This is a genomic window from Kitasatospora sp. NPDC004614 (assembly GCF_042873675.1).
Taxonomy (GTDB): Bacteria; Actinomycetota; Actinomycetes; order Streptomycetales; family Streptomycetaceae; genus Kitasatospora.
On record NZ_JBIALR010000001.1, the window covers coordinates 413,346 to 521,910 of the forward strand.

101 protein-coding genes and 1 pseudogene (1 of these 102 running past the window's edge) are annotated in these 108,565 nt (G+C 72.7%); 56 read left to right on the plus strand and 46 right to left on the minus strand.

Features of this window, described 5'->3' with window-relative positions:
• Nucleotides 1-159, plus strand: partial view of a MerR family transcriptional regulator gene (locus tag ACFYST_RS01730; RefSeq protein WP_387859169.1) — the 3' portion only. The gene continues 264 nt to the left of window position 1, outside the view; only the last 159 of its 423 coding nucleotides appear in the window; the start codon falls outside the window, past its left edge; it ends in the stop codon at nucleotides 157-159.
• 271 nt (nucleotides 160-430) lie between these two features.
• On the opposite strand, the gene ACFYST_RS01735 is transcribed toward ACFYST_RS01730, so the two are convergent.
• A complete protein-coding gene (locus ACFYST_RS01735) occupies nucleotides 431-1,513 on the minus strand; it encodes a PRC and DUF2382 domain-containing protein (RefSeq protein ID WP_387859171.1) in 1,083 nt (360 codons plus the stop codon).
• A gap of 211 nt (nucleotides 1,514-1,724) precedes the next feature.
• On the opposite strand from ACFYST_RS01735, the gene ACFYST_RS01740 reads away from it, so the two are divergent.
• The 3 genes from ACFYST_RS01740 to ACFYST_RS01750 are packed head-to-tail and all read left to right on the plus strand — an operon-like array spanning nucleotide 1,725 to nucleotide 4,588.
• Nucleotides 1,725-2,102: a hypothetical protein gene (locus tag ACFYST_RS01740; RefSeq protein WP_387859173.1), complete on the plus strand. Its 378-nt coding sequence runs from the start codon at nucleotides 1,725-1,727 to the stop codon at nucleotides 2,100-2,102.
• 30 nt (nucleotides 2,103-2,132) lie between these two features.
• Nucleotides 2,133-3,032: an ABC transporter ATP-binding protein gene (locus tag ACFYST_RS01745; RefSeq protein WP_387859174.1), complete on the plus strand. Its 900-nt coding sequence runs from the start codon at nucleotides 2,133-2,135 to the stop codon at nucleotides 3,030-3,032.
• The gene (locus ACFYST_RS01750) at nucleotides 3,029-4,588 is read left to right on the plus strand and encodes a hypothetical protein (RefSeq protein ID WP_387859176.1); all 1,560 of its coding nucleotides are present in this window, start codon (nucleotides 3,029-3,031) and stop codon (nucleotides 4,586-4,588) included. Before ACFYST_RS01745 ends, ACFYST_RS01750 begins: the two co-directional genes overlap by 4 nt.
• A gap of 875 nt (nucleotides 4,589-5,463) precedes the next feature.
• Here the strand turns inward: ACFYST_RS01750 and ACFYST_RS01755 are convergent.
• The 3 genes from ACFYST_RS01755 to ACFYST_RS01765 all read right to left on the minus strand — a co-directional run bounded on the left by ACFYST_RS01755 (nucleotide 5,464) and on the right by ACFYST_RS01765 (nucleotide 8,375).
• A complete protein-coding gene (locus ACFYST_RS01755) occupies nucleotides 5,464-6,132 on the minus strand; it encodes a class F sortase (protein ID WP_387859178.1) in 669 nt (222 codons plus the stop codon).
• Nucleotides 6,129-6,968 (minus strand): hypothetical protein, encoded by an 840-nt coding sequence (locus ACFYST_RS01760; protein WP_387859179.1) that lies wholly within the window; start codon nucleotides 6,966-6,968, stop codon nucleotides 6,129-6,131. Before ACFYST_RS01760 ends, ACFYST_RS01755 begins: the two co-directional genes overlap by 4 nt.
• 150 nt (nucleotides 6,969-7,118) lie before the next feature.
• Nucleotides 7,119-8,375 (minus strand): aromatic acid exporter family protein, encoded by a 1,257-nt coding sequence (locus tag ACFYST_RS01765; protein WP_387859180.1) that lies wholly within the window; start codon nucleotides 8,373-8,375, stop codon nucleotides 7,119-7,121.
• Nucleotides 8,376-8,580: 205 nt separating this feature from the next.
• Between ACFYST_RS01765 and ACFYST_RS01770 the strand changes: the two genes are divergently transcribed.
• Nucleotides 8,581-9,795, plus strand: a complete 1,215-nt coding sequence (locus tag ACFYST_RS01770) for an MFS transporter (protein ID WP_387635813.1) — start codon at nucleotides 8,581-8,583, stop codon at nucleotides 9,793-9,795.
• A 23-nt stretch (nucleotides 9,796-9,818) separates the two neighbouring features.
• On the opposite strand, the gene ACFYST_RS01775 is transcribed toward ACFYST_RS01770, so the two are convergent.
• From ACFYST_RS01775 to ACFYST_RS01810, 8 genes are all read right to left on the minus strand, one after another.
• On the minus strand, nucleotides 9,819-10,622 hold the full coding sequence (locus tag ACFYST_RS01775; protein WP_387859182.1) for an arylamine N-acetyltransferase: 804 nt from the start codon (nucleotides 10,620-10,622) through the stop codon (nucleotides 9,819-9,821).
• Between the two features lie 90 nt (nucleotides 10,623-10,712).
• Nucleotides 10,713-11,555, minus strand: coding sequence for a helix-turn-helix domain-containing protein (locus ACFYST_RS01780; protein ID WP_387635808.1), 843 nt, complete (start codon nucleotides 11,553-11,555; stop codon nucleotides 10,713-10,715).
• A gap of 48 nt (nucleotides 11,556-11,603) precedes the next feature.
• Nucleotides 11,604-12,488 carry a class I SAM-dependent methyltransferase gene (locus tag ACFYST_RS01785; protein WP_387859184.1) on the minus strand — a complete coding sequence of 295 codons (885 nt, stop codon included), beginning with the start codon at nucleotides 12,486-12,488 and terminating at the stop codon, nucleotides 11,604-11,606.
• Nucleotides 12,485-13,963: a 4-hydroxyphenylacetate 3-hydroxylase family protein gene (locus ACFYST_RS01790; RefSeq protein ID WP_387859186.1), complete on the minus strand. Its 1,479-nt coding sequence runs from the start codon at nucleotides 13,961-13,963 to the stop codon at nucleotides 12,485-12,487. Before ACFYST_RS01790 ends, ACFYST_RS01785 begins: the two co-directional genes overlap by 4 nt.
• The gene (locus ACFYST_RS01795) at nucleotides 13,960-14,505 is read right to left on the minus strand and encodes a flavin reductase family protein (RefSeq protein WP_387859188.1); all 546 of its coding nucleotides are present in this window, start codon (nucleotides 14,503-14,505) and stop codon (nucleotides 13,960-13,962) included. The genes ACFYST_RS01790 and ACFYST_RS01795 overlap by 4 nt, the downstream gene beginning before the upstream one ends.
• Complete coding sequence (gene asnB / locus ACFYST_RS01800; protein ID WP_387859190.1) at nucleotides 14,502-16,331, minus strand: asparagine synthase (glutamine-hydrolyzing); 1,830 nt, start codon at nucleotides 16,329-16,331, stop codon at nucleotides 14,502-14,504. The genes ACFYST_RS01795 and asnB overlap by 4 nt, the downstream gene beginning before the upstream one ends.
• On the minus strand, nucleotides 16,331-17,089 hold the full coding sequence (locus ACFYST_RS01805; RefSeq protein ID WP_387859192.1) for a hypothetical protein: 759 nt from the start codon (nucleotides 17,087-17,089) through the stop codon (nucleotides 16,331-16,333). Before ACFYST_RS01805 ends, asnB begins: the two co-directional genes overlap by 1 nt.
• Before the next feature lie 123 nt (nucleotides 17,090-17,212).
• On the minus strand, nucleotides 17,213-17,680 hold the full coding sequence (locus ACFYST_RS01810; protein WP_387859193.1) for a helix-turn-helix domain-containing protein: 468 nt from the start codon (nucleotides 17,678-17,680) through the stop codon (nucleotides 17,213-17,215).
• A 73-nt stretch (nucleotides 17,681-17,753) separates the two neighbouring features.
• Here ACFYST_RS01810 and def point away from each other — a divergent pair, with 73 nt between their 5' ends.
• A complete protein-coding gene (gene def, locus ACFYST_RS01815; protein WP_387859195.1) occupies nucleotides 17,754-18,401 on the plus strand; it encodes a peptide deformylase in 648 nt (215 codons plus the stop codon).
• A gap of 217 nt (nucleotides 18,402-18,618) precedes the next feature.
• On the opposite strand, the gene galE is transcribed toward def, so the two are convergent.
• The 3 genes from galE to ACFYST_RS01830 form a co-directional block, all read right to left on the minus strand.
• Nucleotides 18,619-19,620, minus strand: a complete 1,002-nt coding sequence (galE, locus tag ACFYST_RS01820) for a UDP-glucose 4-epimerase GalE (RefSeq protein ID WP_387859197.1) — start codon at nucleotides 19,618-19,620, stop codon at nucleotides 18,619-18,621.
• Between the two features lie 86 nt (nucleotides 19,621-19,706).
• Nucleotides 19,707-20,180, minus strand: a complete 474-nt coding sequence (locus ACFYST_RS01825) for an NUDIX domain-containing protein (protein WP_387859199.1) — start codon at nucleotides 20,178-20,180, stop codon at nucleotides 19,707-19,709.
• A 317-nt stretch (nucleotides 20,181-20,497) separates the two neighbouring features.
• Nucleotides 20,498-21,922 (minus strand): amino acid permease, encoded by a 1,425-nt coding sequence (locus tag ACFYST_RS01830; protein ID WP_387635787.1) that lies wholly within the window; start codon nucleotides 21,920-21,922, stop codon nucleotides 20,498-20,500.
• A gap of 222 nt (nucleotides 21,923-22,144) precedes the next feature.
• Between ACFYST_RS01830 and ACFYST_RS01835 the strand changes: the two genes are divergently transcribed.
• On the plus strand, nucleotides 22,145-22,555 hold the full coding sequence (locus tag ACFYST_RS01835) for a hypothetical protein (RefSeq protein ID WP_387859201.1): 411 nt from the start codon (nucleotides 22,145-22,147) through the stop codon (nucleotides 22,553-22,555).
• Between the two features lie 68 nt (nucleotides 22,556-22,623).
• Here the strand turns inward: ACFYST_RS01835 and ACFYST_RS01840 are convergent.
• Nucleotides 22,624-23,094: pseudogene (locus ACFYST_RS01840) on the minus strand (peptidase inhibitor family I36 protein); the annotation flags it as partial.
• Between the two features lie 266 nt (nucleotides 23,095-23,360).
• Here ACFYST_RS01840 and ACFYST_RS01845 point away from each other — a divergent pair.
• Together ACFYST_RS01845 and ACFYST_RS01850 are read left to right on the plus strand one after the other, a co-directional pair.
• Nucleotides 23,361-24,110: an ABC transporter ATP-binding protein gene (locus tag ACFYST_RS01845; protein WP_387860055.1), complete on the plus strand. Its 750-nt coding sequence runs from the start codon at nucleotides 23,361-23,363 to the stop codon at nucleotides 24,108-24,110.
• Nucleotides 24,107-26,500, plus strand: a complete 2,394-nt coding sequence (locus ACFYST_RS01850; RefSeq protein WP_387859202.1) for an FtsX-like permease family protein — start codon at nucleotides 24,107-24,109, stop codon at nucleotides 26,498-26,500. Before ACFYST_RS01845 ends, ACFYST_RS01850 begins: the two co-directional genes overlap by 4 nt.
• Nucleotides 26,501-26,545: 45 nt before the next feature.
• Here the strand turns inward: ACFYST_RS01850 and ACFYST_RS01855 are convergent, their stop codons facing one another.
• The gene (locus ACFYST_RS01855; protein ID WP_387859204.1) at nucleotides 26,546-27,253 is read right to left on the minus strand and encodes a DUF2625 family protein; all 708 of its coding nucleotides are present in this window, start codon (nucleotides 27,251-27,253) and stop codon (nucleotides 26,546-26,548) included.
• Nucleotides 27,254-27,503: 250 nt separating this feature from the next.
• Nucleotides 27,504-28,337, minus strand: a complete 834-nt coding sequence (locus ACFYST_RS01860) for a LuxR C-terminal-related transcriptional regulator (protein WP_387859206.1) — start codon at nucleotides 28,335-28,337, stop codon at nucleotides 27,504-27,506.
• Nucleotides 28,338-28,904: 567 nt separating this feature from the next.
• Here ACFYST_RS01860 and ACFYST_RS01865 point away from each other — a divergent pair.
• From ACFYST_RS01865 to ACFYST_RS01890, 6 genes are all read left to right on the plus strand, one after another.
• Nucleotides 28,905-29,852, plus strand: coding sequence for an ABC transporter permease (locus tag ACFYST_RS01865; protein WP_387635776.1), 948 nt, complete (start codon nucleotides 28,905-28,907; stop codon nucleotides 29,850-29,852).
• Between the two features lie 46 nt (nucleotides 29,853-29,898).
• Nucleotides 29,899-31,599, plus strand: coding sequence for an ATP-binding cassette domain-containing protein (locus tag ACFYST_RS01870; RefSeq protein WP_387859208.1), 1,701 nt, complete (start codon nucleotides 29,899-29,901; stop codon nucleotides 31,597-31,599).
• Nucleotides 31,596-32,444, plus strand: a complete 849-nt coding sequence (locus ACFYST_RS01875) for an ABC transporter ATP-binding protein (RefSeq protein ID WP_387859210.1) — start codon at nucleotides 31,596-31,598, stop codon at nucleotides 32,442-32,444. The genes ACFYST_RS01870 and ACFYST_RS01875 overlap by 4 nt, the downstream gene beginning before the upstream one ends.
• A complete protein-coding gene (locus tag ACFYST_RS01880) occupies nucleotides 32,441-34,045 on the plus strand; it encodes an ABC transporter substrate-binding protein (RefSeq protein WP_387859211.1) in 1,605 nt (534 codons plus the stop codon). Before ACFYST_RS01875 ends, ACFYST_RS01880 begins: the two co-directional genes overlap by 4 nt.
• Before the next feature lie 35 nt (nucleotides 34,046-34,080).
• Nucleotides 34,081-35,094: an LLM class F420-dependent oxidoreductase gene (locus ACFYST_RS01885; RefSeq protein WP_387859213.1), complete on the plus strand. Its 1,014-nt coding sequence runs from the start codon at nucleotides 34,081-34,083 to the stop codon at nucleotides 35,092-35,094.
• A gap of 66 nt (nucleotides 35,095-35,160) precedes the next feature.
• Nucleotides 35,161-36,240 (plus strand): LLM class flavin-dependent oxidoreductase, encoded by a 1,080-nt coding sequence (locus tag ACFYST_RS01890; protein ID WP_387859214.1) that lies wholly within the window; start codon nucleotides 35,161-35,163, stop codon nucleotides 36,238-36,240.
• 826 nt (nucleotides 36,241-37,066) lie between these two features.
• Here ACFYST_RS01890 and ACFYST_RS01895 read toward each other — a convergent pair.
• Nucleotides 37,067-37,828, minus strand: coding sequence for an alpha/beta fold hydrolase (locus ACFYST_RS01895; RefSeq protein WP_387859216.1), 762 nt, complete (start codon nucleotides 37,826-37,828; stop codon nucleotides 37,067-37,069).
• A 54-nt stretch (nucleotides 37,829-37,882) separates the two neighbouring features.
• Entirely contained in the window at nucleotides 37,883-38,362 is a 480-nt protein-coding gene (locus ACFYST_RS01900) for an ATP-binding protein (RefSeq protein WP_387859217.1), read from the minus strand.
• Nucleotides 38,363-38,589: 227 nt separating this feature from the next.
• On the opposite strand from ACFYST_RS01900, the gene ACFYST_RS01905 reads away from it, so the two are divergent.
• Complete coding sequence (locus ACFYST_RS01905; RefSeq protein ID WP_387859218.1) at nucleotides 38,590-39,462, plus strand: helix-turn-helix transcriptional regulator; 873 nt, start codon at nucleotides 38,590-38,592, stop codon at nucleotides 39,460-39,462.
• 3 nt (nucleotides 39,463-39,465) lie between these two features.
• Entirely contained in the window at nucleotides 39,466-39,696 is a 231-nt protein-coding gene (locus ACFYST_RS01910; RefSeq protein ID WP_387635753.1) for a DUF397 domain-containing protein, read from the plus strand.
• Between the two features lie 245 nt (nucleotides 39,697-39,941).
• On the opposite strand, the gene ACFYST_RS01915 is transcribed toward ACFYST_RS01910, so the two are convergent.
• Nucleotides 39,942-40,127: a hypothetical protein gene (locus tag ACFYST_RS01915; RefSeq protein WP_387859220.1), complete on the minus strand. Its 186-nt coding sequence runs from the start codon at nucleotides 40,125-40,127 to the stop codon at nucleotides 39,942-39,944.
• On the opposite strand from ACFYST_RS01915, the gene ACFYST_RS01920 reads away from it, so the two are divergent.
• Entirely contained in the window at nucleotides 40,047-40,907 is an 861-nt protein-coding gene (locus ACFYST_RS01920) for an ABC-three component system protein (protein ID WP_387860058.1), read from the plus strand. The genes ACFYST_RS01915 and ACFYST_RS01920 overlap by 81 nt on opposite strands.
• 62 nt (nucleotides 40,908-40,969) lie before the next feature.
• Here the strand turns inward: ACFYST_RS01920 and ACFYST_RS01925 are convergent, their stop codons facing one another.
• On the minus strand, nucleotides 40,970-43,021 hold the full coding sequence (locus ACFYST_RS01925; RefSeq protein WP_387859222.1) for an MMPL family transporter: 2,052 nt from the start codon (nucleotides 43,019-43,021) through the stop codon (nucleotides 40,970-40,972).
• Entirely contained in the window at nucleotides 43,018-43,968 is a 951-nt protein-coding gene (gene sigJ / locus ACFYST_RS01930; RefSeq protein ID WP_387859223.1) for an RNA polymerase sigma factor SigJ, read from the minus strand. The genes ACFYST_RS01925 and sigJ overlap by 4 nt, the downstream gene beginning before the upstream one ends.
• Nucleotides 43,969-44,244: 276 nt before the next feature.
• Here sigJ and ACFYST_RS01935 point away from each other — a divergent pair, with 276 nt between their 5' ends.
• The 4 genes from ACFYST_RS01935 to ACFYST_RS01950 all read left to right on the plus strand — a co-directional run bounded on the left by ACFYST_RS01935 (nucleotide 44,245) and on the right by ACFYST_RS01950 (nucleotide 48,192).
• On the plus strand, nucleotides 44,245-46,494 hold the full coding sequence (locus ACFYST_RS01935) for a hypothetical protein (RefSeq protein WP_387859224.1): 2,250 nt from the start codon (nucleotides 44,245-44,247) through the stop codon (nucleotides 46,492-46,494).
• Between the two features lie 87 nt (nucleotides 46,495-46,581).
• Nucleotides 46,582-47,115 carry a GNAT family N-acetyltransferase gene (locus ACFYST_RS01940; RefSeq protein WP_387859225.1) on the plus strand — a complete coding sequence of 178 codons (534 nt, stop codon included), beginning with the start codon at nucleotides 46,582-46,584 and terminating at the stop codon, nucleotides 47,113-47,115.
• A gap of 324 nt (nucleotides 47,116-47,439) precedes the next feature.
• A complete protein-coding gene (locus ACFYST_RS01945; protein ID WP_387635726.1) occupies nucleotides 47,440-47,697 on the plus strand; it encodes a hypothetical protein in 258 nt (85 codons plus the stop codon).
• 3 nt (nucleotides 47,698-47,700) lie between these two features.
• Nucleotides 47,701-48,192: an acyl-CoA thioesterase gene (locus tag ACFYST_RS01950; RefSeq protein ID WP_387859227.1), complete on the plus strand. Its 492-nt coding sequence runs from the start codon at nucleotides 47,701-47,703 to the stop codon at nucleotides 48,190-48,192.
• Between the two features lie 183 nt (nucleotides 48,193-48,375).
• Here the strand turns inward: ACFYST_RS01950 and ACFYST_RS01955 are convergent, their stop codons facing one another.
• From ACFYST_RS01955 to ACFYST_RS01975, 5 genes are all read right to left on the minus strand, one after another.
• Nucleotides 48,376-48,501, minus strand: coding sequence for a hypothetical protein (locus tag ACFYST_RS01955; protein WP_387635721.1), 126 nt, complete (start codon nucleotides 48,499-48,501; stop codon nucleotides 48,376-48,378).
• A 48-nt stretch (nucleotides 48,502-48,549) separates the two neighbouring features.
• Nucleotides 48,550-49,914, minus strand: a complete 1,365-nt coding sequence (locus ACFYST_RS01960) for a hypothetical protein (RefSeq protein WP_387859229.1) — start codon at nucleotides 49,912-49,914, stop codon at nucleotides 48,550-48,552.
• Between the two features lie 200 nt (nucleotides 49,915-50,114).
• Nucleotides 50,115-50,582, minus strand: coding sequence for an SsgA family sporulation/cell division regulator (locus ACFYST_RS01965; protein ID WP_387859230.1), 468 nt, complete (start codon nucleotides 50,580-50,582; stop codon nucleotides 50,115-50,117).
• Nucleotides 50,579-50,719: a hypothetical protein gene (locus ACFYST_RS01970; protein ID WP_387859232.1), complete on the minus strand. Its 141-nt coding sequence runs from the start codon at nucleotides 50,717-50,719 to the stop codon at nucleotides 50,579-50,581. The genes ACFYST_RS01965 and ACFYST_RS01970 overlap by 4 nt, the downstream gene beginning before the upstream one ends.
• Before the next feature lie 199 nt (nucleotides 50,720-50,918).
• On the minus strand, nucleotides 50,919-52,028 hold the full coding sequence (locus ACFYST_RS01975; RefSeq protein WP_387859233.1) for a hypothetical protein: 1,110 nt from the start codon (nucleotides 52,026-52,028) through the stop codon (nucleotides 50,919-50,921).
• A gap of 302 nt (nucleotides 52,029-52,330) precedes the next feature.
• Between ACFYST_RS01975 and ACFYST_RS01980 the strand changes: the two genes are divergently transcribed.
• Nucleotides 52,331-52,999: a DUF4241 domain-containing protein gene (locus ACFYST_RS01980; RefSeq protein ID WP_387859234.1), complete on the plus strand. Its 669-nt coding sequence runs from the start codon at nucleotides 52,331-52,333 to the stop codon at nucleotides 52,997-52,999.
• A 20-nt stretch (nucleotides 53,000-53,019) separates the two neighbouring features.
• On the opposite strand, the gene ACFYST_RS01985 is transcribed toward ACFYST_RS01980, so the two are convergent.
• On the minus strand, nucleotides 53,020-53,652 hold the full coding sequence (locus tag ACFYST_RS01985; RefSeq protein ID WP_387859236.1) for a DJ-1/PfpI family protein: 633 nt from the start codon (nucleotides 53,650-53,652) through the stop codon (nucleotides 53,020-53,022).
• The gene (locus ACFYST_RS01990; protein WP_387859237.1) at nucleotides 53,649-54,620 is read right to left on the minus strand and encodes a GlxA family transcriptional regulator; all 972 of its coding nucleotides are present in this window, start codon (nucleotides 54,618-54,620) and stop codon (nucleotides 53,649-53,651) included. Before ACFYST_RS01990 ends, ACFYST_RS01985 begins: the two co-directional genes overlap by 4 nt.
• 179 nt (nucleotides 54,621-54,799) lie before the next feature.
• Between ACFYST_RS01990 and ACFYST_RS01995 the strand changes: the two genes are divergently transcribed.
• Nucleotides 54,800-55,888: a serine hydrolase domain-containing protein gene (locus ACFYST_RS01995; RefSeq protein ID WP_387859238.1), complete on the plus strand. Its 1,089-nt coding sequence runs from the start codon at nucleotides 54,800-54,802 to the stop codon at nucleotides 55,886-55,888.
• Nucleotides 55,885-56,661 (plus strand): MerR family transcriptional regulator, encoded by a 777-nt coding sequence (locus ACFYST_RS02000; RefSeq protein ID WP_387859240.1) that lies wholly within the window; start codon nucleotides 55,885-55,887, stop codon nucleotides 56,659-56,661. Before ACFYST_RS01995 ends, ACFYST_RS02000 begins: the two co-directional genes overlap by 4 nt.
• 67 nt (nucleotides 56,662-56,728) lie before the next feature.
• On the opposite strand, the gene ACFYST_RS02005 is transcribed toward ACFYST_RS02000, so the two are convergent.
• Nucleotides 56,729-57,769 (minus strand): hypothetical protein, encoded by a 1,041-nt coding sequence (locus ACFYST_RS02005; protein WP_387859241.1) that lies wholly within the window; start codon nucleotides 57,767-57,769, stop codon nucleotides 56,729-56,731.
• Nucleotides 57,770-57,905: 136 nt separating this feature from the next.
• On the opposite strand from ACFYST_RS02005, the gene ACFYST_RS02010 reads away from it, so the two are divergent.
• Both ACFYST_RS02010 and ACFYST_RS02015 read left to right on the plus strand, forming a co-directional pair.
• Complete coding sequence (locus tag ACFYST_RS02010) at nucleotides 57,906-58,490, plus strand: TetR/AcrR family transcriptional regulator (protein ID WP_387859243.1); 585 nt, start codon at nucleotides 57,906-57,908, stop codon at nucleotides 58,488-58,490.
• A 233-nt stretch (nucleotides 58,491-58,723) separates the two neighbouring features.
• Nucleotides 58,724-59,965 carry a hypothetical protein gene (locus tag ACFYST_RS02015; protein WP_387859245.1) on the plus strand — a complete coding sequence of 414 codons (1,242 nt, stop codon included), beginning with the start codon at nucleotides 58,724-58,726 and terminating at the stop codon, nucleotides 59,963-59,965.
• Between the two features lie 91 nt (nucleotides 59,966-60,056).
• On the opposite strand, the gene ACFYST_RS02020 is transcribed toward ACFYST_RS02015, so the two are convergent.
• Complete coding sequence (locus ACFYST_RS02020; protein WP_387859246.1) at nucleotides 60,057-62,630, minus strand: collagenase; 2,574 nt, start codon at nucleotides 62,628-62,630, stop codon at nucleotides 60,057-60,059.
• Nucleotides 62,631-62,785: 155 nt separating this feature from the next.
• Complete coding sequence (locus ACFYST_RS02025) at nucleotides 62,786-63,715, minus strand: LysR family transcriptional regulator (RefSeq protein WP_387859248.1); 930 nt, start codon at nucleotides 63,713-63,715, stop codon at nucleotides 62,786-62,788.
• A gap of 83 nt (nucleotides 63,716-63,798) precedes the next feature.
• Here ACFYST_RS02025 and ACFYST_RS02030 point away from each other — a divergent pair, with 83 nt between their 5' ends.
• On the plus strand, nucleotides 63,799-64,290 hold the full coding sequence (locus tag ACFYST_RS02030) for a hypothetical protein (protein ID WP_387859250.1): 492 nt from the start codon (nucleotides 63,799-63,801) through the stop codon (nucleotides 64,288-64,290).
• Nucleotides 64,291-64,372: 82 nt separating this feature from the next.
• Here ACFYST_RS02030 and ACFYST_RS02035 read toward each other — a convergent pair whose 3' ends face one another.
• The 4 genes from ACFYST_RS02035 to ACFYST_RS02050 all read right to left on the minus strand — a co-directional run bounded on the left by ACFYST_RS02035 (nucleotide 64,373) and on the right by ACFYST_RS02050 (nucleotide 67,461).
• On the minus strand, nucleotides 64,373-64,885 hold the full coding sequence (locus tag ACFYST_RS02035; protein WP_387859252.1) for a GNAT family N-acetyltransferase: 513 nt from the start codon (nucleotides 64,883-64,885) through the stop codon (nucleotides 64,373-64,375).
• A 55-nt stretch (nucleotides 64,886-64,940) separates the two neighbouring features.
• Nucleotides 64,941-65,690 carry a PIG-L deacetylase family protein gene (locus ACFYST_RS02040; protein ID WP_387859253.1) on the minus strand — a complete coding sequence of 250 codons (750 nt, stop codon included), beginning with the start codon at nucleotides 65,688-65,690 and terminating at the stop codon, nucleotides 64,941-64,943.
• A 98-nt stretch (nucleotides 65,691-65,788) separates the two neighbouring features.
• On the minus strand, nucleotides 65,789-66,793 hold the full coding sequence (locus tag ACFYST_RS02045) for a hypothetical protein (RefSeq protein WP_387859255.1): 1,005 nt from the start codon (nucleotides 66,791-66,793) through the stop codon (nucleotides 65,789-65,791).
• Nucleotides 66,794-66,876: 83 nt separating this feature from the next.
• On the minus strand, nucleotides 66,877-67,461 hold the full coding sequence (locus ACFYST_RS02050) for a TetR/AcrR family transcriptional regulator (protein ID WP_387859256.1): 585 nt from the start codon (nucleotides 67,459-67,461) through the stop codon (nucleotides 66,877-66,879).
• A gap of 62 nt (nucleotides 67,462-67,523) precedes the next feature.
• Here ACFYST_RS02050 and ACFYST_RS02055 point away from each other — a divergent pair, with 62 nt between their 5' ends.
• From ACFYST_RS02055 to ACFYST_RS02080, 6 genes are all read left to right on the plus strand, one after another.
• Nucleotides 67,524-68,513, plus strand: a complete 990-nt coding sequence (locus tag ACFYST_RS02055) for a hypothetical protein (RefSeq protein ID WP_387859257.1) — start codon at nucleotides 67,524-67,526, stop codon at nucleotides 68,511-68,513.
• Nucleotides 68,514-69,163: 650 nt separating this feature from the next.
• Nucleotides 69,164-71,884, plus strand: coding sequence for a nitrate- and nitrite sensing domain-containing protein (locus ACFYST_RS02060; protein WP_387859259.1), 2,721 nt, complete (start codon nucleotides 69,164-69,166; stop codon nucleotides 71,882-71,884).
• Nucleotides 71,881-72,318, plus strand: a complete 438-nt coding sequence (locus tag ACFYST_RS02065) for a roadblock/LC7 domain-containing protein (protein WP_387635661.1) — start codon at nucleotides 71,881-71,883, stop codon at nucleotides 72,316-72,318. The genes ACFYST_RS02060 and ACFYST_RS02065 overlap by 4 nt, the downstream gene beginning before the upstream one ends.
• A gap of 44 nt (nucleotides 72,319-72,362) precedes the next feature.
• A complete protein-coding gene (locus ACFYST_RS02070; protein ID WP_387636844.1) occupies nucleotides 72,363-72,719 on the plus strand; it encodes a DUF742 domain-containing protein in 357 nt (118 codons plus the stop codon).
• A gap of 1 nt (nucleotide 72,720) precedes the next feature.
• The gene (locus tag ACFYST_RS02075) at nucleotides 72,721-73,284 is read left to right on the plus strand and encodes an ATP/GTP-binding protein (protein ID WP_387635658.1); all 564 of its coding nucleotides are present in this window, start codon (nucleotides 72,721-72,723) and stop codon (nucleotides 73,282-73,284) included.
• 63 nt (nucleotides 73,285-73,347) lie between these two features.
• Nucleotides 73,348-74,481: an FAD-dependent monooxygenase gene (locus ACFYST_RS02080; RefSeq protein ID WP_387859260.1), complete on the plus strand. Its 1,134-nt coding sequence runs from the start codon at nucleotides 73,348-73,350 to the stop codon at nucleotides 74,479-74,481.
• 55 nt (nucleotides 74,482-74,536) lie between these two features.
• Here ACFYST_RS02080 and ACFYST_RS02085 read toward each other — a convergent pair whose 3' ends face one another.
• From ACFYST_RS02085 to ACFYST_RS02100, 4 genes are read right to left on the minus strand one after another with little or no spacing between them, the layout of a single operon-like run.
• Nucleotides 74,537-75,424: an SAM-dependent methyltransferase gene (locus ACFYST_RS02085; RefSeq protein ID WP_387859261.1), complete on the minus strand. Its 888-nt coding sequence runs from the start codon at nucleotides 75,422-75,424 to the stop codon at nucleotides 74,537-74,539.
• 2 nt (nucleotides 75,425-75,426) lie between these two features.
• Entirely contained in the window at nucleotides 75,427-76,062 is a 636-nt protein-coding gene (locus ACFYST_RS02090; protein WP_387859263.1) for a cysteine hydrolase family protein, read from the minus strand.
• The gene (locus ACFYST_RS02095; protein ID WP_387635650.1) at nucleotides 76,059-77,186 is read right to left on the minus strand and encodes an isocitrate/isopropylmalate family dehydrogenase; all 1,128 of its coding nucleotides are present in this window, start codon (nucleotides 77,184-77,186) and stop codon (nucleotides 76,059-76,061) included. The genes ACFYST_RS02090 and ACFYST_RS02095 overlap by 4 nt, the downstream gene beginning before the upstream one ends.
• A 30-nt stretch (nucleotides 77,187-77,216) precedes the next feature.
• Entirely contained in the window at nucleotides 77,217-77,747 is a 531-nt protein-coding gene (locus tag ACFYST_RS02100) for an EF-hand domain-containing protein (protein ID WP_387635648.1), read from the minus strand.
• Nucleotides 77,748-78,143: 396 nt separating this feature from the next.
• On the opposite strand from ACFYST_RS02100, the gene ACFYST_RS02105 reads away from it, so the two are divergent.
• Nucleotides 78,144-79,580, plus strand: a complete 1,437-nt coding sequence (locus ACFYST_RS02105) for a glyceraldehyde-3-phosphate dehydrogenase (RefSeq protein WP_387635645.1) — start codon at nucleotides 78,144-78,146, stop codon at nucleotides 79,578-79,580.
• Between the two features lie 74 nt (nucleotides 79,581-79,654).
• Here ACFYST_RS02105 and ACFYST_RS02110 read toward each other — a convergent pair whose 3' ends face one another.
• Nucleotides 79,655-80,254, minus strand: coding sequence for a CGNR zinc finger domain-containing protein (locus tag ACFYST_RS02110; protein WP_387635642.1), 600 nt, complete (start codon nucleotides 80,252-80,254; stop codon nucleotides 79,655-79,657).
• Between the two features lie 128 nt (nucleotides 80,255-80,382).
• Between ACFYST_RS02110 and ACFYST_RS02115 the strand changes: the two genes are divergently transcribed.
• Both ACFYST_RS02115 and ACFYST_RS02120 read left to right on the plus strand, forming a co-directional pair.
• Complete coding sequence (locus ACFYST_RS02115) at nucleotides 80,383-81,138, plus strand: MBL fold metallo-hydrolase (RefSeq protein ID WP_387859265.1); 756 nt, start codon at nucleotides 80,383-80,385, stop codon at nucleotides 81,136-81,138.
• A gap of 7 nt (nucleotides 81,139-81,145) precedes the next feature.
• On the plus strand, nucleotides 81,146-81,658 hold the full coding sequence (locus tag ACFYST_RS02120; protein ID WP_387635637.1) for a DinB family protein: 513 nt from the start codon (nucleotides 81,146-81,148) through the stop codon (nucleotides 81,656-81,658).
• A gap of 186 nt (nucleotides 81,659-81,844) precedes the next feature.
• Here the strand turns inward: ACFYST_RS02120 and ACFYST_RS02125 are convergent, their stop codons facing one another.
• The 3 genes from ACFYST_RS02125 to ACFYST_RS02135 are packed head-to-tail and all read right to left on the minus strand — an operon-like array spanning nucleotide 81,845 to nucleotide 84,391.
• Nucleotides 81,845-82,666 carry a WbqC family protein gene (locus tag ACFYST_RS02125; RefSeq protein ID WP_387859267.1) on the minus strand — a complete coding sequence of 274 codons (822 nt, stop codon included), beginning with the start codon at nucleotides 82,664-82,666 and terminating at the stop codon, nucleotides 81,845-81,847.
• Nucleotides 82,611-83,279: a YdcF family protein gene (locus tag ACFYST_RS02130; protein ID WP_387635632.1), complete on the minus strand. Its 669-nt coding sequence runs from the start codon at nucleotides 83,277-83,279 to the stop codon at nucleotides 82,611-82,613. The genes ACFYST_RS02125 and ACFYST_RS02130 overlap by 56 nt, the downstream gene beginning before the upstream one ends.
• A complete protein-coding gene (locus ACFYST_RS02135) occupies nucleotides 83,276-84,391 on the minus strand; it encodes a hypothetical protein (protein WP_387635630.1) in 1,116 nt (371 codons plus the stop codon). The genes ACFYST_RS02130 and ACFYST_RS02135 overlap by 4 nt, the downstream gene beginning before the upstream one ends.
• Nucleotides 84,392-84,553: 162 nt before the next feature.
• Here ACFYST_RS02135 and ACFYST_RS02140 point away from each other — a divergent pair, with 162 nt between their 5' ends.
• The 9 genes from ACFYST_RS02140 to ACFYST_RS02180 all read left to right on the plus strand — a co-directional run bounded on the left by ACFYST_RS02140 (nucleotide 84,554) and on the right by ACFYST_RS02180 (nucleotide 94,674).
• Entirely contained in the window at nucleotides 84,554-85,075 is a 522-nt protein-coding gene (locus ACFYST_RS02140) for a hypothetical protein (RefSeq protein WP_387635627.1), read from the plus strand.
• Nucleotides 85,072-85,563, plus strand: a complete 492-nt coding sequence (locus ACFYST_RS02145) for an ATP-binding protein (protein ID WP_387635625.1) — start codon at nucleotides 85,072-85,074, stop codon at nucleotides 85,561-85,563. Before ACFYST_RS02140 ends, ACFYST_RS02145 begins: the two co-directional genes overlap by 4 nt.
• A gap of 227 nt (nucleotides 85,564-85,790) precedes the next feature.
• Nucleotides 85,791-86,273, plus strand: a complete 483-nt coding sequence (locus tag ACFYST_RS02150) for an HIT family protein (protein WP_387635624.1) — start codon at nucleotides 85,791-85,793, stop codon at nucleotides 86,271-86,273.
• Between the two features lie 2 nt (nucleotides 86,274-86,275).
• The gene (locus ACFYST_RS02155) at nucleotides 86,276-87,103 is read left to right on the plus strand and encodes a phytanoyl-CoA dioxygenase family protein (protein ID WP_387635621.1); all 828 of its coding nucleotides are present in this window, start codon (nucleotides 86,276-86,278) and stop codon (nucleotides 87,101-87,103) included.
• Complete coding sequence (locus tag ACFYST_RS02160) at nucleotides 87,100-88,047, plus strand: hypothetical protein (protein WP_387635619.1); 948 nt, start codon at nucleotides 87,100-87,102, stop codon at nucleotides 88,045-88,047. The genes ACFYST_RS02155 and ACFYST_RS02160 overlap by 4 nt, the downstream gene beginning before the upstream one ends.
• A 178-nt stretch (nucleotides 88,048-88,225) precedes the next feature.
• Entirely contained in the window at nucleotides 88,226-89,623 is a 1,398-nt protein-coding gene (locus ACFYST_RS02165; protein ID WP_387635616.1) for a D-arabinono-1,4-lactone oxidase, read from the plus strand.
• A gap of 53 nt (nucleotides 89,624-89,676) precedes the next feature.
• Complete coding sequence (gene ligA, locus ACFYST_RS02170; RefSeq protein ID WP_387635613.1) at nucleotides 89,677-91,773, plus strand: NAD-dependent DNA ligase LigA; 2,097 nt, start codon at nucleotides 89,677-89,679, stop codon at nucleotides 91,771-91,773.
• A 434-nt stretch (nucleotides 91,774-92,207) separates the two neighbouring features.
• Nucleotides 92,208-92,429, plus strand: coding sequence for a hypothetical protein (locus tag ACFYST_RS02175; RefSeq protein ID WP_387635611.1), 222 nt, complete (start codon nucleotides 92,208-92,210; stop codon nucleotides 92,427-92,429).
• A gap of 94 nt (nucleotides 92,430-92,523) precedes the next feature.
• On the plus strand, nucleotides 92,524-94,674 hold the full coding sequence (locus ACFYST_RS02180; protein ID WP_387860060.1) for a DEAD/DEAH box helicase: 2,151 nt from the start codon (nucleotides 92,524-92,526) through the stop codon (nucleotides 94,672-94,674).
• Between the two features lie 3 nt (nucleotides 94,675-94,677).
• Here the strand turns inward: ACFYST_RS02180 and ACFYST_RS02185 are convergent, their stop codons facing one another.
• Nucleotides 94,678-95,685: an NADP-dependent oxidoreductase gene (locus ACFYST_RS02185; RefSeq protein WP_387859269.1), complete on the minus strand. Its 1,008-nt coding sequence runs from the start codon at nucleotides 95,683-95,685 to the stop codon at nucleotides 94,678-94,680.
• Nucleotides 95,686-95,870: 185 nt separating this feature from the next.
• Between ACFYST_RS02185 and ACFYST_RS02190 the strand changes: the two genes are divergently transcribed.
• The 10 genes from ACFYST_RS02190 to ACFYST_RS02235 form a co-directional block, all read left to right on the plus strand.
• Nucleotides 95,871-96,389 carry a sigma-70 family RNA polymerase sigma factor gene (locus ACFYST_RS02190; RefSeq protein WP_387635605.1) on the plus strand — a complete coding sequence of 173 codons (519 nt, stop codon included), beginning with the start codon at nucleotides 95,871-95,873 and terminating at the stop codon, nucleotides 96,387-96,389.
• Entirely contained in the window at nucleotides 96,386-97,111 is a 726-nt protein-coding gene (locus tag ACFYST_RS02195; protein WP_387859270.1) for a hypothetical protein, read from the plus strand. Before ACFYST_RS02190 ends, ACFYST_RS02195 begins: the two co-directional genes overlap by 4 nt.
• 105 nt (nucleotides 97,112-97,216) lie before the next feature.
• On the plus strand, nucleotides 97,217-97,909 hold the full coding sequence (locus ACFYST_RS02200) for a hypothetical protein (protein WP_387859272.1): 693 nt from the start codon (nucleotides 97,217-97,219) through the stop codon (nucleotides 97,907-97,909).
• Between the two features lie 17 nt (nucleotides 97,910-97,926).
• Complete coding sequence (locus ACFYST_RS02205; protein ID WP_387859274.1) at nucleotides 97,927-98,820, plus strand: LysR family transcriptional regulator; 894 nt, start codon at nucleotides 97,927-97,929, stop codon at nucleotides 98,818-98,820.
• A 248-nt stretch (nucleotides 98,821-99,068) separates the two neighbouring features.
• Nucleotides 99,069-99,632: a GNAT family N-acetyltransferase gene (locus ACFYST_RS02210; protein WP_387859276.1), complete on the plus strand. Its 564-nt coding sequence runs from the start codon at nucleotides 99,069-99,071 to the stop codon at nucleotides 99,630-99,632.
• 52 nt (nucleotides 99,633-99,684) lie between these two features.
• Nucleotides 99,685-101,835, plus strand: coding sequence for a PQQ-binding-like beta-propeller repeat protein (locus ACFYST_RS02215; protein WP_387635592.1), 2,151 nt, complete (start codon nucleotides 99,685-99,687; stop codon nucleotides 101,833-101,835).
• Between the two features lie 95 nt (nucleotides 101,836-101,930).
• Nucleotides 101,931-104,717: a BTAD domain-containing putative transcriptional regulator gene (locus ACFYST_RS02220; protein ID WP_387859278.1), complete on the plus strand. Its 2,787-nt coding sequence runs from the start codon at nucleotides 101,931-101,933 to the stop codon at nucleotides 104,715-104,717.
• A gap of 243 nt (nucleotides 104,718-104,960) precedes the next feature.
• Nucleotides 104,961-105,515: a WXG100 family type VII secretion target gene (locus tag ACFYST_RS02225; RefSeq protein WP_387859280.1), complete on the plus strand. Its 555-nt coding sequence runs from the start codon at nucleotides 104,961-104,963 to the stop codon at nucleotides 105,513-105,515.
• Between the two features lie 80 nt (nucleotides 105,516-105,595).
• Entirely contained in the window at nucleotides 105,596-107,566 is a 1,971-nt protein-coding gene (locus ACFYST_RS02230) for a hypothetical protein (RefSeq protein ID WP_387859281.1), read from the plus strand.
• A gap of 53 nt (nucleotides 107,567-107,619) precedes the next feature.
• Nucleotides 107,620-108,565 (plus strand): hypothetical protein (locus ACFYST_RS02235; RefSeq protein WP_387859283.1); only part of this gene is annotated, 946 nt, incomplete at its 3' end.

Genomic DNA, 108,565 nt, shown 5'->3' on the forward strand with positions numbered 1-108,565 from the left:
GCGGAGCGCCTCGACCTGCTCGAAGCGCACCGGCAGCGCGTCGACGCCCGGATCCGGGAACTCGAGGAGTGCCGCGCCGTCATCTCCTGGAAGGTCGGCGTCTACGCCGAACACCTCGCCCGCGGCGAGGCCGGCGGCCTCTGGGACCCGACCGCCTGACACCTGTCCGGCCGCGCTGCAACCGGCGCGGTAGCGGGCGGAGCGACATCGACCCCAGGTGTGACGCCCCGTCATGGACCGGCTGGCCACGGTGCCCTACCGGCGGTCGGTGGCGCACGCACCGTGCCGCCCGGACGGATCGGCGAAGAAAGCTACGGGGGCGCTCGCAGCCCGGGACCAACTCGGTCGACTCCTGCAGCGTGTCCTACTGACCCACCCGGGGCCGCGAGCGACCGTTCAGGCCGGTCGCTCGCGGCCCCGGAGCGACCCCTCAGCGGCCGGCCCGGCCGCCCTTGTCCTCGCCGGACATCGGCCGGGTGGCCGTCTCGTCGGGCAGTTCGGCCTCGATGCGTTCCTTGCGGACCTCACCTGTGACGGTCTGCTGCTCGACGCGCTCCTCGGTCACCAGCCGCACCCGCTCGACCGGTACGGCCTCGGTGTGCACGATCGGGCGCTCCGCGTGCAGGACGACGTCGTACTCGGCCTCGGCGATCGGTTCGCGGGACATCGCCGCGGTCCGGTTCGCCTCGGTGATCGGCTCGCGCTCGATCCGGACCTCCTCGTGCCGGATCGGCACGGTCTGCCGCTCCTCCTCGGTGACGACGTACTTGCGCAGTCGGGCGCGTCCGGTCTCATACCGCTCGACGCCGACGTGCAGCCGCTCCTCGGAGAGGGTCATCACGTCGTCCCGCCCCGCCCGGCCGCGCATCCGCTCCTCGGACCGGGCCATCGTCTCGTCCCGCGCCGTCCGGGCCTCGGTGGTCCGGGCGTCGGCCCTGCCCCCGGTCGCCGCCACGCCCGTGGCCGCGGCGCCGGTGGTGCCCGTCCCGGTGGTGGCGGTGACCCGGGTGCCGGACATGTCGGAGGCGGGGGCGGGGGACTCCCGGCCGGCGCTCGGCATGGTCGGCCTGGTCGCCGCCGTCGTGTTCTCGTCCGTGCGGGCCCGCTCGGACCTGCCCGTGGTGGCCGCGCTCCCGCTGTCCCGGTGCGCCCAGCCGCCCTCGCCGGGCTCGTTGGCGGCCTTCCAGGCGTCGTCCCACTCGATGCCGTAGTGGCTGAACAGCCGGCGCTCCTCCTGCTCGGACAGGTGGCCGCCGCGGTCGACGTCCACGTTCGGGGCGTCCTTGACCTTGTCCTTGCCGTACGGGACCTGGAGGTGGTCCCCGACCATCTCGGCGTCGCGGATCGGCACGAAGGACTGGTTGGACCCGAACCGCCCGGTCTTGATGCTGACCCACTCCGGCCGGCCGGTGGCGTCGTCGAGGAAAAGGTGGTCCGCGGTGCCGATTCTGTTGCCGTCGGCGTCGTGCACGGGGTGGTGCAGGACGGAGCGGATCTGTTCTTCGGTGATCATGAATTCACGCCTCCTTCACATATCCAGCGTCAGGGCGGATGGTCCAACGGCGCGAGTCCAAACCCCGGCAGAACGGTCCGCAACATGCCGGACGCGAACGGTGACGCACGAATGCCGGAAGGCCGCGGATATCTGCCGAACGGCAGATGGCGGCCGCGCCCGGATCGGCGAGGCTCGGCACCGCACCCGACCGAACCGCCCGGAGGAACCGGTGAACCGACGCCCGAAGACTCTCCTGCTCGCTCTCGCGGTGGCCGCCCTGCTGCCGCTGACCGCCTGCGCCGACGCCTCCGAGGCCAAGCCCGAGGAACACACCTTCGAGTTCACCGGCACCACCCTGGACGTCAAGGCGCACGGCAACCCAACCGACCTGATCCCCGCCGACCGCACCGACGTCAAGGTCACCCGCTGGTTCGACACCGGCGCCCAGGTCGGCAGCAAGAAGCTCAGCTGGACGCTGGAGGACGGCACCCTCGACCTGCACGCCGGCTGCACCGGACTGGCCGACTGCGAAGCCAGGTTCCGCGTCGAGGTGCCCCGCAACGTCGCCGTCACCCGCGACGGCAAGCCCACCGACCTCAAGGGCTGACAGCGCCCCGCGAACCACGGAGACCCACCCATGACCGACCTGACCATCGAACTCGCCGGCATCGGCAAGGAGTACCGCGGCGGCAAACGCGCCCTGGACAGCCTCACGCTGACCCTGCGCCCCGGACTCACCGGCCTGCTCGGCCCGAACGGCGCCGGCAAGTCCTCGCTGATGCGGATCCTGGCCACCGTCACCCGCCCCACCCGTGGCCACTACCGCTACCGGGGCGCCGACGCACTCGCCCAGCCCGACCGGGTGCGCCGCGAACTCGGCTACCTGCCACAGGACTTCGGCGTCTACCCCAATCTGACGGCGCGCGAGTTCCTCGGCTACCTGGCCGCCGCCAAGGGCCTGTCCGCGCGCTCCGCCCGCACCCGGATCGACCAGCTGATCGAACTGGTCAACCTGACCGAGGCCGTCCGCCGCCCGCTGCGCGGCTACTCCGGCGGCATGCTGCGCCGGGTCGGCATCGCCCAGGCCCTGCTCGCCGACCCCCGGGTGCTGGTGGTGGACGAGCCGACCGCCGGGCTCGACCCCGAGGAACGGGTACGGCTGCGCAACCTGCTCGGCGAACTCGCCGCCGACCGGATCGTGCTGCTGTCCACCCACATCGTCTCCGACGTCGAAGCATCCGCCGCCGACCTCGCCGTCCTCGCCCACGGCCGACTGCTGCGCCGCGGCACCCCCGACCAGCTGCTGCGCGAACTCGACGGGCAGGTCTGGGAAGCGGTGGTCGCACCCTCCGAGGTGCCCGCCGTGCAGGCCCGCCACCAGGTCGGCCGCACGGTGCGCACCACCGACGGCGTCCGCCTGCGCGTCCTGGCCGGCTACCCGCCCACCCCGGACGCCGTGCCCGCGATGCCCGACCTCGAGGACGTGTACCTGGCCGCCGTGCACGGCGCGCCCACCCGGCCGGAGGCCCTGCGATGAGCGCGCTGGCCCGGCTCGCCGCCGGAGACTTCCGCGACCGGGTGCGCCGGCCCGTGTACGCGGTGACGCTGCTTGCCGCCGTCGCGCTCGGCTACCTCGCGGTGCCCGCCGCCGACAGCCACTGGGTGATCCTCGACGTCGGCGGCAACCGGGGCGTCTACAACAGCGCCTGGGTCGGCACCGCGACCGCGCTGGCCGGCGCCCTGTGGCTGACCGTCGGCGGGTTCTGGGTGGTCCGCGGCGGCATCGCCCGGGACGCCGCCGGCCGGGTCGGCGAGATCCTCGCCGCCACCCCGCTGCGCACCGCCGGCTACCTGGCCGCGAAGTTCCTCGCCAACCTGCTGGTGCTCGGCTCGATGCTCGGCGTGCTGGCCGGCACCGCGCTGGTCCTGCAACTCGTCCGCGGCGAGGACCGCGCCGTCGACCCGCTCGCCCTGCTCGGCCCGTTCGCCGTGATCGCCCTGCCGCTGATCGCGCTGACCGCCGCGGCCGCCGTGCTGTTCGAAACGGTGCCGCTCCTGCGGGGCGGCTTCGGCAACGTGGTCTGGTTCGTGCTGTCGCTGGTGCTCGCGATCGGCGGGCAGTCGGCGAACGCCCCGCTCGGCGGGATCGGCGTGCAGCAGCTGACGCAGTCCCTCACCGACGCCCTGAACCGGCAGCAACTCCCGCTCGGGGACGGCGAGTTCAGCCTCGGCCTGACCCAGGTCCCGCAGCCGCTGCACACCTTCGTCTGGGACGGCGTCCAGTTCACCGGCGGCTTTCTGGCGACCCGCCCGGTGATCGTCCTGTGCGCGGCCGTGCTGGCGGTGCTGCCCGCGCTGTGGTTCGGCCGCTTCGACCCGGCCCGCAACCCCGGCCGTACGTCCTCGGCACCGGTGGCCGACGAACCGGCGGTGGCCGCGCCCGCGCCGTTCGGGGCGCTGCCCACCGCGGCGCCGGTCCGGGCCGGGGCGTTCGGGCGACTGCTGGCCGGGCAGACCCGGATCCTGGTGCAGGGCGTGCCGTGGACCTGGTGGGCCGTCACCGGCGCGGTCGGCGCGGCCGCGCTCGCCGTGCCGCTGCCGATGGCCACCGGGCTGCTGCTGCCCGCGCTGTGGTTGTGGCCGGTGCTGATCTGGTCCCGGCTGGGCACCCAGCAGGTGGAGAACGGCCTGGAGGAACTGCTCGGCGCGCACCCCGCGCCCCGCCTGCGCCTGCTGGCCGAATGGGCGTCGGGCGTGCTGCTGGCGGCGGCCGCCGGCCTCGGTCCGCTGCTGCGGATGCTCGCCGCGGGCGACGCCACCGGCGCGGTGCACTGGCTGGCGGGCGCGCTGTTCGTCCCGGCGCTGGCCCTCGGGCTCGGCACGGTGGCCCGCAGCCACCGCCCGTTCCAGGCCCTGTACCTGCCGCTCTGGTACCTGCTGATCAACCACGTCGCCCCGGTCGACTTCATGGGCGCCGTCCGCGACGCCGGCCACCCGGCAGGACCGAACCCGCTGCTGGTCGCGGCCCTCGCGGCGGCCCTGCTCGGCGCGGCGTTCCTGACCGGCGCGGCCCGACGCGACGTCAAACGCTAGACCCTGGCGGGTCGGGGGCGGAACGCCGGACCCGGTGCCGGTCGTTTCGTCGGGCGGCGCAAGCCCGCCTTCGGTGCGACGTGACGTCAAACGCTAGACCCTGGCGGGTCGGGGGCGGAACGCCGGACCCGGCGCCGGTCGTCCCGTCGGGCGGCGCAAGCCCGTCTCCGGTGCGACGTGACGTCAAACGCTAGACCCTGGCGGGTCGGGGGCGGAACGCCGGACCCGGCGCCGGTCGTCCCGTCGGGCGGCGCAAGCCCGCCTTCGGTACGACGTGACGTCAAACCTCGGTTCCGGCGAATGGGGTGGCGGCGGGTCCCGCGAGGCGCGGCCCGCGCGGTTCGAACGCGGGCCCCGGAACGTCAGTTGGCAGCGGGTTCCTCGCGGCGTGGCCCTGCGCAGCGACGGACGCCGACCGTCGGTCGGCCGGGGCCTGCTTCGCTCGGCCCCCGGCGTGTCGGCAGAGGCCGCTCGCAGCCGCCCGGCCACCGCCGGCCCCGGCCCGCGCGGTTCGAACGTGGGCCCCGGAACGTCAGTTGGCAGCGGGTTCCTCGCGGCGTGGCCCTGCGCAGCGACGGACGCCGACCGTCGGTCGGCGGGGGCCTGCTTCGCTCGGCCCCCGGGGTGTCGGCAGAGGCTGCTCGCGGCCGCCCGGCCACCGCTGGCCCCGGCCCGCGCGGTTCGAACGCGGGCCCCGGAACGTCAGTTGGCGGCGGGTTCCTCGCGGCGCGGCCCTGCGCAGCGACGGACGCCGACCGTCGGTCGGCGGGGGCCTGCTTCGCTCGGCCCCCGGCGTGTTGGCAGAGGCTGCTCGCAGCCGCCCGGCCACCGCCGGCCCCGGCCCGCGTGACGTCGAACGGCGGGCCCCCGGCGGGTCACGCGGGCGCCGGGCTGCTGGACGTCAGGTGCGCGAACACCACGGTGTTGGAGTCGTAGCCGTTCTTGTGGTCGTAGTGGCCGCCACAGGTGATGATCCGCAGCTCGGCCCGGCCGGTCGCCGCGTAGACCTCGTCGGACGGGAAGGCGGTCTTCGGGTAGGAACGCACCTGGTCGATGGTGAAGGTGACGACCTTCCGGTCCGCCCGGGTGACGGCGACGGCCAGGCCGGGGCGCAGCAGTCCGAGCCGGTAGAGCACGCCCGGGCCGTGCTTGTCGTCCACGTGGCCGACCACCACGGCGGTGCCGTCCTCGCCGGGCGCGGCGCCGTCCCGGTACCAGCCGACCAGGTTCGCCCGCTCGGCGGGCGGGGTCTCCAGCGCGCCCTTGGCGTCCAGGCCGAGGTCGGTGAACGTGGCGTCCACGGAGATTGACGGGATGCGAAGGCGGCGCGGCGCGGACGGGTCCAGCGTGGGGGAGTCCGGTGCGGACGCGCCGTCGTGCGACGGGTCGGCCGCGGCCCCGGCGGGCAGGGGCGGCTGGGCGCCGGACAGGCCGTCGCGCACCAGCATGGTGCCGAACAGCAACGCCACGGCCGTGGCGCCGACCACCAGCGGGTCGGCGCCACGGACCGGGCGGCGGCGGGAAGTCCGCCGACGTGCCGTCAACGGCGGGAGCGGCGCAGCCGGCGGGCCGCCAGCCATCCGGCTCCGAGGAGCAGCGAGCCGCCGACGGCGATCTCCGCCGGGTTCAGGTCCTGCGAGGCGCCGCCGACACCGGCCGCGATCCCGCCCTTGGGCATGTCGCCCTGGTGCTTGGGCATGTCGCCCTGCTGCTTGGGCGGCGTGGCCGGGTGCGCACCCGGCTGGTTGCCCTGCTGGCTGTCGGTCTGACCGCCCTGCTGGTTACCCGGCTGGTTGCCCTGCTGGCTGTCGGTCTGACCGCCCTGCTGGTTGCCGTGCTGACTGCCGGTCTGACCGCTCTGCTGGTTACCCTGCTGACTGCCGGTCTGATCGCCCGGCTGGTTGCCCTGCTGGTTGCCGGGCTGGCTGGCGGGATCGTTGAGCGGCGGGGAGGACGGGTCGCCGGACGCGCAGTCGACCGTGAACGTCTTCTGCTTGGTCGGCCCGGTCTGGCCGACGAAGCTCCAGGAGAGCTTGTAACTGCCGTCCGGCACCGAGAGGTTGGTGGTGTGGCCGGTGCCGCCGGCCAGCACGATCGTGCCGGACAGCGTCCTGGTGCCGGCCGGCTGCTGCTGGTCGATCTCCCAGGAGATCAGCTGCACGGTGTCGAAGTTGAAGGCGTCCAGGTAGAACTTGCAGACCTTCGACTCGTCCCGGGGATCGTTGAACGGAACGCCGGTACTGTGGATCTTCACGTCGCCGTTGTCGCCGGGCGCGGCGAACGCCGGCACCGCGGGCGCGGCCAGCGGCAGCGCGGCGGCACCGGCGAGGACACCGGCACGCAGGGCGAGCAGGCGCCGCCCGGCCAGGGTTGAGGCCATGGAGCACTCCAGAGGGTGGACGGGGGTTTTGCCGGCACCGCGCCGACACCCCACGAGGGTCACCGGGCCTTCCGCGCCCCGCCGCGACAACACTCCGGTCCGGTACGACGTTTCGCACCAACGGTCGAGCGCCCCCACTCCGACGGACCGTCAGGCCGCCTGCCGGTCCGGCTCGCGGCGGCGGGAGCGGCGGGGGCGCAGGCGTTCGCCGCGGGCCAGGCGGCGGATGCCCGCGAAGCGGGTGAAGCGCGCACGGGCCGCGACCGAGGCCCGGTCGAGCTCCTCCATCAGGCGGCGGGAGCGGTGCTCCAGGTCCAGCTCGTCCAGGATCCGGTCCACCTCGGCGAGCAGGGAGCCGTGCAACTGCCAGGCCTGCGGGTCCTCCTGGACGCGGTGCAGCAGCAGTTGGGCGACGTTCTCCCGGCAGGCCCAGGCGGCGGCCAGTTCGGCGGTCAGCCGCTGCTCGGCCTCCTCCGCGTTCCGGCTGACCTGGGTGGTGACCAGCACCGCGAAGCTCACCAGCGCCCCGCCGATGTGCGCGAACAGCTCCTCCATCGCCACCGCGACGTCCGGCGGGAACAGCCGCTCGCCGGCCGCGCGGCGCTTGGCCAGGTCGGTCAGCGAACGGGCGATCACCCGGATCACCACCACGCAGATCTCCAGCGTGTCCAGGCCGGTGCGCAGCACCAGCCGCGACAGCAGGCCCTCGCTGATCCGCGGGTTCAGCCGCAGACTGTCCTCGGCCTGCCGCAGCGCGCCGTCCACCTCGGCGATCGCCTGGTCCAGCGCCCGCGCCTCGTGCAGCCGCGCGGCGGCCCGCTCCACCGGCACCGGGCGGCCCAGCTCCTCCGCGAGGTCCAGCAACAGGTGACGGGCCCGGCGGGCCAGGTCCTCGATCTTCTCCCCGGCCGTGTCCACCCACACCGGCGGCGCGAACACCACGTTGAACAGCAGCCCGACGGCCGCGCCGATCAGCGTCTCCAGCACCCGGTCCCACGCCTGCGTGGTGACCTGCGAGACGCCCAGGATCAGCATCGCGCTGATCGCCACCTCCTGGACGAACTCGTCCACCCGCACGAACCGCCCCACCGTCAGCGACGCCAGGATGATCAGCCCCAGGCTCCACCACGACAGGCCCACCACGGTGGAGAAACCGATCGCGATCAGTACCCCGACCACCACCGAATTGACCCGCCGCACACTGGTCTTCAGCGTCGAGTACACCGTCACCTGCACCACCAGCAGCGCCGTCAGCGGCGCCGTCAACGGCACCGGTTCCCGGCTCAGCCAGGTCGCCACCACGTACGCCAGCGTCGCCGCCACCGTGGCCCGCACCGTCTGCACGACGAACGGATCCCTGGCACCGCGACGCACCACCGCCGCCACTGACTCCGGAACAACACGCATGCGGCCCTTCTATCCCATCGGCCGCCGCGCACACGCGAACACTCCGTCAGCGTGTGAGCGGCGGTCACAGGACCAACGCCTGTCTGGTTGCGCATCCGGCCGCTGCCCAGGATGGCCGCATCGGACCTTTCTACCCCCTGCGCGCGGCCGACGGCGTCCGCGGTCCGAGGACGCGCCGCGCGCCGCCGACAAGGTGGTGGTCGCCGTGAGCGACGTGTCCGATCTTCCCCAGACCGCGACGACGGTGGCCGCGCCGGCCTTCCGGCGGTGGCGGTACGCCGGCGTGTTCGCGCTGCTGTTCCTGTTCGGGACGGAGACCTTCCTGGTCTCCCCGCTGCTGCCGACCATCGCCGGATCGATCCACGTCAGCGAGGCCGCCGCCGCGTCCACCGTCACCGCGTACGTCCTGGTCTACGCCGTCTGCGCGCCGTTCCTCGGCCTGGCCAGCGACCGGTTCGGACGACGGCGCACCCTGCTGGCCGGCACCGCGCTGTTCCTCCTCTCCAACGCCGCCGCCGCACTCTCCACCGACCTCACCCTGCTGGTGCTCTCCCGCGCCCTCGCCGGACTCGCCGCCGCGGCCGCCGGACCCGCGATCTGGGCCCACATCGCCGAAACCGCCCCCGACGCGGTGCGCGGCCGCGCCCTCGGCCTCGGCATGGCCCTGTTCTCCACCGGCCAGGTCATCGGCGTCCCCCTCGGCGGACTGCTGGCCGGCGCGGCCGGCTGGCGCGCCGCGTTCTGGGCCCTCGCCGCGGGCACGGCCGCCGCCGTCCCGCTGCTGCTCCGCCAGGTCGCGCCACGAGCGGCTGCTGCGGGCACTGGCACGATCCTCGCGGTGCTGGCGGCCTGGCGCGACCCCGCCCTGCGCCGCGCCCTGCTCGTCAACACCGCCTTCAACGCGGCCAACCTCGGCGCCTACACCTTTCTCGGTGCCGTCCTCGGCGAACGCTTCGACCTCTCCGTCCAGGCTCTCGGCCTGGTCGGCATCCTGGTCGGCGCCGGCAGCGTGGCCGGCTCCCTGCTCGGCGGCCGCCTCGGCGACAAGGCCCGCGCGGCGGGCCGCACCGACCTGCCGCTGCTCCCGCTCTGGGCCCTGCTGCTCGCCGCCGGCATCGCGCTTGCTGTCGCCGGGCCGGGGCTGGTGCTTTCGCTGCTGGGCGTGCTGCTGTGGTTCGTCGCCTCCGGCGGCTTCGTGACGGACCAGCAGACCCTGGCCGGCACCGTCGCCCCTGCCCACCGGGCGACGTCCAGCGCCTGGCTCACCTCCACCATGTACGCGGGCACGGGCGTCGGCGCCTGGGCGATCGGCGCCTTCGGCAGCGTCGCGCACGGGTCGGTGATCGTGGGCGTCGCGCTGGCGCTGCTCGCGGCGGGCGGGGCCTGGCTGGTGACGCGGAGCCTGCGGCCGAGGGGGTGAGCGCGAGGGCTGCTGACCGGGGCTCACTTCGGGAGCACGTCCAGGGTGATCCCGAAGTGGGTGCGGTAGGCGGTGCGGGCCTCGTCGTCGGTGAGGAGTTGTTCGGTGCGTTGCCCGGTGGGGGCGGTGGTGATCAGGCGGTTGCCGCTGAGAGTGGTGCGGCCGTCGTCGGCGGTGATGACCGAGCAGGTCGGCGTGCGGGTGAAGTGGGACTGGGGCGAGGTGCTCTGCCACCAGCACGTCGGACCGAAGTCGGCGAGTTCGTAGGGGCGCGGGTCGAGGCGGTACTGCGGTTTGCCGTCCAGGAGGACGTCCAGGTCGCCGTACGGGCCGTTCGGGGTGAGGAGGAACGTGCCGTAGGCGTCGGGTTGTTCGGTGCGTGCGTCGAGGCGGAGCGGGGCGCGGCTGAAGCGGCCGAAGCCGACGTCGACCAGCCACGGTTCGTCGAGGTCCACGCGCAGTGCGAGGTGGTCGAAGGGCGGGCCGGGCTGTTCGCCGTCGTGGACGCGGCCGGCCAGCAGGCTCACCCGATAACCGAGCGAGGTGAGCAACTCGGCGAAGGCGCCGTTGAGTTCGTAGCAGAATCCGCCCCGGCGGCGGTCCACGATCTTCGTCAGCAGGGCGCGGGGGTCGAGGGTGACGGGTTCGCCGAGGTGGATGCTCAGGTTTTCGAACGGGACGGTGCGCAGGTGTGCGAGCTGGAGCCGGGCGAGTGCCTCGGGGGAGGGGGCGCCGGGGTCGGGGAGAGCGATGCGGTCGAGGTAGGCGGACCGTTCGGCGGAGGTGAGGCCGGTGTACGGCTGTTCGGGCTGCGGCGCGTGATCCATTCGACCATTCCATCCGGGGGCGGGGACGTGCGGCCATCGGCTCTTGGTCCTACGACCTGCGCCGGTGCCCGTGTTCCCGTGCCCGCCTTGCTACGCGGTTGCCCGGAGCGGACGCTCGATCAGGTCCGTCATCCGCGCAAAGTCGGTCGATGTCCGCGGCGTGAACAGCAGTACCAGCGCCGACGGGTCGTCCACCGGGTGGAAGGAGCTCAGTGTCAGGCGGACGGCGCCGCTCGCGGGGGGTGAGACCACCACCTCGCGGGCGGTGAGTTCGGCGACGGTGTGGCATCCCCACCAGTGGCGCAGGTCGGGGGCGTCGGCTTCGAGGCGGCGGTAGAGCTGGTCGGTGCGGGGGTCGGCGATCGCGGGGCCAGCCTGGGCGCGGAAGTGCTGGAAGACGTTCATGGCGAGGGGTTCCCAGTCGTGCAGGACGCTGCGCAGGTGGCGGTCGGCGGCCATCAGCCACATCAGGTTGCGGCGGTCGGCGTCGACCTTCTCGGGGGAGCCCCACAGGGCCGTCCAGGCCGCGTTCCAGGCGAGCAGGTCGAAGTGCCGGTCGAGCAGCGCGGCGGGGCTGGCGGGCCAGGAGTCGAGGACGGGGCGGACCGCGTCGGCGAGCCGTTCGGCGGCGAGTTCGGTGGGGGCGGGCTCGTGGTAGCCGGCCAGTCGCATCGCGTGGCGCAGGCCCGCCGCGTCCAGGCGCAGGGCGCGGGCCACCGCCTCCAGGACCTGCCTGGAGGCGGTGACGCGGCCCTGTTCGAGCCAGGTGTACCAGGCGAGGCCGACGCCGGACAGCGAGGCGACCTCTTCGCGGCGCAGCCCGGGGGTACGGCGCCGCGCGGTGGCGGTGAGTCCGACGTCGGCGGGCTGGAGGCGTTCGCGGTGGGCGCGTAGGAAGGCGCCGAGCTCCTGACTGACGGCGGGGGTGGACACGGGTGGCTCCTCGTCGCGGGTGGTTCCGGGGTCGTCGGGGCACCCACATTAGGTGCGTGACGGGCGGTTTCCGGTTCCTGAAACAAACTCCTCATGTGCCGTCAACTCCCAGAGGCGGACCGGCATGTGGCTGACATGCCCGTGTGCGTGCTGGCGGCGCCAGGCGGCGGCCCCGACGGCCCGGTAGAAGTCGGCGCGGCGCTCCGCGGGCAGTACCCGGGCGTAGTAGTCGCCGAAGGTCGCGGCGTGGAAGTGCTCGTACTGCGCGGCGGAGTCGACGGTGACGACGGCGTCGCGTTCGGCGTGGCCGGCGACGCGCAGGTGCGGGGCGAGGACGGTGTGCAGGTCGTCGACGGTGCGGGTGCGGGTGGCGATCGGCAGGATGCCGTGCGCGGCGAGCAGCGCGGGGACGTCGGCGGCGGGGGTGCCGAGTGCGGTGAGTGCTTCGCGGACCAACTCGTCCTCGCCGCCCAGGCCGTGGGCGTCGCGGGCCGGGTGGTAGGTGGTGAGCAGGAAGCGTCCACCGGGGGCGAGGTGGGCGGCGACCCAGGCGAAGATCCGGTCCTCGTCCGGGTACAGCCAGTGCAGCACCGAGGTCTGGGTGATCACCTGGGCGCGGTACGGGAGTTGCTCGGGTGCGGTGAGGTCGGCGGTGTGCAGGACGGCCCGACTTCCGTACGGGGCGAGGCGTTCGGTGGCTTCGGCGATCCGGTGTTCGGAGCGTTCCAGGCCGACGGCGAGGCGGAGCGAGGGGAAGCGTTCCAGGGCGGTGGCGAGCAGCTGGCCGATGCCGCTGCCCAGGTCGATCAGTGTCTCGGGGGTGCCGGTGACGCGGTCCAACACCCAGTCGCGGTCCTGGACTTGGCGCAGTCGGCTGGCGTCGGCGTACCCGGCGAGGGTGCGGGCCTGGATCTCGACGGCGGACGGGCTCACGCGCGGGCCTCCTGGGCATCGGTGGTGGGGTCGCTGAGCAGGGCGAGCAGCCGGGCCCTGGTCGCGGACTGGTCGTAGCGGTGGAAGACGGTGATGCGGTTGCGGGCGAGGTCGCCGCGGTGGACGTACTCGTACAGGTCCTGGCGCTGGCCGAAGCCGTCCCCGGTGAGCTCCCAAGCCAGCCTGAACAGGCGGGACTTGTCCTCGACGCCGATGTCCCGTCCGCGCATGTAGCGGTCCAGGTGCGGGCGCAGCCGCGGGTTGGCCAGGTCGCCGGGGGAGGGCTGCATGAGCAGGCCGGAGGCGCCGATCTTGCGGACGATCTCGACGGCGTGGCCCGCGACTTCGGCGGACCAGACCCGGGAGGCGAAGGTGTCGCCGGGGGCGAACAGGCCGGCGTCGGTGAGCGCGCCGCGGTTCTCGGCGGCGTCGAGGAAGTACTCGGTGAGTTCGGCGTAGCCGGCGAGGCGGCCCAAGTCCTCCTGGATGTTGCGGAATTGGCTGACGCCGATCGACTCGGCGAGCAGCGTGGCGGTGGCGAGCAGGGTGCGCAGGCGCTCCCGGTAGCGGATGTGGCCGACGTACGCGCTCCAGGCGTTGATCCGGGCCAGGCCGCGGCGGGCCAGGTCGGCGTCGCGGAGCAGGAACACCCGGTCCCACGGCACCAGGACGTCGTCGAAGAACAGCATCGCGTCCTGCTCGTCGTAGCGGGCGCCGAGCGGGTGGCCGTGACCCCACGGGGCGGTGCCGAGCGGTTCGCGGGCCAGGGTGATCAGGCCGGGGGTGTTCAGCGGCAGCGCGAACCACACCACGAACTGCTCGGCGCGGCCCTGGGTGAAGGACGCCGACAGGTACACCAGCACCTCGTGTGCGAGCGGTGCGAGCGTGGTGAGCTGCTTCGCTCCGCGCACCACGATGCCCTGCTCGTTCTCCGACAGGACGCGCAGCGCCAGGTCGGGATCGTCCAGCGGGCTGGCCGACCGGTCGATCTGCGGGTCGCCGAGCGCGTGTGAGAGCACCAGGTCGTTCTGTGCGCAATGCCGGTACCAGGCCTCGGCGTTGGCACCGAACCGGGGGTCGGCGGAGGCCAGTTGGTGGCGGAAGTCGTGCACGCCGACGGCGATCGAGGCCATGAAGGCGGGGGAGCGGCCCTGCTGGCCGAGCGCCTCGGCGTGCCAGAACTCGGCGCTGCGGCGCTGGACGCGCAACTCCTCGAGGCTGGTGGGCGGTTGGTAGGCGCGGGCCAGCCGCAGGCCGGTGTCCGGGTCCTTGAAGGTGAGCAACTCGCGGTGTTCGGGCTGGTGTTGCAGGTCGAGCAGGCGGGCCAGTTCTTCGGCGGCCGGTCGGAACGCCGGGTGGGTGGCCGGATTGGCGACGCGCTGCCCGTCCAGGTACAGCTCGCGGCCGTCGTCGAGTTCGGCCAGGTAGCGGGCGCCGGTGAGCAGGCCGCGCGGCTCCGGGGGTGACTGGCTCATGCGTCAACTCCTTGCGCTGGAAGGTCATTTCGGGGGAGCTCTGGGCCGAGCTGCCGGTAGCGGGCGGCGTGGTGCAGCAGCGGGCGGTCGGTGCCTTCGCCGACCGCGAGGGCCTCGCCGACCAGCAACAGGTGGTCACCGACCGGGAGTTCGGCGTGCAGCCGGGCGTCGAACCAGGCGGGCGCGCCGGCCGGGACGGGCGCGTCGGGCGGGTCGGCGAGGACGGTCAGGTCGGTGAAGTGCCCGACCGCCCGGCCCGCGCCCGGGGTGGCGAACCGGCTTGCCAGCGCGGCCTGTTGCTCGCCCAGCACGGTGACGGCGAAGTGCCCGGCCGCGCGCACCGCGGCCGTCAGCGGGCTGCGGTGGGAGACGGCGACGCCGATCAGCGGCGGGTCGAGCGAGAGGGTGCTGAAGGAGGAGACGGTCTTCGCGTACTCGACGCCCGCCCAGCGGACGGTGAGCACGGCGACGCCGGTCGGCCAGTGCCGGGCGGCCGAACGGAACGCGGCCTCCGTGAGCGCCGCGCGGGCCGGCGCGCTCACCGCAGGCCGACCCGGTAGGCGCGCAGCCATTCGTCGACCTGCACCAGGTGGTCCAGGCCGCCGACCGGGTTCGGCGCGGTGCGCGGGCTCGGCAGCGGCCGGCTCTCGGCGAGGTGGCGGCGCACCAGCGCGCGGTCCACCAGGTCGAACACCGGCGCGCCCGGGTCGGCCAGCAGTTCGTGGGCGCGGGCGGTCAGCACCTCGGTGTAGCGCACCGCCGGGGTGGACGGGTAGCCGGACTTCGGACGGTCCGCCACCTGCGGCGGCAGCAGGTCGCGCACCGCGTCCCGCAGCAGGCCCTTGGGGTGGCCGCCGGGAGACTTCAACTCCCATGGCACGTTCCACAGATACTCCACCAGCCGGTGGTCGCAGAACGGCACCCGCACCTCCAGGCCGACCGACATCGACACCCGGTCCACCCGGTCCAGCAGCGGCGGCAGCCAGCGGGTCAGCGCCAGGTGGAAGGTCTCCCGCACCTTCGCCGCCGCCGGGTCCTCCCCGTCCAGCCGGGGCACCGAGGCGAGGCTGCCCCGGTACGCGGCCTCGGTGTACTCGGCCGGCCGGACCTCGGCGCGCACCTCCGGGCGCAGCAGCGCGGCCGGGGTGGTGCGGCCGTGCAGCCACGGGAAGGTGCCGGAGGCGAGCGCCGGGGCGTCGTGGAAGTACGGGTAGCCGCCGAAGACTTCGTCCGCGGCCTCGCCGGACAGTGCGACCGTGGAGCGGCGGCGCACCTCGCGGAACAGCAGGTGCAGCGAGGCGTCCATCTCGCCCCAGCCGGGCCGGTCGCGGGCCCGCAGTACCGCGTCGCGGGCGTCCAGCAGGTCGTCGTCGGGGATCAGCACGCTGGTGTGCACGGTGCCGATGTGCGCGGCGGCGGCCTGCACGAACGGGGCGTCCTGGCCGGTGCGCCAGGCGTCGGGGGCGCGGTCGGCGCTGCCGGGGAAGTCCACCGAGAAGCTGGTGATCTTGTCGTGCCCGTCGCGCTCCCGGGCGGCCGCCGCGAGTGCGGTGATCGCCGAGGAGTCGACGCCGCCGGACAGCAGCGTGCACAGCGGGACGTCGCTGACCAGTTGCCGCTCCACCGCGTCCGCGAGCAGCGCCCGCACGGTGGCCCGGGTGGTCCGCTCGTCGTCCCCGTGCGGGGCCGACTCCAGCTGCCAGTACGGGAGTTCGCTGACTCGCTGGCGGTTGGCCAGCACCAGGTGTCCGGGCCGGACCTCCCGCAGGCCCCGGAACAGCCCGTGCCCCGGGCTCGGTGCGGCCGGCAGCGCGAACAGCTCCGCGATGCCGGACGCGTCCAACTCGGCGGGCAGCAAAGGGTTCGCGAGCACCGCCTTCGGCTCGGAGCCGAACAGTACGCCGTTCGCGTGCCGGTGCCAGTACAGCGGCTTGATGCCCAAGTGGTCGCGCACCAGCAGGAGTTCCTCGCGCAGGGCGTCCCACAGCGCGTACCCGAAGATCCCGTTGAACCGGGCCGGCGCCCGGTGCCCCCACTGGAGGTGCGCGCGGAGCACCACTTCGGTGTCCGAGCGGGTCCGGAACACGTGCCCGTGCGCCTCCAACTCGGCGCGCAACTCACGGTGGTTGTACAGCTCGCCGTTGTACGCCAGCACCGCGCGTACCGGCTCGCCGTCCGCGAACGGCTGCAGCCCGCCCGCCAGGTCGATCACCGCCAGCCGGGTGTGGCCGAGCGCCGCGTGCCGCGACAGCCACACCCCGTCCGCGTCCGGACCCCGGCAGGCCAGGGTCTCCGTCATCCGGCGGACCGTCCCGGCGCGCAGCCGCAGATCCTCCGCCCAGTCCAGCCAGCCCGTCACTCCGCACATCAGGACGCCCCCGTCGTCTCGTCGGCCTCTTCTTCGGCGCGCGCCTCCCAGTGGCAACCGTGGCCGGTCGGCCCCGAGAGCAGGCGGTGCGACGGGCGGAAGCCCTTGGCGCGGACGTTCGCCGACAGCGCGTGCGTGCAGTACGTGCACGGCGAGGCGAGCGTGATCGTCACCCCGCTGCGGCGGGCCTGCTCGCGGTAGTCCCAGATCGCGCAGTGCGTGATGGTCAGCGCGGCCTGCCGCGGTCCGGGCGGCGCGGCGTCGTCGAACTCGTAGTCGGAGCCGTACAGTTCGGCCTGCCGGGCGATCCGGTGGATCGGATCCGCCGCGCCCCGGCCGTGGTCCGGCTCGACGGTGCGGTGCACCTCCGCGTTGGACGCCGCCCACGCCGCGAGCACCTGCTCGCCGTAGTGCCGCACCAGGAAGCGCTCCATCAGCGCCTGCCCGCGGAAGAACAACCGCTGCCACTGCGCGGACGGCGCGGCCCCGTCCGGCAGATCGGCGAAGATCTCGCCCTGCAACGCGAACCACTCCGCGAGCTGCGGCTGATCGCCGAGACTCACCAGGTACCTGGTCAGCCCCGCCTCCGCCTCGTGCAGCCTGCGCCGCCAGAGCGCGGAGCGCTCGGCATCCGGCATCGACCGGTACGGCGAGCGCCAACTCTCCGCCCCCGCCTGCTCCTTGTCCTTGTCCTTGTCCGTGCCCGGCAGGAGTGCGACCCTGTCCGGCCCCGTTCTGCGCTCGGGTACGACGCCCATCGGTGCTCTCCCTCCGACCTCGCGAGGCTCTGTCCTGCGAGCCACGCTAGGCAGCACCGGCCGGCCCCCAGAAGCCCCGAACGGATCCCCCGGGGGCGACCTTCGTCGCCCTCCGCGCGGTGCTCAGCCGGGCAGCAGGGGGACGATCCTGGCTGCCGCGGCGTACGGTCGGGCGCCCCGCGGGCGGTGCTCGCGGTCGGCGTATTTCGTGAGCAACTTCCGTACGGCGTGCTGGAGTTCGTCGGCCTCGGCGGGCGTCAGGTGCAGGACGGCGGTGAACGGACCGGCGGCTTCCTCCGGCGGGTGGACGGGGTGCGGTGCGGGGGTGGCGTCGGTCTCCCAGCGCAGGCGCCACGGCCGGGCGCGGCCACCCTGCGGGACTTCCTCGACCAGGCCGTAGCGGGCCAACTGCCGCAGGTGGAACGAGCAAAGGCCCGAACTGAGCCCGAGCCGCGCTGCTGCCTCGGTGGAGGTCACGGTGCCGGCCTCGGCCAGCAGGTCCAGCAGGGCGATTCGGACGGGGTGGTCGGGCAGGGGCCTGCGGACGCCGGGCGGCAGGGGGTGGGAGGTCTCGCTGATCTCATCGGTCACTTTGCAAAGCGTGCTACTTTGCAAAGCAAATGACAAGCCGTCAGGTAGCGAGTTGCAGAGAGGCTTTCCACACATGGCCGACACCCCGCAGGACCGCCGGGTCCGTGTCCAGGGCGAACCCGTCGACGCCTACCCGCTGCTCGCCGCGGAGGTCGAACGCGGCGCGGTCCGCCGGATCACCGTGGTCGGCGAGCCCGTTCTGCACCGCCGTTGCCGCCCCGTCACCGACTTCGGCACCCCTGAACTCGCCCGCCTCGTCGACGACATGTTCGCCACCAACCACATCGCCGAGGGCGCCGGCCTGGCCGCGAACCAGGTCGACGTCGACCTCCAGCTGTTCGTCTGGGACATCACCGACGACTGGGGCGTGCGCCACGTCGGCCACCTCGCCAATCCCGTCCTGGAGGACCCCCCCGCCACCCACCGCCGCCTGCTCGAAGAACCCGAGGGCTGCCTCTCCGTTCCCGGCCCCCACCGCGAACTCGCCCGCCCCGACCACACCATCGCCCACGGCTTCGACCTCCACGGCCGCCCTCTCACCATCGAAGGCCACGGCTACTTCGCTCGCTGCCTCCAGCACGAGACCGACCACCTCCACGGCCGCCTCTACCTTGACCGCCTTCCAGCCCGCGCCCGCAAGTCCGCCCTCCGGGAGATGGCCGACCGCCAGGCGGAGGTCTTTTCACGGCGTGAGGCGAACGCGGCCCGGCTCGGAAAATAGGTGTCCATGGGGGAGTTGGGGCCGTGGCTCGGCCGGATGTCGAGTCGTGGGAGCGTGCCGGTGCGGCCACGGCCGCGAGTTGAGCTACCCACGGTCCCTGCACCGCCTCGCGGCCAGGGGCGGATTCCGATGGTGTGCGCCCGCGCAGGCTTCATGGTCCCGGACGCCCGGCGCTCGACCCTGGACGCGGTCCTCGCCTTCTCGGCCGCCGGTCGGTTCAGTCCGCGCCGATGACGCTGTCGCGGACCTCGCGCCAGCGCAGCGAGTCCCGGATGCCATCCGCGAGGGTGAACCGCGGGCTCCAGTCGAGGAGTTCGCGCGCCCGGCTGCTGCGCGTGTAGGCGCCGGCGGCGTCCCCCGGTCGGGGGCCGGTCTCCTGGACGGGTACTGTTTCGCCGGTGACCTGCTCATAGGCGGCAATGAGTTCGCGGACGGTGGTGCCCGTGCCGGTCCCCAGGTTGATGACCTGGTACGGGCGGTCGGCGGTCACGGTGTCGAAGCGGTCGAGGGCGGAGCAGTGCGCCTCGGCGAGATCGCGGACGTGGACGTAGTCCCGGATGCCGGAGCCGTCGCGGGTGGGCCAGTCGGTGCCGGTGAGGGGGAACTTCTCGCCCGCCGCCTGGACGTCGAGCAACTTGCCCAGCGCGTGGGTGGGCCGGCGGATCTGCAGGCCGGTGCGGAGTTCGGGGTCCGCGCCGATCGGGTTGAAGTACCGCAGCGAGACGACACGGAGGGGCCCGGTAGCGGCGATGTCCGCGAGGAAGGTCTCGACCAGCTGCTTGGTACGGGCGTACGGGCTGAGCGTCTCCAGCGGCGAATCCTCGTCCACCGCCCAGTCGTTGGCCGGGTCGGCCCGGTAGAGGGAGGCGGAGGACGAGAACAGCAGCCGTTCGCAACCGTTGCGGGTGAGGTGCTCGGCGAACGCGATGGTCTTGGCGACGTTCTCGCGGTAGTAGCCGAGCGGATCGGCGACCGAGTCCGGAACCACGATCAGCGCGGCGCAGTGGACGACGGCCCGGATGTCGGGGTGCTCGGCGAAGACCCGGTCGAGCAGGGCGCCGTCGGCGATGTCGCCCTCGTAGAACGGGAATCCGGCGGCGAACTCGCGGCGCCCGGTGACGAGATTGTCGAGGACGACCGGGGTGTGGCCGCCGTCCGCGAGGGCATTGGCGACGGTGGAGCCGATGAAGCCGGCACCGCCGGCGATCAGGTACTTCACGGGTCCTCGCTGAGGTTCGGGGCCGCCGGCCGTGGCCGGAGGGCGTCGACTGTAGCCCTTCAGCCGTAGGACGCACACTCACCGTCCTACGGTTGCGGCACCCCGTGTTCCAGGTAGGCCGTTGCGCCCTGTGCCCGGGCGGCGACGGCGGCGTGCACGCGGCGGGCGAGCCGGGGGATCAGCAGCGCGTCGAGGTGGGCCGGAGGGTGGAACTCGTAGGTGCTGACCTCGAGTTGGTCCACCCTGATGGCGTCGCGCTCGGCGTCGGGGAGGATCCCGCCGTCGAAGACGAACAGCAACTTGTCGCCCTCGGCCGGGTGCGGCGCCCAGTCGGCGACCAGCAGCCGGCCAATCGGCGGGGCGATCCCCAGCTCCTCCGCCACCTCCCGGGCCGCGCCCGCGCTCGGCGTCTCGCCGGCCCGCAGGTAGCCGCCCGGGATCTCCCAGCCGTCCTTGTACGTGGGCTTCACCAGCAGGAGTTGGCCGACGGGATCGAAGAACAGCACCCCGGCGGCGGTGCGCGGCCGGGCAACGACCTCTTGGAGCTCGGAGTCGGTCACGGTGACGACCGTAGTCGTCCCGGCGGGGTGACGCGGTTCGCACGGCCAGGGGCGGCCGACGGGGCACGCGCCGGTGGGCGTCTTCAGCCGAAGTTCCGGATCGCCACGCTGCAGGCCAGGCCACACATCACGCTCACGGCGGATGCGAGGAAGCGCCAGGGCGCCCAGCGCATCCGGGGTGGCAGAGCACACGCCGGACCAGCACGAACAGGCTGTCCCGATGTCCGGCCCGTCACGAGCGGGTACCGGAACGCCACCGGGCCCGGAAGCCTCCGCAACGGCTTCCGGGCCCGGCGTTCCCCGGGCGGGGCGGTGGCTCAGGCAGCCGCCGCCGTCCGTCGCCTGCGGCCCACCACGGCCGACGCCACCAGCACGATCGCTGCGGCGACCAGCGAGAAGTACATCTGCTTCCGCCCGTCGGCGTCCGTGAACATGTACACCACCACGAACCCGATCATGCCGATGGCGGCCCAGGTCAGGTACGGGTACAGCCACATCCGCACGGTCAGGCGCTCGGGGGTCTCGCGCTCGATGATCCGCCGCATCCGCAGCTGCGAGAAACAGATCACCAGCCAGACGAAGAGCGCCACCGCACCGGAGGAGTTCAGCAGGAAGGCGAAGACGGTGTTGGGGGAGGTGTAGTTGAAGAAGACGGCGACGAAGCCGAAGACCACCGAGGAGAGGATCGCGACCCGCGGCACCCCGCGCTTGGTCACCGAGGCGAACGCCCGGGGTGCGTCCCCGCGCCGGCCGAGCGAGAAGGCCATCCGGGAGGCGGTGTACATCCCGGAGTTGAGGCAGGACAGCACGGCGGTCAGCACGATCACGTCCATCACCTGGGCGGCGCCCGGGATCCCTATGTGCTCCAGCACGGCCACGTACGGGCTGCCCTTGATCGAGGCGGAGTCCCACGGAAGCAGGGTCACCACCAGCAGGATCGAGCCCAGGTAGAAGATCCCGATCCGCCAGATCACGCTGTTGGTCGCCTTGCGGACCGCCTTCTGCGGGTCCTCCGACTCGCCGGCCGCCAGGGTGACGATCTCGCTGCCCATGAAGGCGAAGACGACTGTGAGCATGCCGGTGAACACCGCCCCCACGCCGTGCGGCAGGAAGCCGCCGTGGCCGGTCAGGTTCGTCATCCCGACCGCGTGGGTGCCGGGCAGCAGCCCGAACGCGGCCAGCGTGCCGATCACCAGGAAGGCGGCGATCGCCACCACCTTGATCCCGGCGAACCAGAACTCGAACTCGCCGTAGGAGGCGACCGAGAACAGGTTGGTCGCGGTCAGTACCACCATCACGATCAGTGCGAACGCCCACTGCGGCACACCTGGCATCCAGTTGTTGAGGATCTTCGCGCCGGCGGTGGCCTCCACGGCGAGCACCACGACCCAGAAGAACCAGTACAGCCAGCCGATGCTGAACCCGGCCCACCGGCCGAGCGCCCGGTCCGCGTACGCCGAGAACGAGCCGCTCTGCGGGTCGGCCGCCGCCATCTCGCCGAGCATCCGCATCACCAGGACAACCAGCGCGCCGGCGAGCGTGTACGAGAGCAGGATGCCGGGGCCGGTGGTCGCGATGCCCGCGCCGGAGCCGACGAACAGGCCGGCGCCGATCACGCCGCCGATCGCGATCATCGACAGGTGGCGGTTCTTGAGTCCCGCCTTCAGGTGACCGTCGGCCGGGGGTGGGGTGGAGCCGCCGCCGGGGGGCGAGACAGCGGGGGTGGTGGTTTCCACATTCATCAAGGGCGCCTGTGCCTTTCCAGCGCGGCCTGCCCCTCGGCACGTACGCCGGAGGGTGGGGGGGACGGATCCGCGCATTGCGGTGCAACCTAACTTCTCCCTCCGCAAATATGAACAACGTTCCGGTAAATGTTTGATTGCCGGACATAAAGGACAAGGTCAGCGTGGGTGGAATGGGGTCGGGAAAAGCTCAGATCTGACGCAGCGAAAGACGCCCGGGAGATGTCGGAGCCCGGCGCGGGGAGTCGTCAACGGGCCGTACATGCCGGTGGCGCGATGATCGCCTCCGTGGTGCTCGGCCTCATCGCCGCCCTCGCCCTGCCGGCCCTGGCACACTGGTACCTGTGGCGGCGCCCGGTGTGCGACGTCTCCGCACCGGACGGCTGGTGTCGCCGGGCCGGTACGGTGCTCGCCGTCCTGCTGCCCCTGCTCGCGGTCGGCGCCCTGGTCGGCGGGTGCGTGCTGCCGCTGGCCGTCGAGCGGTGGCTGGCCTGGCCCGGCTACCTCTGGCGCGCGGTGCTGGGGCCGCCGGCCGTGGTCGGAGGTGAAGCGACGGTAGTGCGTACGCGCGTGGTGCCGGATCGTCGTGCCCGGGCGGGGAGCCCGCGGCGTTCGGAGGAGGTGTCGTCGTAGCTCCTGGGGGTGTAGGCGGGCAGGTCCACCGCGCGGGCGTTCTGGCACGAGCCGTTCGTGTCGAACAGGGAGGCGGTGTACCCGGTCATGTTGTAGACGCTCCGCGCGGGGATGCCGCTGCTGGTGCAGAATCCGAGATTCCAGTAGGAGTTCTGTACGACGTCACCGGTGAAGTCCGCGCCCGAGTAGAAGCACACCCCCCCCTTCTCGCAGACCGGGGACACCGGGAACGACTTCACGTCGGATCCGATGCTCGCCGCCGAGAAGCCGGGCGGGTGGATGGCGACGGGGGCTCCGGAGCAGTCCTCGTTCCCGTAGGTTTCGAACTGGAACCTGGTGTTGTCGTAGAGCGACTCGACCCTCGACCTGGTCCCGTCGGGCCAGGTGACTTTTCCGCCCTTGGCGCACCCGCCCGGCTTGGGATCGGCCGCCCGGAACGTGCCCGAGTAGTCCGGCTCGGACCAGAAGCAGAACTTGTCCTTGGGACAGTCCTCCTCGGCGGCGTGGGCCGGCGCGGTGAGCCCCGGCAGGACGGAAATTTAGAGTGCGGCGGCCACCGCCGCCAGGCATCCGGCAACTGACATGCTCATGAGCATCCTTGGGGTGAGCAAAGGGATGGTGGACGAACGAGCAGACGGTAACGGCCGTCCCGGGCCTGCGGCGCGGACGACGGACCGGAACGACCCGATCGAATGAAGCCCTGCGTTCCGTCGCAGGTCGGGGGCAGATCAGGGTCGGGATCAGGGGGGTTCCCGGAGGTGCTGGGGGTGGACGGGGGTCTAGCGTCTGGGCGGTGGAGAACGACATGGTGGCGGGGGAGCAAGTGGTGCGGCTGGCCGGGGTGCGGCGGGCGTACCGACGGGGTGAGGGGGTGGTGCGGGCGCTGGATGGGGTGGATGCCGGGTTCGTGGCGGGGAGTTTTACGGCGGTGATGGGGTCGTCGGGGTCGGGGAAGTCGACGCTGCTGCTGTGTGCGGCCGGGCTGGAGCCGGTGGACGCGGGGGAGGTGCTGCTGGACGGCGCGCCCGTGCACCGGATGTCGGAGCGGGCGCTGACCGAACTGCGGCGGGAGCAACTCGGGTTCGTGTTCCAGTCGTTCAACTTGGTACCCGTTCTGACGGCCCGTCAGAATGTGGAGCTGCCACTGCGGTTGGCCGGGCGGCCCATTGATTCGGCGGAGATCGACCGGCGGCTGGCGGAGGTCGGGCTCGCGGAGCGGGGCGACCATCGTCCCGCCGAGTTGTCGGGCGGTCAGCAGCAACGGGTCGCGATCGCACGGGCGTTGGCCGCCGGGCCGAAGGTGATCTTCGCGGACGAGCCGACCGGCGCCCTGGACTCGCGTTCGGCGCGGGCGGTGCTGGCGTTGCTGCGCGAGGTGGTGGAGCGGCACCGCCGGACGGTGGTCATGGTGACGCACGACCCGGTGGCCGCCTCGTACGCCCAGCGGGTGCTGTTTCTCGCGGACGGCCGGGTGGTCGGCGAGCTGCACGAGCCGACGGCGGAGGCCGTCGCGCTGCGGATGGCCGCGCTGGAGCCGGAGGAGCAGGCGTGTTGAGGCTCGCGGCAGCCACGTTGAAGGGGCGCTGGACGAGCTTCCTCGGCGCGCTCGTCGCGCTCGCGCTCGGTACGACAATGATCGGGACCATGGCGCTGGTCCTCACCGCGACCTTCGGCACCCCGCACCCCGGGCCGCAGCGCTTCCGGGACGCGGGGACGGTCGTCGCCCCCGCCGGGTTCGCGGGGCGTGCGATGAAGGCTCCGGCGGTCCTTCCGCCTGAGCTGGTCGGGCAGTTGGCCGGTGCCGTCGCCGACCGCAGCTTCCCGGTCCGATTCGACGGCGACGCCACCGGACACCCCTGGTCCTCGGCCGCGTACGCCGACTACCACCTGCGCGCCGGACGCCCGCCGCAGGCGACCGACGAGGCGGTGCTGACCGGCGCGGACACACAACTGATCGGCCGGCAGGTGGAGTTGGGAGTCGGACGCTACCGGGTGGTGGGCGTCACCGAGGGGCGCTGGTTCGAGCGGGCCGCGTTCTTCACCGACGCCGAGGCGCAGCGGCTGTCGCCGGGCATCAACGCGCTGGTCTCGGACATGACGCCCGATCAACTGCGGGCCACGGTCGGCGAACGGGCCGCCGTGCTGGCCGGCCAGGACCGGACCGGGCTCGACCCCGACGACACCGGGGGCGCGCAGGCGCTGGCCAACGCGCAGGCGATGGCGGGCAGTACCACCGGACTGGCCGTCTGCGTGGCCGTGTTCGTGGTCGTCGCGACCTTCGCGTTCGCCACGGAGCAGCGCCGTCGCGAACTCGCCCTGCTGCGCCTGGTCGGCGCCGCGCCCCGGCAGGTGCGGCGGCTGGTGCTCGGCGAGGCCGCCCTGATCGGCACGGCCGCCGCGCTGCTCGGCTGCGCGCTCGCGCCGCTCGCCGTCGGCCCGTTGCACGGATGGATGCTGCGGCACGAGGTCGCCCCGTCCTGGTTCACCGTGCCCGTGCACCCGCTGCCGCTGCTGGTCGCGTTCGTGCTGGGAGTGGTTGCCGCGCTGGCCGGTTCGGCGGCGACGCTGCTGCGGGTGTCGGTGATCCGCCCCGCCGAGGCGCTGCGGGAGAGCGCGGTGGAGCGGCGCGGCCGGGTCCCGGTGCGGCTGCTGCTGGGCGGTGCGCTGCTGGTCGGGGCGGTGGTCGCGGGCGCGGTCGTCGCCCGTTCCGAGCCGTACCTGGCGGCCAACGTCCGCAAGTACCAGGCCGTCCCGGTGCTGTACGTCGGTGCGTTCGCACTGCTCGCGCCGGTGCTTCTGCCGCCGCTGGTACGGCTGTTGACCTGGCCGATACGGCGTTCCACGAAGGCGGGCCCGATGCTGGTGCGCGAGAACGTGCTGACCGAACGGCGGCGCACCGCCGCGACGGTGGCGCCGATCGTGATCGCGGTCGGGCTGGTCGGCACCCTGCTGACGGTGCAGCAGTCCGCGGACGCCGCCGTCCTGGCCCGCCAGCGCCAGGAGGTGCGGGCGACGGACGTGGTGCTGGCGCCGCCCGGTGCGACGGGTCTGGCGGAGCGGCTGGCCGCCGCGCCCGGTGTCCGGGTCACGCCCGTGACCTCGCTGAACGTCAAGATCGGGACGCCGGCGGGCGAGCAGCTCGACTCGCTGCGGGTGCAGGCCGTCCCGGCGGCGGCGTTCGGCCGGACGTTCACGCCGCCGGTGCGGGACGGGTCGGTGGCGGCGCTGCCGGACGACTTCCTGGTGATCGACGAGCACGCGGCCTCTGCGGACGGCATTGCCGTGGGAGACAGGCTGGTTGCCCTGCTGCCGACGGGCGCCCGCGTTCCGGTGGTGGTCGCGGCGGTGGTGGCGCGCGGGCTCGGCGGTGACGACGCGTACCTGTCGGCGTCGGTGACCGGGGCAGTGGCGCCCACCCTGCTGTATCTGGACGGGCTGGGCGACTCTCAACTCCCGGCGGTCGAGCGGGCGTTGGCGGGGACGGGTGCGCGGTTGACCACCCGGCAGGCCGTATTGGCGGCCGCGCACGCGAAGGCCGCCGAACAGGCCGACAACGCGGCCGTGGTGGTCCTCGGCATCGCACTGGCGTACTCGCTGATCTCGGTCGCAGGCACGCTCGCGATGGCCGTGGCCGGACGCCACCGCGAGTTCGCCCTGCTCGGACTCGCGGGGGCGGTGCGCCGCCAGATCGTGGCGGTGGTGGCCGCCGAGGCGGCGATCGCCGTCCTGGCCGGTACCTTGCTTGCGGCGGCCGCCACCGCGCTCACCGCCGTGACCCAACACGCCGCGCTGACCGCCCTGTTGGCCGACCCGTCAATCGCCGTCGCCTGGCCCGAACTGCTGGCCACTGCCGTTCTCTGCGCGGCCGTCACCCTCACCACCGCGGCTGGCTGCACAGTCCGCGCCACCCGCCCGCGGGCAGCGGCGGACACCCGTGTGCAGTAGCCGGGGAGATACGGGGGTGCCAGTCGCGTCGAGGCGGCCCCGTCGCTACACGTCGCCGAGGAAGCCGGGGTCCGGTAGCCCCACCTGCTGCGCGAACTCTCCCGCAATGCCGAGGAGTTCGCGCATCGGGACCGGCTTCCGGCTGGTGGCCGCGAGATCCTCGTGGGCCTGCTCCGACCACAGGAACGGGTAGACCGCGATCCCCTCGTCGGCCGCGAGCGCTGCTGTCTCCTCGCGCCAACCCGGCCACCGCAGGCCGTCGTAGAACGTCTCCCACTGCCCGGACAGCAACCAGCCGAGCCAGGCCGAGTGGCCCACGTCCAGGGACTCCCATTCCAGCGAGTCGGGCGCGAAGTACGTCACTTGGCCGGGTGTGCCGGGGCGGCCCTCGGCGGCCGGGTCGTGGCCGTTCAGGGCGAAGACGCCGCCGAGGACGTCGTGGGCGAGGACCAGGCCGGTCCCCGGGTGCCAGGCGGGATCGAACGTGGCGGGGAACCGGTTGACCCGGCCCAGGCTCGCGGGCCCGCCGCCTCCGAAGACGCGGAGCCAGCCGTCGTCCAGCAGCAGGCCGCCGGTGTGCAGGGTCAGTGCGCCGAGGGTGGAGCGTGCGGTGACCTGGAGTTGCAGCAGACAGCGGCGGGCCTCCTGCTCATCGGCGGGCAGGACCCGGACGGAAGGGGCGCCGTCGAGGGCCTTCCGCAGCTCGGGCCAGGCGGGGTCGTCCACGTCGATGAGTTCGTCGAGTTCGCGCATCCGTGGATAATCTCAGCCCCGGCCGGAGCAACCCGGCCGGGGCCCCGTAGGTCGGGCCGACCGGTTCGACGAGTGGAGAGGTGCCGAGTGAGCCGTGAGGAGTGGCACCTCGACTGGGCGGACGCCTCGACGTTGTGGGGGATCGAGTGGCCCGAGGACGTCGATGCCGGGTTCGAGCGGCCGTGACCGCCGGCGGTACTGAGGCGGTGCAGCCAGAGGTCAACTCGGTTGCCCAGGTGTGCTGTTGGGCTCAGCCGGTGAGGCCGTGCCGGACGGCGTAGAGCGCGGCGCGGAGGCGGTCGGACTGGCCGGTTTTTCGCATGGCGTGGGTGAGGTGTTTCTTGACGGTGGCTTCGGCGAGGGTGAGGCGGCGGGCGATCTCGGCGTTGCTGAGGCCGAGGGCGAGTTGGGTGAGGACCTGGCGTTCGCGGTCGGTCAGGCCGGCCTGGTCGAGGGGGCGTTCGGCGGGGGCGGGGTGTGGGCGCAGGGGAGTGGGGGCGGGGAGGAAGAGGGTCGCGCCCGCGGCGGCGAGGTGGACGGCGTCGATGATCCGGTCGGGCGGCAGGTCGAGGGGGAAGCAGCCGCTGCCGCCGGCCATCAGGATGCGGCTGGCCTCGGTGGTGGTCGCGGCGCGGCGCAGCAGCAGGACGCGTGCGTCGGGTGCGCCCTCGGGCCGGCGCAGTGCGGCGACGGCGGCGAGGTCGGCGTCCAGGCCGGGCCCTCGTCCGAGCAGGATCAGGTCGGGCCGGGCCCGGTGGACGGCGGCGACCGCGTGCGCGGCGTCGGTCGCGGTGCCGATCACGGCGAGTTCCGGGTCGGGCGCGAGGAGGCTGCGCAGTCCGGCGCTGACCACCGGGTGGCGTTCGATCAGGAAGATCCGGGTGGCGGCCGGCCGGTGGGCGCCGCCGGACGAGCAGAGCGGGTGGCCGCAGGCGCAGGCGGGAGCTGCGTCGGTGAGTAGTTGATGGCCCGCCAGCAGGTCGAGCGGGTTGTCGATCTCGGTGTGCAGGGCGTCCAGCGACCGGGTGCCGCGCCGGGTGGGCGGGCGCAGGGTGCGGGTGGAGCCGCGGGTCAGCGCGGGCACGGCACCTCCCGGCGGCGGGAGGGCGTGACGGGGTACGGGTACATGGCGGATCGGTCCCCTCGAAGGTGGCGGGCCGGGGCGCGGGGCCCCGGCACGGGACGTGGGGATCGGCGACGGCGGCCGGACGACGGCGTACGGCGCGGATCCCGGCGGAGGACGGGCGGCGCCCAGGGCCCGGTCAGGCCAGGGGGCGGCGCGCCGTGCCGGGGCGACACGTCTCGTCGAAGCACCTGCGGTGCCACGAGCCGCCGATCCCCCAGAGGGTGAAGTCGGTCCGCCGATATGCCATGCCGGAAATCGTATGTACGCCGCGAACGGGCGGTCAAGGACGATCCGCAGCCCCAGGGGCGACCCCAGCGCGATACCCCGTCCCGCCGGTCCTATGACCACCGGTACCGGCATGAACGCCTGGCTGGCTGCCCACGCGCACTGTTCGCAACCCTCGTGGACAACCCGACGGGCCGCGCCGCAAGCACCAAGGCAGCCTCTGGTGCCTCGCGCCCCGTCGCCGAACCGGAGGAACCGCAGCCCGATGCCCGCCACCGTCGTTTCTGACCCGAGCACCCCGTGAGCGGATTCCTGCTGCGCCGGCTGCTGCTCGCCGTGCCCACCCTGCTGGGGGTGAGCGCCGTCGTGTTCGCCACCGTCGCTCTCGTCCCCGGCGACCCCGTCACCGCGTTCCTCGGCCCCGGCGCACCCGCCGAGGCCCGGCAGGCGCTGGCGGAGCGGATCGGACTCGACCGGCCCCTGCCCGTCCGCTACCTCGACTGGCTCGGCCACGCCCTCACCGGCGACCTCGGCACCTCGACGTCCACCCAACGCCCCGTCACCGCACTGCTGTTGCCCGCCCTCGGCCAGACCCTCACCCTCACCGCCGCCGCCTTCGCCCTCGTCCTCGCCGGCGGCGTCCTGCTCGGCACCCTTGGCGCGCTGCGCCCGCGCGGCCCGTGGGGACGCCTGTGCAGCGCCGCCTCCACGCTCGCCGTCTCCGCCCCCCAGTACTCGGTGGCGCTGCTGCTGATCGCGGTGTTCGCCGTCCACTGGCAACTGCTCCCGGCCGGCGGCACCCACGACGCATTCGGCTCCGGCGGCGGGCCCGGCGACCTGCTCCGCCACCTGCTGCTGCCCGCGACCGCCGCCGCCCTCGTCCCGCTCGGCCTCACCGCACGCGTCCACCGCGCCGCGCTCTCCGCCGTCCTCGACGGCGACCTCGCCGACGGCCTGCGCGCCCGCGGCCTCGGCCGCGCCGCCGTACTGCGCCACTGCGCGCACAACGCCTCGCCCGCGCTGCTGACCATCGGCGGCCTGCAACTGGCCTACCTGCTGGAGGGAGTGGTCTTCGTGGAGACCCTGTTCACCTGGCCCGGCCTCGGCCGCCTGCTCTACGACGCGCTCACGGCCCGCGACCTGCCGCTGATCCAGGGCGGGGTGCTGATCGTCGGCGCGGCCTTCGTCGGCATCAACCTGCTGGTGGACGCCGCGCACGCCGCGATCGATCCCCGGGTGCGGGGCTGATGACATGACGACAAATCGACTTCCTGTTGTTGCGTTGGGCGTAGGCGTGCTGCTGCCTGTCCTGCTGGCCGTCGCCGCGCCGCTGCTCGCGCCCGCCGATCCCGCCGCCGGGCAGCTCGCCGACCGGCTGCTCGACCCCGGCAGCGCAGGGCACCTGTTGGGTACGGACGCGCAAGGGCGGGACCTGCTGAGCCGGCTGCTGTGGGCGGCTCGGCCCTCGCTGACGGCCGGACTGCTGCCCGTCGCGGTGGCCGGGGTGGCCGGTGCGCTGCTCGGCATCGCCGCCGGGCTCGGCGGGCGGGTGACCGAGCAGGCCCTGTTGCGCACGCTGGACGTGCTGTACGCGTTCCCCGGCGTGCTGCTGGCGATCGCCGTCGCGTCGCTGCTCACACCCGGCTTGAGCGCGACGGTGCTGGCGCTGTCGGTGGTGCTGACACCGGCTGTCGCGCGGGTCGCGTTCACCGAGACGCGGCGGATCCGGGCCGCGGAGTACCTGGAGGCGGCGAGGGTCAGTGGTGCGACCTGGACCGCGCTGGTCCTGCGCCAAGTGCTGCCGGTGGTCGCGCCCGTGGTGCTCGTCTATGCGACCTCGCTGGTCGGCCTCGCGATCGTTTACGCCGCCGGCCTGTCGTTCCTCGGCCTGGGGGTCGCGCCGCCCACTCCTGAGTGGGGCGCGATGCTCGACGAGCTGCGCCCGGCGATCTTCACCCACCCATGGCTCGCGGCCATTCCCGCGCTGGTGATCCTGGCGGTCTCGGTGCTGTTCAACACCCTCGGCGAGACGCTCAGAGCGCGCGCGGGGGAGGGTGCGAAACCGGGGGCGCGGGGAACTGCGCGACAAGCGCAGGCCCGTCCGCAAGGTCGCGATCAAGTGCAACTGACTGTCCCGCGTCGCGATCAGGCTGGTGGACGCGTTCCTCTTCGCGCAGTTCCGCCCCCTCGCTTCGCTGCGGGTACCCCCAGCGCCCCTGGTGGTGCTCTCCCTGGTCGTGCACCGTCTGGCGCGCTGACGATCGAGGATCTGACGGTCGAGTACCCCGGTGGGGTGCGGGCCGTGGACGGAGTGAGCCTCACGCTCCCGGCCGGGCAGGCACTGGTGTTGCTCGGGGAGTCCGGGAGCGGGAAGACCACGATGGCGCGGACCGTTCTGGGGCTGCCCGGTCGCGGTGCGGCCGTGCGGGGGTCGGTGCGGCTCGGCGATGCCGAGCTTCTCGGGCTGCCGGAACGGGAGTTGTCGCGAATCCGGGGGCGGCGGATCGGCTACGTCCCGCAGGATCCGTCCGCGACTCTCGACCCGCTGCGCCGGATCGGCGCGCAGCTCGTGGAGGTGCTGCGCCGGCACGGCCTGGCGGACGGGCGGAAGGCGGCCTGCGCGGCCGCTCTTCCGGTGCTCGCCGCCGCCGGGTTGCCGGACCCGGAGCGGGCCGCCGCCGCGTACCCGCACGAGCTGTCCGGCGGGTTGCGGCAGCGTGCGGCGATCGCTCTCGCGGTGGCGTGCGGGCCCGAGTTGCTGATCGCGGACGAGCCGACCACCGCCCTGGACGCCCTGGTCCGGGCCCACATCCTCGACCTCTTCACCGCTCTGCGCACCGAGCGGGGACTCGCCCTGCTGCTGGTCACGCACGACCTCTCCGCTGCTGCCCGGATCGGCGGCACCGTCGCTGTTCTCCACCACGGCCGCCTGACCGCCACCGGCCCCGCCGGGACGCTCCTCGTCCCGGCCGACTCGGAAGGATCGCTTCGATGACCGTCGTCGCGTCGAGCAGTGCGGACGCACCCCTGCTCCGGCTGGATGCCGTCTCCAAGAGCTGGGCGGGCCGGGCTGCCGTCAGTGGGGTGAGTCTGGAGGTGCGGGCGGGGGAGGCCGTCGGGCTGGTGGGGGAGTCGGGGTCGGGGAAGTCGACGGTGGCACGGCTCGCGTTGGGGCTGCTGCGGCCGGACGGTGGGGCGGTGGCGTTCGAGGGGCGGGATCCGTCGCGGTTACGGGCGCGGGCGGATCGGGCGGTGCGGGGGAGGTTGCAGTTCGTGCCGCAGCATCCGCGCGGGTCGTTGAATCCGGCGTTGCGGGCCGGTGAGGCGGTCGGGTTCGCGTTGCGGGCGCACGGGGTGCCCCGGCGTCAACGGGCCGAGCGGGTCGGGGAGTTGTTCCGGCAGGTGGGTCTCGCTCCGGAGCTGGCCCGGCGGTTCCCGCGTGAACTGTCCGGCGGACAGCTGCAACGCGTCGCGGTGGCACGGGCGTTGGCGACCGGGCCGGCCCTGGTGGTGTGCGACGAGCCGACCTCCGCGCTCGATCCGTCCACCCAGCGGCGGCTGTTGGAGCTGCTGACCGAGCTGCGCGAACGCACCGGCACCGCCTACCTGTTCGTCTCGCACGACCTCTCGGCCGTCGCCCGCTTCGCGCACCGCACCCTGGTGCTGCGGGCCGGCCGGGTGGTCGAGCAGGGACCCACCGACACGCTCTGGACCGACCCCCAACACCCGTACACCCAAGCCCTGTTGGCCGCCTCAGGCCCGCGCGTGGAGCTGGCCGTCCCGCGCCGCGCCGACGACCGAAGCACCCGTACCACCGAACCCAGCGAAGGACCGTCATGAGCAAGTACGTCCGCATCCGTTCCAGAGCCGCCGCGCTGGCGGCCGCCACCGTCCTGCTGGCGACGGCCGGTTGCGCCGGTGCGGAGGCCGGGGCCGGGGGAGAGGCCGGCGGGGGCACGCTGGTGATCGGGGCGACCGGGAAGCTGCCGAACCTGGACACTGTGATCGGTGGCGCCGGGTTCGAGGGCAAACGACTGCTGAGCTTCCAGATCTACGAAGGGCTCACCCGCTACGAGCTGTTGAAGGACACCGACCGGCCGCCGCAGGTGACGGGCGCGCTCGCCGAGTCCTGGCAGGTCGCACCGGACGGGCTGACCTGGACGTTCACCCTGCGCAAGCGCGTCACGTTCCAGGACGGCACGCCGTTCGACGCCGACGCGGTGCTGTTCAACCTGCACCGCTACCTGGACAAGTCCAGCCCGGAGTACACCGATGCGCTCGGCGCCGCCGCCAAGGAGTACGCGGGCGACATCGCCTCCTACCGCAAGACCGACGACGCGCACATCGAGCTGGTCACCACCGCACCCAACGGGCACTTCCCCGAGGACCTGGCGCACGTACTGATCGCCAGCCCCACCGCCGTCCGCAAGAGCGGCAGCAGCGACTTCGCCCAACACCCGGTCGGCACCGGCCCGTTCGGGTTCGTCTCGCAGACCGAGGGACAGCAGGTCGAGCTCGCCGCCAACCGGACGTACTGGCGCGGCGCCCCGAAGCTCGACCGGCTGATCATCAAGGCGCTGCCCGACGCGGCGGCCCGAACTGCCGCGCTGCGCTCGGGCGGTGTCAACTGGATCGAGTACCCGAACCCCGACGACCTGGACAGCCTGAAGGCCGCCGGCGCGCAGATCCTCACCAACAGCTACGACCACCTCTGGTACTGGATCCTCGACACCAGCAAGGGGCCGTGGGCGGACGTGCGGGTCCGGCAGGCGGCGAACTACTCCATCGACCGGCAGGCCGTCGCGGACAAGCTGCTGCACGGCACCGCCGACCCGGCCTACCAGGCCGCGCCCCGGGCCACCGCCGCCTACGACCCGGCCGGCGACCGGTACTCCCACGACCCGGCCAAGGCGCGGCAGTTGCTCGCCGAGGCGGGCTATCCGAACGGGTTCAGTACCTCCGTGACGGTGCCCACCGGCGGCTCCGGCAACCTGCTGCCCGTGCCGATCACCGAGGCACTGCAGCGCGACCTCGCCGCCGTCGGCATCAAGGTGGAGATCCGTACCACCGACTGGACCACCCTGATCGGCGCCGAGGCCAAGGGGCAGGTCGCGCTCGGCTCCGACGCCATCGCCCAGTCCACCACGCTGTTCCAGTCCGAGGCGCTGCTGCCACTGTTCGTCGGCTCCAACAGCCCCTTCTGGACCGGGCATTACACCAACCCGAAGGTCGACAGCCTGCTCGCGAGCGCCGCCGCCAACCCCGAGCAGTCCGCCCGCCAGGCCGACTACCGCAGCGCGCTGCGGCAGGTCACCGAGGACGCGCCATGGCTGTTCGTGGTCAACGACCGCAACCCGCGCGCCCTCGCCCCCACCGTCCACGGACTCGTCCAGCCGCAGTCCTGGTTCCTCGACCTCACCACCGTCCGGGTCGGCAAGTGACGTCCCGTCAGTTCGGCTATGAGAAAGGCAAGTTCGTGACGAACGCCCTCCCGCACCACCGGGTGGCGCCCGCCTGGGGCATCACCCTGCCGCTGCCCGGGCTCACCATCGACCGCCACCGCTTCCTGGTCGAGCGGCTGCCGGAACTCGGCTACGGCGACGTGTGGAGCGCGGAGGGCGGCGGCACCGACGCGTTCACCCCGCTCGCCGCCACCGCCGCCTGGTCGCCGCACCTGCGGATCGCCACCGGCATCGTCCCCGTCCACACCCGCGGGCCGGCCGTGCTCGCCCAGACCGCCGCCACGCTCGCCCAACTCGCGCCAGGGCGAGTCCTGTTGGGCATCGGGGCGTCCGTTCCCGCGCACGTCACCGACATCAACGGCATTCCGTTCGACGAGCCCTTCAAGCGCACCCGCGACGTGCTGCGATTCCTGACCGCCGCGCTGCGCGGAGAACACGTCGCCGGAGAGTTCGACACCTTCTCCATCACCGGCTACCGCCTGCCCCACCCGCCCGCCGAACCGGTCAAGGTCATCCTCGGCGCGCTGCGGCCCGGCATGCTGCGGCTCGGCTTCGCCGAAGGCGACGGTGCGATCACCAACCTGCTTGGCGCCCACGACCTGCCGAAGGTGCTCGACACAGTCGGGCCGCAGCCACCCGGCAAGGAACTCGTCGTCAAGGTGTTCGTCTGCCCCACCGAGGACACCGCGTACGCGCACCGCGCCAGCCGGCCGTTCCTCGCCTGGATCCTCAACCGCGAGCCCTACCGCAAGTTCCACCAGTGGCTCGGCAACGGGGAGTTGCTCGCCGAAACGCACAAGCGCTGGGCCGACGGCGACCACGAGGGCGCGCAGCGCGCCCTGCCCGACGAGGTCGTCGACGCGCTGTTCATCAGCGGCTCGCCCGAGGAGTGCCGCGAACAGATCCTGCGCTACCAGCAGCCCGGCGTCACCGCCATCCAGCTGTACGTCTCGCTGCCGCCCGAGGTGTTCGCCAGCCGCACCCGGCTGCTCGACACCCTCGCCCGGCTCGGGCCCGCCGCAAGGTGACCGCCAACTGTCCCGGGGCGGGCCGCAGTCGGGCGGCCCGCCCGCCACCCCTCGTGGAGGAACCCCATGGAACTCGAACTGCGCGGAGGCGTCCGCGCCGCCCCCGTCCTCGGCGACACCCCCGCCGAACGGCAGGCCCTGCGCTGGGCACCCGATCCGCGCGAACGCACCGCCGACCCCGCCCACATCAGCCGCACCGCACGGGAGTTGGAGGAGGACGGGCTGGACAGCGCGCTCGTCGTCCAGTCCTCCTCCTGGCCCGACCCCTGGCTGGTGGCCGGCTGGGCACTCGCCGCCACCAGCCGCCTGCGGATCGCAGCCGCGCACCGCATCGGCACCAACTCGCCGACCGTGGCCGCCCGTTCACTCGCCACGCTCGATCGGCTCTCCGGCGGACGGATCAGCGCCCACGTGATCATCGGCTCCAGCGACGCGGACGTCGCCCGGGACGGCGACACCCTTCCCAAGGCCGAACGGTACCGGCGCGCCGAGGAGTACCTGTCGGTCTTCACCCGCTACCTCGCCACCGAGACCGACCTCGACCACCACGGCGAGTACTACACCCTGCGCGCCGCCAGGCCCGGCCTGCGGCCCGCCCCCGGCAGCGAGTTGATCTCCTTCGGCGGCTCCTCGCCGCAGGGCGTCGAACTCGCCGCGAAATACGCGCAGGTGTACGCCGTCCCCCCGCTCCCGCTGCCCGACACCCGACTGCGGATCGCCGAAGCCCGCGCCGCCGCCGCCCGCCACGGTCGCACCCTGCGCATCTGGCGGCACGTCACCGTCGTCCTCGCCGAGACCGACACCGCCGCACAGCAGCACCTCCGCCGACTCCGCCGCGACGCGATGCGGCTCACCGCCGGTCCCGACGCCGCCCGGCACCTCGACGCCGTCGCGCTCGACCGCGACCGCGAACGCGGCCGCGAAGGTGCCGGTGCGGACCAGGTCGCCTCCTACATCCGCCGCAACCTCACCAACGCCTACACCGGCTCCCCCGCGACCGTCGCCACCCGCATCCACCTCCTCCGCGCCGCCGGCGTCGACATCGTCCAACTCGACCTCCCCACCGAGACGGCGCGCGACCGCGCCCTCCGCCGCGAGCTGGTCACCCACCTGCGGAACCCACTGTCGGTGCGGCGGGCGTGGTGAGACGAGGCCTGCGGCCGGCGAGGTGGGGGTGGGGGTTTGCGGCCTGCGGGCCGGTGGGGGTGGGGACGGGTGGTGGCCTGCGGCTGGCGGAGTGGTGGGTTGGGGGAGAGGGCTTGACCGCCCCTTCGCCGCCGGCGTTTGGTCGCCGGTTTTCGCGGCCCGCTGTCGGTGGGGCGGGCGTGGTGAGACGCGGCCTGCGGTCGGGGAGGTGGGGGTGAGGGTTTGCGGCCCGCGGCCGGCGGAGTGGTGGGTTGGGGGGAAGGCTTGACCGCGCCCTTCGCCGCTGGCATTTGGTCGCTGGTCCTCTCGGCCCGCTGTCGGTGGGGCGGGCGTGGTGAGACGCGGCCTGCGGCCGGCGGCGGGGTGGGGGTTTGCGGCCTGCGGCTGGCGGAGTGGTGGGTTGGGGGAGAGGGCTTGACCGCGCCCTTCGCCGCTGGCGTTTGTTCGCCGGTCCTCGCGGCCTGCTGTCGGTGCGGCGGGCGTGGTGAGTCGCGGCTTGCGGTCGGGGAGGTGGGGGTGGGGCAGTGGCCTGCGGCCGGTGGGGGTGGGGACGGGTGTTGGCCTGCGGCTGGCGGAGTGGTGGGTTGGGGGGAGCAGGCTTGACCGCCCCTTCGCCGCCCGCGTCTGGTCGCCGGTCCTCGCGGCCCGCTGTCGGTGCGGCGGGCGTGGTGAGACGCGGCCTGCGGCCGGCGGTAGGGGCGAGGGACTACGTCGCTAGTTGGCCGCCCACCGCTGCGACGCGCTTCGGCGGCCTGCGGAGGCGGCCGGGAGGCCGCCGGAGGCGGGGCGGGCGTTGGGCCGTGGGGTTGTCGTGCAGGCGGTTCGGTCAGTTGATCAGGCGGAGGACCGTGTCGGGGGCCCGGAGGGGTGGGAGGTGGTCGACGTCGGGGAGGCGGATGAGGGCGCAGGTGAGGCGGGTGGCGGTCTGTTCGGCGCAGTCGATGGCGGCGGGGCGGTCGAGGTCGCCGATGAGGACGGTGGCGGGTATTGCGGTCAGTTCGGTGAGGCGGTCGAAGACCGGGGGGTCGGGCTGTTGGTGGATGTCCTCGCCGGGCCAGGCCCGGGCCGCGGAGCGGAGCTGGGAGCTTGCGGCCTCGTCGGCGCCGGACGCCGCCCACTCGCGCAGGCCGTAGGCGGTCAGGCCGTCCAGGTCGTCCGCGGCCACCAGCCGGTCGTATTCGGCGTCGAGTTCGGGTTCGTCCGGCCACGGGTAGCCGGGCACGCCGGGGCAGAGCAGCACCAACGACTCGACCCGCTCGGGCTGTTGGAGGGCGAACCCGAGTGCCGTCCCGCCACCCATGCTGCAGCCGACCAGGCGGAGCCGGACCCGGTCGAGCCCGAAGTGGTCCAGGACGGCGTGCAGGTCTGCCAGGGGCGAGTACGCGGTGGTGGGCTGCGGCGAGCGCCCGTAGCCGCGCACGTCGTAGCGGATCACCCGGTGGCGCGCGGTGAGTTCGGGCAGCAGCCCGTCCCAGATCCGCGAGTCGCCGACCCCGGGGTGCAGCAGTACCACGGGCGGCCCGTCACCCCCGCTGTCCGCCGCCCATACGTCCCCGTCGCCGAGTTGGATCAGTCCGTCCCATGTCATGGCGGTCATTGTGCGGAGCAAGTCGCCTGCCGCGCATCGGAATTCCCGGGGGCCTCACGCCGCGGTGGTGCGGTCGCGGGGCAGGGTGCAGGTGATCTGCTTGCCGAGCGGGGTGGGGGTGACCGTCCAGCCGGGGGCGAGCGCGTCGAGGATCCACAGGCCGCGGCCGGTGCCCGTGCGCGAGTTGTCGGGTGGCTCGGCGGAACGGGCCGGCAGGACGGCGGGTTCGGGGTCGTGGACCTGGACGACGAACTCGTGGCCGGCGTCGGCCAGTCGGACGATCACGGGCGCGTGCGGGCCGCACAGCCGTACCGCGTTGCCGACGAGTTCGCTGGCCACCAGGCGGGCGGCCTCGGCGACTTCCTCGGCGGCGCCGGCCGAGGTGACCGTCTTGAAGACCCGGGCCCGCATCTCGACCAGGTGTTCGGCGCTGGCGTTCATGTGCAGGACGAATCCGTCGGGGCGCGGCGAGAGGTAGAAGCCGCGGGTGGCGGAGTCGGGTTCGGGCGGTGCTGGGGCGCGGTGTTCGCGCATGGCGGGCTCCCGTGCGGCTGAGCAAACCGCCGACCGTGAGGGCGAGTTGAGGCGCCCCTCGGTCGGCGCAAGGAAGGCAGCGGCGTGTGCCACGCGGCGTGACCGGGCGGTCGCGTCGTGCTACCGGGAGTCAGCATGCCTGCCAGGTTGCCCGGTGGGCAATATGCCCAGCCGGTTTTCCCTCGATCGGTTGCTGTGTGCTTGCGGAGCAGTGGAGACTGGCGCCCATGGCGAAGAGGAACCCCGCCCCCAAGTCCGTGTATCGACGTCAGCTCGCCTCCAGGCTCAAGGAGTTGCGAGATGCCAGAGAGCTGACGCTCACTCAGGTGGCCGAGGTGGTGGAGGTCAACCAGAGCTCGCTGAGCCGGATCGAGAACGGCGACCGTGGCACAACTCCGTTGTTGGTCAAGGCATTGCTGGACTGTTACCAGGTCATTGACCCGGTCGAGCGGGAGGACATCCTCGACCTGGTCCGCGCGGATCAGGCCCAGCGGCAGCAGTGGTGGAAGAAGTACTCGGCCGTCATCAACACCACGCAGTACGGCGGTTACCTGGCGCTCGAGTCCAGTGCCACCAGCCTCCGCTCCTACGAACCGCAGCTGATGCCGGGCCTGCTGCAGACCGCCGACTACGCGCGGCGGGTCATCACCGAGATGCGAGTGGATCTGACGGCCAAACAGATTGACGCATTGGTGACGGTGCGGATGGAGCGGCAGGACAAGCTGCTGGGACGCGAGGACGCCCCGAAGCTCTGGGCGGTGATCGACGAAGCAGCAATACGAAGGATCGGTAGCAACCGTACTGTTCTGAAAGGGCAGTTGGAACATCTTCTGGAGGTCTCGCCGCGACCTGGCATCACGCTTCAGCTGCTGCCGTTCTCGGCCGGTTTTCACCCAGGACTCTACGGATCGTTCATGCTCATGGGCTTCCCGGATTCGAATCCGGACGTCGTGTGGGTGGAGAATCTGACCAACTCGGTGTACTTCGAGGGATCCGAGGATGTGGAGCGCTACACCGAGGTCTTCGACCATCTGCGGGCCCGTGCCCTCGGCCCACCCGAGACCCGCAGCCAGATCAACAAGATTCTCAAGGAGCTGTAAGAGTTGAGCACCACCAAGCCCGTCCCCGCCGAGCTGGACTTCTCGGATGTCGTCTGGGAGAAGTCCCCGTTCAGCGGGGGCAACGACAACTGTGTGGAGTTCGGCGTGGTCGGCACGTTCATCGCGGTCCGTGACTCCAAGCGGCCGCAGCAGACGCCTCTCGTCTACACCCGCGACGAGATCCGGGCCATGGTCCAGGGCGCGAAGGCCGGCGCCTTCGACCACCTGGTCTGACGGCAGTTGGCCCACTGACGTCAACGGCCCCGTTCGACGCACCACACCCTGGGTGCGGCCGAGCGGGGCCGTTTTGGACGGTTCGTCAGATCCCCCGAAGTGGTGAACTTTTCAGCGGGTTGGAGGGTGACCGGGAGGTGTCCGGCATCGTTCCCCAGGCGAACGGACGCTGTCCGGGGTATCACGGCGTTGCCGTGACCGCAGGGATCGTGCGGGACGAGGAGGAGAACCGTGCTTCTTCCGCATCAGCGGCAGTACGCGCAGGCCAGGTGGCGCGCGATGCTGGAGGAGAGTTCGGGGAGTGAGTTCGAGAAGCTGTTCCATCGGCCGACGACCCCGAGGTCCGCTACCTGGACCAGGTCTACGCCGACCTCGGAGTCACCCTCGGTTCCCAGGTCAAGCGGCGTTTCGAAGAAGTCCGGGACTTCCATCGGGCGGTCGTGCACAACCGCCGCAAGTACCTGGCCGAGGAGATCGCCGCGACCCGCACGCGCCTGGAAGGGCGGGTGGCGGAGCGGAACCTCCTGGACTCCCAACAGGCCGCGCTGCTGCGGGAACTGAACGAAGGCGGGGCCCTGGAGGCGCTCACCACCCTGCAGAAGGCGCTGGCCCAGGAAGAAGCGGCGCTGGGTGCGCTGAAGCACCGCTACGAGGCCGCGCAGGCGATCGAGACGAGCAGCCGGGAGATCGAGGCAGCACGCATCGATCTGGATCGGGCGGTCGAGCTGGACATCGCGGAACGGCGGCATCAGATCGACCGGGCCACCCTGCTGTTCAACAGCTTCGTCCAGCGTCTCTACGGAACCGGCCGCCCGTCGTACCTCTCGGTGGATGCGGGAAGGACGAGTCTGAAGATCACCCCGAAGATCGACAGCGACGTCAGCCAGGGCATCAACCGGATGGCGATCTTCTGCTTCGACCTGACACTCGCAGTCCTGGCGCACCGCGACGGCCGGGCCCCCGACTTCCTGGTGCACGACAGTCACCTGTTCGACGGCGTCGACGAGCGGCAGCTGACCCGGGCGCTGGAGCTGGCCGCGGAGGTGATGGACCGCGAGCGCATGCAGTACCTGGTGACGATCAACGAGGACGAACTCGCCAAGGCCGAGTCGTGCGGGTTCGATGCGGGCCCGTACGTGATCGAGCCCAGGCTGACGGACCGCTACGACGAAGGCCGGCTGTTCGGGTTCCGCTTCGACCGGCGTACCTGAGCCCCCGGAGACCGGCCGGCGCGGATGGCGGTGCATCGTGACGCCGGCCGGTGCTGGGTGGGTCAGGGATGGCGGGTGGGCCACCAGAGGCGGGGGCCGGTGTCGAGGGTGAGGGCGGTGACGAGGACGGAGCGGACGAGGAGGGTGTCGAGGAGGACGCCGAAGGCGACGGTGAAGCCGAGTTCGGCGGCGAAGACCAGGGGGAGGGAGGCCATGGCGGCGAAGGTGCCGGCGAGGACGAGGCCGGCGGAGGTGATGACGCCGCCGGTGGCGGTGAGGGCGGTGCGGGCCGCGCGGCGGGTGCCGAGGGTGCGGGCGTCCTCGCGGACGCGGGTGACCAGGAAGATGTTGTAGTCGACGCCGAGGGCGACCAGGAAGACGAAGGCGAGGAGCGGGAACGAGGCGTCCGTCCCGGCGAAGTGGAACAGGTGGCGGAAGACCAGGGCGGAGACGCCGAGCGCCGCGCCGAACGAGAGCACCACGGTGCCGATCAGCAGCAGCGGGGCGAGGGCCGAGCGGAGCAGGACGGCGAGGATCAGCAGCACCGTCAGCAGGACGACCGGGATGATCAGGGCGTCGTCGCGGGAGGCCGCGTCCCGGGTGTCGAGGGCGATCGCGGTGGTGCCGCCGACGAGTGCGTCCGCGCCCGGTACGGCGTGCACCGCGGTGCGGGCGAGGGAGACGGTGCGCATCGCGTCCCGGCTGGACGGGTCGGCGGAGAGTTCGGCGGTCAACAGCACCTGATGGCCGGTCAGGAGGGGTTGCTGGACGGTCTGGACGCCCGGCACACCGGCCAACGCATCGCGGACGGTGGAGGCGGCGTCGGAGCGGGCCACCACGTACAGCGGGTCGCCCGCGCCCGCCGGGAAGTGCGCCGCCTGGACCTGCTTGCCGGCGGCGGTCTGCGGGCGGCCGGTGAACTGTTCGGTGTCGGCGAGGCCGTCCGCGCGCAGCGCGAAGCAGCCGAGGGCGAGGGCACCGAGGGCGAGTGCGGTGCCGATCCAGACGGTGCGGGGGCGGCGGGCGATGGCGTCGCCCAGGCGGGTCCAGGCCCGGCCGCCGTCGGGCGCGGCGGCGCCGTACTCGGGGCGGCGCGGCCAGAACGCCCGCCGCCCGCAGGCCACCAGCAGTGCGGGCATCAGCGTCAGCATGGCGAGCCAGCCGACCAGGACGCCGATCGCGCAGGCCGGCCCCATGCCGCGGGTGGAGTTGAGCTCGGCCAGGACGAGCAGCAGGAGCCCGGCCGCGACGGTCGCCGCCGAGGCGGTGACGGCGGGTGCGCAGCGGCGCAGGGCGCGGGCCATCGCCTCGTGCGGGTCCTGGTGGTGCGCGAGTTCCTCGCGGTAGCGGGCGATCAGCAGCAGCGCGTAGTCGGTGGCCGCGCCGAACACCAGCACCACCAGGATGAACCCGGTCTGCTTGTTGACGACCAGCCCGGCGTACCGGGCGAGCACGAACACCAGCGCCTCCGCGACCGCCAGCGCCCCGCCGACGGTGAGCAGCGACAGCAGCGGCAGCCACGGACTGCGGTAGGTGAGCAGCAGGATCAGCACCACCACGACCGCCGTGATCGTGGTCAGGCTGCCGCCCGCGCCGAACGCCTTGATGGAGTCGGACGCGTACCCGGCGGGCCCGGTGACGTGGAATCCCGGGCCGTCGGCGTGCGCGGTGCCGATCGCGGTCAGCGCGTCCACGGTGCGCCCGAGGCCCTCCCAGCCGTCCTGCCCCTTGTGCAGCTGGACGACGGTCTGCAGCGCCTGCCCGTCCGGCGAGGCCACCGGCCCCTGCACGGCGCCGACCACCGACTCGACGGCGGCGAAGGCCTTCGCATCGGCCTGGGCGTTGATCAGATCAGCGGATGTGATGCCGGTCTGGCGGTCGTACAGGACGATCGCCGGGACGGTGTCCGCCGCCCCGAGCGCGGCGGCCCGCTGCACCACGGCGGTGGACTCCGCCCCACCCGGCAGCCACGCCGCGTTGTCGTTCTGCTCCACTTCACCGAGCCGCCCCGCCAGCAGCAGGGCCGGTATCAGCAGCACCGCCCAGGCCGCCAGCACCACCCACTTGCCGCGCCGACCGGCGGGCACCGTCAGCCATCCGGCAAGCCCCTTCACGCCAGACCCCCCAGCTTGTCGGGGTTGGACACCGCGTAGATGCCGGAGATCCGGTCGCCGTCCGGCACCAGGTCCAGCACCAGCACCGCGAACGCCCGGCCGAACGCCGAAACCACCACCGCGGGCGCGCCATTGACGCTCCGCCAGTCCATCACCAGCGCACGACCGCCGAACTTCGGTGCCAGGGCCGCCAGCAGCCGCGCCACCTTGGCCCGGCCGGTGAGCGGACGCAGCCCCCCGGGAGCCTTCCCGCCGCCGTCGCCCCACAGCGTCACGTCCGGCGACAGCAACTCCAGCAGCGCCGCCAGATCCCCGCCGAGCGCCGCCGCAAGGAAACGTTCCGTCACCTGCCGCCGCACCGCCGGCTCCGGCTCGTACCGGGGCCGCCTGGCCTGCACGTGCTCCCGCGCCCGCTTCGTCAACTGCCGCACCGCCGCCGGGCTGCGCCCCAGGATCCCGGCGATCTCCGCGCCGCTGTACCCGAACACCTCGTGCAGCACGAACGCGCTGCGCTCCAGCGGCGAAAGCGTCTCCAGCACCACCAGCAGCGCCAACGACACCGCCTCGGCGTGCTCCACCGCCGCCTGCCCGTCCCCGACCGGCGCCCCCGGCTCCGCCAACGGACCCACCAGCGGCTCCGGCAGCCACGGCCCCACGTACGTCTCGCGCCGCCGGCTCACCGCCGCCTGCTGCGCCAGCGCCCGGTTCACCGCCACCCGCACCAGGTACGCCTTCGGGTGCTCCACCGGCCCCGCCGCCCCGTCCGCGCGCCGCGCCGCCCAGGCCAGCCAGGTGTCCTGCAGCACGTCCTCGGTGTCGGCGACGCTGCCGAGCAGGTTGTAGACGAGGGCGAACAGCAGCTCGCGATGCTCGGCGTACTCCCGCGTGGCTTCCTCGGAGGCTGTTCCTTCCGCGCGCTCCGCCTGCCCCGTCCGGTGCCCGGTCATCCTGGGTGTCCTCTCTGCCGATCGCGTTGATCGTGTTGATCGTGTTGGGGATGAGAGCGCTGCCGGGCCGCGAAAGTGACATGGCGGTGGACGGTGTGAGCCAGTTCACAGGGAGGGCCCGGCGGTTCGAACGGACGTACCCGCACCTCCAGTAGGCTGACCGGCGCCGGAGATGTACGGGGGACGGGCCACGCCGGGCGCAGCAGCCGCGCCGTGCACGCCACCCCGTGGAGGGGGCCGGCGCACGGGGACGGACACGAAGGACAGCGCGGAACAGTGAACGGCACAGCGGTGGACGACGGCACGCAGGAGCAGGGCGTCAGCATCTGGCGGTACGCCCTCGACGAGGGCGCGGACCCCGCCGGGCGGGTCCCCGTCCATGCGGTGCAGGGCAGTTGGCCGCCCGGCCCGGACGCCGCGTACCGGCCGCACCCGCGCCACCGCCGACCGCTGACCGACCCCGTCCCCGCCGACGCGCCGCCGCCCGGCCTGCCCCCGCTCGGCGCCGGACGCCGGCCCGCCGGGCGCGCCCTGCTGTCCTGGCTGGAGGACACCCGGGGCCCGCGCCTGTGCCGGGTGGCCGGCTCGTCCGGCAGCGGCCGCACCCACCTGCTGACCTGGCTCGCCGCCGCCTGCCCGGCCGACCACCCGCGGCCCGGGCGCCGCGTCCACGCGCTGCTGGACGTCGAGGGGCTGACGGTCCGTTCGGCCACCACCCGGCTCGCCGACCTGCTCGGCCTCACCGCCGGCACCCCCGCCGACCTGCTCGAAGCACTCCAGGACGGCACCCCGCGCACCGTCGTCGTCACCGACCTCGACCGGGCCGGCGGGCCGGACCTGCCCGGCACCCCCGAGCGGATCGCCGCCGAACTGCTCGTCCCGCTGCTGTCCGTCCCCTGGCTGCTGCTGGTCGTCGAGGCCGCCCACGGGCCCGCCGCCGACGAGTTGACCGCCGCCGCCCCCGGCGCCGCCGTCCTCGACCTCGACCAGCCCCAGTGGACCGACCCCGCGAAGTACGCCGACTGGTGCGCCCGCCTGACCGGCCACCAGATCGAGCCCGCCACCACCCATCCCAGCCCCGGACTCGCCCAGCTCGCCGCCCGCACCCCCGGCGCCGTCCTCGACCCCGTCCGGACGCCCGCCGAACGCGCAACCGCCCTCGCCGACACCTGGTGGACGGCTCTCCCCGACGCCGAACGCGGCGCCCTGACCGCCCTGTCCACCGCCGACGGGCCGCTCAGCACCGAACTGTGGGCCACCCTCCCCGGCGCGGGCGGCGAACAGGTCGTCAAATCCGCCGCCGACCTGCTGCCCCCGCCGCCGATGGCCGACCGCTGGCGGCTGCGCCCCGACGAGGTCGCCCACCGGGTCGCCGCCGACCGTCCGCCCGTCGACCACGGCGCCATGATGTGGGAGGTCGCCGGCGGCATCCCCGTCCGCGACGACGGCGGACCCGACCTCGCCGCCAGCGACCCCGAACGCCTCGCACTGCTGCTGCGGCACGCCTCCGCCGCCGACCCGGCCACGCCGATGCTCGACGAACTCGACCTGCTGCTATACGCCGAACCCGCCACCGTCACTGCCGCGTTCCAGCGCGCCGAGGACGCCGGCACCCCCGCCACCCCGCTCGCCGAGGCCTGGCGGCTCGCCGCGCCCGACCGGGCCGCACTCGCCCGCCCCGCCGACCGGGCCGCCGTCCTGCACGCCTGGCTCACCGGCCGCGACGACGCCTCCGCCGCGCACTGCGCCGAACTCGCCGCCGCCCGCTGGCACACCGTCTGGAACCGCCCCGCGCCCGGCCCCTGCATGACCGCGCTCGGCATCGGCCCGCGGACCGGCTCCCTGCTGGTGTTCGACGGCGCCGCACTGCACCTCACCGACCCCGCGACCGGCGAACTCACCTCGTCCGGCGAGCCGTTGACCGAACGCCACCCGCGCGCCCTCACCGCCACCGCGTTCGGCGGCGCGCTACTGCTCGACGCCTCCGGCACGCTGAGCTCTCTCGTGGTGGACGGCGCGGTCGGCGCACCGCCCGGCACCCTCGAAACGCTCGGCCCGTGCACCGCCGTCGCCGGCCACCACGATGCCCTCGTCCTCGGCCACCCCGACGGCTGCACCAGCCACACCACCCTCTCCACCGGCCTCACCCACCGCCCCGAGACCCCGCTGCACGACGGGCCCGTCACCGCGCTCGGCGTCACCGACGCGGACGGCGGCACCCTGGTGGTCAGCGGCGGCGAGGACGGCCGCGTCTGGACTTGGATGCCCGGCCGCCCACCCCTCCCCGCCCCCGTCGACCAGCGCCCCCACCCCGTCACCGCCACCGCCCTCGGCGCCACCCCCGCCGGCCTCCTGCTCGCCGCCGCCTGGTCCGACGGCCTGCTCCGCCTGCGCCGCTGGGGCGAACGCCACCGCGGCGCCGACATCCGCCTCGGCGCCCCCATCCACTCCCTCGCCGTCACCCCCGACGGCCTGGTCATCGCCGCCCTCCCGGAGGCCGTCCTCGCCCTCACCCTGGTGGGGTGACACCCTAGGCCGGCCGCGCCCGCAGTGGGCTCGGGCCGGTAGCAAAAGCGGTTGTCGGAAAGGCGGTTGGTCGGATAGGAAGCATGGATGCTTCGAGGCGAGAAGATCGGGCTGCGGGCCCAGCATGACGAAGACCGGCCGATCCTGCGGCGCGAGCTCTACAACGACGTGCTGCTCTCGGCGCGCTCCGAGGGGCGGCCGTGGCGGCCCGTCCCGGTGGACGGCAAGCCCCCGGAGATGCCGGACGACCCGAGCGTGGTGCACTTCTCCGCGGTCGAGCTGGAGACCGGCACGCTGATCGGGGTGGCGGACCTGTGGGGCATCGACACCCACCACCGGAACGCGCACCTGGGGCTCGGACTGCTGCCGGCCGCCCGCGGCAAGGGCTACGGGACGGACGTGGTCGCCGCGCTGTGCCAGTACGGCTTCACGGTGCGCGGGCTGCAGCGGCTCCAGGTCGACACCCTGGCGGACAACCACGCGATGATCCGGGCCGCCGAGCGCAACGGCTTCGTCCGGGAGGGCACGCTGCGCGCCTCGGCCTGGGTGATGGGCGAGTTCCTGGACCAGGCCGTGCTCGGCCTGCTCGCCCGCGACTGGAAGCCGGCCCCGCGCGCCTGATGGCAGGACGTTTCACCTGATCATGTGATCACCCTATTGTCGCGTGTTTTGGATCATTCCCGGGTGTCGATCACGCCCTCTGGGTTGGTGTACGTACGGTTCGGGAGGTTGGCCACCGCTGAAACAGGGTCTGGTGGAGGGCTGTGTTGAAAGAGTCCGGGAACGCAGCGATCTTCAACCAAACACAGGGAGCCCCACCATGTCCGGCTGCGGGGGGACCGAGTTTGATCACCGGAAGGACCTTGGCGTCAACGGATCCGCCTGTCCTTCCCCTCGGCGGATGAGGCCCTACACACATCAAGTCCGACAGGAAATGAGGAACCGATGACTGAGTACCGTGGCGGGGTCGATCAGGTGGAGAAGGTGTGCGCGGCCCTCGCGGGCCTGCCCGCATCCCAGCGACTCACCGAACTCGAACACCTCTGCCGGCGGACGGAGAAGATTCTCGGCCTCGCCGTCCTGGACACCGCGAGCGAGGTCTACGAACAGGGCGACGACGCCGCGCTGCACCGCTCCCCTTACGCCTACGGCTACCTGCGCCGCACTCTCGGCTTCGGGACCGACCACCGGATGGACGGCTGACCGTTGTACACCTACCTGTGCCGGACCCGCTGGGGCGACATGGACGCCTTCGGACACATCAACAACCTGAAGGTGCTGCAGTACGTACAGGAGGCCGTCTACTGCCTGCTGTACGACGAGAGCGAGGGCCAGGAACTGTTCGAGGACGGCTTCATGATCGCCCGCCATGAGATCGACTACCGCTCGCCGCTCTACCACTGCCCGACCCCGCTGCCCGTGCAGATCTGGGTGGAACGTCTCGGCACGGCGTCCATCGCCACCACCTGCGAGGCGCGCCGCGACGGCGAGCTGGCCTTCGAGGCCCGGACGGTCACCGTGCCGACCGACGCCGGAACCGGCCGCAGCCGGCCGCTGCGCGACGCGGAACGCCGGCACCTGAACCGCTACCGGGTCCGCCCCATCGGACCGCTCTCCACCGTCGCCCCGGTCGGTCGGGTGCCCGTCCCGGCCACCGCCCGCCTCCGGGTTCCCGCGATGGGCGGACGGGCCTCCTGAGAACGCCCCGGGGAGAACCCTTTCTGCCCCGGATCACGACGAAGTCGCGACGAAGCGGGCCGGCCCCGGCCCCGGGCAAGCCGCCCGACCCGGGGCCGGCCCGGGGCCGGCCCGGAGCAGGTGCGGGGCAGGTCCGGGGCCGGTCCGGAGCAGGTTCGGGGCCGGTCCGGAGCCGGTCCGGTCTCAGCGGGACGCAGCCACCGGCGCGGAGTCCTCGGCCGGCGGAGCGTCGGTGCGTTCGTCGGGCGGGGGTGCCTCGGCGGGAGAAGGCGGCGGGCGGAGCAGCGGGTAGTACGAGGGATCGTTCATGCCCCCATTGATCACCCCACCGGCGCGCGGCGGTTCCCGCGGCCCGCGCTAACCACCCAGGCGGGCGAACCGGCCCTCCAGGCGGGAGAGTTGCAGTGCGGTGGCCGGTGAGCGCAGCGCGTCGTGCCGCTCGCGGAAGCTCGTGTACGCCCGCCGGGCCTGGTGGATGTTCCCGGCGTCCAGCTCCAGGTGGGCCAGCTGGAGCAGCGACACCCCGATGGTGCGGTGCTCGCCCGCCGGCCGGGCCCGCAGCGAGGCCCGCAGGTACGACAGCGACAACTCGGTGGCCCGCAACGACCGGTGGACCTGCGCCGCCTGGTACAGCAGGGCCGGCTCCGGGTACCGGTGCGGGCCGCCCTCCGCCACCGACCGGGACGCCCACTGCTGGGCCGCGTCCAGCACCCGCAGCGCCTCGTCGGACTGCCGCAGCCTGGCCGCCGCCACCGCCTGCTGCGCCAGCACGAACGCCCGCACCCCCGGCGCCGCCTCCGACGGCAGGTGCTCGACGGCCGCCTCCGCCAGCCGGGACGCGTACGCCTGGTGGCCCAGCGCCCCCGCCTGGGTGCTCTGGTCACGCAGCGCCATCGCCTGCGCCTGGCCGTCCTGCGCCTCCGCCGCCAGCCGGTACGCGAACCGGTAGTGCCGCTGCGCCTCCCCGTGCCGGTTGTCGTCGGTGTACGTCCGTCCGATCAGGCGCACCAACTGGGAGGCGGCGACCATGAGTTCACGGTGCCGCAGGTCGCCCGCGGAACTGGTCAGCCAGGGCAGCACGTGGTCGCGCAGGTACCCGAGCAGCGGGCTGCGGGCGATCGCGCCGCCGTACCCGTCGTAGTGCCGCGACCCGAACGCCGTCATCTCCCGCACCGCCTCGACCTGCCGCGCCCCCACCCGCTCCGGGCCCGAGCGGCGCAGCACGGGCACGAATCGGGTCAGCGGCGCGGAAGGGACGGGCGGGACGGGCGGGACGGGCGGGACGGGCGCGGTGGGCGCGGCGGGGGGAGAGGTGCGGGGCGAGGGCAGCAGGCGGATTCGGAACAGCGGAGGCTGAAACGTTTCGTCCGCGGACTCCCCGAACTGCGGCCTGGCGTGCAGCCGCCGCAGCCCCGCCAGCGCGTCCACCGGTTCCGGATCGCCGTCCTCACCGGCTTCCGCTCCGACCGGCCGGAGCCCCAGCTCCGCCCGGGACACCGGCCGGCCGAGCCGCCGGGTGAACGCCTCCTCCAGCAACTGCGGCCCCGGATGCCGGGGTTGGGTGCCCGACAGCCAGTGCGCCACCGTCGTCCGGTCGTAGCCGACACCGAACCCGCTCTCCCGGGCCACCTTCTGCAGGGCCGCCGCGAGGGCCGGCCCGTTCCAGCCCGCTTCCGCCATGCGGGCGCGCAGCGCGAGATTGGGTCCACGGACGTGCGGCATCGACAACTCCCAGGGGCGGACCGCCGAGAGGCCGGCCCCCGGATCAACGGTCGGCGTCGGCGTCGGCGGCGAGAACCGGCATGCGGAAACGCCCCCTGTTCAACGCGCGGAACCGGAAATCGGTGCGGCGGGAACGCGGTTCGGTGTCGGCGCCCCGCGCGCCGGGCCCAGGCCGGGCCCAAGTCGGGCTCAAGCCGGGCTCACTCCGGGCGGGTCGGGTTGTCGGGGAGGAGGTGGCGGAGGAGGGCGGTGATGTCCAGGTGGTGGTGTTCGGTTCCCGGCGGGACGACGCGGTGGGAGCGGCGGAGGAAGTCGCGGATCGGGGCGGCGGGGGTGTGCAGGACGGCGGTGTGGCCGGGAGTGGTGAGGGCGATGGCGAGGCGGCCGGGGTCGGTGGGGGAGCGGCGGACCGTGACGTCGCCGAGGCCGGCCCGGCCGTTCAGGCCCTCGGTGAGGAGTTCTCGGCCGAACAGCCAGGTGATGGGCTCGTCGAGGTCGGCGTGGCAGTCCAGGTGCACCGCGTACGGGTCGGTCCGGTAGTAGCGCAGGCGGGCCGGGACGGAGACCCGCAGTCCGGGGCACGGGCGCACGGTGACGTCCAGGAGTTGGACGCAGTCCGGGTCGTCGGCGCGGCGGAGCCAGGTGCTCGGCGTGTTCTGGTGGGTCACCGGGTCTCCCTCGGGTGGTCGGACTCGGGCGGGGTGATGCTCTTGGGGGTCGCGAAGCGGGGCAGCGTGGTCAGGCGGGACCACTCCTGGTCGGTGCGGCCGGGCACGGTGCGGCCGGACTGGTGCCAGAGGGTCACCAGCCCGGCATAGATCGGGGCGTGCTGAATCGTTTCGTCACGAACGCCCGTCGGGGCCAAGGGGTCGGCACTCACGTTCGGGCATAACGATCGAACCCGGGGGCGGTAACGGTGCCCGTCGGTCGAGTGTTCAGGCTGCGGGGGCGTGGGTCGCGGCGACGGCGCGGGCGCGCGGCAAGGGTGCCCGTCGGTCGAGTGTTCAGGCCGCGGGGGCGTGGGTCGCGGCGACGGCGCGGGCGTGGTCGAAGGCGCGGACGGGGTGCGAGGTGGAGGTCCAGGGGTGGGCGCCGCACCAGGGGCCGAGCAGGCGGAACTGCTCCAGGGCGAGCGCGGGTTGCCGGGCGACCAGCGCGAAGTGCGCCAACAGGTGTCGCAGCAGCGGGAGTTGATCGTGCGGCGTCGGAACGGCGTCCAGCGCCGACGCCACGGCGGGCAGCAGCTCGCCCAGCCGGCCCGCGTCCGGGAGACCGTACAGGCCGTGCCGCTGCTCCAGTTCGGTCAGCGCCTGGAGGTACAGCCCGGGCAGCACCGAACCGGCCGGGGCGGTGCGGACCGCCTGTTCGGCGAAGCGCAGCATCTGCGCGTCGCTGCCGTGCCACTTGGCGCACCAGTACTGCATGGCCTGCCAGTGCCCGCCCACGTGGTGCGGGGCGCGTGCCGTCAACTCCTGCCACAGGGCGCGGAATCGGCGGTTGCTCAGCGGGACGCCGCGGGCCGTGGTGACCAGCACCGCCCACGGCCCGGGGTCGTGCGGGTCCAACGCGGCGGCCTCCCGGGCGGCCGTGTTCGCCTCGGCCAGCAGCGACTTGAAGGCGGTCAGATGTTCGGCCGGCACCTGGTGCGCGAGCGCGCTGCCGCGCGCCTCCCAGGCCCGCTGCACCAGCAGCCGGGCGTACACGGTGGTGGCCGCGCACGCCTCGGTGCCGGACTCGCGCCACGCGGTGAGCCACTCGTCGCGCTCGGCCGCCACTCGGGTCAGGAAGTCCAGCCGGGACCACCGTTCGTCCCAGTCCTCCCCGGCCGCCACCACGTACGCCGAGGCCGCCCGCCAGCCGCCGGCCAGGCAGGAGTCGGCCAGCGCCTCCAGCTCCTTGCGCCGCAGCAGCGCCAGCGGCGGGCCCGCGCGCCCCGGGTCCAGCTCCGCGCTCGGTACCAGCCCGTACTGCCTCGGATCGAACCCGTCGGGCGTGGGCGCCACCGGGGGTTGCGCCGGAGCCGGCACCGGTGCCGGTACGGTGCCGCCGCTCCAGCGCCGACGGATCAGCAGCGAGAGCAGCAGGACGGTACCGAACACCAGAGCGGGGGTCATACCGAGAATGATCTCCCACCGGCCGCGGCGCCCGTGCACCGGTCGGACGGGTTCGGTGGCCCGCTGTGGGGGAGACGGGCAGAGGTCGGCCAGCGGGTTGTCGAACGTCTTGGCGGGCATGCGGGCGGCGGCCAGGTCTTCCGGCAGGGCAAGGGAGCCGGCCGTCCGGGCCGTTTCAGGACCGGGTGGGCGGGCGCTACCGTGGGGGCCGCGCGCGGGTGGTGTTCGTCCGATGATCTCTCCGGAACTCCCGTTCGCCTTCCGGTCCCTGAGCGACGAGTGCGACGAGAGCGAGCCCCCTGATGCCCCTTGCGGCCCCCGATGTGGCGCGACTGTTCACTCCGGGCAGCCAGTACGACTGCGGGCACGACCGCACCGCCACCGTGGTCGCGCTGCCCGAAGCGGTGCTGGCGCTGCCCACCGGCCGGCTGGTGGCGTGCGATCCGGTGATCGGACTGGTGGACGAGAACGAGCCGTTCCTCGCCGTCGCGCCGCCGGGCAGCTACCCCGTCACGCTCGCCGTGGTCGAGGTGCGCAACGCGTACGGCCCCGGCTCCTCGGACACCCGGATCGCCGCCGCCCTGCTGCGGGTCGGCGACCGGCCGGCGGTGCGGTGGGAGCTGGCGCTGAGCGAGGGCCAGGACGAACACCGGCTCGGCCCGGGCGACTTCTTCGGGTACGGCGTGGACGCGGGCAGCGGCTGCTTCCTGGACGCGTCCGCCGTCGGCCCGATCGGCGAACTGGTCGAGCAGGACGCCGACCCGGTCGTCGACGCCATTCACGACGCCGGCCCCCGCCCGGCCACCGTCACTGATCCGGCGAGCGGCCACACCATGGTGGCGTTCACCACCGGCTGGGGCGACGGCCACTACCCGACCTGGGTGGGCCGTGACGCCGACGGTCAAGTCACCGGATTCGTCAGCGAGTTCTTCGTCGTCCCGCAGCCCGGGCGCGGCCCCGCCGAAGGGTGACCGGGCCCGGGCCGGGGCTTTTAGTTGGGGGCGGCGAACTGGGCGCGCACGGCGTCGAGCACGGTCGGCGGGGCGGTCCTGACGGAGCCCGCGGTGTACGGCGGCTGCGGGTCGTACTCGGTCAGCAACTGGATGCCCTGCGCGGTCGCGTCGTCGTGGATCCGGCCGGCCAGGTGCAGGCCCAGGTCGATGCCGGACGAGACGCCCGCGGCGGTCGCGTACTTGCCGTCGAACACCACCCGCTCCTCGACCGGCTCGGCACCGAACGCGGCCAGCGCCTGCGGCAGGAACCAGTGGGTGGTGGCGCGGCGGCCGGTGAGCAGCCCGGCGGCGGCCAGCAGGAGCGAGCCGGTGCAGACCGAGGTGGTCCAGGTGGTGGTGGCGTCGACGGCCCGCAGCCACTCCAGCACCTCGGGCTTCGCCTGCTGCGCCGTCGAGCCCGGCCCGCCGGGGACGAGCAGCAGGTCGGCGGAGGTGACTTCGTCCAGGGCGGCGTCGGCGGTGAGCGCGAGGCTGCCCAGGTCGGCGCGGACCGGGCCGCGCCGGTCGGCGGCGAACACCACCTCGGCGCCGGGCATCCGGGCCAGGATCTCGTACGGGCCGACGGCGTCCAGCGCGGTGAAGCGGTCGTAGAGCAGGATGGCGATCTTCATCGGGTGCCTCTCTGTGGTGGGCTGACGTTCCGTGAAGGTGCGGCGCGAAAGCGGCGGCGGTAGTCGAGCGGGCTGACGGCCAGCGTGCGGGCGAAGGCGCGGCGCATGGCCTCCGGGTTGCGGTAGCCGCTGAGACGGGCGACCTGTTCGATGCCGTCGTCGCTGTCCTCCAGCCGGCGGCGGGCCACCTCCAGCCGCACGCCGTCCACGTAGCGGCCGGGGGTGGTGCCGGTCTCGGCGGCGAACACCCGGGCGAACTGGCGCGGCGACAGCGCGGCGCGGCGGGCCAGGGCCTCGACGGACAGGTCGGCGTCCGGGTGCTCGGTGATCCAGCGCTGCACGTCGCGCAGCGGCTGCCGGACGGCGAGTTGGGCGGCCAGCTGGGTGGAGAACTGCGCCTGGCCGCCCGGCCGTCGCAGGAACATCACCAGGTGCCGGGCGATGCCGAGGGCCAGTTCGCGCCCGACGTCCTCCTCGACCAGAGCGAGCGCCAGATCGATGCCCGCCGTCACCCCGGCGGAGGTGGCCACCCGCCCGTCCCGGACGTGGATCGGGTCCGGCTCGACGGTGACGTCCGGGAACCGGCGGGCCAGTTCCGCGCTGTGCGACCAGTGCGTGGTGGCCCGGCGCCCGGACAGCAGCCCCGCCTCGGCGAGCAGGAACGCGCCCGTGCAGACGGACGCGATCCGCTCCGCCCCGCCTGCCAACTCCGCGATCCTGGCGACGAGTTCGGGCGCGGGCCGACGGGTGCCCGGGCCGCCCGGGACGATCAGGGTGTGCGGGGCGGCCGCGTGTGCGAGGTCCTCGTCGGGCAGCAGACACAGCCCGCTGCCCGTCCGCACCGGAAGCCCGCCGGGCGAGGCGGTGCGGATCCGGTAGCCGGCCGCCGAGAGTACTTCCAGCGGGCCGGTGACATCGAGGCTCTGCACCCCGTCGAAGAGCACGAAGAGCACGCTGCGATCGGCCATGTCCCCACCCTCGCAAGTGCTTACGGCGACAGCAATGACGGATACCCCACCTTTTCTGCCATGCCCGTTGTGGCTGTGAGCCGGGTCACGGTTGAGGTTGACCTCGGGTCAGGGTGGAGGCTCGTCGCATCGGCAGGGGGCGCCGACTTGGGTGCCACGAAGCGAAGGAGTCAACCAGTATGTCCAGCAACGGTTTTGTCGATCGTCCGGAGCTTCGGGGGACGATCGAGGAGCTGGTCGAGGCCGGCTTCCTCGGGATCCAGCTCCGGGTGAACGACGAGCGGGGCGAGTGGGTCGGAAGCGCCGGCGTCCGCGAGTTGGGGCGGAGCGCCGCGCCGCTGGTCGACGGGCACTTCCGGATCGGCAGCAGCACCAAGAGCTTCGTCGCGACGCTGGCGCTGATGCTGGTGGCCGAGGGCCGGCTCGGCCTGGACGACCCGGCCGCCCGCCACCTGTCCGGGTTCGGACTCGACCGGCGGATCACGGTGCGGATGCTGCTGCAGCACACCAGCGGGATCTTCAACCACACCGGCGAGCGCTACGAGGACGGGACGATCGTGCTCGGCGTCCCCTGGCAGGGCAAGGAGTGGGTGGACGGCCGCTTCCGGACGTACCCGCCCGAGGAGTTGGTGCGGCTGTCGCTGTCAAAGCCGTTGCGGTTCACGCCCGGTGAGGGGTGGAGTTACTCCAACACCAACTACGTGCTGGCCCGCCTGATCACCGAGAAGGTCACCGGACGCACCTTCGCGGAGGAGTTGCGGCGGCTGATCCTGAGCCCACTGGGCATGACCGGCACCATCGCCCCGGGCAGTTCGCCGGAGCTCCCCGAGCCGCACAACCACAGCTACTACCGCTACGCGGACGCCGGGCAGGAGCGGACCGTCGACGTCACCCGGCAGAACCCGTCCTGGGTCGGCGCCGGTGGCGACATGATCTCGACCACCCGGGACCTGCACACGTACTTCTCCGCGCTGATGGGCGGCCGGCTCCTGCCGGCCGGGCTGCTGGCCGAGATGCGCGCGCCGGAGGCGACCGTCGGCTACGGGCTGGGGGTGTTCGCGCAGCAGACGGAGAGCGGCACCGTCTTCCACCACAACGGCGCCACCATGGGCTCGGCGGCGCTGATGTACGGCACGGCCGACGGCAGCACCACCCTCACCGCCGGACTGACCTGGGTGGACGACGCCGACCTCGCGATCGCGCCGGCCTTCCAGGCCGCCCAACAGCGGCTCGTGGAACGGGTGTTCTGCGGCACACTGGGCCGATGACGAGCGGAGTGACGATCGGGCAGGCGGCGGCGTTCGTCGGCATCACGGTCAAGACGGTGCGGCACTATCACAAGCTCGGCCTGGTCGCGGAGCCGGAACGGGACAGCTCCGGCTACCGACGGTACGGGTCAGGGGAGTTGCTGCAACTGGTGCAGGTGCGGACGCTGGCCGCCGCGGGCGTGCCGCTGGCCGAGATCGGGCCGATGCTGACCGCCGAAGCCGCGCAGTTCGGCGCCACGCTCGCCGACGTCGGGAGGCAACTCGCCGCGCGAATCGACGAGTTGGTCACCCGCCGTGACACGCTGCACCGGCTCGCCGACGGCGATCGCGCCCTGCTGCCCGACCGCGCCTGTTCCGTCCTGGAGTCGATGCGCGAACTCGGCCTCGACCCCGACTACGTGGCCGCGCAACGCGAAGCCCTGGTGCTGGCCCGGGCGTTGGTGCCGGAGGGCTTCGAGGGATTCCTCGCCCAGCTCGAACGCGGCCTGGACGACCCCGAGTTCGTCCGCCTCACCAAGCTCGGCTGGGAGGCCGAGGCCTGGGACGCGGACGATCCGAGGATCGAGGAACTCGCCACCGCCCTGGCCGCCCGCTACCTCGCCAACCCCGCACTGCTGGGCGACCCGGCCAGCCTGCGGGCCTGGGCGAAGGCCTCGGCCCAGTACCGGCTGATCAACCACCACCGCGAGGACCGGGCGCCGGTCGCGGCCCGGCTGACCGCACTCACCGAGGCCAAACTCCGCGCGGCGGGCGTGCCCATGCCGCAGCGGTGAACCGCGAAGCGGTGGCGCGTCAGGACGGGTCGAGGCAGAACGGGTGGCCTCGGGATTGGTGGGTCCGTCAGGAGCGTTCGCGTTGGCGGTTGCGGCCGTAGGCGGCGAGGGCGTGGAAGGCGGCCTTCGGCTCCCAGGGCAGGCCGGGGTGGGTGGTGGACGGGCGGCCGGGCGGGAGCGGGCGGACGATGCCGAACGAGGCGCGGTCGAAGTCCCGGTCGGGGTCGTCGGAGCCGGGCAGGTGGTAGTGGGCGAAGGTCTGCACGAAGGCGGCGTCCAGGCCGGAGTCCGCGAAGACGGCGAGCAGGTCGAGCAGGTAGTCGGCCTGCTCCTGTTCGTCGCGGGCGAGGGGCTCGGCGAAGCGGTCGGCGCGGCCGTCCGCGTCGAAGAGCACGGCGCGGTCGCCGCGGGCGCCGAGCGCGGCGGCGCCGGTGAAGCTGCCGCAGCCGAACTCGGTGACGGCGGCGGGCCGGCCCTGGCCGGTGAGGGCGCGCAGGCCGGGGGTGAGCAACTTGGCGTTGGTGGCGTCGCGGTAGCCCGCGTCGGTGGCGACCACGTCGAACGGGGCCCAGTCGATGCCCTCGAACGGCAGTGAGGCGTAGCCGATCCGCCCGCCGAAGAGCGGCCTGACGGCAGCCAGGACGCGGGCCAGGAAGGCATTCAGGGTGCGGTGCAGTTCGGGCAGCAGGGCGCGGAAGCGGTCCTGGTCGGCGAGGACGGCGGCGCGGGAGAGGAAGTCGTCGCCGGGCAGGAAGCCGTCCGTGAACAGGGAGATCTCGGAGCCGGTGAGCAGCACCACCTCGGCGCCGGCGGCCCGCAGCTTCTCGGCGCGGCCGGCGCAGTCGACCAGCAGGTCGAACAGTTGCGGCTGGGTGAGCCCGTTGGTGAACGGCGAGAACCAGACCTCCAGTCCGGCGTCGGCGGCGAACCGGGCGGCAAGCTCCAGCCGGTCCGGTTCGGCGCCGGTGATGCGCACCGCGTCGCAGCGCAACTCCTCACGGATCACCAGCATTTCGCGGCGCACGGTGTCGGGGTCGAAGGGCTCCCGGGTGGTGGTTCCGGTGGTGCCGCGGAAGCCGGTGTCGTAGGTGATGCCGAAAACGCGCACGGCGAAGCCGTCCTCTCCTCGCGAGGTAGGGTACGGCTCGTACCTTATGGGGAATTGGGTACGGCCGGTACCTTGTTTCGGCAAGGACATAGCATTCGGACGGAGACCCGAAGCAGGCACTGAGTGGAGGTGGCAGGTGACAGCGACCAGGCGACGCGGCGCCGAACTCGAGGACGCCATCCTCACCGCCGCCGGCGAACTCCTGCTCGAACAGGGCGTGGCCGGACTCACCATGGACGAAGTCGCCCGCCGGGCCGGCACCAACAAGAACGCCCTGTACCGGCGTTGGCCCCACCGCACCGCACTCGGCATCGCCGCCTACCGCCGCCTCGCCGCCGCCGAAACCCGCCCGCCCGACACCGGCAGCCTCCGCGACGACGCCCTCGACCTGCTGCGCCGCGCCAACCGCACCTGGTCCTCCCCCTACGGCGAGATCCTGCGCGGCCTCCTCGCCGCCGCCGGCGGCACACCCGAACTCCTCGCCCAACTCCGCGACCCCGACCGCCCCGACCCGCTCGACGAGGCCTGGCTGACCGTCCTCGCCAACGCCGCGACCCGGGGTGAAGCCCCGGCCGCCGCCGTCCACCCCCGCGTCGCCGCCACCCCCATGGCCCTGCTGCGCACCGAATACCTGCTGCGCGGCGTACCGGCCGTCCCCGACGAGGTCCTGGTGGAGATCGTCGACGAGGTCTTCCTCCCGCTGGTCCGGGGCCGGGCCTGAACGCTCCTGCCGGAAGGTGGGCGGAAGTCCGTTTCGCGGTGGGCGAGTTGGACGGCGCGACAGAGCAGGGCGGCGGCCCCGGCCGGTGCGCGGTGATGGGGCCTGCTCGAACGGGAGCGGGGTGCGGGCCGGTTGTGGATGAGGGGCGGAGGGCGGAGCCGAACGTCTCTGCCTGGCAGGCGAGTGGGAAAACCGTTCGCGGTGGGCGAGTTGGGTGGGCATCCTCGGACGCTGTGACGGATGAGAGCGACGAACCGGCGAAGTATGCGCCGGCCGACACCCTGCTCGGCCTGCTCGAACGCGGGCGGGGCGCGGGGTGGTTGAGAGCGAAGGACGACCGGGAAGCCGGGGCTGCGGCCCTGCTGGACTGCCTGCGGCGGGACACCCGGTACGACTCCAGTGACGACCGGCACGACTACCACGCCCAGCTCGTAGGGGAGTTGGCGCTGCCGATCGACCTGCTGCGGCAGCAGGTCGAAGGAGCGGACCAGGGCGCCTGCGAGCGTGCCTACGAGATTCTCGCCGCCCTCGCGCTGACCGGATCGGTCGCGGCGCGGGAGGTGCTGCGCCGGTACGTGCGGCAGGGCGAGTGCTGGCAGGACGTGCTGGACACCCTCGCCGACCGCTGGCCGGTGCCGTGGTGGGACGACCTCGCCGAGGACGCGGTGCGCCGTCTCGGTGGGGACGAGCCCGAATACCCCTCCTCCGAACCCTGGTTGCGCTGGCGGGAGTTGATGCCGGAGAGGCCGCAGCGGAGGCCCGGACGGCACGTGCATTCGCTCGCCGCCAGTAACACCCGGCTGCTCGCGCTGCTGGCCGACGGCGGGAGTTCGCTGTCGGAGCGGGTGGCGGCCGTCTGTGCGCTGGCCGATCGCCCACCCGTGTCCGAAATCCTGCCGCTGGTACCGGGGTTGTTCACCGCGGAGCCCGCCTTCTTGGGAGATCGGGCACTGCCGCGGCTGGGCCGTGTGGTGGAGCGCCTCGGCACGGCCGCGGTCGAGGACGCCCGCGCGTGGGCCCGGTCGCCCCGCCCCTGGCTGGCCGGGCTCGGCCTGGGGGTCCTCGCCCGGCACGGCGACGCGCGTGATCTCCCGTTGCTGCTGGCGGAGTTGGAGCGGCAGTGGGCGGCCGGTGAGTGGTGTGGCTCGCACTGGGTTGCCGACGGTCTGGCCCGGTTCGGTCCGGCCGCCGCCGAGGCCGCGCCTGTGCTGCACCGGTTCTGGGCGCACACCCCGCACTCGTACGAACGCCCCTCGTACCTGAGGGCGTTGGCGGCCATCCGGCCCGGCGAGGTGGATGCGGAACTGACCGAGTCGCTGTGGGACTGCGAGGAGGATGCCCGCCTATTCGCCGTCGAGAATGCACCGGACGGGCCCGAACTGGGCATGCGCCTGGCCGAGTTGAGCGCGAGCCCGGTGGAGTCCCCGGACCTGCGGGCGGCTGCGGCGCGAAGGCTGGCGGGCGGATACCACTGACGCGCGGAGACCGCTGGCGGGCGGAAACCGCTGACGGGCAGCCGCGGCAAGGGAGGCCGCGACTGCCCGTCGGCAGGTGGGGGTGTGGGGGTCAGAACTGCGTGGCGACGGTGACGTTGGTGAAGTCGGTCGCCGCGTACAGGCTCAGGTAGCGGTAGCCGGCCGAGGGGTTGGTGACGGTGATGGTCTGGCTGGTGCTGTTCGGGGTGGTGGAGGAGGCGGTGTACGCGCTGGGGGAGGCCCAGGTGGCGTCGTTGTAGTACAGGTACGCGGTGCCGGTGCCGCCGGTGGTGGTGATCTTCAGGGTGCTGGTGCCGGCGGGCAGGTAGACGTACAGGTAGTCGACGCTGCCGGCGGTGCGGGTGCGGCCGGTGCGCTGGCAGTTCTGGCCCATCGCGTCGGTGCGCTGGTCGGTGCAGGTCGGCAGGGTGGTGCCGCCGCCGCTGCCGGTGGTGACGGTGACACTGGCCGGGGTCGAGGTGGAGCGGCCGGTGGAGTCGGTGACGGTCAGCGCGACGGTGTAGGTGCCGGCCTTGGCGTAGGTGTGCGAGGGGTTGCGCTCGTCGGAGGAGCTGCCGTCACCGAAGGTCCAGTGCCAGGAGGTCAGCTGCGCGGGCGAGTTGGTGACCACCGAGCGGTCCGTGAGGGTGACCGTCGCGCCGTTCACCGACTGGTTGAACAGCGCGGTCGGGCCGGTGGCGAAGCACGCGCCGGCGGCGCACTGGGTCAGCCAGGCGTCGAAGTCGGCGTCGTAGGAGGTGCCGAGGCCGTTGTAGACCGCGTAGCCGCCCTGGTAGTCACCGGTGCGGAAGTGGCCGAGCATGTTGGTGACGTCCGCCGGGTGCTTCTCCATCATGTAGCGCACGGCGAGGTAGCCCCACGGGTAGACCCGGGTGGAGTCGGAGTTGTAGTAGGTGTTCTGGAAGATCGTGCTGAGCTTGTAGGTGTGCTTGGCGGCCTCGGTCATCGCCTGGGTGTCGGTCACACCCCGGTAGCCGTACGACTCGTACTCGGCGACGCCTTCGATCCACCAGATGTCCGGGACGGACGTCTCGGTGGTGAAGTTGCCCTTCATGTCGTAGATGTTGTCGAGGTAGTGGGTGTACTCGTGGTTGAGGTTCCACACGTTGCCCGCGAAGTCGTCGTTCCACGACTTCTGGTACATGATCGACACCGGCTTGTTGGCCGGGTCGGTGGGATCCATGATGGTGACGCCGCCGTTGTCGGTGGAGTTGTTCCAGATCGCCCACGAGTAGGTCTGGTAGTCGGCCGCGCTGGCGAACACCGGCAGGTCCAGGGTGGAGCCGTACTGGCCCGGGATCGGGCCGTTGTCCTTGACCAGGTTGTGGAAGTACGCGTCCTCGCCGCGCAGGCTCTCGCACACGGGCTGGAGCTGGGCGACCGTCAGCGCCTGGGCGCGCAGCGTCTTGTTGTCGCAGACCAGGACGTTCGGCAGGACGGCGTTGATCAGCTTGTTCGGCAGGTCGCAGATGCCGAAGGTCGAACACTGGGCGGAGTTGAACTTGTTGGACTGGAACGCCGCGTGCACGTACAGCGGGCCGCCCGGGCCGGCGATCGGCGTCGAGTCGAGGATCTGCTTGATCAGCGGCCGGGTCGCGGCCTCGACGGTGGTGCTGTCGCCGGACATCCGGGCCAGGTCGTTGCCCGCGTTGACGTCCAGGAAGGAGTTGCCGGTGCCCAGCAGGTCCTTGTGGTTCAGGGTGAAGTTGCCGAGCGTGGTGACCAGGCTGGTGTCGGCGTTCAGCGCGTTGACGAAGTCGGTGTTCCAGTTGGCGCGCCACAGCGGGGCGAACAGCACCGCGTTCACCGCGTTGACCATCTTCGGGTACGCGTTGTAGCTGTTGTTGTAGCCGTTCAGCACCTGCTTGTACGTGTTCAGGTAGTTCGCCTGCACGTTGGCGCTGTCGGTGAGCACCAGCACGTCGTACAGCACGATGCCGTTGGCGTCCGAGACGTCCTGCCAGTGCTGCCCGGAGAGGAACGTGTCCAGGCCCGCCTTGGTGGCGGCGGTCAGCGTCGAGTCGTAGTTGCCGACCGCGTCCGAGTTGTACGACTGGACGTAGTAGCCGGCCCGCAGGAACTGCACCAGCTGGAGGATGTTGGCGTTGTTGGTGCCGTCGTACGTCGCCGCCAGGTCCTTGAAGGCGTTCGCGACGGTCAGCATGTTGGCCTGCTTGAAGATCGCGCCCGCGTCGCTGCCCGTCACGTTGTACAGCGTGCCGATGCAGCTGGTGGGCGATCCCTTGACGAACGCCACCAGGTCCGCGCCGGAGCGGCTGCCGAAGTCGGCGGGCGCGCAGGTCTGCGCGGCGAGGCCGGCCGGCTGGTTCTGCTTCTCGCCCTTCTTCACCGGGCGGGGCGTGGTCTGTACGGTGGTGCCGGCCGGCTGACCCATCACCACCTGTCCGAGCAGCGCCGGGGGCAGCGGGGCCGAGACCGGGGCGTGGGTCTCCGGGGCGGCCTCGACGATCGGGCCGAGCGGCTTGGGGGCGGCGTTGCGGTCGCTCTTGGCAGCGGATGCGGCCGGGGCGGCGGCCTTCGACTGTCCGCCGGTCGCCGCGAAGGCCGGGGCGGGCAGCAGGGTGGCCGCCGTGGCACAACCGGCCAGCAGGCCGGCCGCCAGTGCGGGAAGAGATATGCGCACTGCTTCTCCTGTGGGGGATGGGGAGCTGAGGTGGGGTGCATGCATCGTGGCACCGGGGCGGGGGCCAGAACAATGTCACAGGTCATATGACATTGCACTCCGGCGGCATAACACCGGAGGGTTGTTCTTGGGTGTTGACCTTCCCCCGGGAGTCGTCAGGTGCGGGGCGGGCGGAAGGTCCGGCTCGCCCAACTGTGCAAGTGCGGTGCCCCGGCAGCGAGTTCGCGGTACGCGGCGGTGGCCGCCCCGAACAGGGTGTCGACGAGCGCCGGACCGAGGGCGGCCCGGCGCCACAGCAGCACGTACCGCAGCCACAACGGCGCGCCGAGCAGCGGCTTGATCAGAACCCCCGCAGCGGGCGGCGTACTGGCGGGGACCAGGGTCGCACCCAGCCCCGCCGCCACCAGATCCTGTATCTCCCGCTGCCCGTACGGCAGTTGGCTGACCGCCATGGGCTTCGCCGTTGCCGATTCGCAGGCCGCCCGGACGAATACCGGCCACGCGGTGCCGTCGGCGGCGGGCAGCAGCCAGGTCTCGCCGGCCAGATCCGCGAGGGCCGGCTCGGCGTGGTGCCGGAGCGGGTGGGCGGCCGGCAGGGCGACGAACACCGGCTCGGTGGCGAGAACGCGCGCGGCGAGCGTCGGCGTGGGGCGCAGGCCGGAGTCGGGATGGTCGAGGGCCAGCGCGAGATCGAACGGCTCGTCGGGTCCGGTGGTGAGCGAGAACCGTATCTCCGGCCGGAGTTGCCGCGTCCGGGCCAGCGTCCCCGGCAGCAGCGCCGGACAGCCCGCGGCCACCCGCAACTCGCGGTGCGGCCGTTCACCGTTGGCGGCGACGGCGTCCCCCAGCCGGTCCACCCGGGCCAGCACCTCGCGGGCGGCGGCGAGGACCTCCGCCCCGAAAGTGGTCGGCACCACGCCGGCCGCCGTCCGCTCGAACACCACCGCCCCCAAGTGCCGCTCGATCCGCCGCAGTTGCGTACTCGTCGCCGGCTGCGAAGCGCCGATTGCCGCAGCCGCCCGCCCGACACTGCCGGTATCCGCGATCGCGCAAAGCACCCGCAGATGCCGCAGCTCCAGGTCCATGGCCCGGCCTTCCCGTGCGAGTGGATCAGTACTATTTCACACACAACATGTCAGATGGTGCCGCTCACCTTCGCTTCTCGTCCGTGCCACGTCAAGCCCCGGACCGGTTCGCGCCCTGGAGCGCGAAGGTGGTGCAGAGCGTCGTGGCGGTGGCCGACATTCCGGCCGGGCCGGCCAAGAACGTCATCGACCCGCTGACGGACGCTTGGCTGACCTCGGTCGTGGACGACAGCAGCGCTCCCGGCTGGGCCGGATCGGCGCCCGGACCGCGCAGCGGGCCAACGGCATGTGCCGTCCTGATGCCCGACGACCCCAAGACCGTGGGCCTGAGGCTGTCCGCCTACTACCCTCCCTTCGCCTACGAGGCCAGGCGCGGAGTCGGTCCGGACCAGGGGGCGATCGAGCCGGGGACCGACGGAAGCCTCAGCTGGGCGACCGCGAAGTGCCCCGGCGGCACGGCCGTGTACCTGGGGAACCGCCTCGCACCGATGGATGCCTCGGCACGGGACGCTTTCGCCGCGTTCGCCCGGCACTCCGCCGAACGCCACGGCTGCTCGGCACCGGCCCTGCCCTGACGCCCCGCCACCCGGAGGCCCGGCCCCTGCCGCACCACGCGGCAAGCCGGGCCTCCGGCGTGCGGGGCCGGGGGAGGAATGGTCAGGCGGGGGCTTCTGCGGTCGTGCTGAAGGAGATCCAGGTGTCCGGCGGCAGGTTCGGGCGGCCCGGGACGGGGCGGTGGTGTTCGGTCCAGGTGGGGCCCGCGATGGTGGTGGCGGTGCGGCGCCAGAAGTGGGCGGCGGTGGGGTTGGTGTCCTGGAAGGCGACTTCCCAGGGGCCCGGGTGGTTGGTGATGACTTGTTGGACTGCGCGGAGGCCGATGCCCGATCGCCTGGCGCCGCGGGCCACGAAGAAGGTGTTGAGGACGCGGGTGGGGGCGGTCAGGCCGCGGACGAAGGCGAAAGCGGCTGGGGTGTGGTCGGCGGTCGTGACGAGGTAGGGGGCCCAGTCGGGGTCGGCGAGGGCCTGGTGGAGGCGGTCGTCGCGGAAGGTGCCGTCGGGGTTGGGCAGTTGGCCGTTGAACTCCGACATGTCGTGGCTGAACATCAGCCAGAGGCGTTCCAGGGTGGGGCGGTCGGCGGTGGTGGCGAGGCGGACGGTCAGGTCTGACACGGGACTCCTTCGACGGACGGGTGCCGCATGTCGACTGTCTAGCAGGCGAGGTCGATCAACTTCCAGCGGGCGCGGCGAGGTTGGGCAGCGGGTGCGGCTGGTACCACTCGGTCTGCATCAGCCGGGCGCGGACGGACGGCGTCGCGGCGGCGAGGCGGCCGGGGAGGGCGCCGCGGGTGACCTCCGACTGGTGGGCGAAGACGGCGGCGAGTTTGCGCGGGAGCCACGCGGTGACATCGAGGGTCTCGACGGTGGCGTCCGGGACGCTGTATGCGGTGCGGCCGGGACGCAACAACAGGGCGCCCAACTCCCTTGCGGCGCTGTGCGGATGGGTGGCCAGCAGGAGGCGGCGGACCGGCCAGGGGGCGCCCAGTTCGGGGTGGAGGCCGGGGAGGGCGGCCGCGTGGACGGCGAGGACGGTGAGGCGATGGGTGTGCCGGTGGTCGGGGTGGCCCGTCAGGCTGCCGTACGCGTCGTGGGTGACCACCCATTCGGGACGGAACTCCCGCAGGTGGGCGACCAGTTGGGCCACCGCCTGATTTAGCTGGGCGTCGAGCAGCCGCGCCCGCCCGGGCGCGGAGTCCGGGACCTTCGCGTCCGCGTAGCCCAGCAGTCGGGGTGGCCCTGCACCCAACTCATCCAGCGCACACGCCAGTTCGGGAATCCGGTGGGTACCCGCCGCCCACGTCGCGGTGACCACCGCCGTCCGGGCGCCGGCCTCCGCGTGGCGGGCGAGCAGGCCGCCGGCGGAGAGGGATTCGTCGTCCGGGTGTGCGAACACGCCGAGCACGCTGGGGAGTTCCAATTCGCCGTACCGCCTTCGCCCGGTAGGGAGTTCCGTTCCCCCGCAGGGTGTCCGGCGCGTTTGGCGGCGAAACCGCCCGATCGGGGGAGCGGGTGGGGCTACTGAATGGCCCAGCGGGTCGGGTGGGCAGGGTCGTTGGGGCAGGTGAAGACGTTGAGCTCGTTGTGGCGGCCGGCGATGATCTCGGTGGGGGAGTTGTGGCCGGGGCGGTCCTCCAGGGGTTGCCAGCTGCGGCTGCCGCCGTCCCATTCGTAGCTGTCGATGGTGAGCAGGAGCCGCATCGGTGCGGCGCAGGCCGGGCAGTCCATGGGGTACGGGTCGGTCGCGTGCCAGGAGGCGAAGCCGCCGACGCGCCAGCCGGGCGGGATGGACAGGTCGTACTGGTAGTAGGGCGGTTCGGCGCCATCCTCGGCTTCGGCCTCGAGGGCCTCCTCCCAGGCGTCGATGCGGGCGAGCAGATCCTCGGGCAGGAGGCCGGCGTACTGGTAGGTGGCCACCTGCTCGGGGTGCAGGACGCACGGTTCGGGAAGCAGCCCGTCGGACCCGACGACCGCTGGTTGCGGGGGCGGGCCGAGCACCGGGCCGACCTCCCGCGAGCGCCGCCAGTGCAGGTGCAGGGCGAGTTCGAAGCGGCTGCCGCCGTGTGCCGTGAAGGGGCACCAGAACACCTGGAGCAGGTCGCAATCGTCGGGGCCGGCCGGGAGGTCGGGGATGTCGCGGCGGTACAGCTGCGCGAGGCCGATCATCGGCAGCGGGTCGGTCTCGGAGGCGTCGGGAATCCGGTACTCCCGGCGCAGCTCGTCCAGCAGTTCGCGTTCCTCGTCCGTCGGGCCCGGGTTCTGCTCGCGGGCCCAGGCGGTGGCCAGCACCTGCCGGTAGCGGTGGATGTCGGCGGGTCGTCGGCCGCGTCCGCGTCCGTGTGCCTCGTGGCAGACCGGCCACGGTTCGTCGGCGGGCCACAGCATCGGGCCGCCCACCGAACTGGCCGTCGGGTCGGGTCGGCCGGGGCGGGGGTGGAGCCGGGTGGTGGTGCCGCGGTGGGCGGACAGTTCGGGGAAGAGCGCCTCGACGTCGAGCGGGCGCGGGGGAGTGGTTCGCGTCATGGGGGTTCCAAGGGTGCTGTGGACAGGGACAGCTGGTGTCGCGGGCGGCGGTGATGGTGTGAGGCGCAGGGGAGCGGACCGGTTCAGGGGTGCTGCGGGCAGCGGCAGAGGCTGTCGAACGCGGTGGTGACGGCTGCCGCGAGGTCGGTGGCGATGGTGTGCGGCGGGTGGCCGGCCAGGAGGCGGTGGCGGAGTTCGCGGTGGGTGGCGCGGTGGGCGCCGATGAGGGCGCCGGCCAGGAGGAAGGCGGTGGGGGACGGGGGGAGGGAGGCCGCGAGGGCGGTTTCGGCGCGGTCGGCGATCTCGCGTTCGCGGGCGCGGAGCGCGGGGCTGGCCTCGATGGTGCGGTGGAAGGTGGCGGAGCCGGGGGTGAGGTCGGCACGGCCGATGGCGGTGCGCAGGTCGTCGCGGAGGGCGGCGACGGGGCAGGTGCCGGGCGGGCGTTCGCGGACGACGGTGGCCAGCTGCTGTTCGACCTCGTGCTGCCGGTCGAAGAACAGGTCTTCCTTGGTGGCGAAGTAGTTGAAGACCGTGTTGGTGGAGACGCCCACGTGCCGGGCGATCTCGGCGACGGTGACCTGGTCGAAGCCGCGTTCGAGGAACAGCGGAAGCGCGGCGTCCGCGATGGCGGTCCGGGTCTGCTGCTTCTTGGTCTCACGAAGGCCCATGCACCCCATGCTAGGGTCACTGAAAAATTGGTGTCACACCAAAAATATCGCCAGGGGGTCAAATGGACGACAGGCAGCGGCAGTTCAGGTTCGGCATCTACCCGGGGGCGCTGCTCGGTGACGGGCAGGGGATCGTGCACCCGGTCAGCCCGGACGACCCGCGGCAGGTGGCCGAGGCGCTCGACGAACTGCAGGGGGAGGAGGGCGAGTTCCTGGTCCGGGTGTACCGGTCCTTCGCGACCACCGTCAGCGCACCGGGCCAGACCCCGGACAGCTGGGAGGCGTACCTGGGCGGGCAGCGGGCGCGGAAGGTCGATCTGGTGCTGCAGTTCCGCGAGCCGACCGGCAGCCGGGACGGGTGGGAACGGTTCGTGCGCGGGCAGGTGCGCGAACTGGGGGCGCGGCTCGGCTCGGTGCAGATCTGCGAGGAGCCGAACGTGGACCTGCCGGTGCTGGACGGCAGCGTTCCGGGGGTGCGGGAGGCGCTGGTGGCGGGCGTGGTCGCGGCGAAGGAGGAGGTGCGCGAGCTCGGCCTGTCCGCCGAGGTCGGCTTCAACGCGGTGCCGTCGTTCGGCCCGGCCGCGCCGTTCTGGGACGCGCTCGGCGAACTCGCCGACCGGCGCTTCCTGGACGCGCTCGACTACGTGGGGCTGGACTTCTTCCCGGACGTGTTCCGCCCCGTCCCGGCGGAGCGGCTGGCGGACGGGGTGGGCTGGGTGCTGAACGGTTTCCGGCACACCGATCTGCCCAAGGCGGGCATCCCGGCCACGGTGCCGATCCGGATCTGCGAGAACGGCTGGCCCACCGGGCCGGGGCGGTCGGAGCAGGCGCAGGCCCGGGCGCTGGAGACGGTGGTGCGGGCGGTGGCCGGGCAGGCGGCGGCGCTGAACATCGACGGGTACACGCTGTTCGCGCTGCGGGACGCCGACAGTCGCGGCGAGAGCCTGTTCCACGGTTTCGGCCTGCTGCGCGACGACCACACCCGCAAGCCCGCGTTCGAGACCTACCGCCGGCTGATCGCCGAACTCGGACCCGCGCTGCGAGCCGGCTGATCGCCGAACTCGGACCCGCGCTGCGAGCCGGCTGATCGCCGAACTCGGACCGGCGATACAAGGCGCCGGCACCCGACAAGCCGGTAGGTGAGGCCGTGTCAAGATCCCGACAACGAGTACCGGAATCAATCGTTCTGGGCGATTCTCGGACCCTTCGGGGCGATTCCGACCGTTCAGATGCGGTTTCCGACAAATTCCGACAGAGTCCATGCTTCGAGTGGTCAAGGGAGCGCTAGACTCCGGAACGGCTCGGCCGGCGACCCTGACGGATGGTTCGCCGGGCCGGTCCGGCGCCGGGTGGGGCTTCAGTTCCGGTGCTGGGGCGGGCAGTTCGCGCGAGCCGGAGCGGGCCGATGGTGAATAGCCGCCGTGCGGTGGGGTGTTGGCCCCTGAGCGGTTCATCGTGCCTGGTCGGAGAGGGTGTTGGGACACCATGGGCGGTGCCGCGCGGGCGCGGGACCGCCTCGGCTTTTTGGGTCGTTATACGGTGATACTAAGATCCATCCGTCAGAGTCCTCATCAGATTCGACCAGTTCTGAACGACTGGCCTCGTCTCCTAGGAGAATGTCCTGCGCACGCGCGCGTCTCGGCGGATCAAGGGCCGGCTGTCGCTCCGAGCGACCCTGCTCGTGCTGGCCATCGTCCCTGCAGTGGCACTGGCCGCTCTGTGGGCGGTCACCAGCGGACAGCTCCTGTACTCCTTCCAGCGACTGGCAGCCCAGGGCATGCTCGCGGAGAAGGCCGGCCAGCCGTCCAACATCGTGTACTACAACCTGCAAGAGGAACGGCGCCTGAGCGCCGAGGTCCTCGCCGGGCACACCGGGGTCACCGACGCGCTGCGCACCCAGCGCGGCAAGACCGACGAGGCCGTCAACACCTTCCAGAAGCTGTCCGGCATCGACGCCGGCAGCGCGCCGCAGGAAGTCCGCGACGCCGTCCGGGAGGCCCGCGCCGCGATCAACCAGCTGCCCGCGCAGCGCGCCCTGGTGGACAGCGGCAGCGACCAGCAGCAGGCCACGGTGTACAGCTACTACACCGACCTGATCGCGGTCGACCTGCGACTGTTCGGCGCCCTCAGCCACGTCGACGAAGGCCGGATCACCACCGTCTCCGCGCCGCTCGTCGACCTGTTCTGGGGCAAGGAGATGATCTCCCGCGCCGACGCGCTGCTCGCCCGCGGCTGGCCGACCGGCTCGCTGAGCGTCGAGGACTACCAGCAGGTCCGGCAGGCCATCTCCGAGCAGAGCTTCCAGTTCGGCACCAAGGTCGCGCCCAACCTGGAGGCCGACCAGGCCGCCATGTGGCAGCAGATCACCAACAGCCCCGGCTGGCTCGCCAAGGGCCGCGCCGAGCAGGACCTGCTGAAGCCCGTCGGCCCCGACCGCAACGGCCGGATCCCGCTCAACACCGACAAGGACACCTGGCGCCAGTCCATCGACGCCGTCAACCCGGAACTCGTCGGGCTGATGGAGTACCGCACCGCGGCCATCGTCGAGACGGCCAAGGGCATCACCATCAACCTGGCGATCCGTCTGGGCCTCACCACCCTGGCGGGCCTGGTCGCCCTCGTCGCGGTCGCCTTCACCAGCTGGCGCCTCACCCGCACGCTGCGCCGCCGGATCGGCGGACTCCAGAAGCAGGCCGAGGACCTCGAGAATGCCCTGCCCGAGGTGGTGGAGCGGCTCGGCAACGGCGAGCAGATCGACGTCGAGGAACACGCCCGCGCGATCGAACGCGACCCGTGGTCCCGTACCGAGGACGAACTCGCCAAGCTCGGCGAGGCGTTCAACCTGGCCCGCACCAGCGCCCTGCAGGCCGCCGTCGGCCAGGCCGAACAGCACCGCGCCTACGAGCGGCTGCTGCAGCGCATCGCCCGCCGCACCCAGCTGCTGATCGGTCAGCAGCTGAAGAAGCTCGACGAGCTGGAACGCAAGCACGAGGACCCCGAGATCCTCGACGGCCTGTTCGACCTCGACCACCTCACCGCGCGCCTGCGCCGCTACGAGGAGAACCTGGTCATCATGGCCGGCGGCACCCCGCACCGGCGCTGGCGCAAGCCCGTCCCGCTGCTGGACGTGATGCGTGCCGCCCAGGGCGAGGTGCAGGACTACCGACGGGTCGTCATCGACCTCGACGGCAGCCCCTGGGTGTCCGAACGCGCCGTCGGCGCCGTCGCCCACGTGCTCGCCGAACTGATCGAGAACGCGCTCAGCTTCTCCCGCCCGCCGAACCCGGTCGAGGTCCGGGCCGGCCGGGTCAGCCGCGGCGTCGCGATCGAGATCGAGGACCGCGGCCTCGGCATGGACGACGAGCAGATCGACGAAGCGAACCTGCTGATGACCCGTCCGCCCAAGGCCGACGTGCTGGCCCGCGGCGACGACATCCGCCTCGGCTTCTACGTCATAGCCCGGCTCGCCGACCAGAACGGCCTGCGGATCGAGTTCCGCCAGTCCGCGTTCGGCGGCACCCGCGTCGTGGTGCTCGTCCCCGACGAGCTGATCGTCCCCGCGCCGGACGCCCGCCCGAGGCTGGTCGCCGCGCCGCAGCCCGGCGGCCTGCCCACCCGGTCCCGCGGCCAGGCGCTGGCCGCCGCGACCTCGCTCGCGCAGACGCCCGACCAGGAGAACGCGCTGCTGGAGCTGCACGCGGCTCCCGAGGAGTCGTCGTACCCGCCGGCCGGCGACCGGTACACGCCGCCGGCCGCGCCCTACCAGCAGCAGGTCGACGCGCCCTACCCGCCGATCGAGGCCGCGTACACGCCGATCACGCCGATCGACGTGCCGATCACGCCGATCGACGCGCCGTACCCGCCGACCGAGGCGCCGTACGCCGCCGCCGACCCGTTCCCGCAGCACGAGCTGTACGGCGGGCCGGACGAGGACCGCGCCCCGGCCGCCCACGCGCACCCCTTCCCCGCCGAACTGCCGCCCGCGTCGGCCACGCCCGCCCCGTACGGGGTGCCCGCGCAGTACCGGCCCGCCCCGGCGCCGCCGGCCCCGGCCGTACCCGCCCCTGCTGTGCCCACCCCGGCTGCGCCCGCCCCGTACGTGCCGCTCACGCCGGCACTGCCGGGCGCCGAGCCGCCGCTGCCGCGCCGCGTCCGCCAGGCCAGCCTGGTCGACGAGCTGCGGATCGACCCGGCCACCGCGCCGGCCGCCCCCGCTCCGCCGCGCTGGGACGAGAACCCGCTGTTCCGACCGGCCCCCCGACGGGCCGGGGCGGCGGTCGGAGCGTTCCAGCGGCGGTCCAGAGAGGCGCGGGCCGAAGCCGCCAAGTCGAACGCGGACACCACACCGCAGCCCGACGGCCGGCCCGAGCCCGGCGACACCTGGAACACCCCGACCATCCCGATGAGAGAAGACCGGTCATGACGCGCACAACCTCCACCCACCAGGACCTCGACTGGCTGCTGGACGGCCTGGTGGACTCGGTGGCCGGGACGAGGCTCGCCGTCCTGCTCTCCGACGACGGTCTGGTGGTCAGCCACTCCCGCACCATCGAACGCCCTGACGCCGAACGCCTCGCCGCCATCGCCACCGGCCAGCAGAGCCTGGCCCGCGGCGTCGGCCAGCTGTTCACCGGCGGCACCGTCCACCAGGTGATCGTCGAACTCGCCGACCTGTGGCTGTTCGTGATCGCCGCCGGCCAGGGCACCCACCTCGCCGTCGTCGCGTCCCAGGACGTCGACGCCGAGGTCATGTCGCTGGCCATGCACAACCTGGTCCAGCAGGTCGGCCAGAAGCTCAGCACCCCGCAGCGCGGAGACTTCGACGCGTTCGCCGCCCGGGGCGGGCAGCGCGGGTGAGCCCCTACTGGGACGACGACGAGCACGACGACGGCGCGGACAGCATGGTCCGCCCGTACACCATCACCAGCGGCCGCACCGCGCCCGAGCGTGACGACTTCACCCTCATCACCCTGCTCACCGCCGTGACCGAGCCGGTCGACGCCCACGGGGCGCCGGTCCGGCCGGGCCGGCTGCAGCCCGAGCACCGGCTGATCCTCAACCGGTGCCGGACCCCCGCCGCCGTCGCCGAGGTCGCCGCCGACCTCGACCTGCCGGTGTCCGTGACCAAGATCCTGCTCGGCGACCTCGTCGAACAGGGCCTCCTGACCGCCCGGGCCCCGATTTCGGTGGCCCGGGCCTCGGGCGGCGCAGACCGCGGCCTGCTCGCCGCCGTACGTGAGGGACTGAGGAGACTGTGAGATGACGACCACCCAGGCGGGAGCCGCCGCGGTCAAGATCCTGGTCGCCGGCGGCTTCGGCGTCGGCAAGACCACCCTGGTCGGCGCCGTGAGCGAAGTCGCTCCGCTGCGCACCGAGGAGTACCTCACCACCGCCAGCGTCGGCGTGGACGACCTGGCCGGCGTCGACCAGAAGACCACCACCACCGTCGCCCTGGACTTCGGCCGGATCACCGTCAGCCCCGAGCTGGTGGTGTACCTGTTCGGCACGCCCGGCCAGGAACGTTTCTGGTTCATGTGGAACGACCTGGTCAACGGCGCGCTCGGCGGTGTGGTCATCGCCGACACCCGCCGGCTGGAGAGCAGCTTCGCCTCGATCGACTTCTTCGAGAGCCGGGGCATCCCGTTCGTGGTCTCGATCAACTGCTTCCACGGCGTCAACACCCGCTCCGACGAGGAGATCCGGGCCGCGCTCGACCTCGACCCGCACGTCCCGATGCTGGTCGGCGACGTCCGCGAGCGGAACTTCGGCCGGGACGTGCTGCTCTCCCTGGTCGACCACCTGATGGCGCTGCCCGTCGGCTGAGACCTTCCTTTCCGGGCCCCAGCGCCCACTCCCGCCCAACCCCCGAACCCACTGGAGATGACCATGGCTACACCCCTGCGTGTCCTCGTCCACGGCGGCGGCATCGGCGGACTCACTCTCGCTGTCGCACTCGCCCGCCGCGGCCACAGCGTCGAGGTCGCCGAGCTCCGCGAGCAGTTCGACGCGCTCGGCGTCGGCATCATCCAGCCCTCCAACGCCCTGCACGTGATGCGCGAGATCGGCATCCTGGACGACTGCCTGGCGGTCGGCTTCGAATGGGAGGTGCTGACCATCTGCGACCCGGCCGGCCACCCCGTCGCGAAGATCCCGCAGCCGCGGATGGACGAGGCCCCCGCCAACAACGGCATACCCCGCCCCGCGCTCGCCCAGGTGCTCGGCCGGGCCGCCACCGAGGCCGGCGCCCGCGTCCACTTCGGCACCACCATCACCGAACTCGCCGACGACGGCGCGGGCGTGGACGTCACACTGTCCGACGGCAGCACCGGCCGCTACGACCTGGTGGTCGGCTTCGACGGCATCGGCTCCCCGCTGCGCACCCGCCTGTACGGCGACCGCTTCCGCCCCGAGTACACCGGCTTCGCCAACTGGCGGGTCACCCTGCCCCGGCGGGCCGACCTGCAGGGCGTGCTGATGAGCACCGGCAACCTGGCCGCGAAGGCGCTGCTCACCCCGATCACCGACGAGCTGATGTACCTGGGCTCGGTGTTCGCCGAGGCCGAGGACTTCCGCCCCGACCCGGAGCGCGCCCACGAGCAGCTCACCGAGCGGCTGGCCGACTTCTCCGGCCCGGTCGCCGAGGCGCTGGCGCAGATCACCGACCCGTCCACCGTCGTCTACTCGCGGATCTCCCAGGTCACCGTGGACGCGCCCTGGCACGTCGGCCGGGTGGTGCTGGCCGGCGACGCCGCGCACGCCTCCACCCCGCACCTGGCGCAGGGCGCCGCGATGGCCGTCGAGGACGCCCTGGTGCTCGCCCAGGAGCTGGACGCCACCGAGGACGTGGCCGCCGCCCTCCAGGCCTGGGAGGACCGCCGCCGCCCGCGGGCGATGTTCGTCCAGTCGCTGTCCCGGGCCATCCTCAAGCAGGAGACCGGTACGCCCACCACGCCGGAGGAGGACGAGCTCCTCAAGATCGGCATCCCCGGCGCCGCGCACGTGCTGGTCAAGCCGTACTGATTTCCCACGGGCACGGGGCGGGGCCGGGCAGCGACTGCCCGGCCCCGTTCGTTCGTCAACGCCCCTTGACGCAGGTGATCCAGCGGTTGGCGGCCAGCGCGTCGTTCTGCTCCCGGCGCGGCGCCCGGGCCAGCCCCGCCGCGTGGTCGAACGGGGTGCGGACGGTGGTCGCCCAGCCGAGCGCGTGCAGGTGCGCCGCGGTGTCCGGGCGGGGCCCGGGTGCGAACAGCGCCAGCAGATCGAGGCCGATCCTGGTCCGGGCGGCCTCGTACACCGGGCTGGAGCGCACCTTGGCCGCCTCCAGACCGAGCTTGACCTCGTACGCCAGCGTGGAGCCCGGCGCGCTGAGCTCGTCCAGCGTGCCCGCGACCCGCAGCTCGGCCTCGGCGGGCAGGTACAGGAACAGCCCTTCGGCGAGCCAGGCGACCGGCAGCCGCGGATCCAGCCCCGCGTCCGTCAGTGCCTGCGGCCACGGGCCGCGCAGGTCGACCGGCACGGTGCGGCGGCAGGCCGACGGGACGGCCTCCAGCTCGTCCAGCACCCGCTGCTTGAAGGCCAGCACCTCCGGCCGGTCCAGCTCCCACACGGTGGTGCCGGGCGGCCAGGGCAGGCGGTGCGCGCGCGAGTCCAGGCCCGCGCCGAGCAGCACCACCTGGCGCACCCCGGCCCGGGCGGCCGTCATCAGGTGGGCGTCCAGCACCCGGGTGCGCAGCGCGAAGTAGCTCGCCAGCCGGCCCCACAGCGGGTCGCCCGGGGCGATCTCGTCCGGGTGCCGCGGCCAGTCGGCGCAGCCCGGGTCGGCGCGGACGAAGTGTTCGGCGAACTGGTCGACGGCCAGCGCGTCGGGCCGGCGGGCCTCCAGCGCGCGGGCGTGCGCGACCAGCAGTGCGGTGCGGCCGACGCCGGCGGTGACGCCCGGGTCGTCCAGAACGGTGGCGCTCATGGTCACGACTGCCCTGCCCGGGCGGTAGCGGTGGCCAACTCCGGCAGGACGAAGGGGCGTTCGTCCGCGAGGTCGGTGATCCGGGCGCCGTACACCTTGGCCATGAAATCCAGGATGTCCTGGTCGGCGAGGTGCAGCGAGGCGGTGCAGTCGCGGAGCACGGTGAGGTGGAAGCCGCGCTGGAAGGCGGTGCGGGCCGTGGAGTCGACGCACACGTCGGTGAACACGCCCGCCAGCACCAGGTGCTGGATGCCGCGGGAGCGCAGGTACGGCTCGAACGCGGGGTCGAGGAAGGCGTCGAAGCAGGCGAGCTTGGTGAACACCGCCTCGTCGGGCCGGGGCAGGGCGGCGTGGAACTCGGCGCCCCAGCTGCCCTCCAGGCACTTGGGGCGCTTGCCGAGCGCCGCGTCGCGCCGCTGCCAGGCCGGACCCTGGTGGGCTTCGTCGCCGAGGAAGCGGACGAACAGCACCTCGACGCCGAGCGCGCGGGCCCGGTCGACGGCGGTGGCGGTGCGCTCGGCGACCCGGGCCAGGCGGGCCGGATCCCCGGGGAAGCGGGCGGCGGCGACCTCGCCGGCGCAGAAGTCGTTCTGTACGTCGACGACCACCAGGGCCGTCGGTGTGGCGGTGGTACTCACCGGGCGCCCGCCCGATCGGTGCCCGAGGAGGCGGCGACGCGTGCCGAGCCGGACCTGGCGGCGGGCACGAAGGGCTTTAACGCCACCCGGAGCTCGCCCAGCACCGCGTCCACCACCTCGGTGGTGCCGGCGGTGCCGCCGAGGTCGGGCGTGCGGGCCCCGCGGGCCTGGGCGGCGGCCAGCGCCGCCTCGACGGCGGCCTCGGCGCCCGGACAGTCCGCGTGGCGTTCGGCGATCCGGGCGGCGGCCCGGACGGTGGCGACGGGGTTGACCACGTCGAGGCCGGCCAGCGCGTCGGCCGAGCCGTGCACCGTCTGGTACTCGGTGAGGCCGTTCAGCTCCGGGTGGAGGTTTACGTTCTCGGTGCAACGATTCTCCTGCCGCTCCGAGCCGTACCGGTCGAGCAGCACCACGTGCATGATGTCGGCCCATTCGTTGCCCGCGACCAGCACGGTGCGGTCCTCCGGGCCGTTGGTGATCAGATTGCGGTTGACCGTGTCGGGCTGGAACAGCGTGATCTCGATGCCGAGTTCGGCGGACAGGTCGGCCGCCCAGTCGTCCAGCGCGCCGTCCAGCAGGTGGAACTTGTAGGCCATCTGCACCCGCGCGGGCCCCTCCGGCCACAGGTCGTGGGCCCGGCGGACCGCGTAGCGCACCACCTGTTCGGTGACGGCGCGGCTGAACTCCATGGTGCGCACCACCTTGCCGGGGGTGTGCTGGTTCTCGCCGGTGTAGAAGCCCTGGGCCTGGTCGCGGACCAGCAGCAGCCGGGCGCCGGCCGCGTCCAGCGGCTCGACCTTGACGGCGGCGAGGCGCTGGCGCACCAAGTACAGCGACTGGGCGTTGATCGCGGTGCGGAACACGGCCCGGACGCCGGCCGCCGCCTGCTCGCGGCAGAACTGCTCGTAGTGCGCGGCGTCCTGCGCGGTGATGCGGGTGATCTCGGCGGTGTCGGCGTACTCGGCACGCAGCGAGAGGTACGAGTGGTAGAGCCGCGGTGACCGCACCAACTCGGCCTCCACACCGTGCAGTCGGGTGATCCGGCGGAGCACCCGTTCGAAAACGGAGGCGAGGTCCGGGCCGGTGCCGTGGCCGACGGCCAGGGCGATGAGCGGTGCGGTCAAAACGGGCTCCTTCAAAAACGGAGGAAGAGGTCAGAGCGGATTCGGGACCAGGCGGTCGCCGGCGATGCCGACCTTTTCGGGCGAGTAGTAGTCGCGAATGCCCTGGGCCCATACCCGGACCGTGATCCGGTCGGTGGCATCCGGGCCGAAGGCGTCGAACAGGGCCTCGATATTGGGCTTGTCGAAGCCGATCGCGGTCATCAGGGCGAGGAAGCGGGGCCGTTCGATCAGGCCGTCGCCGTTCGGGTCACCGAGCGCGGCCAGCGCGTCGGCGAACACGGCGGCGGTGGCGCCGAACAACTCCGGATTGAGGACGAAGCCGCGGAACTCGGTGGGGGTGATCAGGCCGTTGCCGTCGATGTCCAGCGTCTTGGCCATCACCTCCCAGTAGTTGCTGATGCTGTCGGCCAGCGCCTGCCGGTCGGCCTCCGACGAGTCGCCGGCGACGGCCAGGACGCGCTCGGTCATCAGGTCGAAGTCCTCGGCGTCGAGCACCCCGTTGTCGTTGGCGTCGAACAGGGTGAACACCAGCGCGGCCCGCTGGTAGGCCAGGTGTGGCATGGACGGCCGTCCCTTCCTCACGGCGGCCCGGCCTCGGACGGCCGGACCTGCACCCCCGCATCGGGCGGCCGCCCGGCCGGGGCTCCCACTCTCCTCCATCCACAGGTGCCAAGTGGCCGAAAATGACGAGACATCACCCCCCGGGGTGATGAATTCGACGTGGGTGAGCTTGGTCACGCCCCGTCGGGCCCGAAATGGAGCTGACATGGCGTCAGATTCGGTACCGAGCTGCACCGGAGCGGTCGAAGAGTGTCGCGGGTGTGGTCGCGATCACGTCCGCAGCGGCCCTTCGCGGCGTACCACCGCTGGTCAGCGGGGGGACCGCCCCCCGCCCACGGGCCGGCCGAAGCTAGCATGGGGGCGCCTAGCTCTGGCTCTACCCTCGAAAGTTGAATTGTGACTGTCAACGACGACGTGTTCACGGACTGGAAGAACCGCGAGGAGCTCGCGGAGTCGATGATCCCGATCATCGGGAGGCTGCACCGCGAGCGGGACGTCACCGTCCTGCTGCACAGCCGCTCCCTGGTGAACAAGTCGGTGGTCAGCATCCTGAAGACCCACCGCTTCGCCCGTCAGATAGCGGGCGAGGAGCTCTCGATCACCGAGACCTTCCCGTTCCTTCAGGCGCTCACCGCCCTCGACCTCGGCCCGTCCCAGATCGACCTGGGCCTGCTGGCCGCCGCGTACCGTGCGGACGACCGCGGCCTGAGCGTCGAGGAGTTCACCGCCGAGGCCGTGGCCGGCGCCACCGGCGAGAACAAGCTGGAGCGCCAGGCGCCCCGCGACGTGGTCCTGTACGGCTTCGGCCGGATCGGCCGCCTGCTGGCCCGCCTGCTGGTCGAGAAGGCCGGCGGCCTGCGACTGCGCGCCATCGTGGTCCGCAGCGGCGGTGCCGACGACCTGGTCAAGCGCGCCTCGCTGCTGCGGCGCGACTCGATCCACGGCCAGTTCCAGGGCACCATCACCGTGGACGAGGCGACCAACACCATCGTCGCCAACGGCAACGCGATCCAGGTGATCTACTCGAACGACCCCAGCGAGGTGGACTACACCGCCTACGGGATCGACGACGCGATCCTGATCGACAACACCGGCCGCTGGCGCGACCGCGAGGGCCTGTCCAAGCACCTGCGCCCCGGCATCGCCAAGGTCGTGCTGACCGCCCCCGGCAAGGGCGACGTCCCGAACATCGTGCACGGTGTCAACCACGACACCATCAAGCCGGACGAGCAGATCATCTCCTGCGCGTCCTGCACCACCAACGCGATCGTCCCGCCGCTGAAGGCGATGGAGGACGAGTACGGCGTGCTCCGCGGCCACGTGGAGACCGTCCACTCGTTCACCAACGACCAGAACCTGCTGGACAACTACCACAAGGCCGACCGTCGCGGCCGTTCCGCGCCGCTCAACATGGTCATCACCGAGACCGGTGCCGCCTCCGCCGTCGCGAAGGCCCTGCCGGACCTCAAGGCGAAGATCACCGGCAGCTCGATCCGCGTTCCCGTGCCGGACGTCTCGATCGCCATCCTCAACCTGCAGCTGGCCCGCGAGACCACCCGCGAGGACGTTCTCGACCACCTGCGCGAGGTGTCGCTGACCTCCCCGCTGAAGCGGCAGATCGACTTCATCGACTCGCCCGACGCGGTCTCCAGCGACTTCATCGGCTCCCGCCACGCCTCCATCGTGGACGCGGGCGCGACCAAGGTCGAGGGCGACAACGCGATCCTCTACCTGTGGTACGACAACGAGTTCGGCTACTCCTGCCAGGTCGTCCGGGTCGTCCAGCACGTCTCCGGCGTCGAGTACCCGACCTTCCCCCGGTCGGCCGTCTGACGCACGCGCTCCGGTAGTTCCGCGGACCCCGTTCGGCCTTCGTGGCCGGGCGGGGTTCGTTTTTTGTCCGTCCGTCAACTCTTGCTCGTGGCGCGCTTCTTGGCGTAGGCGCGGGCGGCGCGGACGCGGTCGCCGCAGCGGGTCGAGCACCAGTGCCGGGAGGCGTGGGTGCGGACGTAGAACCTGCTGCACGGGGTGCCGCCGCAGGCCGCCAGCCGGTCGGCGTCCGGGCCGGTGAGCAACTCGGCGGCGTCGGCGGCGAGTTGGGCCATCGCGTGGTCGGCGATCCGGTCGGCCGGGTGCGGGAGGGCACGGTGCAGTCCCCGTTCGGGGTCCCAGTGCAGCAGTGGGGTGGACGGGGTGGTGGTGAGGGCGGCGTTGACTGTGGTGAGTGCTTTTGCCGGCGCCGGCTGCCCCGTGGTGCGGGCTTCGATCAACTCCCTTACCGCTGCGCGTAGTTCATGCAGTCGGTCGGTGCAGAACCGGTATATCCGGCCGCCGGTCGGGGCGAGCTCGTGGTCGATCAGCCAGGCGGTGGCCGCCTCCGGTGAGCCGAGCAGGTCGAGCGGGCCGGCAGGCAGGCTGAGCAGCGAGTTGGCGAAGTCCAGCGCCGGGTACTGCTCGGCGCCCGGGGCGGGGGAGTTGGTGTCGGTGCGCTGGCTCATGACCCTCATCGTAGAGGCCTTCCCCGCAGGTGAGGAGTGCTCTCGCCGTCCATTCTCACGGAAAAGCTTGCGGGTTGCCGTGATGGCCCGTTAGATTCCTCTCACGGTAAACCGCTTTCTCTCCCGTGAGGTGTGTCATGGCTGCTGTCCCCGCCGTCCAGGTCTTCGGAGGCCCCACCGCGCTCATCGAGTACGGCGGCCTGCGCCTGCTCACCGACCCCACCTTCGACGCCCCCGGCGAATACCCGCTCCCGCGCGGCGGCGCCCTGGTCAAGACCCACCCCGGCACCGCCGACCCCGCCACCCTCGGCCCGATCGACGCCGTCCTGCTCTCCCACGACGAACACCCCGACAACCTCGACCACAGCGGTCGCAAGTTCCTCGACGGCGTCCCCCTCACCCTCACCACCCGCGGCGGCGCGGAGCGCCTCGGCGGCACCGCGAAGGGCCTCGCCCCTTGGCAGAGCGTCGAGTTGACCGGCCGTGACGGCCTTCCCGTGACCATCGCCGCCGTCCCCGCCCAGCACGGCCCCGACGGCTGCGAGCCAGTCACCGGCGAGGTCATCGGCTTCGTCCTCACCGGCCCCGGCCTGCCCGTCGTCTACGTCTCCGGCGACAACGCCTCCCTCGACGTCGTCGAACGGATCGCCCAGCGCTACGCCCCCGTCGACACCGCCGTCCTCTTCGCCGGCGCGGCCCGCACCGGCCTGTTCGACAACGCCCTCCTCACCCTCGACAGCACCCACGCCGCCGAAGCCGCCCGCCTCCTGGGCGCCCGCCGCGTCGTCCCCGTCCACTTCGACAGCTGGGCCCACTTCACGGAGGGCCGCGAACCGCTCGTGGCCGCCTTCGCCACCGCGGGACTGGCCGAGGTCCTCGACCTCTCGCGATAGTCGGCCGATGAACACCATCGAACGTCTGCTGCCGCCCCTGAACGCCGACGAGCGCACCACGCTCGAAAGCTGGCTCGAGTTCCACCGCGTGACACTCGTCATGAAATGCGAGGGCCTGAACGACGAGCAGGCGGCCGCCACATCAGTGCCACCGTCCAACTTCACCCTGATCGGACTCGTCCAGCACATGGCAGAGGTGGAACGGAACTGGTTCCGCCGAGTCCTCGCCGGAGAACAGGCCCCGCCCATCTACGACCCGGAGGCCGACCCCGACGGCCCCGACGGCGGCTTCGACCTCGCCGAAGGCGCCACCCTGGCCGACGCCCTCGCCACCTGGCGTGCGGAGATCGCCCGCACCCGCGAGCTCTGCGCCGCCCGCGCTCTCACGGACACCGGCCGCTTCATGGATCAGGACGTCAGCCTCCGCTGGATCTACGTCCACATGATCGAGGAGTACGCCCGCCACAACGGCCACGCCGACCTCCTCCGCGAACGCATCGACGGCACCACCGGCGTGTAACCCGGCCCGGAGGCGCCGCCCAAGTCGCCTACCGCATTGGGTACTTGGACCCGGCAGGCGAACACGGTAGGCCGGCCGCCGACGACAGCGGGCAGGCCGTCCCCGGCGGCCGGGGACCATCCCGGCTGCCGAGCGTCTTGCGAATGAGACCGGGCGAGGTGATGTTGCCCTTCGGGCTCCGGCAGGTCAGGGGCAAGAGGCGGGAACAATCCCACCTCTTCGCTCCTGATCTGCCGGTCGCCGGGCAGCCTTGGCGAGCGCTTCCGCGAAGCCAACCGTTCCTAGCGCAGCGAGCGTGTGCAGTGCTGACATTCGGCGGCTGCCGCTCCAAGGACCCCCGGAAGGTGTGAGGAACGGTTCGACCAGCACGCTGGCAGCGTTGAACGGGCCGTGATCGAGGTACCGGAGTCCGCCTGAGCCGCAGAGGTACGTGGTCGCGCCCGTGACTGTTGCGAGATCAGCGAGCCGCTGCGAACGCTCGCGGCGGGTTGGGAGCTGACTGCTGCGGATGATCCGGCCGTGCCAGCCCAGTAGGTCGAGGAGGACCCTGGTGGAGTTCTCCGCCACGAACGAGGTGCGGTCGGAGCTGGCGAACGCCGTAAGTACGCGCTCCAGGACATCATTGACGTGCCGCCAGTGACGGCTGCGCCGGTAGCAGTGGCGGATCGCCTGTGCGGTCTGGTCACGGCTGCGCTGCTGGTTGATCAGTTGGGCGTCGCGGATCAAGGTGGCGCGGCCGTTGGGGAGATGGGTGGCCAGGCTCAGCCAGTGCTGCTGGCCGGGGCGGTCGAGTGGGGCGATGCGGGCGCGGTGCTGGTAGTCGCGGCGGGCGAACTGGACGTCGTCGAGGACGATCCAGTAGTCCGCCGCGAAGATCTTGGCAAGGGTGCTGAGCCGGGGCAGGAAGTTGGGCTGGTGGATCGCGCAGACCCCGCCCGGCCGAGGGGGAGGGTCAGTTGAGGAGGCGGCTGGTGAAGCCGTCTCGGACAAGAGCTTGGTAGGCGTCATGCACGTCCCCCGGGACTTCCTGCTCGACGGCGAAGCCGAGCTTCGGATACTCGATCACCCGCTGCAGGTCCCCGACGAGCATCTCGGCGACCTTGCGTTCGTCGCCCATGCCCTTGAGGTAGTCGTCGAAGTCGATCGGCTGGGAGGCGCACACGATCTCGATCTCGGGCCAGACCTTGCGGGTGGTGGCGTACGCGCGTCGTTCCATGTACGGCATGGCGATCAGCATCAGCGTGCTCGGGCGGATGCCGGCCTCGGCCATGACCTGGCGGGAGAGGGTGATGTTCTGGCCGGTGTTGGTGGCGTTCGGCTCGATGAGGATCTCGTCGGCCGATACGCCGAGGTCGACGGCGTGCTCGCGGAAGTGGACCGCCTCGCCGCGCGGGAAGCGTTCGGGGGCGGTGGGGTTTGGACCGCCGGAGAAGACCAGAATCGGGAAGAGGCCGGCGCGGAACAACTCGGCGCTGTAGGCGGGCACGCCCAGGTCGTGGCTGCCCAGGGCGATGGCCGCGTCGCAGGGTCGGAGCTGGTGGTGCATCTGGTGGTAGTCCCAGATCAGCTGGGCAGCCTCGCGCTGGTGGTCGGTCAGGCCGGGCTTGTCGTCGTACGTCACGCGCTCTCCCTGGTCACCGTGGCCGGGGGCTGGGCAGCCCACGGAATGAGGGTCTTAATGCCTTCGATAGAGCGGAGTTGGTGGCTGAGGCTGAACTGAGCCGCCACTGCCGCCGCTTGGTCGAGGACATGGAGACCATCATCTACGGTCGCCGGATCGGAGAGCAGGATGTGCCCGTGCGCGGTGTCCAGGCGCACGCGCTGCATCGGGGTGTCGGTCGTACCGGTGGCGCGGGCGGTGTCGATGAACTGCAGGGCGCGGGTCAGGTCGCCGGAGCCGCGGTACGCCAGGGCCAGCTTCTGTTGGGCGACGGACCAGTCGTCGGGCTCGCTGAGATCCTCGAAGTCGCGACTTGCGGCGAGCATGACCCGGGCCGCGAAGTCCTGGTTGCCGTCCTTGCTGAGCGCGGTCCCGACCCAGAGCCGGGCGCGGGCGCGGTCGCGGCGCGAGAGTCGCTCGTCGAGGGCGAGGGCCTCGTAGCGGCGGGCTGCGGCGTCCAGCTTGCCGGACATCTCGGCCACGACCGCCTGCGACAGTTCGATCTGTGCGATTCGGCGCGGAACGTCGAGCTGGGTGAAGATCTGACGGGCCTTGGCGTAGGCGTGCTGCGCGGACATCGGGCCGATGAGCACGCCTTGGTCGCGGTAAAGGTCGGCCTCCAGGACGGTGCTGCGGCCGAGCAGGTACAGCCCGCGGTCGTCCAGTTCATCGACCGGCCAGCGGGTGCTCCAACGGGAGAGCAGGCTGTGGGCGAAGCCGAAGTTCTGCCGGTTGAGCGCCACGACGGAGCGTTCCAGGTCTTCGGCCCAGGTCTCGTACTCCCACAGGCGCGGCCCGGCTGCCGTGATCCGAGGCGGATGGCCCGTGGCCTGGCCGGCCTCGGAGAGAAGCACCTCGAAGCGCATGTGGACAGCTGGCTCGGCCCGAGCGAGCACCGTGTCGAGGATGGCCTGGTTGTCGGGGTAGGGCTCGGTCTTGGCGCGGTGCTTCTCCCACTTGGCGACCGTGCGAGGAGCGACGCCCAGGTGCTCGGCGAAGCCCCGAACGCTCATCCGTAAGGCGGCGCGCAGAGCAGCGGCCTCAAGCCCAGTCCAACGGTGCACCGTCGCCATGTCGTTGCCTCCCTTCGCACACATCGAAGCACCGCAGACGCAGCCGGTGGGCCAGAAGTGCAGCGAAAGTGCAACAGGTGGTCATTCCCGCGAGGACCAGTTCGGCGGCACGCTCAAGGCATCCCTAACAACCCGTTTCCCACGGTGAAGGACGGTCTGCCCATGGAACCGCTGACCGAGCACCGCTCCCTCAACAGCCCCGTCGTCTACGGGTTCCTGCACCTGGTCAAGGCACCCGCCGGACGCGACGGCGCGCTCACGGCGGCGCTCGCCGAGTACTGCGGCCAGCACGAGCTGCTGCTCGGCGCCGTGTTCGTCGAGCGTACGGCACCGGCCCAGGGCGAGCGCTCCGCCGCCTTCACCGGTCTGCTCGATGTCCTGGCCCTCCCCGACACGTACGGCGTGGTCCTGCCCGCCGCCTCGCACCTCGGCCCGCGAACCCTCGCCACCGCCCGCAGCACGGGGCTCACCGAGGCCGGCATCCGCATCCTTCTGCTCCGTCCGCGCAGCCGAGGCCGTGACCCCGTCCCGACCTTCCCACCCTTGCCCAAGCGCAGCCGCGGCGACCGTGTACGAGAGGTCAGAGCCCGGCACGAGCACAGCGACTGGCAGGCATGGCCCGATGCCGACGACCTCGAGCAGCCCACCGGCACCGCCGAGGACCAACAGCTGGAGGAGTCATGACCAACGACGACATCCTGCGAGCGGTTTGGCCGCTCACACCGTTCGACGGTGCGGTGGGCTTCGCTCGTAGGCTCGTGATCGCCACCTTGCGCCTATGGGGCTTCGAACTGGGCGACCGGGCCGATGACGTGGTCCTGCTGGTCAGTGAACTGCTCACCAACGCGTTCACCTACGGTGGTGGCCAGCCCGTCACACTCGGCCTGTACGCCAGCCGCAGCGAGCACGCCCTGACCCTCGACGTGCTCGACGGAAGCAGCAACCACCCCGAACTCCGGACCGTGGCCGACGAAGCCGAGCACGGACGCGGCCTGTTCATCGTCGATCACCTCACGGCCGGCTGCTGGACCTCGCAAGCAACCGACCACGGCAAGCGGGTCGTGGCCACACTGACTCTGGCTGCCCAGCCGAGTGCCGCGCAACCGCAGCAACTTCGCCAGCGGATCCAGGCCGCGCGGCCCCGCCCCCTCGTCTTCCGCTTCTCCACCTGAGCTGGGGTAACCCGGCGAACACCGCAGCCGGGCCGATCGACGGCACTTCTTCGACATGTTCCCCCCACAGAGGATCAGCCGCCGACCAGCCCACCATCCGGGCACCGCCCCGACGCACCGATCGCCCACGGGCCATGTCGCCATGCCCGCCTGGCACTCCGGCTCGCAGGCAGCGCCCCCAGAGAAGGGCTACTTACATCGTGTCCTTGAGCTTCGATCCCCGGTGGTTGTCCCGATACGCGGCACAAGATCTGGTCGGCAACGCGGAGTCCTCCTGCGTCTTCTGCGGCATCGGCCGCGGCGAGGCGGAGGCCCACGTCATAGCCGAGACGCCGGACACCTTGTGCTTCCTGGACCACCTCCCAGCGACCTACGGGCACGTCCTCGTCGTTCCAAAGCAGCACTTCCAGGACCTGTTCGACATCCCCGAAAAGTTGTTTCAGCACGTCATGGCGACCGCGAAGCAGGTGGCGAACGCCCTGCGGGACTCCTGCGGCGCCTCTGGTATCAACCTGGTCCACGCCACCGGCCGGGCCGCTCACCAGACCGTCTTCCACTTCCACGTCCACGTCGTGCCGCGCTACGACGGCGATTCGATCATCGTCTTCCCTCGGCTGGCCGATCCGGCTCGCAAGCACGAGGTCGCACAGCGCCTGCGTACGGCCCTCAACAACCCGCTGCCGCCCAAGGCCGAAACAGAAAGCAGCTAACCGTGACGAGTTCACCGGACGACGCCGTCGCCCAGTTCACCGAACAGGGCTTCGTGCTCCTCAAGCGGGTCGTCCCCGACCGCGTCGTCAGCATGCTGGACACGGCCGTCCGCAGGCTCACCGACGATCGCGGCCCCGACCTGACGCACAGCTCGTTCAACACGAACCCGGCCCTGATCCACGTACGCGACGCCGCGAACACTATCGCCGAGTACCACCTGCTCTTCGAGTGCGGGGCCCTGATGTCCGTCCCCCACCGAATCCTCAACGGGTCGCTCCAGGTCCTAGGCACCGAGGTGCTGCGGCGGGGGATCTACCAGGAGGCCCACGAGCCGTGGCACCGCGACTCCGGGCCCTACCTGGAGCGTCCGTACGACGAGCTCAACGGACCGCTGCACCTCAAGGCCCAGGTGTTCTTCACCGACACGCGCCCCAAGGACAGCGGCAACCTCGTGCTCATTCCCGGCTCCCACCGGTGGCCGGCCGACCACAAGGACGACGCCTACTGGAAGACGGCGAACAACGCCCTCGCCCGGGGCGCGCTTCCCGAGGGCGCCCTGAGCATCCACGCGGCACCCGGCGACGCGGTCGTCTTCGGCAACACCATGTGGCATGCGGTACTGCCCAACCGGACCCAGGAGCGACGCAGCGCCATCATCCGCTTCGGGCAGGCGTGGCTGCGCCCGTACGACCACCCCTGCGACCCCGCCACCGCAGCCGGCCACCTCTCCGCCGAGAGCCGGCGGTTGCTGGGCTACCACTCGAACACGGTCAACCCAGTGGACCTGTACAAGGACCCGACGAGCACCGAGAGCTGGAGCGCGCGATGACCAAGTCGCCGCAGGTCGTCACCGTGCTCGGGGCAACCCGGAACTTCTTCAAGGTCGGCCACTACACGCTGCGCCGACTCGCCGCCGACGCACCGCAGCTGATGCTACGCCTGGCCATTCCGGAAGCCCGGATCGCCGGACGCGCCGTGAGCGACATCGACGTGCAGCTCCGGGACTGGGAACCGGCACAACCCGCCTCGCTGGTCGAGGCGTTGGCCGGGACGGACACCCTGCTGATGGTGCCTCCGATCGACCGGCGCGTCGACATCGGCGGGATGTACCTGCGGGCTGCGCAGAAGGCCGACGTGAAGGAGATCGTCTGTCTGGGCGTCCAGTTCACCCCGGGGCAGTGCACGATGGCCGACGAAGCGGCAGCGCTGGAAGCACTCCTGGAGAAGTCCGGGATCGCGTTCGACGTCGTCCAACTGCCCATGTTCCTGGAGAACATCCTTTACCAGTGCCAGTCGATCGCCGAGGCAGGGTCGTTCACCTTCCCCGTCGACGTCGACCGCCCGTTCTCCTACATCAGCTGCGACGACGCCGCCGAGCTGTTCTGCCGCAAGATCCTCTCTCCCGACTCGGTCAACCTGAGCGGTGCCCTGATGAGCCACCACGTGCAGGCGACCTGCGCTCAGTGGGCGTCGGCCCTCAGCGAGGTCTGCGGGCGGCCGATCACGTTCGCGAGTCAGACGGATGAGCACTTCGTGGCCAGCCTGGCCAAGTACGGGATGCGCCGCGAGGCCGCAGTGCAGGTCCTCGGCCTGTGGGAGCGGATCAGTTCCGACGGGGACGCCCTGGCGACCGGGAGCGCCGAGCAGCTCCTGGGGCGGCCCACGACCGACCTGGAGACGTGGACGAAGGCCCACACCTGCTGCTTCGGCCCCGCCTTCACCTCCTGCCCCCACCCGCACCCGCCCACGCAGCACATGTTCGGCCCCGCCTGAGAAGCGGGCGCGACCGGGAAGCGGCGCGGGCCCGCGCCGCACCACCTTCGCCGCCTCCCTCCTGCGGCCACGGCCGCGGGGGTACGACGGCGAGTTCGAGCAGAGGCATCCCGGCACCGGGACACGGCGGACGCTGTCCGCCCCTCGGTGCCGACCGAGACCACTGAGGACTTCTCCTATGACTCTCACCAACTGGGGCGGCAACGTCACCATCGCCGCCCGCGACGGCTGGACGCGCATCACGTCCCTGGAACAGCTGGAGTCGATGCTGACGCGCGAGGAAGGAACAGTGCGCGTCCTCGGGTCCAGGTTCACCTACCCGGCCCAGCTGCGGTGCCCGGACGGGACTCACGGCATCCTCCTGGACCTCCCCGGTCGCGGGGCCGGTCGGCTGCGGGGCGAGCACCTCTACGTCACCGGAGACACGCTGCTCGAAGACGTGTGGCGGGCGTTCGACAGCCACGGACTGGAACCGGCTGCCTGCCCGCCCGTGATCACGAGGCAGACGGTCGCTGGCGCCCTCGCCACCGGCACCCACGCGCAGGGTCTGTCCGGCGGTACCTTCTCCGACTGCGTGGCAGCCATCGAGCTCATGGACGGCACGGGCACCCTGCACCAGCTCACCCCCAGTGACGCCGACTTCGACGCTGCCATCCTCAACCTCGGGTGCCTCGGTGTGGTCGTCGGCCTGGAACTGCGCGGCCGACCGGCAAACAAGTGGCTCTGCACTCGTTTCACCGCCGCCGAGGACAGCCTGCCCGAGCGCTACGCCGCCTGGAACCGCGAATCCGCAGCTGCCAAGAGCTGGTGGTTCACCGAGCACCAGGTCGTGCATACCTGGCTCACCCACGACGACAGCTGGACGCCCACGGACTCCGCTGCCCAAGGTCCAGCCGACCTGGACCGCATCGTGGCACGCACCCGCCGTCAGTTGATGGCCGACATCGGCGACGGCCAGGGCCCGACACCGGCCGCACAGACGCTGGAGAAGTTCCTCGGCGCGACCGACTCCACGGGGACGTTCCACGAGATCTTCAAGAACGGCATCCCGGCTCCGCAGCTGAACATGGAGATCGCCGTCCCGCTGGACGCCGTGCCCAAGGCGTACGCCGGCCTCAAGGAACTCCTGCACGTCTCCCCGTACAAGCTGCACTACCCCGTCATCCTGCGCACTACCGGCCCTGCCCGCGGCCACCTGAGTCCCGCGCGGGCAGCCCAGGCCACGTACTTCGGCTTCGTGTCCTACATGACCGCCGAGGGGTTGATCGCTGCCGCGCGCCCGCTGTTCGACGACATCCAGCGCCTGCTCTACGGGCTGGGCGGAAGGCCGCACTGGGGCAAGTACTTCACCCCGGAATTGCTGCCCGCCTCCAACGCCGACGGCTTCCCCGAGTTCTGCCGCGCCGTCCGCAGGTTCGACCCGCGCCGACGCTTCGAGAACGACACCTTTTACCGAACGCTCGGGCTCTCCCCGGCACGCCCCCGGACCGATGAACCGGCGCCATCCGGAGGCTCCGGCCTGCCGAGCGAGCGGACGGAACCCTGCCCGGTCGCACCCGCAAGGCGCCAACAGTGAATCGCCCCAGCGCTACCGCCGTACTGTCGGTGCCGGTCCCCAGAATGGGCAGCATGACGAAGCCTTCCGCAGCGGCACCCGCTGTCGACTTTGCCGACGAGGCCGCCTACCTTGAAGCCGTCGCAAAGGCGCGAAAGGCCGCCGATGCCTACTACGGCTCCGGCGAGTCGGGCTTGGACGACGAGACATACGACCGGCTGCTGCGCGGCATCACCGCCTGGGAGGACGCACACCCTGGGCAGATCGCTGCCGACTCCCCGTCCCAGCAGGTCGCGGCAGGGGTGACCACTGGAGATGTCGAGCACAACGTCCCGATGCTCAGCCTGGGTAACGTCTTCTCGGACGAGGAGCTGACGGCATGGGCCGTCTCGCTGGAGCGGCGGCTGGGCGGGGCGGCGGTGGCAGGTTGGGCGGTGGAGCCCAAGCTCGACGGTGTGGCCTTGGCCGCCCGTTACCGCGACGGCCAGTTGGTTCAACTGGTCACCCGGGGCGACGGGACGACCGGGGAGGACGTGTCCCACGCCATTGGGGACATCGCCGGTCTGCCAATGACCCTGACCGAACCCGTCACGATCGAGGTGCGGGGCGAAGTCCTCATGACAGAGGCCCAGTTCGCCGCTGCGAACGCGCTACGGACCGTGCACGGCGCCACGGCTTTCGCCAACCGTCGCAACGCCTCCTCCGGCTCGCTGCGCGCCACGGACCGGGCCTACCGGATTGGGCAGACCTTCCTGGCCTACGCCGCGCTGACCGACCCCGAGCACACCGGCGATCCCACCCTCGCCGGGCTCACCCACACCCAGCTCGTCGCTCGCCTGGCCGCCCTTGGGCTGGGGACCACGGCCGACACCCCGGTCGCCACCATGGCCTGCACGACCCTGGACCAGGTCATGGACCGGGTACGGGAGATTGGCGCCCTGCGGGAAGGGCTCGACTTCGAACTCGACGGGGCCGTGATCAAGGCCGACAGCCCCGCCGACCAGTTCCGGGCCGGGATGGGCTCCCGTACCCCGTACTGGGCCACCGCCTTCAAGTTTCCGGCTGCCCAGAAGATCACTGTGCTGCGCGCCGTGGAGTGGAGCGTGGGCCGCACCGGCGTGATCGCCCCGCGCGCCGTCCTCGACCCCGTGGACGTCGCCGGCACCACCATCACCTACGCGACCCTGCACAACCCGGCCGACATCGCCCGCCGCGGCCTGATGCTCGGAGACCACGTCGTCGTCTACCGAGCCGGCGAAGTCATCCCCCGCGTCGAAGGCGCGGTCGCCGGCCTCCGTACCGGCAGCGAGCAGTCCATCGCCTTCCCCGAACTCTGCCCGCGCTGTGGCTCCAGCATCGACCGCAGCCAGGAGCGCTGGCGCTGTGAGCGGGGACGCGCCTGCGGCCGGACAGAGGCGATCCGGTACGCCGTCGCCCGTGACGCTCTCGACATCGACGGCATCGGCGAGAAGATCATCGTTCAACTCGTCGTCCAGGGATCGATCGAGGACTTCGCCGACCTGTTCACCCTCACCCGCGACCAGTTGCTCACCCTGGACCGCATGGGAGACAAGCGCGCCGACAACCTCATGGCCGCCATCGAGGCCGCAAAGACCCAACCCCTCAATCGGGTCTTTTGCGCCCTCGGCGTCCTGGGCACCGGCCGCTCCATGTCGCTGCGCATCGCCGCGCACTTCGGCTCCATGCAGGCCATCCGAGACGCCGATTCCGTCGCCCTGGAGCAAGTCGACGGCATCGGCGGCGAGAAGGCCCCAGTGATCGTGGCGGAACTGGCTGACCTCTCAACGCTCATCGACAAGCTCGTCGCTGCAGGCGTGAACATGGACCAGCCTGGTTTCGTCCCGCCCGCTACCGCAGATGCCAAAGCCGAGTCGACCTCCCAGCGGAACGGGAGCGAGCTGCCGCTGGCCGGGAAGACCGTGGTGGTAACCGGCGCGATGACCGGGCCTCTCTCGGACTGGTCCCGCACTGAGATGACCGAATTGATCACCAGGGCAGGGGGGCGCGCGTCCTCAAGCGTCTCGGCCCGCACCCATCTCGTCGTCGCTGGAGAGAACGCCGGCAGCAAGCTCGACAAGGCCAGGGCTCTGGGCATCGAAACCATCACACCTGAGGAACTCGCTCAGCGCCTCGCGGGGCATCTGACGTGAGCGGTCGATCTATTGGCCCGAAACGGATAGGTTCCTAGCTCGTTGATCCGGACGTGACGGATCTGGTCGGAGACGCGGCGGTTGCCGCCGTCCGCGCCGGCCCGGGCGAGAATCAGGTGCTGGACCCGGACGAGCAGCAGTGCGCCCGGCATGCTCTGCTCGATCGCGGGCCCGAAGACCTTGGCCTGGCAGGGTAGTTGGGGACACGCGCCATGGCTGGCGACCTGATCGCGCTGCTCCACAGGGGCGGCTGACCGAGCAGGGAGGGCCCTCCTACCGGCTCAGTGAAGCGGTGCAGAGGCATCTGTGAACAGGAGTTGGCGGCATGCGGCTTCACACGAAAAAGTCTCGGTCATTTGCCGCCATGAGGCCTCTTGAACCGCTTGACCCGGAAGGCTCGTCCGTCAGGAAGTTACTCGCAGTCGGGAGCCCGAATGATGAGGGAAGAGCGCCTCAAGATCCTCGGCGCGGAAACAGTTGCGGCCATCCACCGCCGCGTGGCGGCCGCGCCGCCACCACCACCTGAACTGATCGCCGAACTGCGTCCGATTCTGGCCCCTGCAATGGAAGCCGTCCTGGCACGGGAGGCCGAGGCGGCACGTCGGGGGCGGGATGGCAGAGGCTTCACGCCGCCTGACACTGTCTTCGGTGGCTGACGTCCGCGCACGGTTTCCGGCCAGCTGGGGGTGACGGTTCGGGATGCCAGAATTGCCCCGGTTGGTGGGTTGGGCATGAGGAGGCGTGGGTTTCGTGGGAAGTGGGCGGCGGAGCAGGGAGGTTGTGGGGCGGGCTGAGGGGTTGCGGGGGGCTGCCGCGGGGGTGGTGGCGGCGTGGGGGGCTGCGGTGGGGGCTGTGGTGGAGGCGCATGGGCGGATTTTTTGGGGGCTGGTGCGGGGGGAGTTGGAGGGGATACCGGTTGAGCGGTTGAAGGAGGTGACGGAGGGGCGGTTGCAGACCGGGGTGCTGGCGGGGGCGGGGTACCGGACGGTTGCGCAGGTGTGTGGGGCGAGTGCGCAGGAGTTGGTGCGGATTCCCGGGATCGGGGGGTCGACGGCGCAGCAACTGGTGGGGGCGGCGCGGCAGATTGCCGAGGCGGTGGAGCAGAGTACGGCGGTGCGGATCGATCCCGCGCGGCCGGATGGGGACAGCACGGAGTTGCTGATCGCGTTGCACCGGCTGGTGGTGGCCGGGCCGGGGGCGCGGCGGGCGGCGGACGAGGCGAGGGAGTTGGAGGCGGTGCTGGCGGCGCCGTTGGGGGCGGCCGGGCCGGCGTGCGGGTGGGTGAGGGGGCTGGTGGCCGGGGCCGGGCGGCGGGAGGAGGCGCGGCGGGCGGTCGAGTTGTTGGAGGAGAAGGTCGGGGCGGCGGAGGCCGACGGGGTGCCACTGCGGTTCGCGCAGGCGGGGGCCGATCTGTTGCGGCCGGGGGCGGGGGAGGTGGAGGTCTGGGTCGAGTTCGAGCACCGGGCCGCGGAGTTCTACGCCGAGCTGGCGCTGTTGGTGGAGGAGGGCAGGGTCGGGGGCGTCGAGAGGGGCGCTTCCGAGGGCCATCTGCCGGACGCGCTGGCCGAGTTGGTGCGGGCGGAGCGGCTGGACGATGCCGGTTGTACGGTCTCGTTGCGTGGCTACCAGGCGTTCGGGGCGCGGTTCGCGCTGGCCCGGAAGCGGGTGATGATCGGCGACGAGATGGGTCTGGGGAAGACCGTGCAGGCGCTCGCTGTGCTGGCGCATCTGGCGGCGGCGGGGGAGCGGCACTTCCTGGTGGTGTGTCCGGCGTCCGTGCTGGTCAACTGGCAGCGGGAGACGGCGAGTCGGACGACGTTGGGTGCCTATCGGTATCACGGTCCGGAGCGGGAGGACGCCAGAGGAAAGTGGCTGGCGGAGGGGGGTGTGCTGGTGGCCACGTACGAGTCGCTGCGGACGCTGCCCGAGGATCCGGTGGCCGCGCTGGTGGTGGACGAGGCGCACTTCGTGAAGAACCCGGCCGCGCTGCGCACCCGGCTGGTGGCGGAGTGGGCGGGGCGGACGGAGCGTGTGCTGTTCCTGACGGGCACGCCGATGGAGAACCGGGTGGAGGAGTTCCGCACCCTGATCGGTCATCTTCAGCCGGAGTTGCTGGCGGAGCTGCCCACGGGGCTGGGCGTGGCGGGGTCGGTCGCGTTCCGGCGGGCCGTCGCGCCCGCGTACCTGCGGCGCAACCAGCAGGACGTGCTGACCGAACTGCCGGACGTGGTGCGGGTGGACGAGTGGGACGAGCTGTCCGGGCCGGACCGGGCCGCGTACGCCGCGGCCGTCGCGGAGGGCAACTTCATGGCGATGCGGCGGGCCGCGTACGCGGAGCCCGCGCATTCGGCGAAGTTGCGGCGGTTGCGCGAGCTGGTGGCGGAGGCGGCCGAGAGCGGGCACAAGGTGGTGGTGTTCTCGTACTTCCGGGAGGTGCTGGGCACGGTCGGGGAGGCGCTGGGGGACGTGGTCGCCGGCACGATCTCCGGGGCGCTGGCCGCCGAGGCGCGGCAGGAGTTGGTGGACGAGTTCACCGCCGTGGACGGCCATGCGGTGCTGCTGTGCCAGATCCAGGCGGGCGGGCTGGGTCTGAACCTGCAGGCGGCGAACGTGGTGGTGCTGTGCGAACCGCAGCTCAAGCCGACGCTGGAGGACCAGGCGGTGGCCCGGGCCCAGCGGATGGGTCAGATCCGCCGGGTCCGGGTGCACCGGCTGCTCGCCACCGACAGCCTGGACCGCGGTCTGGTCGAACGGCTGCGCGGCAAGGCCGAGTTGTTCGACAGCTACGCGCGGCGCAGCGATCTCGCCGAGTCGGCCCCCGAGGCGGTGGACGTCTCGGACCGCGCGCTGGCGGTGAGGATCGTGGAGGACGAGCAACTGCGGCTGGCGGCGGCGGAGTAGGAGTCACAGGCGGACCAGCATCTTTCCGGTGTTGGCGCCGGTGAGCACGCCCAGGAAGGCGTCCACGGTGCGGTCGAGGCCGTCCAGCACGGTCTCCGGTGCGATCGCCCGGCCGGAGGCCAGGTGCGGGCCGAGCAGGGAGTACAGCTCCTCCTGGGCGTCCATGTGGTTGCGGACCAGGAAGCCTTCGAGGCGGATGCTGCGGCCGACCAGTTCGAACAGGTTGTGCGGGGCGGCGGGCGGTTCGGTGAGGTACTGGCCGATCGCGCCGCACCAGGCGATCCGGCCGAAGTCGCGCATCGAGTTGATCGCGGCGGACAGGTGGTCGCCGCCGACGTTGTCGAGGTAGACGTCGATGCCGTCGGGGGCGGCGGCGGTCAGCAGGTCGGCGACCGGGCCGTCGTGGTAGTCGAACGCGGCGTCGAAGCCGAGCTGTTCGGTGAGGAAGGCGACCTTCGCGGGGGAGCCGGCCGAGCCGATCACCCGGCGGGCGCCGAGCAGCCGGGCGAGCTGTCCGGCGGCGGTGCCGACGCCGCCGGCCGCCGCGGAGATGAACACGTCCTCGCCGTTGGCCAGGTGGGCGATCCGGGTGAGGCCGACGTACGCGGACAGGCCGGTGCCGCCGAGGACGCCCAGGTACGCGCTGAGCGGGACGCCCGGCAGATCGGGCAGGACGCGCACCTCCTCGCGGGTCACCACGGCGTGGGTGCGCCAGCCGTGGCGGTGGAGCACCGCCGTGCCGACGGGGAGCGCGGCGCTGCGGGACTCCACCACGCGGCCCACCGTCCGGCCCTCCATCGGGGCGTTCAGTTCGTTGCCGCCGTCGGCCTCCTCCATCATGCCGAGCATGTACGGGTCCACGGACAGGTAGGCGTTCTCGACCAGCGCGCTGCCCTCGGCGAGCGGCGGCAGCTCGTCGTCCACGAAGGCGAACTGGTCGGCGGTGGGCAGCCCGGTCGGACGGGCGAGCAGGTGGACGGCCCGGGCGTGGCGGGTGGCGGTGCTGGACATGGTGAACGCTCCGAGAGATGAACGGGGTTGACGAGGAGAAACGCTAGGGCGGGCGGTGCGGCCGTGGCAGAGCCCGGCGTTGATGGCAGCCCGCGATCCATGAGCGGCATTCATGCCTGGATGCCCCCCAACGAAACCCGCCCGCTGTTCGTGGTGACGGGTGAGATGCGAGGAGAGGGGGGAACGTGGCCGAATGGGCGGATCAACTCACCGAGTTGGTGGCGACCCGGGGCGCCGAACTGCAGCGCTACGGCTTCCTGTTGACGGGAGACCGGGCAGAGGCGGCGGACCTGGTCCAGGAGGCGCTGGTGCGGGTGTTCGCCCGCCCGCGACGCGCCTGGCGGCTCGGGGAGATCGAGGGGTACGTCCGCCGCACCATGCTCAACCGCTACCTGGACCTGTACCGGCGCAGAGCGCGCTACCGCGCGTTGGTGCCACAGCTGGCCGAGGATCCGGTCGGCCCGGACGGCAGCGAACAGCTCGCGGACCGGCTCCAACTGGTGGTCGCGCTCGGCGCGTTGTCGCCGACCCAGCGGGCCTGCGTGGTGCTCCGGTACTACGAGGACCTGCCGGTGGCGGCGGTCGCGGAGCGGCTCGGGCGCCGCGAAGGAACGGTCAAACGACACCTCAGCGACGCGTTGGAGCGGCTGGGTGTGGCACTTACGGACACTTGTCGAGAACTTGGGGAAGGTGTGAGCGCATGAACCCGGAAGACCTTCGAAGGGGCCTGCCCGAGGCGGCCGACCTGGCCGGACCGCTGCAGGTGGACACCGAACGGCTCACGCGGGCGGTCCGCCGACGCCGCCGGACCCGCTCGGCGCTGACGGCCGGGGCCGTCCTGGCGGTGGCGGGCGCCGTCTTCACCACGGTGGGGCCGACCGGGCCGGCGGGCCCGGCGGTGGCCTCGCCCGGAGCGGGCGGAGCAGGGGCGGCGTCCGCGCCGTCGACCGACACCGTGTTGGGTCAGAAGTGCGGCGAACCGCTGAAGGCCGAGGGCGTGGCACCCGACATCGCCGGGTTCTCGATGTCGGTGAGCTCCGTCGAGCGGGTGAGCAACGAGACGGGTCCGGCCATCGACGCCGCGCTCAGCGCGGAACGGGCGGTGGGCATGGGAGGCAGTCCGGGCCCGGCCCTGGAGGTGCTGTACCTCAAGGACGGCGCCGTCGTCGGCGGCGGGTTCACACTGATCGGGCGGGGCGATCCGCCGATGAAGGGGACCCTAGGGGGCCAGACGTGGCTGCTTCGGGTGGGCGAGCCGTTCGCCATGAAGCTGCGCGAGCAGAACACGCTGTGCCCGTCCGTGACCTGGCCGCAGATCTGGGCGCACCCGGGTGACTACGAGGTGGTGCTGACGCTGCCCGCGGCGGTCGATCCGAAGGAGAGCAAGGATCGGACCGTGATCGCCCGGGCGCCACTGGCCCGTTGAGGCGGGGCGTCCCCCGGTCCGGCGGCCGGGGGACGTCGCGGAACCGGGTGCCGCCCGGGCGCGTCCAAGGCCTGTCCGGTTGGGGTCTGGGAGGAGTGGGCGGGGATGGCTGCGGCACGGCGGTACTGGTTTGCGTTGATGGTGTGCGGGGCGCTGCTCGCACTGTCCCTGCCGCTCTATCGAACGCCGGCTCGGTTCTGCGGGCCGGAAATCCCAGCGGTGGAAGGGGGGTTCGGGTGTGTCGCAGCGGTTTCGTCGCCGGAGGGGGTTCTGGGCAGCTACGACCTGGCGCATCCCGGAGGGGTCCGGCTGTACTGGCTGGCCGCGTTGGTGATCGGCAGCTGCGCGCTCGGGTGGTGGTACCGGCGGGCGGGCGAGGGGCGTCGGGTCGTCGTGGGGGTGCTGGTCGCGGTGCTGCTGGCGGCGGCGACGACGGGCGTGACCTGGGCGGACTGGCACGGTTTCCGCTCGCCGTCGGCCTGGGCGGAGACACCGATGCTGATGGTGTTCAACGGGGCCACGCCGCTGCTGGTGATCGCCCCCGTGCTGCTCGCGCTGGCCGTGGCCGAGCGCAGTGCCGGGCTGTTCGCGTTCGCGGTCGGATTCGGCGCTCTGGCCTACGTCTTCGCCACCCGCGACTCCTTCGGCGTGATGCACGATCTCGGCGTTCCGGTCGATGTGTTCAGCGACCCGGCGGGAATCCGGCAGTTGCTGAACCTGGCGATACCGGCCGCCGTGCTGCTCCTCGCGGCGGGAGCCGCGTACGGCGTCGGTGCGGTGGGTCGGCGACGGCCCTGACGCCGTACGCTGCGCAGGTGGCAGAGGATCTTCTTCCGCAGGAGCTGCGGGTGTTGGTGGCGGTGGCCGAGAGCGGTGGGTTCACGGCGGCGGGGGAGCGGCTGGGGCTGACGCAGTCGGCGGTGTCGCACGCGGTGCGGGGGTGCGAGCGGAAGCTGGGGGCGGTGCTGTTCGAGCGGGGGCGGCGCGGGGCGGTGCCGACGGCGGCGGGGGAACGGGTGGTGGGGCACGCCCGGCGGATTCTGCGGCTGTTGGCGGCGCTGCCCGGGGAGGCGCGGCAGGGGGAGCCCGGCGGGCCGCGCGGGCCGGTGCGGATCGTCGCGTTCCGGAGTGCGGCGGGGCGGGTGCTGCCGGCGGTGCTGGCCCGGCTGGCGGTCAGTTGCCCGAAGTTGGAGCCCGAGGTGCGGGTGGTGCGGGACTTGGGGCGGGGCACCGCGGGGGAGGTTGCCGACGGCCGGGCCGATCTGGCGCTGGCCACGATGGGTGCGGCGATTCCGCGGGGGCTGGTCGCGGTGCCGCTGTACCGGGAGGGTTACGCGCTCGCCCATCAGCAGGGGCATCCGGATCCGCGCAGTCTGCCGCTGGTCGACTGGGACGAGAACTGCGGCTCGTACACGGCCGATTGGTGGCGCCGGCAGGACTGGATCCCGTCCGCGACCATCAACGTCTCCGATGACACCGTGGTGCTGTCGCTCGCCGCGCAGGGCCTCGGGATGGCGATCATGCCGATGCTCTCCCTGGACCGGCTGCCCGACGGGCTGGCCGTCACCGATCTCGGCGCGGAGCGTCCGTCCCGGGAGGTCGGCTACGTCACCACCCCCGAGCTGGCCCGGACGGCCGCCGTGCGGGCGGTGGTGCGGGAGTTGCGCGCCGCCCCACTGCCCGCGGGCGCGAGCGCGGTGCGCCGGTAGAAGGGGGGGGCGTCCCGCCGCCCGTAGCGGGGGCGCCCGGCCCGGGAGAGAGGTGGGCCGGGTGGGCGGCGGGACTGGAGTGACGAACCCCGCAAATGAGTCTTCCGGGGCGTGCTCACGTCCCACTAACGTCCCGCTGACGTGCAGGAACAGCCGTGGAATATGGTTGACTTGACGCGTGGTCGATGGGCGGGGGAGGGTACGCCGGGGCAGCTGCCGGGCGGCCCGGTGAGGCGACGGGGGTGGCCATGAGAGCGCTCGCCGAGGTGCGGGACGATCCGCTGACGGACGGCGACGTGGTGCTGCGCAGGCCGCTGCCCGCGGACGCCGCCCTGGTGCACCGCGGCACCCACGATCCGCTGGTGCGCGAATTCCTCCAGGCGGTGATCCCGCACCGGGACCTGGCCGCCGCCGAGCGCTGGCTGACCGAGATCCCGCCGATGCTCTGGGAGACCGGACGGGCCGCCTACTTCACCGTCGAGGAAGCCGGAGGAGCCGTCGGCTGGGCCGAGTTGGTCAACCTCGACGCGGATCAGGACAGCGCCGAGATGACCGTCTGGCTGCTGCCCGAGCACCGCCGGCTGCGCACCGCGAAGAGCGCGATGCGGCTGGTGTGCCGGTTCGGGTTCGAGCGGCTCGGCCTGCGCCGGATCGACGCGTTCGCCGCCGCCGACAACATGCCCAGCCAGGTGACGGGCGCCGCGATCGGCTTCCGCCGGGCCGGCTACCGCCCCGCGCTGTTCCGCAGCTCACGCACCCAGCGACTGCACGACGCCGTGTACGCGACCCTCGTACCGGAAGACCTCTGCTGACCCCCGGGGACACCACCAGGCAACTCCCCGCACCTGAACCAGGAGTGACGACATGTCAGAAAGCAGCCTCCGGCTGGAGGACAGCGCGCTCGGCGAGCTGCTGATCACCGCCGACGGGTTCCGCGCCACCCGGGACGGGCAGGAGCGCACCGGACGGGTGGACGCCGCACTGATCGTCCGGGTGCTGTCCGCGCTCGGCGAGGCCCCCGCGCCGGTGCCCGGCGCCGCCGCCCCGACGGCCGGCCGCCGGCTCACCGTGGCCGGCCTGAACGGCCGTCAGGACCGGCAGTGGGCCGACGGCACCGACGCGCCGGTGCCCGCCGCCGTCGCCCCGTTCGCGACCCTGCTGGCCCAGGCGTTCGGCGAGCCCGGCGAACCCGCCGCGCTGCCCGGCGCGGTCGCCCTCGGCCACCCGGCCGCGCACGGCGCCCGCAGCGCCGCCGCCGTCGGCACCGTCGGCGGCCGGGCCGCGTACGCCCTGGTCGAGGAGGACGGCTCGTTCGGCCTGACCGCCCTCGACGACGCCGCCTCGCTCGGCGGCTCCGACTCCGACGCCGGCCTCGCCCCGTCCGCCGTCGCCCTCGGCGAGGCCGGCGGCCGCTCGCTGTTCGCCGTCGGCGGCGGCGACGGCTCGGTGCAGGTGTGGGACGCCACCACCGGCCAGGTCGTGCACGGCTCCACCGGCGGCGAAGGCGCCCAGGCCGTGGCCGCGCTGATCTGCCGGGACATCCCGGTGGCGTTCTCGGCCGGCCAGGGCGGCGACCTGCGCGCCGTGCGCGCCGACGACGGCCGCGTCCTCGGCAACCTGCCCACCGGCGGCCACGGCGCCACCGTGCTGCGCGCCGCGCACTGCGCCGGGATCGACCTGCTGGCCGCGGCCGCCGCCGACGGCACCGTGCGGGTCTGGGACGCGGGCACCGGCGAGCAGCTGCACCTGCTCGTCGGCCACCGCGGCGAGGTCCGCTCGATGGCCGTCCTCACCGTCGACGACCAGGCCGTGCTCGCCACCGGCGGCCACGACCGCACCGTCCGGGTCTGGGACCTCGCCACCGGCCAGCTGGTCGCCGAACTCGCCGGCCACACCGGCACCGTCACCGGCCTCGCCTTCACCACCCTCGACGAGCGCCCCGTGCTCGCCTCCTGCGCCCTCGACGGCACCGTGCGCACCTGGGACGTGTACGACGGCCGCCCGCTGCACGGCTGGCCCGCCGGCAGCTGGCTCACCGCGCTGGCCGCCACCGACGGCGTCCTGTTCACCGGCGACGAGACCGGCCGGATCACCGCCTGGGACGCCGCCACCGGCGCCGCCCGCACCGTCGCCCCCGCCGGGCGCCCCGGCAGCCCGCTCACCGCGCTCGCCACCGGCGCCCTGGGCGGCCGTCCCGTGCTCGCCGCCGGCTTCGGCGACGGCACGCTCCTCGTCTGGGACGCCCCGACGGGCAGCCAGCTCCTCGACCTGGCGGCCGACGGCGGCCCCGTGCACACCCTCGACCTGACCGCCGACGGCCCCGACGGCCCGCTGCTGGTCTGCGGCACCACCGCCGGCGCCGTCCGCAGCCACCGCCTCGCCGACGGCACCGCCAACCCGCTGCCCGTCCCGCACGCCGGCGCCGTCACCGGACTCGCCTTCACCACCGGCGACCAGCCGCTGCTGGCCTCGGCCGGCCGCGACGGCGTGATCGCCGTCCGCGCCGCCGCCACCGGCGACGACAGCCGGCGCTTCGCCACCGGCCACGGACCGATCACCGCGCTGGCCGCCGTCGTCGCCGGCGGGCAGCCGATCCTCGCCACCGCCGGCGAGGACCTCAAGGTCCGGATGTGGCACGCCGGCAGCGGCGCCGCCGGACCGGTCTGCGAAGGCCTCACCCGGCCCGCCGAGGTGCTGTCCTTCACCGAGATCGGCGACCGCCCCACGCTGATCGCCGGCACCTCCGACGGCAACGTGCTGGTCTGGGACGTCCAGAGCGGCCAGCGCATCGCCCTGCTGACCGGCGGCGGCGCCGCCGTCCGCGCCGTGGTCGGTCGCGAGCTCGACGGCGAGGCGCTGCTCGCCGCCGGAGACGCCGCCGGCACCCTGCGGCTGTGGCACCTGAGCAGCGCCACCCTGCTCAACGAAGCCGCGCTGGACGGCACTCCGCTGGCCATCGAACTCGACGAGGCGGGCCTGCGGATCGTCACCCCGGCCGGTGCGATGACCCTCTGACGGTCCGTCCGGACGGCCCTGATTGGGTGTACCGGATAACGACCCGGTAGCCTCCCTCACCGGACACGACTCGGGGGGAGTTGGGGGTTACTGCGGTGAAGTTCCGGCTGCTCGGGGCCGTTTCGGCGGATGACGCCGAAGGCGGCGAACTGCGACTCGGACCGGAGAAGCGGCGCAGCGTGCTCGCCCTGCTGCTGCTGCGCCGCAACCGGGCGGTCTCGGTCGCCCAGCTCACCGAGGCGCTGTGGATCGCCGAACCCCCCGCCAACGCCCGCACCGTGGTGCAGAGCCACATATCCCGGCTGCGCGCCCTGCTCACCGAGCAGGGCGCCACCGGCCAGGGCGTCCAACTCGCCACCGCCGGTGACGCCTACACCCTGCACCTGCCCGAAGGACGCCTGGACGTCGAGCAGTTCGACACCCTGGTGGCCGCCGCCCGGGTCGAGGCACGCTCGGTGGACGTGGTCGACGCGCTGGAGCACGCGCTCGCCCTGTGGCGCGGACCCGCCCTCACCGGCACCGTCGCCAGCCCCCCGCTGGAGGCCTGGCGGCAGACCCTGGAGGAGAACCGGCTCGCCGCCGTCGAATCCCTCGCCGACCACTACCAGCGGCTCGGCGACCCCGCCCGGGCCGCCGAACTGCTGCGCGCCGAAACGGTCGCCCACCCGCTGCGCGAATCGCTGGTCTCCGCGCTGATGCTGGCGCTGTTCAAGGCCGGACGGCAGTGCGACGCGCTCGACTGGTACCACCGCACCCGCGAATCGCTCGCCGACCGGCTCGGCGTCGACCCCGGGCGGGCGCTGAACGCCGCGTACGAGCGGATCCTGCGCGGCGAACCCACCGAGCCCCCGGCTCCGGCCCCGGCCCCGATTGTTCCGTCAACTCCCGTGGTAATGACGGAAGTCGAATGGAAGGTGCCCTCGCCCGCCGGACCGCCCGCGATCGAGAACCTCCCCGCCATCGACCTGCTGCCGCGCGCCCCGCGCGGCTTCCACGGCCGCGACACCGAACTCGCCACCCTCGCCGACGCGGTGCGCAGCGGACCGGAAGGCGCGATCGCGCTGATCACCGGACCGGCCGGGGTCGGCAAGACCGCCCTCGCCCTGCACTGGGCGCACCGCAACGCCGGACGCTTCCCCGACGGCCTGCTCTTCGCGGACCTCGGCGGCTTCAGCGACCGCCCCGGCCGCGACCTCGACGAGGTGATCGCCGAATTCCTCGCCGCACTCGGCGTCGCCCGCGAGGACCTGCCGGCCGGCACCACCGCCCGCGCCGCCCTCTACCGGCGGATCACCACCGGCCGCCGACTGCTGGTGATGGTCGACAACGCCCGCGACACCGCCCAGGTCCGGCCGCTGCTGCCGGCCGGCGCCGACTCCGTCGCCGTCGTCACCAGCCGCCACCGGATGCTCGGCCTGGTCGCCGCCGAACTCGCCCGCCCGCTGCCGCTCGCCGTGCTCGGCCCCGAGGAGTCCACGGCGCTGCTCGCCCGGGTGCTCGGCCCGGCCCGGATCGCCGCCGAACCCGAGGCCGCCCGCGAACTCGCCCGGCTCTGCGACGGCCTGCCGCTGGCCCTGCGGATCGCCGCCGCCAAGATCGCCGCCGACCCGCGCCGCGGCCTCGCCGCGATCACCGAACAACTCCGCCACGAACAGCGCCGGCTCGGCCACCTCGCCGCCGAGGAGATCAGCGTGGCCAGCGCGCTGCGCATCTCCTACGAGCAACTCCCGCCCGTCACCGCCCAGTTGTTCCGCACTCTGGGCTTCCACCCCGGCCCGGTGATCGACGCCCACACCGCCGCCGCGCTCGGCGACCTGGACCCGTCGGCCGCCGCCGAGGCCCTCGACCAGCTGGCCGCCACCCACCTGATCACCGAGACCGACGGCGGCCGCTACACCCTGCACGACCTGGTCTGGCTGTACGCCCGCGAACTGAGCAGCCGCACCCACCCCGCCGAACAGCGCCTCGCCCGGGAACGGCTCGCCGACCAGTACCTGTACACCGGCCTGGCCGCCGCCCAGGCCGCCGAACCCGGCAGCAAGCCCTGCTGCGAACCCCCGGTGGGCAGCCACCGGCCGCGCGCCGTCGCGGAGTTCGACAGCGGCGAGGACGCGATTCGCTGGCTCGGCGCGCACCGCGAAACACTCGCCCAGGTGATCGCCACCGCCTCGCCGGAACGGGTCTGGCGACTCGTCCTCACCCAGTGGCCGCTGATCCTGCGCCGTCTGCGGGACGGCTGGGTGTCCCAGCTGGAACACGCCCTGGACGCCACCCTGGAGTGCGGCGACGCGGACGGCGAGAGCCAGGTGCGGGCCATGCTCGGCTGGGTGCTGGTCTCCAACCGGCGGCTGCCCGAGGCCGTCACCTGCCTGACCCCGGCCGCCGAACTCGCCGCCAGGGCCGGCAACCAGGTCGGCCGGGCCGTCGCACTGGTCAACCTGGCCGCCGTCCAGTCCGAACTCGGCGACACCACCACGGCCGGCAACAACCTCACCCAGGCCCTGGAGATCGCCCTCGCCATCGGCCACACCCACACCGTCACTCTCGCCCTCCAGCACCTGGCCCGCCACCTGCTGGTCACCGGCCGTCCCGCCCACGCGATCGAACAGGCACTGTTCGGGCTGGAGTTGACGGCAGATCAGATTCCGTCCTCGCGCCGGGTCCTGCTGCACACCGCCTGCGGCGAGGGGCTGTCCGCGCTCGGCCGCCACGCCGCGGCCCGCAGCCGGCTGAACGCGGCCCTCGCCGAGGCCGAGCAGATCGGCCACGACGAGGCCACCGCCGAGGTCCTCGGCGCGCTCGCCGCCGCCGAGGACGCCGCCGGACTGGCCAACGCCGCCACCGCGCACCGGCGGCGAGCAGAGCAGCTGGGGCTGTCGTGAGCCCCTGGTGGGAGCCGGAAACCGGCGCGTTAGTGAATCGCCGGAAACCGGCGCGTTAGTGAAGCGCAAGCCGAAGGCAAACGGCCACCGCAAGGATGATTCCGTGCGGTAGCCGCGGGTACGCGGGACTGCCCGTGGCACCGCGTACGGCCCCTCGCTCGCCCGGTCGCCCCCGGCCTCCATGCAACGCCCCTTCACCGGCCCGCACCGTCGGGGAGCAGACATCGGGAGAGGGCGGGACGGATGGCCGGTGACGGCGTGAACATCGACCTGGACGAGGTCCAGGCGGCAGCCAAGACGATCGCAGCGCTGCTGGAGGAAATGCAAGGGCCGTTCGCCCAGCTGGAAGCCCACATCAACATGGTCGAGGACTCGGTGTACGGGACCGACCTGCTGGGCAAGTCGCTGACCGGCGGCGGATCTTCGGTCGGCGGCTTCAACAAGCACCAGAAGGACGTGCTGGCGGGCATCAAGCTGCTGCTCAGCAACGCCACCGCGATGGGCACCAACCTGCAGACCATGGCCGCCCGGCACCAGGCCAACGACGAGGAGCACGCCGCCTCGCTCAGCCGGATCGGCACCGACGTGAGTGCCCCGCTCGAGCCGCTCATCCCGGCCACGGCCCCGACCCCGACGTCCCCCGCGGCCACGCCCGCGCCCGCGCCGGCCCCCGCGCCGACGCCGCAGCCGGACAACGGGGGTTACCACACCCAGGACGGGCCGTCGCTGGACTACAACAAGCCCAAGCCCCCGCCGGAACCGCACGGCCCGGGCGGCGGCGGCCGCAACCTGATCTGACCCACACCGCACACCCGCACCACGGCGGCTGATCCGGTGTCAGCCGCCGACGCACCCACCATCCGAGAGAGCTTCCCGCCATGATCGAGCTGCCGGCCGACCTCGCCGAAGTGCTCAAGACCGTGCAGAAGAACGAGAACGGCAAGGACATCTCGTTCCCCGACGGCAATGAGGACCTGATCGGCGACCTCGCCGCCGCCTGGGACAAGTGGAACCAGGTCGCGGACTCGCACATCCGCGGCATCGCCAACGCCGCCCAGCGCGCCATGTCCTGCATGTCCGGCGCCGCCGCCGACAGCTTCCAGTCGTATCTGCAGAAGTTCGCGGGCGGCGACGCCTCGCACGTCGCCACCACCGTCAAGGCCGGAGCCGACATCGCCAGCGGCCTGCACGGCGCGCACCAGGCGGTGATCGACACCAAGAACGAGATGATCCGGGAACTCGACTACGCCAAGACGTACATGGCGCAGAACCCGGCGGGCAAGCACGACGACATCGCCAACTCCGAGGGCGTCAAGCAGGCCGCCAGCCTGTACCACCAGTACGTCAGCGGCGTCAGCAACCAGGTCGACGGCATCCTGCGCAACAACGCCAACCAGATCGCCGACATGAACGGCATCGGCAAGACCTGCACCCTCAACGGCGGTGGCGGCGGCGGAGGCGGCGCGGGCGCCGGAGGCGGCTCGGGCCTCGGCATCGACAGCGCGGGCGCCGGACCGGACGGGATCGGCGGCGGCGACGGTGCCGGCGGTGGTGCGGGTGGCGGTGCGGGTGACGGGGCCGGTGGCAAGGGCGGCGGCGCGGGCGGCGGGGCCGGTGGCGGCGGTGGTGGTGCGGGCGGCCACGGCGGCGCCAAGACGCCCAGCATCATGAAGCCGTTCACGCCTCCGCCGCCCGGCCACGTGCCGGACCTGTCCAGCGGCGGACACCCGCCGACCTTCACGCCCCTCCCGGTCAGCCCGAAGGGCTCGCTCAACCTGGCCGGCCTCGGCGACCTCGGCTCCGGCGGCCCCGGCCTCGGCGGCATCGGCCACTCCGGGCTCGGCGGCGTCGGCAGCGCCGGACTCTCCGCGTTCGGCGGCGCGGGCGGCGCCGGACTCGGCGGCGCCGGGCTCGGCGGTGGCGGCTTCGGCGGCGCCGGCGGCGCGAGCGCCTTCGGCAACGCGATGGGCGCGATGGGCCGGGCCGGCGGCGCGCTGGCCGGCGCGGGCGCCGGTGGTGCCGGCGGTGGCGGCATGCGAGGCGGCGGTGCGGCCGGTGGACGTGGTGCCGGCGCCGGTGCGCGCGGTGCCGGTGCCGCCGCCGGTGGCATGGGCGGCGCCCACGGCGGCGGCATGGGCGGCGCCGGACGGGGCGGCAAGGGCGAGAAGAAGGGCGCCAACCGCTTCCTCGGCCCCAGCCGGTTCGGACCGGAGGGCGAGGAAGAAGAGGCACTGCTGCACGACAGCGGCATCCTCGGCCAGGCCGGCGAGGTCGACCCCCGCGACCGCAACTGGCAGCGCGCCCGCCGCCGTTGGCTCGACGACGCCCGCGCCGAAGGCGTCCTCACGGCGCCCGAGCCCGAGCCCGTGGCAGCCGCCGAAGCCGCGGCGGCCCCCGCCAGCGAGCAGGCCGTCCTCAACCAGCTCGCGGGCGTGCTGCTGGGTGCCACCGTCACTGCCGACGGCGAGGCGGCGACTCCCGTCGCGGGGGAGGCGGTGACGCCGGCTCAGGAGAGTGTCGCGGCCGAGGCGCGCGGGGAGTCGAAGGCGTCCGGGGCGTCCGGCTCGGCTGGGTCGGCTGGGTCGTCCAGCTCGTCCAGCTCGTCCGGTGAGTCGAAGGCGGGCGGGGACGCCGAGTACCTGGATCGGGCCCGCAGCGTCGCCGCGCGGCGCGGACACGGCGAGGCCGCGGAGGCGGTGGCCACGCCGGCCACCCCCGCAACTCCGGTGAGCGCGGCGGCTCCTGCGGCAGCCGCCAAGCCGACTCCGATCCGGGAGGAGGGTGGCTACCAGGTTCCCAGCCCGTTCCTGCGCGCCGCACTCACCCGCCTGGCCGCCCCCGCGGACTGACCGCCGCCGCCCCGCTACCCCCGCGCTGATCCGTACTCACTAAGGAACCCCCCATGAGCAACGACGTGCCCTGGTTCGCGATCGACCCCGGCGTCGAACCCGCGCACACCATGCGCATTCCGGAAGGTGAGCGGATCGGCGTGGAGGCGCCGACGTTCGGCGACGCCGCGCGGGTTGGCTGGGTCGAGCCGGATGTGATGCCTGCGCAGCGTATTGAGGGGGGCGGGCCGTTTACGGAGGCGGCGCGGGTTGGCTGGGTTGAGCCGGATGTGATGCCTGCGCAGCGTATTGAGGGGGGCGGGCCGTTTACGGAGGCGGCGCGGGTGGGCTGGGTCGAGCCGGATGTGATGCCTGCGCAGCGTATTGAGGGCGGTGGGCCGTTTACGGAGGCGGCTCATGTGGGGCGGTTCGAGTCGGACGTGATGCCTGCGCAGCGTATTGAGGGCGGTGGGCCGTTTACGGAGGCGGCTCATGTGGGGCGGTTCGAGCCGGATGTGATGCCTGCGCAGCGGATCGAGGGCGGTGGGCCGTTTACGGAGGCCGCGCATGTCGGGCGGTTCGAGCCGGATGTGATGCCTGCGCAGCGGATCGAGGGGGGCGGGCCGTTTACGGAGGCCGCGCATGTCGGGCGGTTCGAGCCGGATGTGACGCCCGCGTTCCGGGTCGGGACGGCCGTAGGCGAGCCGATGGAGACCGCGCGGTTGAAGTCGTCGGAGGGTGTGCCTCTGCATGAGGCGATGCCTTCGATGCCTGCCGAGATGGGGCGGTTGAAGTCGTCGGAGGGTGTGCCTCTGCATGAGGCGATGCCTTCGATGCCTGCCGAGATGGGGCGGTTGAAGTCGTCGGAGGGTATGCCGCTGCATGAGGCGATGCCCGCGATGCCCGCCGAGACCGCGCGGTTGAAGGCGTCGGAGGGGGTTCCGCTGGGGGACACGATCCCGGCGATGTCCGCCGAGGCAGGGCGGTTGAAGTCGAGTGGCACCCCGCTCCCGGAGGGGG

Bases quoted from the DNA above. Each gene is read 5' to 3' on its own strand.
- ACFYST_RS02140 (WP_387635627.1), top strand. From the start codon at position 84,554: ATGGAACCGCTGACCGAGCACCGCTCCCTCAACAGCCCCGTCGTCTAC.
- ACFYST_RS01905 (WP_387859218.1), top strand. From the start codon at position 38,590: ATGGCGAAGAGGAACCCCGCCCCCAAGTCCGTGTATCGACGTCAGCTC.
- ACFYST_RS02125 (WP_387859267.1), bottom strand. From the start codon at position 82,666: ATGACGCCTACCAAGCTCTTGTCCGAGACGGCTTCACCAGCCGCCTCC.
- ACFYST_RS02165 (WP_387635616.1), top strand. From the start codon at position 88,226: ATGACTCTCACCAACTGGGGCGGCAACGTCACCATCGCCGCCCGCGAC.
- ACFYST_RS02210 (WP_387859276.1), top strand. From the start codon at position 99,069: ATGAGAGCGCTCGCCGAGGTGCGGGACGATCCGCTGACGGACGGCGAC.
- ACFYST_RS01875 (WP_387859210.1), top strand. From the start codon at position 31,596: ATGACCGTCGTCGCGTCGAGCAGTGCGGACGCACCCCTGCTCCGGCTG.
- ACFYST_RS02100 (WP_387635648.1), bottom strand. From the start codon at position 77,747: ATGCCACACCTGGCCTACCAGCGGGCCGCGCTGGTGTTCACCCTGTTC.
- ACFYST_RS02115 (WP_387859265.1), top strand. From the start codon at position 80,383: ATGGCTGCTGTCCCCGCCGTCCAGGTCTTCGGAGGCCCCACCGCGCTC.
- ACFYST_RS02080 (WP_387859260.1), top strand. From the start codon at position 73,348: ATGGCTACACCCCTGCGTGTCCTCGTCCACGGCGGCGGCATCGGCGGA.
- ACFYST_RS01750 (WP_387859176.1), top strand. From the start codon at position 3,029: ATGAGCGCGCTGGCCCGGCTCGCCGCCGGAGACTTCCGCGACCGGGTG.
- ACFYST_RS01880 (WP_387859211.1), top strand. From the start codon at position 32,441: ATGAGCAAGTACGTCCGCATCCGTTCCAGAGCCGCCGCGCTGGCGGCC.
- ACFYST_RS02075 (WP_387635658.1), top strand. From the start codon at position 72,721: ATGACGACCACCCAGGCGGGAGCCGCCGCGGTCAAGATCCTGGTCGCC.
- ACFYST_RS01890 (WP_387859214.1), top strand. From the start codon at position 35,161: ATGGAACTCGAACTGCGCGGAGGCGTCCGCGCCGCCCCCGTCCTCGGC.
- ACFYST_RS01945 (WP_387635726.1), top strand. From the start codon at position 47,440: ATGACTGAGTACCGTGGCGGGGTCGATCAGGTGGAGAAGGTGTGCGCG.
- ACFYST_RS01845 (WP_387860055.1), top strand. From the start codon at position 23,361: ATGGTGGCGGGGGAGCAAGTGGTGCGGCTGGCCGGGGTGCGGCGGGCG.
- ACFYST_RS02230 (WP_387859281.1), top strand. From the start codon at position 105,596: ATGATCGAGCTGCCGGCCGACCTCGCCGAAGTGCTCAAGACCGTGCAG.
- ACFYST_RS01835 (WP_387859201.1), top strand. From the start codon at position 22,145: ATGTCGGAGCCCGGCGCGGGGAGTCGTCAACGGGCCGTACATGCCGGT.
- ACFYST_RS02215 (WP_387635592.1), top strand. From the start codon at position 99,685: ATGTCAGAAAGCAGCCTCCGGCTGGAGGACAGCGCGCTCGGCGAGCTG.
- ACFYST_RS01790 (WP_387859186.1), bottom strand. From the start codon at position 13,963: ATGAGCCAGTCACCCCCGGAGCCGCGCGGCCTGCTCACCGGCGCCCGC.
- ACFYST_RS02135 (WP_387635630.1), bottom strand. From the start codon at position 84,391: ATGGCGACGGTGCACCGTTGGACTGGGCTTGAGGCCGCTGCTCTGCGC.
- ACFYST_RS01995 (WP_387859238.1), top strand. From the start codon at position 54,800: ATGTCCAGCAACGGTTTTGTCGATCGTCCGGAGCTTCGGGGGACGATC.
- ACFYST_RS01990 (WP_387859237.1), bottom strand. From the start codon at position 54,620: ATGGCCGATCGCAGCGTGCTCTTCGTGCTCTTCGACGGGGTGCAGAGC.
- asnB (WP_387859190.1), bottom strand. From the start codon at position 16,331: ATGTGCGGAGTGACGGGCTGGCTGGACTGGGCGGAGGATCTGCGGCTG.
- ACFYST_RS02055 (WP_387859257.1), top strand. From the start codon at position 67,524: ATGGACGACAGGCAGCGGCAGTTCAGGTTCGGCATCTACCCGGGGGCG.
- ACFYST_RS02120 (WP_387635637.1), top strand. From the start codon at position 81,146: ATGAACACCATCGAACGTCTGCTGCCGCCCCTGAACGCCGACGAGCGC.
- ACFYST_RS02185 (WP_387859269.1), bottom strand. From the start codon at position 95,685: ATGTCCAGCACCGCCACCCGCCACGCCCGGGCCGTCCACCTGCTCGCC.
- ACFYST_RS01955 (WP_387635721.1), bottom strand. From the start codon at position 48,501: ATGAACGATCCCTCGTACTACCCGCTGCTCCGCCCGCCGCCTTCTCCC.
- ACFYST_RS02110 (WP_387635642.1), bottom strand. From the start codon at position 80,254: ATGAGGGTCATGAGCCAGCGCACCGACACCAACTCCCCCGCCCCGGGC.
- ACFYST_RS02000 (WP_387859240.1), top strand. From the start codon at position 55,885: ATGACGAGCGGAGTGACGATCGGGCAGGCGGCGGCGTTCGTCGGCATC.
- ACFYST_RS01805 (WP_387859192.1), bottom strand. From the start codon at position 17,089: ATGGGCGTCGTACCCGAGCGCAGAACGGGGCCGGACAGGGTCGCACTC.
- ACFYST_RS02050 (WP_387859256.1), bottom strand. From the start codon at position 67,461: ATGGGCCTTCGTGAGACCAAGAAGCAGCAGACCCGGACCGCCATCGCG.
- ACFYST_RS02085 (WP_387859261.1), bottom strand. From the start codon at position 75,424: ATGAGCGCCACCGTTCTGGACGACCCGGGCGTCACCGCCGGCGTCGGC.
- ACFYST_RS01765 (WP_387859180.1), bottom strand. From the start codon at position 8,375: ATGCGTGTTGTTCCGGAGTCAGTGGCGGCGGTGGTGCGTCGCGGTGCC.
- ACFYST_RS02145 (WP_387635625.1), top strand. From the start codon at position 85,072: ATGACCAACGACGACATCCTGCGAGCGGTTTGGCCGCTCACACCGTTC.
- ACFYST_RS01900 (WP_387859217.1), bottom strand. From the start codon at position 38,362: ATGCGCGAACACCGCGCCCCAGCACCGCCCGAACCCGACTCCGCCACC.
- ACFYST_RS01915 (WP_387859220.1), bottom strand. From the start codon at position 40,127: ATGGAAGTCCCGGACTTCTTCGAAACGCCGCTTGACCTGGGAACCGAG.
- ACFYST_RS02160 (WP_387635619.1), top strand. From the start codon at position 87,100: ATGACCAAGTCGCCGCAGGTCGTCACCGTGCTCGGGGCAACCCGGAAC.
- ACFYST_RS02175 (WP_387635611.1), top strand. From the start codon at position 92,208: ATGATGAGGGAAGAGCGCCTCAAGATCCTCGGCGCGGAAACAGTTGCG.
- ACFYST_RS01735 (WP_387859171.1), bottom strand. From the start codon at position 1,513: ATGATCACCGAAGAACAGATCCGCTCCGTCCTGCACCACCCCGTGCAC.
- ACFYST_RS01855 (WP_387859204.1), bottom strand. From the start codon at position 27,253: ATGCGCGAACTCGACGAACTCATCGACGTGGACGACCCCGCCTGGCCC.
- ACFYST_RS02225 (WP_387859280.1), top strand. From the start codon at position 104,961: ATGGCCGGTGACGGCGTGAACATCGACCTGGACGAGGTCCAGGCGGCA.
- ACFYST_RS01895 (WP_387859216.1), bottom strand. From the start codon at position 37,828: ATGACATGGGACGGACTGATCCAACTCGGCGACGGGGACGTATGGGCG.
- ACFYST_RS01760 (WP_387859179.1), bottom strand. From the start codon at position 6,968: ATGGCCTCAACCCTGGCCGGGCGGCGCCTGCTCGCCCTGCGTGCCGGT.
- ACFYST_RS01960 (WP_387859229.1), bottom strand. From the start codon at position 49,914: ATGCCGCACGTCCGTGGACCCAATCTCGCGCTGCGCGCCCGCATGGCG.
- ACFYST_RS01775 (WP_387859182.1), bottom strand. From the start codon at position 10,622: ATGGATCACGCGCCGCAGCCCGAACAGCCGTACACCGGCCTCACCTCC.
- ACFYST_RS02200 (WP_387859272.1), top strand. From the start codon at position 97,217: ATGGCTGCGGCACGGCGGTACTGGTTTGCGTTGATGGTGTGCGGGGCG.
- ACFYST_RS01830 (WP_387635787.1), bottom strand. From the start codon at position 21,922: ATGAATGTGGAAACCACCACCCCCGCTGTCTCGCCCCCCGGCGGCGGC.
- ACFYST_RS01980 (WP_387859234.1), top strand. From the start codon at position 52,331: ATGCCCCTTGCGGCCCCCGATGTGGCGCGACTGTTCACTCCGGGCAGC.
- ACFYST_RS02065 (WP_387635661.1), top strand. From the start codon at position 71,881: ATGACGCGCACAACCTCCACCCACCAGGACCTCGACTGGCTGCTGGAC.
- ACFYST_RS01985 (WP_387859236.1), bottom strand. From the start codon at position 53,652: ATGAAGATCGCCATCCTGCTCTACGACCGCTTCACCGCGCTGGACGCC.
- ligA (WP_387635613.1), top strand. From the start codon at position 89,677: ATGACGAAGCCTTCCGCAGCGGCACCCGCTGTCGACTTTGCCGACGAG.
- ACFYST_RS02045 (WP_387859255.1), bottom strand. From the start codon at position 66,793: ATGACGCGAACCACTCCCCCGCGCCCGCTCGACGTCGAGGCGCTCTTC.
- sigJ (WP_387859223.1), bottom strand. From the start codon at position 43,968: ATGACCGGGCACCGGACGGGGCAGGCGGAGCGCGCGGAAGGAACAGCC.
- def (WP_387859195.1), top strand. From the start codon at position 17,754: ATGGCCGACACCCCGCAGGACCGCCGGGTCCGTGTCCAGGGCGAACCC.
- ACFYST_RS02070 (WP_387636844.1), top strand. From the start codon at position 72,363: ATGGTCCGCCCGTACACCATCACCAGCGGCCGCACCGCGCCCGAGCGT.
- ACFYST_RS02195 (WP_387859270.1), top strand. From the start codon at position 96,386: ATGAACCCGGAAGACCTTCGAAGGGGCCTGCCCGAGGCGGCCGACCTG.
- ACFYST_RS01940 (WP_387859225.1), top strand. From the start codon at position 46,582: ATGCTTCGAGGCGAGAAGATCGGGCTGCGGGCCCAGCATGACGAAGAC.
- ACFYST_RS01975 (WP_387859233.1), bottom strand. From the start codon at position 52,028: ATGACCCCCGCTCTGGTGTTCGGTACCGTCCTGCTGCTCTCGCTGCTG.
- ACFYST_RS02025 (WP_387859248.1), bottom strand. From the start codon at position 63,715: ATGGACCTGGAGCTGCGGCATCTGCGGGTGCTTTGCGCGATCGCGGAT.
- ACFYST_RS01745 (WP_387859174.1), top strand. From the start codon at position 2,133: ATGACCGACCTGACCATCGAACTCGCCGGCATCGGCAAGGAGTACCGC.